A 96,894-nucleotide genomic window follows, 5' to 3' on the forward strand; every position below is an offset into this window, starting at 1 on the left:
AATCCAGATTAAAGCGTAAAAGTCCGATAGCTTATCGAGCTAGTTTTGAGCAAGCAGCTTAGAATATAAGTGTCCAGTTTAAAGGGTCCAGTACATTTGCGCCTGTGGAGTCTCCCTTGACACGCTGCTCCCGCAGGAGTCTCACACCTTGCACTCCAACCAACAGGGGTGAATAGTAGTATAAAATTTACTTTCCTGAAGTTGGGGAAATTTGTTTTATTTTTTCATACAGTAGAGCAAATAGTGTTAAAATACTGAGTTGATTAGAGCGGAGGACACTTGACTCCTGCGGGAAAGTAGAGGGCATGGGAGACCCCACAGGCAAAGCCGAGGAGGCTCCCATCCGTCCCCGCGGAAAGCAAGTGTTCGGAGCGGAAATCAACGGGCTACATTTGGAGCTTACATTTTATCACTATAGCAACAATGAATGCGAAAAGAGTCATTGAAAAAAAGGGCTTTCTCATGTTGATATGAGAAAGCCCTCTTTGAAACTTATACTGGATATACTGGGTGCTTCCTATGACTGAAGGTCATTTGCTTGCTTGAATAATAATGGAATCGGCTGATCAGTACATTTCGAAGATCTTTGGCTGGTACGATATCGTCAACAATCAATTCGGACGCAAGTTTATAGATATCAATATGCTCTTTATATTCCTGATGCTTTTCCTGAACATAAGCCAGTCGCTCTTTAGGATCTTCAATCTCATTGATTTTATTGGAATAGACAGCATTGACCGCCGCTTCCGGCCCCATGACCGCAATTTGGGCAGTTGGAAGTGCGATGCAGCAATCCGGTTCAAAAGCCGGACCTGCCATTGCATATAACCCCGCACCATATGCTTTTCTGACCACAACGGAAATTTTAGGGACGGTTGCAGAACTCATCGCTGCAATTAATTTTGCACCATGACGGATGATACCCGCGCGTTCCACTTTCGTGCCGATCATAAATCCTGGAACATCGGCAAGGAACAGCAATGGAATATGGTAGGCATCACAAAGCTGGATAAACTTTGCTCCTTTATCTGCAGAATCCACAAAAAGGACTCCACCTTTCACTTTTGGTTGATTGGCGATGATACCGACCACTTTACCATCGATCCTAGCCAAACCGGTGATCAATTCTGGCGCAAATAACCTCTTGATTTCAAAAAAACTGTCCGCATCTATTAATTGATCTATCGCCTCATACATATCAAAAGGGGCATTCTGGTTTACCGGGATTATGTCAGCCAGGTTTCTCCCTTCTTTCGGAGTCACAGGGTCGACCTCGGCAGTTTTCGCTTGATAGCTGCTTGGAAAATAAGTCATATATCGACGGGCCATGCCGATTGCTTCCTCTTCGGTAGAAGCAAGCACATCTCCGCAGCCGCTCACCGAACAGTGCATCCTTGCTCCGCCCATTTCCTCTAAGGTTACCTTCTCTCCGATAACCTTTTCGGCCATTCTCGGTGATCCGAGATACATGGATGCATTTCCGTCCACCATCACGACAATGTCGCAGAATGCCGGAATATAGGCACCGCCTGCAGCGGATGGTCCAAACAAAAGACATACTTGTGGTACCATACCGGAAAGCTTCACCTGATTATAAAAAATCTTCCCTGCACCACGCCTGTTCGGGAACATATCCAACTGATCTGTTATTCTCGCACCGGCAGAGTCTACCAGGTAAAGGATGGGTACCATCAGCTTTTCAGCAGTTTCCTGGATTCTGATGATCTTTTCGACTGTCCTTGCACCCCAGGAGCCTGCTTTTACGGTTGAGTCGTTAGCCATGACACATACAGTTTGACCATGTATCTTCCCTATCGCCGTAACGACACCATCAGCAGGGAGTCCTTTTGCTTGGTTGTTTGCAAAAATCCCATCTTCTTCATATTGCCCGTTATCAAACAGCAGTGCCAAACGGTCCCTAACGAACAATTTGTTTTGTTCTTTCAGCTTTTCGTGGTATTTTTCACTTCCACCACTTTTGATCTTATCTACATTTTCTTGATACTGTTGGTCCAAATCGCTTGTTTTTAACATTTAGGGCCCTCCCTCTTAGTTGACTTCATCGTCTATTCAAGCTCGAGAAGAACATCTCCGTCATTTACAAAATCACCTTCTGCAGCGTTAATGGATGCAACCTTCCCATCTACTGCTGCCTCTAATGGGATTTCCATCTTCATGCTTTCAAGGATGATGACAGTTTGACCTGCCGTGACTTCATCCCCTACCTCAACTAAAATCTTCCAAATAGTCCCTGCCATTGATGCTTCGATTTTCTTCATTGTGATTTCCTCCTATGATTCATGATGTATGTGCAAACCTCAGTTTGCAATCGGCTTCATGGATTGGATAAAGCCGGTATGGTAATTCCCTTGAATGAATTCATCCGTGTTAAGGGCATGCCTTAAAAACGGCAGGTTGGTCTTAATCCCTTCCACTTCCACTTGTTCCAGATATTCCTTCGCACGCTCGATGGCTTTTTCCCTTGATTGTGCACTTATGATGATTTTCGCTATCATCGGATCATAAAAAGGCGTAACTTTCAGGTCAGGGCCGTAACCGCTATCTATCCTGATACCTTCCTGTATGGGCATATGCCATTTTTTTATCAGGCCAGGCGAAGGAAAGAATGTGACTGGATCCTCAGCATAGAGCCTGAATTCGATGGAATGGCCTTTACTTGTAATTTCCTCCTGTTTTAGGGGAAGGGGGTTCCCGGAAGCAACCAGAAGCTGCCATTCGACCAGATCAAGTCCTGTTATCGATTCAGTAATCGGGTGTTCCACCTGTAATCTTGTATTCATTTCAAGGAAATAGAAATTCTCATTCTCATCCATAATGAATTCCACTGTACCCGCATTGCAGTAATTCACATGCTTGGCTGCCAAAACTGCCGCCTCACATATTCTCATCCTTGCGCTATCACTGATTGCAGGACTTTGCGCCTCTTCGATCACTTTCTGGTTGCGGCGCTGTACAGAGCAATTTCTTTCAAACATATGTACAACATTCCCTTGACTGTCGCCAAAGACCTGCACTTCAATGTGTCTTGCGTTCCCTACGTATTTTTCAATAAACATATCTTCATTCTTAAAATATGCTTTTGCTCTTTTCTTTGTCTGTTCATAAGTATTCTCGATATCCTGTTGGGTTTCACATCGGTGCATCCCAATGCCTCCACCGCCACCGCTTGCTTTAAGCATGACAGGATAGCCCATCTCCATTGCCAACCGGCACGCCTCTTCCAGGCTTTCCACCGGTTGTTCGGACCCTGGCACGACAGGAACCCCTGCTTCGATCATCGTTCTTCTTGAAGAGAGCTTATCCCCCATCAGTTTGATTACATCGACAGACGGACCGATGAACGTTAGCCCTTCTTCTTGGAGCCTCTCACTGAATTCACCGTTTTCCGATAAAAATCCATATCCAGGATGTACGGCATCCACTTTTTCTTCTTTTGCAATCTCAATCAACAGGTCCACATTCAAATAGGATTTCTGGGGTGGGGCTTCACCTATATGTCTTGCAATAGTTGCTGAATGGACATAAGGCATGTCTTTATCAGCCTCTGAATAAACTGCAACAGTTTCAATGCCCAACCGATTGCATGTGCGGATGATCCGTTCCGCTATTTCTCCCCGATTGGCAATAAGTATCTTTTGCATAGAGCTGTCTCCCTTCACTAGAAATTTCCTGAATACTAAGCAAAAAATCCTCTAACATACTATTAATTCTACATAATCCCTTCAATTCCTTCTAAAATTGCAAGCGCTTTCTAAAATTATTGCAGAATTTTTTGTTATTTTGTTATATAATTAATATTAAATTAATGCTTTCCGCTTAATAAGATAAAAGGAAAGCGCTTCATATGCAGCAGTTGACCAGAGAGACTTGAGGGGGAAAATCGCATGACTGTAAAAAAACTATCGATTAACTATAAAACCCTGGAAGAATTCAAGCAGTTCCGTGAGTATGGCATTCAGGAGCTTTCCATGCTCGAAGACCTACAGGCAAATATGATTGAAAATGATAGCGAGTCACCGTTCTACGGAATTTACTTCGGGGAAAAATTAGTCGCCAGAATGAGCCTTTACAGAGTGTCCAAGGAATTGGATAAATACTTCGAACCAGCTCAGGACTATCTCGAGCTATGGAAACTCGAAGTATTGTCCGCCTATCAAAGAAAAGGCTTTGGAAAAGAACTTGTTGAATTCGCGAAAGGTTTCGGTTTACCGATTAAAACGAATCCACGTGTAAAATCGGCAGACTTCTGGAATCGAATGGGATTCACTTCTGTCAACTATGACGTGGAGCGCGATTTGGGGGAAAACCCATTGGTATGGTATCCGGAAGGTGTATCCGCACAGGAAAGAACCCAAAGCGGGACTATTGAATCTGCAGAATGAACAAAAGGGAAATTGCCGGTATGCAATTTCCCTTTTCTATTATAGAAATCTTTTTTTCATCTCGGGGCTTGGCAGCATGCATTCATCCTTTTTTCCAAACCATCTGTAACGATTTTTAGCCACATATCTATAAACTGAATCTCTTATTGGCTTAGGAACGAGTATGAGTGGATAAAGCAGCTTCCATGGCCCATCCAGTCCTTTAAGCACTTTTAATCCAGCCGATGATCTTGTGAACCTTCTATTACCCTCGATCAGATAGAAGGTATCGAAATCATCAGAGGGCAGGGAAAGGCTTTTTAATAGTAATTGGCCCTGCTCGGATTGTAAAGAGGCAAACTTGAATCTTCCCTTTTTATCATTTCTGATCACAAAAATAACAAGGGAATTGCACATATTGCAAACTCCATCAAATAAAAGTACTGGTTGGATATGCTGTACGTTTTTGCTAGGCATAAGGTAAACCTCGCTTTTTGTTGTATGCCTCTATTATACCACTAATATCTGGAAGAAGGAGGTTTTGATCCAATAAAAAAACCACCCAGCTGCTAGGTGGCCACGTGATGATGCAATCCTATTTTTCCACTCTTTCCAAATTTCCGTTGCGATCCATTTGAAACTTCACCTTTTTATTCTTCTCATCGTCCTGGAGCACGACCATCTTTCTTGCCCGCTCCATTATTTCAATCAGTGCACGATAGTCTTCTTCTACAAGATTCATCGAAGTTTCAAGCTCCAATTTCGCTTGCCCCAGCAGCTGCACTTCCCCTTCAAGCTTTTCCACCTTCCTTTTAAGCTGAAGGTTTTCGTCTTTTAGTTTCGTGTACTCATTCTCCAATTGCTCCAGATGGTTCAGATAGCTTATTACCGCAGAAATGGTCATGTTGTCTGATACATACAATTTTTCATTTATGCTGTTGAATTCCGGTATTTCAGGATCTGCTGATTTTGCAGCATGTTCCCTTTTGATTTCTTTCCGCTGCTTTTTGGCAAGTTCGATACCTGATTTATATTGCTTTCTTACATATGAATTCCACCTGAAGCCACATGCGGCAGACGTCCTCGATAGTTTTTTTCCCACTTCCTCGAACGCAGTAAGCTGTGTGCCCCCATCTCTTATATATCGTAACACCACTTCCGCCAACAAAAGATCTTCATCTTGAGTCCATGCATCTTGACGAACAGTAGACATAGGCGCTATCCCCCTCACACACTTTTTTATCCTATACATATGCGTGTAGTAGAAAAGATAGACTAAATGAAGCACCAAAATGAAGTGTCCCCTTATTTTTTCTTACTTTGAAGGAATCTTGCCACAGCCATATGATGTTCATCCTGTTCCCATAGATAGGCACATTGCTCTATTTCCGCTAGCATTCTCTCTTTCAGGTTTGTCTGTTCCCATTTGGTTATTAGTGCCTGTTTATAGCTTCTAAGCACAGCAGATGACTCGACAAGGGATTCTACCACCATGCTCCCCACTTCACTTTTCTCTAAGACCTTTTGAATGAAACCTAACCGCTCCGCTTCTACTGCTGTATAGATGTTGGCCGAGTTCAACATCTGCAGCGCCTGAGGTGAAGGGACCTTTTCAAAAAGCATGCTCGCCCCTCCCCAGCCTGTGGTTATACCTAAATCACCTTGCACAAAACCCATCCTTGCGTGAGGCATTGCCCACCTTTGATCACAGGCTGAAGCAATTTCACATCCGCCTCCTATGGCGGTCCCATTGATCAGTGCGTATGTCGGGAGTGGAAGTGTCATCAGCTTAAAGAGGATTGCGCCCATTCTAGAGAGCATGGCATATGCATCCTCTTTCGTGTACAAGGAATGGAAGACAGATAAATCTCCCCCGGAACAGAACGATTGCTCGCCGGCACCTGTGATGATGAATGCGCGGACCAAGGGATTTGCTTGTGCCTCACCCAATGCATGCTCCAGATCGTTCATCACATCATAGTCGATCGCATTTCTTTTCTCAGGCCTGTTGATCCGGAACCAGAATAGCCTGTGTTCATCTATGTAGCTTTCCGTTTTTGAAGTTTGCATGAAAGAATATGCTCCTTTATCGGGTTAATATTTTCATCATAACTGATTTTTTGATTGTTGTATTACAAAATGATTAAAACAAATAAAAAAAGCACAAGGGACGGTCCCTGTGCTTTTTTCATTATTTATTTACTACTTCTTTCCCTTTGTAAGTACCACATGCCGGGCATACACGGTGTGATAATTTCTGTTCACCGCAGCTTGGGCATTCTACCATACCAGGAACTTGTAGTTTAAAGTGTGTACGACGCTTTCTTTTTACAGTTTTAGACGTTCTTCTGAAAGGTACAGCCATTCTTCCCACCTCCTTAAAAACGAGCATCCATTACAAGCGTAATTTCTACTCTTGGTCTTTCTCAAAAAACTTAGCCAGTCCTGCAAGCCTTGGATCAACCTTTTTCTCTTGATCCTCGTCTGTAATGACGCCCCAGTCTTTACCCGATTGGGGAGCAGCCTCTTCCTTATCGGGAGAGTCTGAGAAAATCTGCATCGGCACTTCGAGGATGATTGCCTCCTTGATGATTGGCATCAGGTCGACAACATCACCTTCAACCGTGTGCAGCTCTTCTTCATCACTTTCATACTCGGCAGGCTGAAAAAGATAAGTTTCAGTTGTTTTTATCGTAAAAGGATAGTCCACATCAACCAATGTACGTGAACATGGTAAAACCATTCTACCTTCCACAGTTAAATGAAACGTAGCTTTTTTCGAACTTAAATCAGCTCTACCAGTTACGTGAACGGCTTCAATAGATCGAATATCACTATGTGTCGTAATTTCACTTACATCAACTGTTTCATCGATTTCTAAACCTTTATGTTGTAACTGATTTAACTGGAATAATGTCCATTTCAACAAGATATTCACCTCAAGGCAACAAAAGTAATTATAGCTTTCACAAGATTATTTGTCAATATTTTTTCTTTACACTATAATTATAGACATAATCCCATGATTTGAACAAGTACTTAACAAAAATAGCTGAAAAATAACCGAGTAATTAATATTACCATCAGACAATATGCATCTCTACATATTTGTCTGCCATAAGGGGTCTGAATATGAAATCTTTAGGCGTAATTGTTGAATACAACCCTTTTCACAACGGACATAAATTCCACCTTGAACAATCAAAGATAACAACCGGGGCCGATGTTGTAATCGCTGTAATGAGCGGCCAATTCCTGCAACGCGGAGAGCCTGCCCTCGTTTCAAAATGGACCAGGACAAAAATGGCGCTGCTGAACGGTATCGATATTGTCGTGGAATTACCCTATGCTTTTGCCACCCAAAAAGCGGAGATATTTGCGAGTGGATCTATTTCCATTTTATCAAGCCTGCATTGTGATACCGTCTGTTTCGGAAGCGAACAAGGAAACATCCACGACTTTGAGCGGACTTTGGCCATCATGGATTCAAAAAAAGAGGAGTACGACCTCAGGGTGCAGTCTTACAGTCAGGAGGGCTACAGTTTCCCGAAAGCGTCCTCCATGGCATTTACTGAGATCACCAAAAATGACAGGGTCCTTGATCTGACACAGCCAAATAATATTCTTGGCTATCATTATGTAAAGTCGATTGGTGAACAAAATAGCCCTATGAAGGCTTTCACCATTGAACGGACAAGTGCAGGCTACCATGATCCCGATTTCAACACTACTACCATAGCCAGTGCCACAAGTATCCGCAGGGCTTTATTTAATCATGGCGGCCAGATCGAAAATGTACAACAGTATGTTCCAGAAGGCACCTATCAGTCTCTTGCACATTATCAGCGTCAGGCTGGCGGCTTTCATCGATGGGAGGATTATTTCCCTTTTCTGAAGTACCGTATACTTTGCAGCACCCCTTCTGAGCTTGCCGAGATCTATGAGGTGGAGGAGGGACTTGAGCACAGGCTGCAACAGACCATGAAGGAAAGCCACAGCTTTGATGAGTTCATGACTAGACTTAAGACGAAGCGATACACTTGGACGAGATTGCAAAGGATGTGCACCCATCTTTTGACAAACACCAAAAAAGAGATGATGCAGCGAATTACATCAACCAAAAAGAGTGAGTACATACGATTGCTTGGGATGTCAAAGAAAGGGCAAAGTTACTTGAAGCAAGTGAAAAAAGACACTGATATACCTTTATTGTCCAAGGTTACAGCTATGGAAAGCAATATGCTGAATATGGATATCAGGGCCACCTGCACTTATGCCATGAAATTCCCTGAACCTGCCCGCAGCGAATGGATGGGACTGGAGTATTCAAAGCCGCCTATTAGATATAACGAAGAAACAAACACATTCATTTAAGCAAAAAGACATCGCCCATCTAAGAGTTAAAGATGGGCGATGTCTTTATTTTTCCTTAAGCTTTTCAAGATATGCGATTGCATCATCAAAAGTATTGACCGGAACAATTTTCATTTTCGTCTTGATGTCTTTTGCAGCGACAAGCGCTTCTTCGTAATTGGAATTTCCAGCCCCGTTTTCGTTGGGAGCGAAGAAAATATCCACACCCGCGTTATCGGCCGCGACTATTTTTTGTGAGATGCCACCGATGCGCAATACTTCACCTTTTTCGTTGATGGCACCAGTTCCCGCAATATTATAGCCTTTTGAGATATCTTCCTCCACCAGCTGATTATATACCTCAAGTGTAAACATCAGGCCTGCGGATGGACCTCCGATCTGGGCTGTATCGATGGTGATTTCAGGATCGGTTGTAATTTCATAATCAGTCAACAAGCTGATCCCTATACCTGGACTGCCTTCTTTTTCAGGATGTTCTGCCAATTTGATGCTCGTAGTTTCCTCTTTCTTCTGACGCTCATATGTAACTTCAATTGTTTCACCGATCTTTTTGGCACTTACCTTTTCCATGAAAACTTCTGATGTCGGTGTTTTCTCCCCGTTGATATGGGTGATTCTGTCCCCGATTGCCAATTTGCCTTCAGCAGGCATTCCTTCAAGCACAGAAAAAACATACACCCCTCTTGAAATCAGCTCTACATCCTTTTCTGCTTTCGCATAGGCAACCTTGATGGCCGTCTCTTTGGAGTTTTCCATCATATGGAGCTGGCGGTAATTGTATTCCTCATCTGATTCATCTTCCCTGCGGATCTGATTGATTGGATAGATATGTTGGTAATCGCTGAATTTAGCAAAGGCATAGGTGAAGACATTCGCTTTCCCCATTTTTACCGTTGTCAGCATAAAGCTCCCGGCATCATCCTTATCTCCCCCATCTACAGATACCAGTGGTGCCAATTCTTCTGCTGATCCCGGCCTCGTCACATAATATGGCAAAGTGACAAAATTCAATACCACCGCAATAATGACCCCGATTATCAAGGAATTCCTATACATTTTACTCTTCATTCTGATTTTTCCCCTTCCACTCCTCAATCCTCTTTCGAATGAGAGGAATATGCCTTTTGGTCTCTTCTTCCCCTATCCGGATAATTTCCTCTATATTGGTGAACGCACGTGAACTATAGTGTGCCACAGGGGGCCGTATCATGATATCTGACTCAAGTTCGCTTCGTTTCACCAGTTCATTTTGCATGATATCGATCGTCTGAAGGATCACATCGAAAATCGAGTCCACCGGCTCGTTCGTTTTTACATGGGAGACATCGATGGCAATGACCAGGTCTGCCCCCATCCCTTTTGCCACGCTGACGGGTACACGGTCAACCACCCCTCCATCCACCAAGAGTCGGCCATTCAGCTTCTCAGGCACAAAAATCCCCGGAATGGAAATGCTTGCCCTGACTGCATCGGCAATGGATCCTGTTGTCAAGACAACCTTTTCTGCCTTCTCCAGATCTGTAGTAACGATGCTAAGCGGTATGGCAAGGTCTTCGATATTTTTATTCTGGGTGAACATCCTGAACAGGTCCTTCACTCTGTTCCCGCTGATAAAGCCCATCTTCGGGACAGTAAAGTCCAGATAATACTTCCGTTTGAATGCAGTTGCAATTTTATATAAACGGTCCATATCATGTCCCATCGCAAAGAAACTGCCGACTAATGCCCCCATACTGCTCCCGGCAATCAGATCGACCGGGATATTCTCTTCCTGCAACACCTTCAGCACACCAAGATGGGCAAAACCCCTTGCACCACCAGACCCCAGTGCCACTCCGATTTTAGGTTCCATACACATCACCCCAAGCTTTAACAGCCACCTAAAAGCCTATTAAACCTTCTATTTTCTTCTTATACATTGTACGCTTCTTAATTTTATTGGTGAGCAAACTGTAGAGACTTGGGTCATTTTCTGTTCTAAATCCCTACCCTTCCCACGTATATTGAAAGGTAAGATGGACAAACCACCAAACCATTCAAAGGTAATTATTAATATTCTAACAAAAACCCAATCATTCTTGTACTAAAAAGAAAAGCGGAGGGCGCTAGGAGGTTGAATGAGTGAGCTATTCCAAAATGAAAACTTTATTCTTTGCTTTTATTATTTCCCTACTAGCACTATCGCTTATACTTAATCCCCAGGCTTCATTCGAAGCAAGCTTGCGGGGATTGAAAATGTGGTGGGAAATTGTCTTTCCTTCCCTTTTACCATTTTTGATTATCAGTGAACTTTTGATCGGATTTGGGGTTGTCGCCTTTATTGGTGTTTTGCTGGAGCCTTTGATGCGACCATTGTTCCGGGTACCAGGCGTGGGGGGATTCGTTTGGGCAATGGGTATGGCCTCAGGCTATCCATCGGGTGCAAAGCTTACCGTAAGACTCAGGAAGGATAACCAGATAACCGCTTATGAAGCAGAGAGACTTGTCTCTTTTACAAATTCATCCAATCCGCTTTTTATATTCGGCGCAATTGCAGTCGGATTTTTCCATAACGCAAAGGTGGGGATCATTCTTGCCTTGGCCCATTATCTAGGAAACATATGTGTAGGCTTGGTGATGCGGTTTCATGGACCTTATTATAAAGGTAAAAAAATGGAGCGCCATTCCGCCTTTAAGGGAATATCCTTGAGAAAAGCATTCAGCGAGCTTCATCAGACACGCCTTAAAAATCAAAAGCCGCTAGGGAAATTGCTGGGGGATGCAGTATTGTCTTCTGTCCAAACCTTGTTGATGGTGGGAGGATTCCTCATACTTTTTTCTGTACTGAACAGTATGTTGGCACTGATTGGGGTAACTGCACTGCTGGCAAGTCTGCTCGGACTCCTCCTCCCCCTTTTCCAGATTTCAACTGAACTGAGCATACCTTTGATATCAGGTATTTTCGAGATAACTTTAGGTGGTAAATTGACCAGTGAAGTGATGCATGTTTCCTTGATGGACCAGATCATCATCACCAGCTTCTTTCTCGCCTTCAGTGGCCTGTCCGTCCAGGCACAGGTTGCAAGCATACTTGCTGAATCGGATATCCGCTTCAAACCTTTCTTTATTGCCAGAATCATGCATGGATGCTTTGCCGCTCTTATCACTTTCCTTCTTTGGAAGCCGATTGATAAAAAATTGAACGGATTGGAAAATGCGAGCATTGATATTCCTGTCTTTGCGCCATTTCTGCCAGCAGGATTTTGGGAGAAATTGATGACAAACTTGGAGGTATACGGTCCAATATTCACTTTGGCAGTTCTATGGGTGTATTTAATTATCTTGCTTACTAGAAGACTTAAAACAGTTTCCTGAATACTGCCGATGAAGGACTTAAATAGAAAATCAACTCCCTCTCAACCCTAAACCGAGTTTCTTTAATAGGAATAAAAATACTCAGTTGTTTTAATCTTTTAATGTCCTTTATAGAAGAACAAGCAAAAGTAAAATAAGCGGAGTTTTTCCGGTTAATTAGAGAATGTAGCTTGTTTCGGGGAAAATAAGGGTAGTTTTTCCGCTTATGCAGAACAAAATAGCCCATTTTCGAATTTTTCGAGACAATAGGCGGAATTTCTCCGCCTATTTCACCCTTTTTTATAGTAATCACTAATTTAGCGGAATTATTCCGTCTATTTATCAGCTCTAGTGCTTAACCTGATCTTGCATTGATCACCCTTTTCAATTGTACAAAATCATGAGTCTTTTCTTGTGTCATTTAATTAGAATGCACCTTTGGACTCAAATAGAAAACCAGCACCATGTCTGACGGGTGCTGGTTTTACTTATGTATTACTTAATTACTTTTGAATTTCTTTTTCAACGCTTCTTCTACGACAGGCGGAACCAGTTCTGAAACGGAGCCGCTGTATTTTGCCACTTCTTTTACAATGCTTGAACTCAGGAATGAATATTGATTATTGGTCATCATGAACAAGGTTTCAATGCTTTCATCAAGAACCCTGTTCATCGAGGTGATCTGCATTTCATATTCAAAGTCGGAAACCGCCCTAAGGCCCCTGACAATTGAGCTCGCATTCTTGCTGCGTGCATAATCGATCAATAAGCCATGGAACTCTTCCACTTCCACATTGCCAAATTCGTTTGTGACCTCCTGAAGGAGTGCCACCCTTTCTTCCACCGTAAACAATGGCTTCTTTGAAGTATTATTCAACACACATACATATACCTTATCAAATACCTTGGATGCCCTTTTGATTATATCCATATGACCAAAAGTAACCGGATCAAAGCTACCTGGACAAACTGCAATACTAGCCACCTTAATTTCCTCCTTCATCACCCGTTGCGAATTTATATACTGAAATCACGGTCAGCCCGTAATGCTCCTGCCTTGTCCGTTCATAGCTTCCAAGAGTGCTCGGCAATTCGACCTCATTGCTATGCTCTGCCATGATAAGCCCAGTTTTGGACAGTAACTGGAATTCACTGATTTTAAGTATAAGATCTTCCAGATGATGCCTCTTGTATGGAGGATCCAATAGGATCAAATCGAATGAAATCTCCCTTTTATTCAACGCATTCAATGCCCTCATCGCATCGTTGCGATAAATTTCCACCTGGGACCCCAGTTCAAACGATTCCACATTTTGTTTGATGGTCTGAATTGCTTTGCCATCTTTATCAACAAATATCACATTTTCGATCCCTCGGCTAAGCGCTTCGATTCCAAGGGAACCGCTCCCGCCAAATAGATCTAATGCAGAACCTCCATCGAAATAAGGACCGATGATATTAAATATCGATTCTTTCACTTTATCTGTAGTGGGACGTGTATTCATCCCTGGTACCGCTTTCAACTGTCTACCTTTGAACTTGCCTGATACTACTCTCATTTTCTCACCACTACTTCTATTTCTATGAACTCAATTACCAATATCCTATCATATTCGACATAAAATTCAAAAGTATTTATCAAGATGGAAGATAGTTGAAACTTGTGTGTATAGCTTTCCTTTATTTGGTTCATACTTACCTATAACAACATCTATTCGTGTGATGTTGTTGCCAACCGCGGAGAAGACTTACGTTTCCCCATAAGTTCTTCCTCCGGTTTCTCCTCTCCCTTTGCCTTCTTAACCTTGAATTTTTTCAAGGAATGGAAGGACCCTGCATGGGTATCCTTGCAGGGTTTTTTTTTATAGTATTGGCATATCCATGTCAAAATCAAGTAAAGTACATGAGTCGAACTCGGTGTTGCATACATCTGCCCATTGGTGAGGGGTTAAAATATCATTGCTTAGAATATATCCTTCCAGTTCCTCCAAGGTCATCGATTCAAGCAACACCTGCTGTTCTTCATTTATGAGTCCCCTAGACAACAGGTAGAATACCACTCCTGTGGCGAGAATGCCCCCTAACGGAATTTGATGGTGCTCTTGGGGAGATTTAGAGACGGAGAAATGATCTTTTGCATATAAAACAAGTAAAATACCCAATAAACTTAAGAAAACCATTAGCATATGCTTTCCTCCCTTTAGATGGTTTTTGGGCTGTACTTCTATTTTTATGCGGAAAGTGTTAAAGTAAAACCGGGATGATGATAGTTACATGTTCTTTGAGAGGAGATTTAAAATGATTCAACGATTTATTGAATTAGGGGAAGGTTATTCCGATATTTATGAGTTGCTGGAATTGGCAAGATGCAATAGTGAACGCCTGCAGCATCTTATGATGTTCCACACCGTAAAGGACGGGAGAAACGTCACTTCACTGGCGGCAGTCATGAAACCGACAAATCCAGGAGATTTTCAAGCGATATACATATGTTTAGAGGGGATACCAAATCCCAATCATCTGCAAAATAAACGGGTGGCATTATTTGAAGAAATGGCTGCAAGCCTTGATAAGGTAATCATCCAGATGGATATCAAGCCATCCACCACTTTTGCCGAAAAGGCATTATTCTATCAATACATCATAGGGATATTGCGTTTAAATCATTATATTCCGCCATTGAGATAAAGCGTCATTTATATTTATTTGTGTTTATTCAAGTGAGAAATAGGCAATTAAAGACAAAAAGCAGTACAAACCCAACTTGATGTCAAAAGTTTGTACTGCTTTTTCTTATAGTCCCATCTTATAGTCATATTCCTTGGCTTTATCGGGCCTTGAATTCTCGTAATGGGTTTTGATTGATGGCTTGTGTGATACTTCCACTTTCTTCACATAGGACTGTTTGTTCAGCTTTTCGACCAAAGTGTCGGTATCTTCGCTATTACAATAGAATACTACATACTTCAATTTTTTTGATATATAAATGACATTGCCATAACGTCGCAGCAGCTTAGCCTGCTTTAACGAATGTAGCCACACTACAATGCCTTGTCTTTGTGTCAGCATATGTTTTTGCCCCTTTTATCATTCTAGCTTGCCGATATCTATAATATCCCTATATTATCATATTCTTTCGACCTTTTTATTATTTTAGCACGTATGAATGGAAGATGACATACATAAACGCCCCGATATTTGTGAAAATTCATTACTTTACTTATCATACAGGTCAGGAGGTTACCGGGCATGGAGCTTGAACAGATCTGGTTTACTTTTTTGGATGAACTGAAGAGCGATGAACTGGTTGAAGGTTGCTTCCGAAAAAACATCACCGGCATACCTTTTCTCTATGTACATGTTTCCGCAGAAAGAGTGTCTGAGTGGGAATCAAGAGGATCTTCCATCATAGCAGTTTGTTCCAAAAAGGCGATGTTTCGCAAAAAGGTCACCGTGGAAACACATTTTGTCCGGGTAAGTAATAACCTATATGTTTATCGGCATCGATTCTTTGTTCCCCAGGAAAAAATGTTCTGTTGTGGGAATCTATGTGCGGATTGTATCCGTTTGCGAAAAAAGGCATAAAAAAGAGACTAACCTTTAGTCTCTTTTTTGTACGAACTTGAGGATCAGCTTGCTTTACACCCGCATCCTCCACCAGACCCACAGCCTCCGCCGCAGCTTGATAAAGAATCGAAAAATGGATTTCCGGTCGGGACCTTCACATTAAGAGAGACAGACTGTCCTATCATGACACTGATTTCATCCAATGTTTTTTGAATGGCATCCTCAGCCTGCTTGAACGCATGGATGGTCTCATGCAGATCCACTTTTCTCTTAAGCTCCCTCGTTTCGAGTGTCACTTTCCGATAATCGGGATGGTATTTCCCGAAGCGTTGAACTTCCTCGTAACGATCCTTCATATGTTGAAAAGCACGGATCAATTCCTGTGCTTCTTTATCCTGATGTACATTATATAGACAGCGATGATAGTCTTCGGCAAGATCGGACTGCCAAATCATTTTCGCCAATTCTTCTGCTTTTTCTACCATTTGAACATGCTCAAAAGTAGCGATCATATTGGAATACACCTCCAATTCCATCATATCATGAATTTCAATGGAAGTATAATACCTAACCTAATTTATCTCTACAACAAATGACTCTGATAATCCATATTCAGTCTGATCATTGTGCATAAGCTTCACTGTTATCGTGTGGGTTCCACTTGGGATCCCTTTTAGAATGAAGGCTCCCTTCGACACTGTCTCCAAAAGTTTTCCATCAACATAAACCCCCAGCCGTCCCTCTCCTTGCTTTCTTTTACTTTTTTCATCGGTAAAATGAAAATCCGGTCCGACAATGCATTCCATATACACATGTTGACCCTTGATGTGGTGATGAATCGTCATCGATAAAGGTTCTTTTGCCTGAATGGACATTTTTGATACTTCTGTTGCCATTTCATTCACAAGGCTGTTTACTTCTGGTTCCTTGCGTTTCTCTTCCTTACAGCCTGTCAGAAAAACTAGTGTGAAACAGGTCAGGATTACTAATAACAATTTCATGTTGGATGCTCCTCCCAATTTTTTTCTTAGTGTGAGGCATTGGGAGGGATTCTATTCCTATGTAAAAGGCACCTCATCATTTCGAGATGCCTTGGTCTCAGTCTTTCTCAGTCCATATTTTTCATCGTCTGGAACATATGGACCATCATGGACGCCATTTGGACTGAGTTCTGGAATTTCTCCACCTTGTGGGGAATGGTCTGCTTGTAATAATGCATGGAAGCCAGCTCAAAATCATCCAGTTTCTCCGGATTTCTCGTAAGCGTCCGATACCAGGATGGCTGTTCATGCAAATAGGATTTTAAAGTCTTCTTCTTCTGGATATATTCGTACACATCTTTTCTCATGGTCTTCATCCATTCCTGATCGCTTAATCTTTTCTAAATGAAAAAGGATTTTTGGCACCTTGTGATGGCGAACTTCCTTTTGACGAGCTTGGGATAAACTGCTGAATCAGCTGTTGGATATTACCTATTGCAGAATTTACGTTGGTTAGATGATATTGCATCTGATTCATATCCATCTTCTTTAATGATTGTAGTAACTGAGGAATAACATCTGATTTTGACTCCTTTGAACTCTTCTCCTCTTCCTGAAGATTGGGATCCCTGAAGCTTTTCCAGCTTTCATCCTCCTCCCCAAGCAAATACCATTCTTCAAAGAGCTCCTGCCAGGTTTTTTTGTTGCTTTTCACTTCCTGAGCAAGTTTAGGATGCCTTTTGACAAAAGCTTTGAACTTTTCAATACTTGGGTGCTTTTCCTTCGTTGCCATTCTCTCACCTCTCTCCTCTATATGCCTAGTGTATTTTATTGAATAAAAAGAAAAAGCGTTCGCCTATTTTTCTTTTCTTTACATGCCGATAATTGGTAAGATAAGGGGAGACTGCTTAGAAAAGAGGAACAGATATGGACTTAGCACAGCAATGGAGTGAATTTTTGATAGAGGCTACAGAAGAGGAACGAGAGGTTGCCTCTTTATATCTTGAAAGCTTAAAGCGAATACAATCTGGAAAAAACGGTACTCACATCGGTGCACTCATGGGCATCAAAAGTGAGTTTCAAGAGCCTGATACATTGACGATGACCATCCCAAATACGGCGATCCTCCAGAATTCATTGGACATATTGCATGGCGGCCTGACAGCCACCCTGCTTGATTCTGCAATGGGTACATTGGCCTTCAAGTTGATACCTGAAGATAAAGCAGCTGTCACGACAGAGATGAAAATCAACTATGTTGCCAAGGGTGTAGGAAATGAGTTTACCTGTGTGGCAAATGTAATACATAAAGGCTCTAAACTTCTTGTCATGGAAGGCAAAGTGTTCAGGGACGACCAAACATTGATCGCCCACGCAACGGGAAGCTTTTTTATCATCCCTAAAAGGGTATAACGAGGTTGTTATTATGGTAACTGCAATCGTCATTCCTATATTGATCCTATATTTTTATTGGGTGACTAAAAAAGAGAAAGCCAAGCAGCGACAAAATTGGGAGATGCTCGATCAGGTAAGGCTGGAAGCGAGGATATATGGTACTATCACTTATTTGCATACTGAAAAAAAGCGCTATTACCATGAATTGTACATGATGGTGACCACCATCCGGATGCAATCTGGGGACAGGACTATTACTGCTGTGTATCGTCAGCCTTTTAAGCAAGGCTGGAAAGAATTTAATCTTCACCCTGGCAGCATTGTCACACTGGAAGGACAATGGGAAAAAGACACATTTATTGCAGGAATCATAAAAAAAAGCTGAACATCGCGAGTCCCCGCGATGTTCAGCTTTTTTCACCAAGTTTCAATGAAATTCTGGGTGTAATATTTTTCATTCACCCCGACTCCCAGGTGGGTGAAACGTTCATTGAGCAGGGTCTTCCGGTGACCTTCACTATTGAGCCAACCTTCCACGGCAGCTATCCCATCCACATACTGGGCTGCTATATTTTCTCCTGCATATTGAAACGGGACATCCCCCGCTGTCAATCTGTCTGAAAGACTTCCAGCCGTTGGAGAAGTGTGGGAAAAATAATCCGACTCATTCATATCTTTACTGTGCATAAAAGCAACATCAGCAGTTTCTTCGTGCCACTGCACAGGCGCCAGTTCAAATCGGTTTCTTATCATATTGGTAAAATCGATGATCTGTTGTTCTGCCCCAGCCTCCACTGCTGCCCATTCTTCAGGGGAAAGCTCCTTCGGGTCTAGCAATGGACCTTTATAAACAAGCTCATATGGACGTTGCTTGATCAGTGTCTCAGCATTCAAATACCGGACACTGGAGAGCGTCTTATCAAAACTGTCAAAGTATAGTTGTGCATACACATCTCCCAAAAGGACCAATGGACGGGTCTGAAGCTCTTCTTCTTTCATTTCGAAGCGATAGGATCCCTCTTCGTATAAAACAGTGACTGAATCTGCAAAGGACCATTCCTTATTGAGGGAATCATAAGATGTGCCGATCTGGAAGGGATTGTTGTTACTTGCCTCCCCTGTGCTGAAAGCAGTTACCACTTTTCCATCCTCCACTCCGAATTGGACATATTCTGCAGGATGATCATGGTAGATATACCATACATAGTCATAGGCGGATAAATCTTTTCTTTTTGGTTCTCCGTATGTATCCAGCAGCTCACTAACGGATTTACCGATAAAAGATGCAACCCCTTCCGCAGTGTCTGAAGATTGGATCTTGGGCTGGATGACCGCCTGCTCTTCCACATTATTTGATTCACCCATCTCTGTATGAGGCTGATTGCCCAATAATCCTTCTAGCTGCTGAGGTTCAACATTGACAAAGAGATAAAGGCAGAAAGCTACGAACAATAGTATGAATAGTCCCCTCATTTTCCGGTCGATACCTCCTTTTCTATTAATATATTTGATAGAGTTCCCATACATTCTACTTATGTATCTTAAAAGGTAGAGTTTTTATCTTTATCCCTTTTATACCCAACTTCGGAAGAATGAATACGTTTTTTTCCATATTCACATCTATTATAGAAGATTTGCAAGTGGGATGACAAAATTAAAGACTGCAGCCTTTTATCATAGCTGCAGTCTTTTCTTAACGTTCCGAAATATCGCTTAAGGCATCTCCTGCACTGTCATCAGACAATTGGTTGATAGCAAGATCCCCTAGTGCAAGGATTCCGATCAACTGCCCATGCTCTACCACCGGAAGCCTTCTCACTTGATGCTGGGCCATAAGGTGGGCAGCTTCTTCGACAGATGCTTCTGGAGTGATGGTTACAAGATGATCGCTCATCACATTTGTGACAGGATTGGAGCCGGCATGCTTTTCAGCTATTCCTCTAACGACAAGATCCCTGTCTGTTATCATTCCTATCAGCTGATCATTCTCCACAATGGGTATTGCTCCCACATTCAAATCTTTCATTTTTGTAGCAACTTCATACACATTGTCCAGTGGTGTGCATACATCTACATTAGTTGTCATCACTTCTCTTACCGTTTTCATAATGTCACCTCGTATTTTTCATTAAATTGGATAGGATACATAGTAGAGGAAGATTAGGACCTTTTGCCTCACAGATAGTTTGACCATTTTCTACAAAATCATGACTTTTTCTAAAAAAGTGCGACGAAAAGGCGAGTTCGCCTATTCCTTTATTGAAAGTTATCCTTATTCGTACTATTATTAACAAGGAGCGTACTTTTTTGGTAAGGATTGAAAGGGAGTGTACATACATGAGAATTGAAAACACTGGAATTGAAAATGAAGTTGTAGAACTATCCCGTTTAACGGATATCATGGAAGACTTAGGTTTCGTACTTGCTGGACAATGGGATTACGAACGCGTGACCTTTGACCGTAAATTTGAAAATAAAGGGGACGTATATTATTTGCGTGTCCAAGGCTTTGCCGTAGAGGGAGATATTGGTGGATCTCACGCAATGATCAAGCTAATGACCCCACTTCTAGGCAAGCATTACTATCCGCATGGCGTTGAATATGGAGAAGGCGAGACTTTTCCTGCAAATGTTGTATCCACATCCAAATCTCTACTTGTTCAATCAAAAGAAAGAATGGATGAAATGAAATAATTGAAAGAGAGGGTGAATCAGTCTGTGCATGTCACGGTGATTCGCCCTTTTTTTTAGCTTCTATATACTCCCCCTACATGTACTCTGACCGCTTTAACCTTATATCCTGTCATGACCTCGATCTCATGCTTGATATGCTTTTGCAACCTGAGGCATGCATCCGGGATGGAAGTGTCATATGCCACCGCGATGAATATATCCAATGTCACCATTCCCTCCTTATCCAACTGAATGATAACCGATTGCCTCTGTTCTTGTTGCAATAAGGAATATACTTTTGTGAGGAGCCGTGGGGAAATCTGTTTGATGCCTTGGATATCAGAAACACATATGGAAGTGATCGTTTGCAGCAGTAATGTACTTACCTCAATCTGCCTTTTTTTCGTTTCCATAAAAGCCTCCTTATTTTTGACTTCACAAAAAATGATTTTGATATAGGGAATGCCATCTCCTCTGCGATAGCTTTATATTTCCCTTAAGCCTGCAACGATTATCAAATTTTCTCTTCCTATGCATATTTATTTTTCTACATACTATTATTTCAGTAAAATCCATACTATAATCTATATTAGAGAAGTATGTGTTTAGAAAGGAGTCATCCATTGTCCTCTTTGTTTACGAAAAAAACGCTATTCATTTTTATTATCATTGCCGCAATATGTGTGGTAGGTTACTTCATATTACCGGTATCCATACCGATCATACTGGCACTTGTTACTGCATTTTTTTTAGAGCCACTCGTGAAACTGCTGCAACACCGTGTTAATTTAAAAAGGAATCTTTCCGTGCTGATTGTATTTTTCCTTTTTATGGCTTCCATTGGTGCAATCGGCTATTTTATCACTACAAAGGTGATTACTGAAGCAATCAACCTTGTTGAAAATGCTCCTTCCTACATAAATGAAGTGAATAAAGTATGGCGGGAATTTCAAGCAGATCTACATAATGCATCTGAAGACCTGCCGCCTGAAGTTGTGGATGCAATTAGTGAACAGGTGGAATCGTTCCTATATGACCTTAGGATATTTTTGACGGACTTCCTGAACATCCAAAATATAAGCAGCCTCTTTACGGATATACCAAACTATCTCGTCAGTTTTCTTGTTTATCTAATCGCCCTATTCCTATTCCTGATGGATATGCCGCGACTCAAGATAGGATTCTATTCCCATTTGAAGGAGTCTACTGCCAATAAGGTCAAATTTATGACCTCTAGACTATCCTATGTTGTATTTGGCTTCTTTAAAGCCCAGTTTTTAGTCAGTGTCATCATTTTTTTCGTTTCATTGGTGGGACTATGGTTCATTGCACCGGAAACGGCATTGATCATGTCACTGGTCATCTGGCTCATTGACTTCATCCCGATCATCGGTTCAATTGTCATACTCGGTCCATGGGCGCTTTTCCATCTGATAACCGGTGATATCAGTCTTGGTACACAACTTACGGTCCTGGCCATCATCCTTTTAATTATCAGAAGGACAGTAGAGCCAAAAGTAATGGGAACTCATATTGGATTGTCCCCTCTTGCAACATTGATCGCAATGTATCTGGGATTGAAACTTCTCGGGATCCTCGGTTTTATTGTAGGACCCCTGATCTTGATCGCATTCAATTCCGCTCGTGAAGCTGGAATCATTAAAACAAACTTTAAAATCTGACATATCACAAAAAAGGTGCCCGGAATATAATCCGGGCACCTTTATTAGGTGTGTTGCATTGATCGTCAACTACATCATAATCCCAAAATAGCTTTAAATACTGAGGTCGTTTCCCCGCCCTGGTAGATGACATATAAAAGCAGATAGACAGCTACCCCTGTGATGCCTGTACAAAACCAGATTATACTTGTAATCGGTCCAAGCTTCCTGTGCTTGGAAAGGTTGTTTTTGTATCCTGACCATAATGTGATGATTCCCATCACAGCCCCTATCGTTGCCAGTGTAATATGGAACAGCAAGAACAAGGTATAATAAATCTTTACGCTATCTGGTCCGCCAAAGCTCGTATTTCCCACAAATATCGTTCTTGACGCATAAATGATAAAAAAGATGATCGCAAAAACCGCAGCAAGAAGCATGGTTTTCTTATGTGCCTCAATATTTCTCTTACTGATTAAATACCAACCGATACCGACAAAAATAGCACTCAGTACAATAAAGAAAGTACTGATGGTTGGTAGAATTGGAATCGAATAATCCATGTATTTCTCCTCTCACACTTATGCTCTACTCAAGACTATTTTAGTGAACTCCCCTAAATCTTGCAAGACGAATGTAGAACGTTCATGATATTGTAAAATTCTCTTACTCAATAGAAAAACAGCAACATATCAAGGTTGCTGTCAAAGCTTTTTATCACTCCACTACTTTTGGATTCATTGACTGGGATAATTCCAACTCTTCCTTTTCTCTTTCACGGCGCGCCCATTGGAAGAACACATATGCCAAGATGCTGCCGTACATGATCTCTTGAATGATCTTCATGATGACTCCGCCTAGCTTTTGATCTTCAAGAAGAGGAAGGGCATTGAAAAGTTCCGGTCCACCCAAATCCAAACCTGCCAACGTTCCTGCAGGCACACACAGTTCAAGTGCTGCCAGCCACGCTGTCATTTCCGAATATGTGGCATATAGCGGTTGATCGGCAAAAATGATCAGTGCACATGCTGGTGTCAATAGTATGCCATCTCCCATGATGTAGCCAATTTTCACAATCCCAGATAGCCTCTGTTCTTCGGGGAGAGGATTTACAAGCGGCCACCACATGATGAATGCAGCTACGAACATCACTGCTGTATAAGTCGTATGCAAGGTCATATCCACTTTCACAATATCAAAAATAACCGGGATGTGGTAGATCGAGAATATGGCATTAAATACGATCAGTGCAATCAGTGGTTTGGTGAAGAATCTGAATACAGGCTTGACTACTGGCAGGTTGATCGCTTTACGCAGAAGCCATGCAGGCATTCCCATCAATAATAGCGGTGGAAGCACCAGGTAGAGTACTGCCATCTGCGTCATATGGGCACTTAACATCAAGTGGCTCAGAAGATCGACAGGTGAACCTTTGACAAGATAGAACATAATCAGACTGACAATAAAGAAGGTTCTTTGCTTATTTGTAATCGCTTCTGAATCCTTAAAATGCTTCCGTCCACTTCCAGTTATATAAATATACAAAGCAATGATTGCAATGGTCGTGATAAGTAAGTATGGGCTCCAGAGCGCCTGAAAGCCAAACATATCCAAGTTGCCAAACATGAAAGAAGTCACCTCAATTTTAATGGTGCCACAATGGACACTTATTTCCATACGACCATTATACTACACCCCCCTTCCCCCTTCAATGTGGTGCAGTGCCGAGTATGCGTGTGTCAGGGCAATTGTCATGAATTGGACATACGGTGACGCCATTGCAGTTGAGTAACAAAAATATAAAAAGCGGAGTACCAGATAACTGGTCTCCGCTTTTCTTTTTACCACCAAATGATTGTCGTAAACGCTAAGATTGTGATCAATCCAACAGCTAATCCAGAGAATAGGAACAATGAAGGCACTTCGTGACCTTTATGGTTCATATGCATGAAATAGTAAAGTTGGAAAATGCATTGTACCACAGCCATCAAGATGATTACTGGTACAATGAACAATTTAGACATTTCCGCTCCAACTGCCAAAAATGCAAGAAGCGTAAGGAAGATCATCAAAACAAATGACACTACCTGATACTTCATCTCTTCTTTGCTCTTTTTACGACGATATGCTAAATCTACTTTTGGATTTCCTGTATTAGTTTGATTTGCCATATGTCATCACACCATTCCCATTAAGTATACTACAGTAAAGATGAACAACCATACAACGTCGATAAAGTGCCAGTATAAAGATGCTACATAGAACTTAGGAGCATTGTACAGGTCAAGGCCACGTTTCATGTTACGGATCAACAATGTACCGATCCATAAAAGACCGAAGAATACGTGGGCACCGTGAGTACCTACTAATGTATAGAACGCAGAACCGAATGCACTGCTAGTAAATGTGTGTCCCAAATGAACGTAGTGGTTGAACTCGTAGATTTCAAGGATTAGGAACGCTAATCCAAGTAACCACGTGATACCCATCCACAATTGCATTTTCTTGAAATCGAAGTTCTTCATGTGATACATAGCGTACACACTTGTCAATGAACTTGTCAAAAGAATCATGGTTGCCGCAAATACTAGTGGTAAGTCAAATAGTTCTTGAGTTGTTTTACCGCCAGCAGTTGAATCATTCAATGCAAGATATGTTGCAAACAATGAAGCGAAAAGTACTGTTTCTCCACCAAGGAAGAGCCAGAAGCCTAAAAATTTGTTCTTGCCTTCAAGGGTCGCTTTTTCAGGCGATGCAGGAAAAGTTTCTGCAGTTAATTTTTCTTCTGTATGCATTATAACTTCGCCCCCTTGTCATCATCTTCAGCCAATAGATCTTCCTTATGAATATGATACCCATGATCGTCGATTACAGAACGGAAGAACATTGCGCTGAATGTAATTACCAATCCAAGGATCATCACAGGTAATCCCCATGCATAATCCAATCTGTACATGACACCAAATGCGGCTACAAATAGACCGAACGAAATGATGAATGGAAGAATGGAACCATTTGGCATATGGATATCTCCAACAGGCTCAGCAGGAGTCATACCTTTTTTGCCTTCCATCTTTTCAACCCATAGAGGGTCTAATCCACGTACAAGTGGAGTTTGCTTGAAGTTGTATTCTGGCGGCGGAGATGAGATGGACCATTCCAAAGTACGGCCATAACCCCATGCATCGCCAGCAACCTTCTGCTTGCTTAATGCAGTTTTTACGATATTGATGACCAGTACGATTGTCGCGATAGCCATGAAAGCAGCTCCGATTGAACTGATCAAGTTGGAAAGATCCCAACCTTGATCCGCTTTGAACGTGAATACACGGCGAGGCATACCCATCAGTCCAAGGAAATGCTGGATAAAGAATGTTAAATGGAAACCGAAGAAGAACAACCAGAAAGTGATCTTTCCTAATGTTTCATCCAAGATTTTACCAAAGATTTTTGGCCACCAGTAGTGTAGACCAGCGAAAAGACCGAACACAACTCCCCCAACGATTACATAGTGGAAGTGAGCTACTACGAAGTAAGAATCATGATACTGATAGTCAGCAGCAGCTGAAGCCAGCATTACCCCTGTAACTCCACCAAGTACGAATGTAGGGATGAAGGCTACAGACCAAAGCATCGCAGTGTTGATTTTCAGCTGTCCGCCCCACATCGTGAACATCCAGTTGAAGATTTTGATACCTGTAGGTACGGCAATCGCCATTGTTGCAACAGCGAAAATTGCGTTCGCAATCGGTCCAAGACCAGTCGTGAACATATGGTGAGCCCAAACCATGAATCCTAGGAAACCGATAAGTACGGTAGCGAATACCATGGATGAGTAACCGAATAGACGCTTTTTAGAGAAAGTAGAGAATACATCAGAGAAAATACCGAATGCAGGCAAGATCAATATGTATACCTCAGGGTGACCGAAAATCCAGAATAAATGCTCCCAGATTACGGTGTTCCCGCCAAGAGCAGGATCAAAGAATGCAGACCCGAATAGACGGTCAAGCATCATTAGAGCCAATCCAACCGTTAATGGAGGGAAAGCGAATAGAATAAGTGCAGATGCTACAAACGTAGACCAAGTGAAAAGCGGCATACGCATATAAGTCATACCAGGTGCACGCATGTTGATGATGGTAACAAGGAAGTTGATACCACCGATTAACGTACCGATACCTGAAATTTGAAGTCCAAGTGCATAAAAGTCAATTCCATGACCTGGTGATGCAAGTGATAGGGACGCATAAGATGTCCACCCAGCATCAGGTGCCCCTCCTAAGAACCAGCTAAGGTTAAGGAAGATCCCACCGAATAGGAATAACCAGAATCCAAGTGCATTGATGAACGGGAATGCAACGTCACGTGCACCGATCTGCAATGGGACAGCAGCGTTCATAAACGCAAACAATAGCGGCATCGCTGCCAGGAATATCATGGTTGTACCATGCATTGTAAGTATTTCATTATATAATCCAGCTGCAATGAAACCGCTATCCGGCACTGCTAGTTGGATACGGATAAGCATCGCTTCGATACCACCGACGACAAAGAAGAATCCGCCGGCAATTAAGTAAAGGATGGCAATTTTCTTATGGTCGACAGTTGTCAGGTAATCCCATAGAGTGGCGCCGAATCCCTTTTTCTGTGCTAACGTACTCACAATGTAACCTCCTTTTCGTGAAAATCTATTCTACTTTTAGTCCAGATAAATATTCAACAAGTGCTTCGATTTCATTTGGCTTAAGTTCGTCATAAGCACCAGTCATTTTGTTTCCTGGTTTGAATGTCTCAGGATCCTCAAGCCAATCAGCCAGGTTCTCCGGAGTATTCGCTTTATGCCCGGCAACCATTTGTCTGTTGCCGAAGTTAGTCAGGTTAGGTGCAACACCTTTTTGATCAGCGGAAACCGCGTGACAGGTGATACAGCTTTGTTCGAAAATTTCTTCCCCTGCTTGAGCAAGTTCAGTTTCAGCAGTTGGCTCTGCATTCTTCATGTTTTCAATCCATTGATCGAACTCATCACGAGGAAGAGTTTTTACTTTAAAGTCCATTAATGCATGGGAAGGTCCACAAAGCTCAGCACATTTTCCGTAGAAAAGCTCTTCAGGTGCTTGCCCTACACGTTTGGAGTCGAACTCCAACCAGAACTTGTTTTCGTTGTCTGTATTCGTATCCATTTTCCCACCAGCAGAAGGAATCCAGAATGAGTGCTTTACATCGCTTGCTTTAAGGTTGAAGTAAATCTTCTCATCTGTTGGTACATAAAGGTCCTGACTTGTTACAACCTCTTGGTTAGGGTATTCAAACTCCCACCAGTAAAGATGAGCAGTAACATTGACAACAAGTGCGTCAGTCTCCTCTTTTTCCATTTCCTTTACATCTGCCAATTGGAATGTGTAGGAAACAGTCGGAACTGCCAAGATCAATAATAGTAAAATCGGAATAACAGTCCACGTAATTTCTAATTTGTGGCTTCCTTCAACTTGCTTAGGAATGCGCTCTTCTTCTCCATCACGCTGGCGGAATTTAACCACAACGTAAACGAAGATAATGGAAACAACCACTACTACAAGAATCATAATTGCTGAACTTAACAAGATCAGTGATTTTTGCATATCTGCTACCTCACCAACCGGCTGAAGTGTAGATAAGAATGGTTTACCACAGCCTGCTAAGAATAGCGTCATTACACTAAAAAGCGATAGAATTCGCCAATTTGGTAGCCATTTCTTCATAGCTTAATCAAACCCCTCTTTCATATTTAGTAAGTGAAGTAGAATGTATTGATAAATTCCTTCCAATCGAAGAGAAAGAATTAAATCATGATTTTGGAAGCGTAAAGCGCCTTTTGCAAGCTGAGCGATAAAGGGATGCCCGGCAGCTGCAGGTAGATACTATCCGCTTATATGTAGCCTCGACAAGCATAAGGCATTTTCCGAAAGAGGTTAACAACATCTTCCGGAAAATGACTTATGGTATCGAGGTCCCAAACACATTCTTTCTTCATTTGATGCAAATTTTGCCTCTAGTTGTTACTATACCACAGCTTGCTCCCTTTCACCCTTCAACTTTTCAGTTTCCGTTAAAAAAAGACAGTCGTTCCAGTATTGGATGTGGGCTTATACTGTCTTTTTTAGAAAATGGTCAAAATGATCATGGAAACAAAAAGGATGGTCAGATAATTCAGGGAATAGACGAACATCAAGGTTGCCCACTTCATCTCATCCTTCATCTTGAATCCTGCAAAGCTTAGTGAAAGCCAGCCAAGATTCAATAGGGTTGCCAATATGACAAAAGCAAGGCCAAGGTCAAACATATAGAATGGCAATGGCAAGAGACATGCCACCCAAACAAGCATCTGTCTTCTGGTTATGTTGAAACCATGTACAACGGGTAGCATCGGAATGCCTGCACTCCGGTATTCTTCACAGCGACGAATCGCGATCGCCAGGAAATGTGGAATCTGCCAAAGGAACATGATGAAAAATAGCATCCAGGCAATAAGCGAAAGATTTGGATCTACCGCTGCCCACCCTATTAACGGCGGGACTGCTCCGGAAATACTGCCGATGACGGTATTCAAAGTATTCTTTCTCTTGGACCACATGGAATAAAGGACCACATATGTGAAGGCACCTATCAGACCGATGATGGCTGCAGTATAAGTGGTGAGGGCCAAAAGGATTGTGCCGATTACAGTCAAAGCCAGACCAAGATAAAGTGCACCGACCGGGTTCATCCTGCCTGTTACGGTAGGGCGGTTTTTGGTTCTCTTCATCAGGTGGTCGATGTCGCGGTCGATATAGTTATTTAGACTACAGGACCCCGCCACAACCAACGAGGAACCGATGATTGTGTAAAGAACAACATCTATATTGGCTAAAAAACTTCTTTGGGTGAAAAATAATGCCAACCAAAGCCCAGTAAAAGTAGTTATAAAATTAGAATTGACAATTCCTATTTTAATAAGCGCCAAGAAGTCCTTCCAAACAGAATTCACTTCTTCCTCTTGAGGACGGTCATCTGACAAAGAAGCAGATGCTTGATCCAAAGTCCTCAAATTTGCCATTTATATTCCTCCTTTGAACCTTGGTGCATACATGATAAACACATTATATCCTGTAAGATCAGGATTGAATCCGTTTCCACTAAGGAACTATGGGATAGTGTAAAACATACGAAAACACAAGGATGTTAAGTAACATTCTCTCTGTATATTAAATCATATTTGCCTAAAACATTGTGAATTATATTTGAAGAAAATATGACTAATTTGTGTCACCTGTACAGAATATTACCTACATTCTTTAAATCAGTATATAATAGGGTTTGTTGACCATATTGTTGATTGGAATGCTACTTTTCAACAAGTCCCATATATATTTCTAGCAAACTCCACACCAATATTCAACCTTTTTCACGATAATAAATCCGCTTTTGCAACAAAGGATTGCTTATTGTCAATTTTCGTTACATTGTGTAGTATTGGGAGGACGTTTACTATTTTACCATTTCTACTTATTTTAATATATATAGGAGAAATAAATTCTTTGTTAGAAGGTGAATCGGTTGTATAGATTATTGAAATGGTTCGCCGTTTGTACTTCTATTATCATGCTTTTTGTACTTATTGGGGGAGCACTTGTCACAAAAACCGGATCTGGCATGGGTTGCGGTAGATCTTGGCCACTATGCCACGGCGAACTTATCCCTAGCAATATCGATTTTGCACTGATTGTCGAGCTGAGTCATCGTATTGTTTCAGGCTTGGCTGCCATCGTGGTATTGGTCCTTTCAGTTTGGGCCTGGAGGGTAATAGGCCATAAAAGAGAAACGAAATTCCTTGCGCTGCTTTCTTTTGCAGTGCTCATGCTACAGGCTCTTATCGGGGCAGCTGCCGTAGTATGGGGACAGTCATCAGCTGTTTTAGCGCTGCATTTCGGGATTTCTCTTGTATCGTTCGCATCTGTTTTTCTTTTGACACTACTTATCTTTGAAGCGGACAAGCGATTTGACGCAGAAACATTGATCATTGACCGCCGGATGTCTTTTCACATCATCGGGATCATCACCTATTGTTATACTGTTGTCTATTCTGGCGCTTTGGTCCGCCACGTCGGTGCAAGCTTAGCATGCCCCACATGGCCGACATGTACACGGAATGGAATTGGCCTCCCTACACAAATGCATGAATGGATTCAAATGGGGCACCGGGCAGCTGCCGGACTCATCGTAGTCTGGATCTTATATGTAGCAATTCTCGCTTTCAGGAAGTACAAACATCAGCCAGTCATTTATAAAGCCTGGATGGTTTGTGCAGTGTTGGTCCTGTTGCAGGCGACGACAGGTGCATTAGTCGTATTTACTAAATTGAATATCTTTGTTTCCCTATTACATGCCCTGATCATTTCCTGTCTTTTCGGAGTGCTTAGCTATCTACTGATGCTAGTGACAAGAAATAAAGTTAATAGGCAAAAACAGCAATAAAGAAAGCGAGGAGCTCCCTCGCTTTTTTATTTTGCTTTTTTAGTATCCTACTATGAAGCTATAAAAACGGAAAAGCCCCAAAGGAGTATTGGGGCTTTTCTTTATTTGAAGCTATTAGATTTGTTCCAGTTCTATTAATAGATCGCCTGTTGCGATTCCTTCACCGGCACTTGCATGAATTTCCTTGACCGTTCCGCTGAAAGGTGCCTGGACGGTAGTTTCCATTTTCATGGCCTCCGTGATCATGAGGTGATCGCCCTTTGAGACTTTCTCCCCTTTTTCCACAAGCACCTTAATGACTGTCCCTGGCATCGTTGCACCGATATGCGTCGGGTTGCCTCCATCCATTTTAGGCTTGGAAACAACATCCGATTTCACGCTTTCGTCCTTGATATTCACTTCACGAGGCTGTCCATTCAATTCAAAATAAACGACTCTCGTTCCGTCCTTTTGTGGTTGTCCTATCGAAACAAGTTTTACCATCAATGTTTTACCTTGTTCAATTTCCACCTGTATCTCTTCACCAAGCCTCATCCCGAAAAAGAATGTCGGAGTATCGATTACAGAAACATTTCCGTATTCCTCCTGCTTCTTCTGATAATCCATGAATACCTTCGGATAAAGAGCATAGGCAATCATCTCGTGGCTTGTCACCTGACGATTTAAAGTATCAAACAGCTTTTGGCGGATTTCTTCAAAGTCCACATCATCCAAAAGTTCACCAGGTCTGACTGTAATCGGGGATTTGCCCTTCAGAATCACCTTCTGCAACTCTTTCGGGAATCCACCGTGTGGTTGTCCCAGGAATCCTTCAAAAAGTTCGATGACGCTATCAGGAAAATCAATGGATTCCCCCTTTTCCAGCACATCTTCTTCTGTGAGGGTGTTTTGTACCATAAATAGCGCCATATCCCCAACCACTTTGGAAGATGGTGTGACCTTGACAATATCACCGAACATATCATTCACACGGCGATACATCTCCTTCACTTCCTCCCAGCGTGCTCCAAGGCCCACGGCTTTTGCCTGCTGTTGAAGATTGCTATATTGCCCACCCGGCATTTCATGCATATATACTTCAGAATGGGGGCTCATCATTCCGCTTTCAAAATCACTGTAATATTTTCGGACATCTTCCCAATAATGGGATAACTGTTCTAACGCTTTCACTGATACGTCAGGTTTGCGCTCAGTCTCCTCCAGGGCGTAATACAAGGAGTTTGCACTTGGCTGGGACGTCAACCCTGCCATTGAACTGATGGCAACATCGACAATGTCAACTCCGGCTTCGATCGCCTTTGCATACATGTAGATCCCATTACCGCTCGTGTCATGCGTATGCAGGTGTATCGGAATATCAATGGTTTCTTTTAAGGTGGAGATCAGACGATAAGCAGCCTGTGGCTTAAGAAGCCCCGCCATATCTTTTATAGCAAGGATATGGGCACCGCTCTGTTCAAGCTCCCTTGCCATGTCACAATAATACTTCAAGTCATACTTTGTTCTGTTCGGGTCATTGATGTCTCCCGTATAGCAGATGGCAGCCTCGGCGATTTTCCCGCTATCCCTTACAGCATCGATTGCCAAGGTCATCCCTTTCACCCAGTTCAAGCTATCAAAGATACGGAACACATCCACCCCGGCATGTGCGGATTTTTCCACAAATTCTTTTATGAGGTTATCCGGATAGTTTTTGTACCCTACTGCATTCGATGCCCGCAGTAGCATTTGGAAAAGTACGTTTGGAGCCTTTTCTCTAAGAGTGAGAAGACGGTCCCAAGGATCTTCACTTAAGAAGCGGTATGCAACATCAAATGTAGCTCCCCCCCACATTTCCATTGAAAAAAGGTTTGGAAGCAATTTCGCTGTCGGTTCCGCGATCTGCTTGATATCATGTGTACGCAATCGGGTTGCAAGCAGGGACTGATGCGCATCTCGGAAGGTCGTATCGGTCAAGAGCACTTCCTTTTGCTCCCCGATCCATTTGACAAGTCCTTCTGCACCTCTCTCATCCAAAATCTGTTTCGTCCCGCTTGGAACCGTATCCACTCCCTTTAATTGAGGCATTCTAGGATTCGGGAATATAGGCTTCTTTCGCTTTTCCACGCCCGGGAATCCATTGACAGTCACATTCCCGATATAGGTCAGCATTTTGGTTCCCCTGTCTTTACGCTTAGGGAAAACGAACAATTCTGGAGTAGTATCGATAAAGGAAGTATCGTATTCTCCATTCATGAACTTCGGATGGCGCACGACATTCTCCAGGAAAGGGATATTCGTTTTGATACCACGAATACGGAACTCTTTTAAATTCCGCTCCATCTTGTTCGCTGCCTGTTCGAAAGTCAATGCCCAGGTGGAGAGCTTTACAAGCAAGGAATCGTAGAAAGGCGTTATCACTGCCCCTTGATAACCATTACCCGCATCGAGGCGCACACCGAATCCTCCACCAGATCTGTAAGCCATGATTTTCCCGGTATCAGGCATAAAACCATTCAATGGATCCTCTGTAGTTACCCGGGATTGTATGGCAAAGCCATGGACCCTGATATCTTCCTGTTTAGGGATACCAAGCTTACTGCCATGCAGGGCATGTCCTTCAGCAATCATGATTTGTGATTGTACGATATCAATCCCAGTGACCATCTCTGTGATGGTATGCTCGACCTGCACGCGAGGATTTACCTCAATAAAGTAATATTCATCCCCTGCCACGAGAAACTCCACTGTTCCGGCATTAATATAATCCACATTCTTCATCAATTCCACTGCAGCATTGCAGATCCTGTCACGCAATTCATCCGGGATGGAGACACTTGGAGCAATCTCGACTACCTTTTGGTGACGGCGTTGGATGGAGCAATCACGTTCGAATAAATGGATGATTTCTCCGTGCTGGTCCCCCAGGATCTGGACTTCGATGTGCTTCGGGTTCTCAATCAGCTTCTCTATGTATACATCATCGTTGCCAAAGGCAGCTTTCGCCTCCGATTTTGCACGCTCGAAGGATTCTTTCAGTTCCGATTTGCTGCGTACAATACGCATTCCGCGGCCACCGCCACCTAAAGCGGCTTTGATCATCAACGGGTAGCCGTAAGTTGCGGCAAAATCCATCACTTCATCCAGTGTATCAACAGGTCCGTCTGTCCCTGGGATTACCGGGATGTTTGCCAGTTGTGCCTGACTGCGGGCCTTCACTTTGTCACCGAACATATCGAGATGTCTCGAAGTCGGACCGATAAAGATTATGCCCTCATCTTCACATTTTTTGGCAAAGTGAATGTTTTCAGATAAAAAACCATATCCAGGATGAATGGCATCCACGCCATTTGTTTTGGCTATTTCAATGATGCCGTCGATATCCAGATAGGCATCGATGGGCTTCTTCCCTTCTCCCACTAGATAAGCTTCATCAGCTTTATATCGGTGAAAGGACCCGATATCTTCATTTGAGTAGATAGCAACCGTTCGAATATTTAATTCAGTACAAGCTCGAAAAACACGAATTGCAATCTCGCCGCGGTTTGCAACAAGGATCTTATTGATTTTCTTCGTCATTTTGTCTCCCCCTAGTAGCTACTTCTCTGCAGAAAAGTTTAGAATATTTTTTCAATTATACATATAATTATACCTTATGTATTTAAATTTTTCCTTCTTTTCACATCGGATTTGGAAAAATGTAAATATTTGCTTATCTTTTCAGGTTAATAAAAACGCTCAATCAACAATTGTTTTTGTAGATTGAGCGTCCTATTCATTCAATTTTTCTCCCAGGCTTCATGCAAGGCAGACAATTCCCTCTCAAGCTTTGAAAGGATGTCTTTGCCTTCCTTTTCGGAAATGAGCCCTAGGCGAACAGCAAAGTCCATTTCCCTGGACAACCCGAACATTTGGGTATCCAGGACCTCTTCGTAAAGTGGACATTGAGGCATTGTCAAGTTATCCATTTGTACTTGAATCAACTTCAAAATTTTATCTGAATCAGCCTTTAAAAGCGAAATAGCTTTATCACGATGATCGACCACGATATCTGATGCCAATATCGATCCCTCCGTTTACGAACAAATACCTATCTTATCTATAAATATTATCGTTATTCTGGTAAAATTGCAAGCTTCGTGCGAAAAGATTGGTTTGCAGTTGTGATTATGGTTTATGCTTAATCTCTTACGCTTTCAGTGGACATGACAAAAGTTATTCTAACCTATATAATGAAGATAAAGATAAACAAATTAGGGGGACAACATGGAATCAATCATCAGAATTGAAGGAAAGGTGCAATATTCCATCACATTAGATCCGGGTGTATGGATTTTTGACGATCGCCGTTTGGATTTGGATACATACTTTACAGAGCAGAGTGCTGAGGAAATTGACGAATTGGAGGCCTACACGAAGGCTGCTTCTAAACAGTGGGAGCGTGAAATCAGCGAAGGCGCCATTCAGCCGCCTACCTTAAAAACAGAGCGGAAATACAAAAAAGAGCAACTTTTGACAGGGTCCTTCGGTATTAAGTTTGCTCCATTCCTGAAAAACGCCGAGCCCCTTGAGGATGCCTCCTCTGTTGTCTTCGTCAGCGGAAAAACCGAAGTTGAAATCCCCCTCGCCAAAGCGCAGGATGTGGTGTTCGGATTTTCCCAAAAAGGAAAACCGTTGAAAGATGATGGACCTGTCCATGTATACTTCGGAGACGGATCCAATCAGCTTTCTCCTTTGAAACATGTTAATCGCATTATTGTGAAGTGAATAAGCAACCTCTTGGGTCTGAGTATAAATAGCTCAGACCCTTGCTTTTGCAGCATTATATATCATATGAGCAAAACTCGCCTATAGCAGGTCTGCCGCCAATTTGGCAAGCATCGACCTCTCCCCCTTGATCAGCTTGACATGCCCTGCCAGCTTTTGATCCTTAAACCTTTCCACCACATAGGTAAGGCCATTATTATACTCATCCAGATATGGATGGTCGATTTGTTCAGGGTCGCCCATCAGGACTATTTTACTGCGTTCCCCTACCCTTGTAAGAATGGTTTTCACCTCATGCTTTGTAAGGTTCTGGGCTTCATCAATGATGATGAACTGTTCTGGGATGCTTCTTCCTCTTATATAAGTGAGTGCCTCCACTTCAATAGATCCCATTCCTGCCAGAATGGCATCCAGTTCCCCCGGTTTCTTCGTGTTGAATAGATACTCCAGATTGTCAAAGATAGGTTGCATCCACGGCCTGAGTTTCTCCTCTTTTTCACCTGGCAGAAAGCCTATATCCTTCCCTACAGGGACAATCGGTCTTGCTACGAGCAGTTTTTTGTAACGGTTCAGGTCTTCGGTCTGCAACAGTCCTGCAGCCAAAGCCAAGAGCGTTTTTCCGGTGCCCGCTTTCCCTGTCAGTGTGACAAGCGGGATGTCAGCCCTGAGAAGCATTTCAAACGCCATTGTCTGTTGTACATTTCTCGGCCTGATTCCCCATATGTGATCCTGATCAAACACAAGCTTCTTTACCTTTTTCCCAGTCCCGTCTACTAGCCCCAGTGCAGAACCTGACCCTCCCAAAGCATCTTTCATGATGATGAATTGGTTAGCATAAAAAGGGTGATTAGCGAGCTCAGAGCCATTAATCTCCCCCTTTTCATAAAAAAGGTTCAGCTTATCAGATGGAACATAGACCTCCAAGAACCCTTTATAAATATGATCCACTTCGACTACACGATCATTCAGGAAATCCTCGGAAGTAAGTCCGATTGCATCTGCTTTTACCCTTACCAGCGCATCTTTGCTCACTAGTATGACGGCTCTTCCATCCTCTTTTGTCTGCTCTTCCAACGAAAGGTTTTTAGCTACGGCAAGGATGCGGTTATCGTTTGTCTTTTCAACAAAGATTTCTTGGAGCTGGTGGAAGCTGCGGTGATTAAGTTCGATTCTCAACGCCCCGCCATTGTGCAATGGTATTTTCTCGTGCAGTTTGCCCGTTTCCCTTAAAGAATCGATGATTTTTGACACTTGCCTTGCATTTCTTCCTATTTCATCCATATATCGTTTTTTCGAATCCACTTCTTCCAGAACTACTGCCGGAATAACCACTTCATTATCAGAAAAAGAATAGATGGAATATGGATCCTGTAACAATACATTCGTATCTAAAACATAAATTTTATTCAACCTGCCGCCTCCTACTCCTGGCTCTATATTCTAATTTTTCTTTCTGGAGTGAATCAAGGCATCCATCCCTTCAGATTTTATGGCCTTTTTATGCGCCGATCGCTTTTTGCTTGACCTATTGAAGGGACAGACCGTTGATAAAATATATGTCTAAATGAATAAAGATAGAAGAACAAATGAACAATAAAATCAAGCGAATTGAAAATTGGTCAAAGTACGTTAAAGGAGTGGGTATAATGAAAAAACGACTATTTCTATTATTGATAGCAATACTGGCTGTTTCAGGCTGTAATAATCAACCCCGTAATATATCACGGGAAGAAGATGATAAATCTCAGATTATCCATGTAAAGGACTCTGCTGACATACATGTGGATAGGAAGACTGGACAAGAGGTTTCCGCTCATCTTGTAGAATTGGCTACACGGGTACCGAATGTAAATGACGCTACCGCCGTAGTTTTGGGACCATATGCTGTTGTTGGTATAGATGTCAATTCCGACTTGGACAGAGGAAGAGTCAGCACCATCAAATACTCAGTTGCTGAAAGTCTGAAGAACGATCCCTATGGTGCTACTGCAGTGATTATCGCTGATGCGGATTCCTTTGTCCGTTTGGAAGAGATGGGAAGGGACATTCAGCGCGGAAGGCCAATTGCAGGCATCATGGAAGAACTTGCTGAAATAGTAGGTCGTGTCATGCCGGAGATTCCAATTGACCTAAAAGAACCGACTGCTCCAAATCCTACTGAGCAGAACAATTCTCAGCTTCCCGAAGACCAACAGAAGCAATTAGAACAAAAGCAGCAAAAGCAGTCCAATAACCAAAAGGATGAAGAGCGTAATAAAAAAGTAGAACAGGATTAAAAAAAAGTGCCGGACCACAAATATACTTGTGTGTTCCGGCACTTTTTTTGGTCAACTTATATCCTTTAGAAGTTTCATTACCTGTTGGTCCAGTTTTTTTGCAGCTTCCTTATCATATGTTTTCTCGAACCGGGGTTCCACACAAATCTTGGCACCATAGAACATCACGTCACGTACTTCTATGATTTTCAATGTGACGAGGGCAAGCTTAAGCGGAAGTCCGTCTGTCTCTTTTTCTTTTACAACGGCCGTGGTATGGATGGAATAGACCGATTCATTCGCATATAAAGTCACCACAACATGTTCATTGTTTTCGATATTTTGTACAATGCGGGACTTCGCTGTAACAGCAAGCTGAATAGTCGACTCGTCACTTGCATAGATCCATGACACTGCGCTGACATTTGGACCACCCGTTTCAAAATCCACCGTGCTTATGTTTACAAGCTTTTCTGCCTGCAATGAGGAGAACAGCGATTCTACAAGCGTCGATTCCACAAGATTTGGCATACATTTTCCCCTTTCAACTTTTATTTTTATCATAACACAATGATCCTTTATAGCGTGCCACTATCAATTTGAAATCTCCTGTTACTTCTTTTGTTATTCTGTTCTCTCCCCATTATGCTATACTATACGTAATATTGGATTAGATGAGGTGGAATATGAGAGTCAAATGTGTCATTTGCGATAAAATCGAAAGTATAAATGATGAATCACTGATAGCAAAAAGGCTTCGAAACAGGCCCATCCACACTTATATGTGTGATGATTGCAGTGCAAGGATCGAGAAAAGGACGAATGAAAGAATCGCGACTGGAAACTTCCGCCTTTACGAACAGAAGCAGAACCAGGATGAGTGGTAAAAAATGATACAACGAGGGGCACTAACAGGTTTCCTCAGCGGCTCGATCATGGGGCTTGCGATGAAATTCTTGGAGGCTATTTCCTCCAAGAAAGTCTATGTATTATTGCTGAATGTTGATTTTATTCCTTATATTGATAGCCGCGACCTTCCGGAGCTTGCGGAATTCTCATTACATGTTCTAATGGCTATCCTGATAGGGATAATCTTCGCTTGGTTAATGGAAAGAAATGCAGACTCTAAAAACAGTCCATATTTTTGGTCTTTCCTATTAACATTGCCTACTGTGTTTCTTTACTTCCCCTTGACCATTCTTGCGACAAAGGATACTCCCGCAGTGAATGACCCTATCAGCTTTTCCTTATGGACAGTCGGTCATATCCTGTTTGCAATACTGCTTCCTATTTTTTATTCTCCCAGACAAAAATAAAGAGGATGACTCAGATGGTGTGCTTCACACGTGTGAGTGATCCTCTTTTTTCATTTACTCATAATTATGGTATTTTTCCGGTTCGTTCTTGATCTGTTCAAGCATGACATCGATCAATTCAATAGGGAAGCGGTTTTTATGAGTTTCCCCATCCTTTTTGTACGATACATAGTACATCGGGTCTTCCTTCGTTACCGATATCTCCTTGAGATGATGGTCATCGATCAAGATGGATTCGAACAACTTCATCGTATCCTGTGCGGATTTATCATCCGGTCTGGCTTCAGCAACCACTTTAATAGTCAGCCAATTATAAAGTGTATCCTGCAAGGATCTCATCACGAGTCCTCCTTTAAGATTCTGTGCCTTCCTCTTGCTTATGGCGGCGCAATCGAATTTTATAGATGATCAGAATCAATGCTGCAACAACCAATCCTTCTGCAACCGGCAGGAAAATCCCTAAAAATGTCAGTACGGTCCCACCCAGTGCCAAGAATAGATAGATAATAGCAGACTTTAAGATTGGCAGCTTTAATGCAAAACCAAGCTTGTACACCAAAATGGACAGTGCCAAGATGGTCAGGTATAGCAACCACATGCCTAATACAGGGTTTTCAACCACATTGTAGAGGCTGGCAAAAAAAGAAAGATATTCCGGTACTTTTTCTTCACTCACGGGATCCTCACCTTTCCCTTCCTTGATTTAGAAAAAGGGGAGCAAGGATAGGCTTTTGAAAACCCATCCATGCTTCCCCTATTCATTTGCAAATTAAGCTTCTGCGTATTTCTTTTTCTTTGCTGCTCTTTCGCGTTCGTTTTTGTCTAAAAGCTTCTTGCGCAAACGGATGGACTGAGGAGTGATTTCACAGTACTCATCATCGTTCAAGTACTCTAAAGATTCTTCCAGAGTCATTAGACGAGGCTTTTTCATACTAACCGTCTGGTCTTTTGTTGCAGAACGGACGTTAGTAGCCTGCTTCATTTTACATACGTTAACTACAAGATCGTTCTCACGGTTATGCTCTCCCACGATCATTCCTTCGTAAACTTCCGTACCTGGCTCTACGAAGATGACACCGCGGTCTTCAATTCCCATGATGCCGTAAGTGGATGCTTTTCCTGCTTCCATGGAAACAAGTACACCCTGGCGGCGTCCGCCAACCTGACCTGCAGCCATTGGCTGGTAGCTGTCAAATGTGTGGTTGATGATTCCATATCCACGAGTCAAGGAAAGGAATTCAGTTGTATAACCGATCAATCCACGGGAAGGAACCATGAAGATAAGACGAACTTGGCCATTACCGTTATTGATCATGTCCACCATTTCACCTTTACGGGCACCGATGGATTCCATAACTGCTCCAGTGTAATCCTCTGGAACATCAATTTGAACGCGCTCAACCGGCTCTGATTTCTTGCCATCAACATTTTTGATGATAACCTCAGGCTTGGATACTTGAAGCTCGAAACCTTCACGGCGCATGTTTTCAATCAGGATAGACAAGTGAAGCTCTCCACGACCTGATACGACCCATGCATCAGGGGAATCAGTCGGATCTACACGTAGACTTACGTCCGTTTCCAACTGAGCTTCAAGACGCTCTTCGATTTTACGGGAAGTGACAAATTTACCTTCTTTACCTGCAAACGGACTGTTGTTTACAAGGAAAGTCATTTGTAGTGTCGGCTCATCGATACGAAGTACCGGTAAAGCTTCCTGATGGTCAACCGGGCAAACTGTTTCCCCGACGTTGATATCTTCCATCCCGGAAACAGCAACAAGATCTCCAGCTTTCGCTTCTTCGATTTCCACACGCTTAAGACCGATGAAACCGAACAGCTTTGATACACGGAATTGCTTAACAGAACCATCAAGCTTCATCAATGCAACCTGCTGGCCGACTTTCATTGTACCGCGGAAAATACGGCCTACCCCGATACGACCTACATAGTCGTTGTAGTCAAGAAGGGCAACCTGGAATTGAAGCGGCTCTTCACTGTTGTCGATTGGAGCTGGAATGTGCTCGATGATGGACTCATAAATTGCTTCCATGTTCTCATCTTGCTTCTCTGGGTTTGTGCTTGCAGTTCCATTAATGGCAGAAGCATAAACCACAGGGAATTCCAATTGCTCTTCTGTTGCGTCAAGCTCGATGAATAAGTCGATTACTTCATCAACCACTTCAGTCGGGCGTGCAAAATCACGGTCGATTTTGTTTACTACAACAATCGGTGTCAAGTTCTGCTCTAGCGCCTTCTTCAATACGAAGCGCGTCTGAGGCATACAGCCTTCATAAGCATCAACCACTAAAAGTACACCGTCTACCATTTTCATGATACGTTCCACTTCTCCACCAAAGTCGGCATGTCCTGGTGTGTCCATGATGTTGATGCGTGTATCTTTATAGTTAATTGCCGTATTTTTTGCCAATATGGTAATCCCACGTTCTCTTTCTAGATCGTTTGAGTCCATGGCACGTTCTGCTACCTGTTCGTTCGTTCTGAACGTACCAGCTTGGTGTAGCAATTTGTCTACTAACGTTGTTTTACCATGGTCAACGTGAGCAATAATTGCGATGTTTCTAATATCATTGCGGATGTTCACTATTTCATCTCCCTAATTTACAACTTAATAACTTTAGTATTATACCACAAACATAGTAGAAAAGACGAAGAGACTTCTGTAAAATATGTGTTAAGTGTTGAATGCGTTAACATAAAGGAGGGAAAATCATGAAAAACATTCAATGGATCTTCGTACTTTTCGCTTGTTTAGCGGCTACCTCCATGGGATTGATTGGTATAGCAATAGCAGAAAGAAGCTTAACAGGTATAGTATTTGCAATTATTTTATTATTTATAATAATGGGCTTCGGATTCAAGAAAAAACGAAGCATGAGGGAAAATAATCGATAAGATGAGTTTCTTTCATTTTTTTACAGGTGCGGATTTTTGTGATCAGTTCAAATTGTCGTTCATACCCGTAAATAAACCCCCGCGGTTCAATGCCGCGGGGGTTTTAACCATGCGTCTATGATTTCTATTTAAGCTTCGACAGATAATCTTTACTGATTGTTTCATGCAGGCCTGGCTTGCAGACAAACACACTGTTCTGGCCGAGGAGGTTCAGTTCTTCCCCATGCAGGGTCGTCACTTTCCCGCCTACTTCATTTACCAGGATAAGCCCGGCGGCAAAATCCCAGGGAGATAGACGTAGCGTGATATACGCATCGATCCGACCAGTCGTTACATAAGCCATTTCAAGTGCAGCAGATCCGTAAGAGCGTGTCCCCCTCACCCTTCGTACCAGCGGGGCCAGTATGGAAGGATCGATTCTTTTATTTTCTGTAATCCAAGTTGCATTCAATCCTATAATGGCCTGTTCCACAGCCACTTCTTTTAATGGAGGCAATTTTACATCGTCAAGGTATGCCCCCTCCCCGGCTTTTGCATGATAAAGCTCATCATGCACGACATCATAGATCAACCCTATTTTACCAACACCATCATGGTATACAGCAACAGATATCGCGAAATTCCTCTGCTGGTGCACGAAATTCATCGTTCCATCAATTGGATCGATAATCCAGACAGTCCCGTCAAGCTTATCTATTTTGTCACCGAAGCCCTCTTCGCCAAGTATTTGATGATCAGGATAGGTGTTTCTGATTTTTTCTATAAAGAATTGCTCCGTTTCACGATCAATATTCGTTACAAGGTCATCTGGAGAAGTTTTCGTATGTATCATCAGCTTTTCATTAAAGGAAGCGCGTATCCTTTCCCCAGCCTCTCTTGTCCATGTCTTTGCATTCTCATCAATTTGCGACCAGTTCATTACGACTCCTGCCCTTCCACATCTATGTAATACTTTTCAATACAATTGTTCTTTTTAGCTTACTGAAGTGGGCATTTAAAATCAAGTAATGCGACACAGAGAAAAACGAACCTCTTACAGGTTCGTTGGGTAGCACCTGCCACTAAACCTCTAAACTCAACATTTCCTTACGCAATTTCTCTAATTTGACTTTGCTGCTATTGATCTTATCGGCATTGTTTTCTGTCATTGCATCAAACAATGTTACCAGTTCATAATCAATTTCAAGTTTCAGCACTGCCATCTGGTTTTCTTCCTTTTTCTTTTTCCAAGGTTTCACTACTTGCTTCATCCCAATCCCTCCCTCAGGTGATTTTCATGGCTCTTAGATACTCTCAACTTTTATGGTTGATATATCATATGAAGGGATTAAAAGTTGGTAACTAAAATGTGCAATAACCCATAAGAAAAGGTAAGAAGGTGAATCTTTTTGAAAAGGCATTTGGCTATGCTAGAATATTCAGAGGAATACTTATATGTGGAGTGATGATTGTGGCATCAAGGAAATTTAACGGTTTTAAAAAAGCAGATTTCAATGTTTTCAAAATTGATGGGCTAGAAGGGCGAATGGCTGCTCTCCAAGAAAGGATCCAACCGAAATTCCAGCTGCTTGGAGAACATTTTGCGCCCTCTTTGACAGCGATGACCGGTGATGAAATGCAATACCATATTGCAAAGCATGCAAGACGCACAATCAACCCGCCAAAAGATTCATGGGTCGCATTCGCAAACAGCAACCGGGGATATAAAATGCTGCCCCATTTTCAGATTGGATTATGGGAAACGCACGTTTTCGTATGGTTTGCCGTGATCTATGAAGCGCCGATCAAGGAAGCATACGGGGAGAAGCTAATTGAGGATGTAAAGCAGATACGCGAATCGATTCCCGCAGATTATGTTTGGTCCAAGGATCACACTAAACCTGAGGTCATCCGTCAAAGTGATCTATCAGAGGACGAGCACAAGGACCTTTTCCAACGGTTAATGAACGTTAAAAAAGCGGAAATCCTATGCGGCATACAAATTCCCCGAGAAGAAGCGGTCACACTCTCAGGTGACGAAACGATCGCAAGAATAGAGGAAGCGTTCCAAACGCTGCGACCTCTTTATAATCTGACAAAGAAAACAGCAGTATCCTAAAAAAACAAGAATCGGCTTTAGTTCCGATTCTTGTTTTTTTACATTTTCACTCTATCTCCCGATTCCAGGCTTTTTGCTTTTTTAATCGTCTGATAGGCAGAGAACCCGCTCAACTCTTCATACTCGTTAGCTAGGTTTCTCTCTTCTGCTTTTCCAGGCACTATTTCCTTGAAGCGGCGATATACGCTCATCAGATGATCCCGCTCGATTCCTTTGTCATACGCCTGCTCCACCGCTTCGTAAAAAGCAATCACATCCACGATTTCGTCTGTTGTCCAGTCATAGGAAATGGGATAAGAAAAGTCCATACTGTCACCTCATTATGTAAGCTCATTTCGTTACATAGTATAGCACTTACTTATCTTAGATTGTCCAGTCTTTGCGAATTTCTTCCGCTTGCAAGATGATTCTCCCTATCAGTTCACCTGCAGAGGGAACATCATCAATCAAGCCCATCACCTGTCCTGCCCAGGCAAACCCCTGTTCAACTTCCCCTTCATGGATGAACCGTTTATTTGCCACTCCACTTATATATTCCCTTAATCCTTCATACCCCTCAGCGTTCTTTTCACGCGCCAATATCTCTTCCGTCCATTTATTGTGAATGGCCCTGGCAGGTGCACCTATGCTTTTTTTAATGATGACTGTATCATTTTCCGTACCTTTGACAAGCATCTCTTTATAGATGGGATGCGCATGCAGGCATTCTTTCGTTGCAATGAATCGAGTACCCATCTCGATCCCTTCTGCTCCTAAGCTTAATGCCGCCATCAATCCCCTTCCGTCCCCTATTCCACCTGAGGCAATAACAGGTATGGATAGGGCATCCACCACTTTTGGGACGAGGACCATCGTCCCTAAATCCTGCTTTCCTAGATGCCCTCCCCCTTCCTGCCCCACGACCATGACAGCGTCAGCACCCAATTCCTCGGCCTTCTCGGCCTGCCTTCTTGCAGCAACCAGTACAAGCTTTTTACAAGGGGTGTTCTCCAACCTTTTGAAAATCGGGGCAGGGTTCCCTCCAGTCATGGATATCACCGGTACTCCTTCTTCTATTGCCACATCCAGCATATGTTCAAAAGGCCGACCATGCTGACCAATGGCATAATTCACGCCAAACGGCTTATCAGTCAGACTCTTCAATTTATGTATCTCTGCCCTGAGCTCTTCAGGGGTATCGAGGCTCATGGCTGTGATTTGCCCTAGTCCGCCGGCATTTGAAACCGCTGCGGCAAGATCAGCATAAGCCAGATAGGCCAGTCCTCCTTGAATGATTGGATATTCAATATGTAATAAGTCTGTTATTCTAGTTTTCCATTTCATCATGTATTAGCTCCTTTCCATTGTTCAATATATTCTTTTTCGAAAGCTCAAATCCTGTTTTTTTCAACGAATTATATATAAGAAAAATCTATGCAACCTTACTTTTAAATGCTATAATTCATTTGTTTTATGTGTAAGTTTGTTCTGCGTTTTAAGATACGTTAAGATGAAGATAGATTTTACATGATAAAAATGTCAAAGAAATTATGTAAAGAGGTGCTTAGTAAAATTGACATACTCCCAAAATGAAACACCATTGTTTACTGGCTTGATCGAACACGCAAAAAAGAATCCAGTTCAATTTCATATACCCGGCCATAAAAAAGGGGCAGGCATCGATCCCGAGTTTCGTGCATTCATCGGTGATAACGCACTGTCCATCGATTTGATAAATATAGGTCCCCTAGACGACCTGCACCAGCCAAAAGGTATGATTAAAGATGCACAGGATTTAGCTGCGAAGGCTTTCGGTGCCGATCATACTTTTTTCTCTGTACAAGGTACCAGCGGAGCCATCATGACAATGGTCATGGCTGTTTGCGGACCTGGTGAAAAAATCATCGTCCCTAGGAACGTGCACAAGTCTGTCATGTCTGCAATCGTTTTTTCGGGTGCTGTCCCAATATTCATTCACCCCGAAGTAGACAAAGAACTTGGGATTTCCCACGGCATCACTACCGATTCTGTTGAACGGGCCCTCAAGCAGCATCCGGATGCAAAGGGTGTTCTTGTCATCAATCCGACCTACTTCGGCATTTCAGCCGACCTGAGCCAGATTGTTGAAATTGCCCACAGTTTCAATGTACCGGTACTAGTCGATGAAGCGCACGGGGTTCATATCCATTTCCATGAAGAGCTTCCCCTGTCCGCCATGCAGGCAGGAGCAGATATGGCGGCAACAAGCGTGCACAAGCTAGGTGGATCTATGACACAGAGTTCCATCCTGAATGTACGCGAAGGACTTGTGAATGTGAATCGAATTCAATCCATCCTGAGCATGCTTACGACGACATCAACCTCCTACCTTCTATTGGCAAGCTTGGATGTTGCCCGTAAGAGGCTTGCGACAGAAGGACATATGTTGATTGAAAAAACGATCCAACTTGCCAACGAGACAAGGGATGCAATCAATGCGATTGACAATTTATATTGTGTTGGACCGGAAATACTGGGAAGAAAGGCAACTTTCGATTACGACCCGACAAAATTGATCATATCTGTAAAGAAATTAAATCTTACAGGATATGACGTAGAAAAATGGCTCCGTAAAAACTATAACATTGAAGTGGAACTTTCCGATCTGTACAATATCCTATGCATTGTAACCCCTGGTGACACCTCAGTTGAAACCGGGATATTGCTTACTGCATTAAGGGAACTTGCAAATCAGCAACGCGACAAGGCTGAAGATCAAGAAAATCAGGTCAAGGTATTTTTGCCTGACATTCCAGTCCTGGCCATTGCACCTCGTGATGCTTTCTATTCAGAGACGGAAGTCGTGCCATTCGAAAAGTCAGCAGGAAGGATCATCGCTGAATTCATCATGGTGTATCCTCCAGGCATCCCTATCTTCACACCTGGGGAAATCATCACAGAAGAGAACCTGGCCTACATTTCCAAGACATTGGAAGTCGGTCTTCCTGTTCAAGGCCCTGAAGACTATGAACTCAAAACGCTCAGGGTCATCAAGGAACATAAAGCAATCAAATAAAACACAAAGAAACAGCAGTCGGGATTGCGACTGCTGTTTTATTTATATCTGCTATCCATCATCATTCTATTAATCTAGGTCTTCCACTTTCTCAGAGCACTTACATTCTGTACATTTCGCATAATAAGTCGTAACTTTTTCATCCTCGAAGTGGTCTACCGCGCTGTTGCAAGTTTGACAAATAATTGTACCCATACACATTTACCCCTTTTCAAAGTATATTTTATTGGAAAACAGTTTGTGTATCAAGAAATTGTAAGCGTTTTCTCTTATTAAATACATCATAAACCGTTAAATGTGTTATGTCAATAACTAAATTGTATAACACATTTAAAAATAGGTAAGTTAATTATATATACTCTTTATCATGAAGAATAATTCATTGACGAAAAGGGCCATCACCTATTATCTGGTGATGGCCCTTAAACTATGGAGATTTTTATTCGTACTGTTCTTGGAAAGGAGTTGCAGGAATGGCTTCGGAAAAGAATTCCGCTAGATCTTCCGCTTGTTCTTTAGAGTCGATTCGGAAAACATGTTGAAGGTGATTTAGGTCGGTAATATCTTTGGGATCGAGGAGCGTGGAGCGGCCGGTTTGCATACAGATGACAAGGGGTTTACCAAAAAACAAATTCGTATAGACGATACCGAAATCATACCTTGTATCCTTGGTGGTGAATCCTACGAATCGCACAGGGACATTCTCATTGTTATCATAAAGCTTGTCAAATAGGTTCATACGGTTCCTCCTTCTTAATTTTTTGTTTATTCAGATATTTATTATATCGCAAAAAATGGGCTAATTGCAAGAATTTTAACTTAATGATTGTCACAGACTTTCTGCAAGTGCTAGAATTATATTTAATGAAGAATTGTCATATTTAGGAGTGAAATGAATGGCTAGCAGCGCGTATATTAACCTTGTTCCAAAATCTCCAAAGAAAACCCTTACAGTACAAGATGTAAAGGAACTGCTCACCTACTATAAAGAAATTACGGAAAAAACGGGAAAGCAATTGGGATGGGAATATAGCCAAGCGGCTTTCCCATATGAAATCAAGGAAACTCCGGAGGGACAAGGGCAATGGTTCTACCTCAAGGCAAAGGAAGACCGTTATAAGATGATCCTGATAGGTGTAGGCAGCCAAGCACCAATCGATGGGGAAGATGAGCCACTATCCTACATACAAGTTACACTGCACGATCAAAGTACACATGGAGACAAAGGAAAAGCCAATGAGCTCTGCAAGTTCCTAGCCAAGAAGCTTGAAGCGGAGCTAAAACTATTTACAGGAAGCATCATGTATTACTATAAGCGTTAATGAACCGAAAAAGACCCGTCTGATATTGTCTGACGGGTCTTTTCTGTCTCTATGCCCATATTGTAAACTATCCTTGCACAGATGTCAGAAAAAAAAAGAAACCCTGCATGGAGGGCTTCCTGTTCAAACTTCTACAATTCCGACTGATCCGTTTTTACTTCAATCAGGCTTGGATCGAGCATTTCATACCCTTTATCCTGCAAGCCTTTGACAATATCAGCAAGTGCTGCATTGGTCCATTCACGGTCATGCATCAGTAGGTTAGCGCCACTTCTCAATTCCTTTGCATTTACCATGATGTCCGCTATAGCATCTGCAGTAGTGTAATCCTGTTCCCAATCATAACCGTAAGTCCAATTCATCCTTACCATTCCTTCACTTGCCACCAGTTCATCGGAATAGTCCGTGTTGATGCCAAACGGCGCCCGGAAAAATTTAGGCTGTTCACCGATAATCTCTTCAATCAAATCATTCAATCCTACAATTTCTTCATATTGTTCCTCTTCAGTTAGCTGCCTTAAAGATTTATGGTTCATCGTGTGATTTCCAATGGGGAAACCCATTTCATGGATTTTCTTCAGTGTCTCTTTTTCTTCCTCGGTTTGCAGGAAATGTCCATTGACAAAGAAAATCGCCTTTACGCCAAGTTCCTTCAATGTTGTAGCCATCTCCATGGCGTAGCGGTCAGGAGCATCATCTATAGTGAGTAGTACCACTTCAGCGTTTGCTTCACCAATTGGCTGGACGGAAGAATCTGCCGGATTGACTGTATACTGGGGTTCTTCTGATTCACTATCAGCAGATTCGGGGGCGGTAGTTGCCTCTTCGGCATTTTCCGAACCTTCTTCTTCCTCTGGGACACCTTCACTATCTTCCTGGGTTTCTGATACTTCCCCTTCATCATTATCGTTGTTCTGATTTGACTCTGTTGCAGTTTCCCCTTCATCCGCCTGGCTGTTTTCATTTTGAGGTGATTCAGCACAAGCTGTCAGGAGGAGCATCAGTAGCGTAGGCACTATCCATTTTTTCATGTTCTTTCCTCCATATGTAAAGTTCACCTATTATCATACTAGCTTACATTACCCTGTGGCAATCCTTTTACCGAATTTAGGGGCATTGTCTAAAGATGGGACTATAACAGATAGTACAAAATGCCCAGAATCAAAAAATCAAGTAATAAAATAGACTCTGGAAGCTAAAATAGAAAAGGAAGCTAATCACAGTAGTAACGGCAGCCTGCTTTTTCTTATGAATGATCGAGTGTGCCAATACATAGCAGAGATAGATGAATACCCCAAGGAGAATGACTTTAGCCTGCAGTTTATCTCTTACAGAAAACCATTCGATGAGACTATAAGCGCCAAAAAGGACATTCTGTATTAAAAACACTACATAATTTTTCATAAAAGCAGCTCCTTACTGCATATTTCTATTATGGTAATAGCCTTTTTCGATCAACAGGAAACCTAATAATATTTATGCTGGAAAAGAACAATCTATTTTTCAATTTTGTAACATTTCCATGACAAGCATTTATTTGCTATTTTTTCATGATAGAATATCACCGTATAGTTACATAGTAGGAGTTTTGATTCCGAATCGATTTTTGGTTAAATATTTAGCATTCTTGCATACATACATTACTTTTTACAGAAAGTGAGGATTGCCATGATCAGAGGCTCTGTCATTTTGATAACGTTGTCTTTTTTCATATTGTCTTCCTGCCAAGAGAATAAAACAATTACTCACGTTCAATTCCCTGAGCATTCCAAGACCTTAGTTTTTTTTACTGATGAAAGTAATATCCAGGAAGAAAGCACTTATTATGATGCTATCCTTGATTTAAAAGGGTCTTATCCGAACGAAGTTGCCAATCTGATGGTCGTCCCATTAAGAGATGAAAAAACATTATACAAGCAGTTCAATATAAAGAGCACTCCCTCTTTATTGGTGGTGCTCGATAACGAGGTAGTAACACAAGTGGATGGAACTCGCCAAAAGGAAGATATCGTCGGTTCCATTGAAAAAGCATTGAGCAAGTCCGGAGAGGCCCTTCATTGAGGGGCTTTTTTTTATGAAAGAAATACAAAAAAAGCACCCGGATTTCCGGGTGCTTTTTTGATTTATTTCACGATATGGATCGGGCTACCCATTGCTACTTCTGCAGCTTCCATTGTGATTTCTCCCAATGTTGGATGAGCATGGATGGTCATTGCGATATCTTCAGCTGTCATTCCAGCTTCGATGGCAAGTCCAAGTTCAGCAATCATATCTGATGCACTGGATCCAGCAATTTGGGCCCCAATGATCAAACCATCCTCTTTACGTGTCACTAGCTTCAAGAAGCCGTCAGTAGCGTTCAGTGCAAGTGCACGACCGTTTGCTGCAAATGGGAATTTGGCAGCCACTACTTCTAATCCTTCTTCTTTTGCTTGAGCTTCTGTATATCCTACAGACGCCAATTCAGGCTCAGAAAATACTACAGCAGGAATTCCAAGATAATCGATCTCAGCAGGGTGTCCAGCGATAGCTTCTGCAGCGATCTTACCTTCATAAGAAGCTTTATGAGCTAGCGGTGGTCCTTCAACGATATCACCGATTGCATAGATGTTAGAAACACTAGTGCGGCACTGCTTATCGATCTTGATAACTCCACGGTCCGTCATTTCAACTCCAACCTGGTCAAGACCAAGTTCGTCAGTGTTAGGGCGACGGCCGACAGTAACCAATACGTAATCAGCGTCGATGGTTTGCTCTTCGCCTTTTACTTCGATTGTTACTTTTACTCCATCTTCCGTTTCTTCAACGCCTTTAGCCATCGCTTTTGTGAAGATCTCCACGTTTCCTTTTTTCTTCAGGTTACGTTTGACAAGTGAGCTCATTTGCTTTTCGAATCCAGCCAAGATCTCATCTGCAGCTTCAACAATCACAACTTCCGTTCCAAAGTTGGCATAAGCCGTTCCAAGCTCGGTACCGATGTAGCCTCCACCGATTACAACCAATTTCTTTGGAATATCCTTAAGTGCCAATGCACCCGTTGAATCAAGAACACGTTTAGAGTACTTGAATGTCGGGATTTCAATAGGGCGGGAACCTGTCGCAATGATACAATTGTTGAATTTGTATGTTTGCGCAGAGTTTTCGTCCATGATACGGACTGTGTTGCCGTCAACGAAATAAGCTTCACCGGATACAATGTCGACTTTATTCCCTTTTAAAAGGCCTTCTACTCCACCTGTAAGTTTTTTAACAACTCCAGCTTTCCATTCCTGTACCTTTGTGAAGTCCACTGTCACGTTCTCAGCAGTGATTCCCATGTCATCAGAATGTTTAGCTGTTTCAAAGCGGTGTCCTGCAGAAATAAGAGCTTTGGAAGGGATACATCCTACGTTCAGACATACTCCTCCAAGTGTCCCTTTTTCTACGATTGTTACTTTTTGTCCAAGTTGAGCCGCGCGGATTGCAGCAACATATCCGCCAGGGCCCGAACCGATGACAAGCGTATCTACATCAATTGCGAAATCTCCTACTACCATTTAAATTAACCCTCCATTAACAATAATTGTGGATCGTTCAATAGACGCTTGATATGGTTAAGCGCATTTTGAGCAGTAGCGCCATCAATCATACGATGGTCAAAGCTTAGTGATAATGCAAGAACAGGAGCCACTACAATTTCTCCGTCTTTCACTACAGGTTTTTCAGCGATGCGGCCGATACCCAAGATTGCAACTTCCGGGTGATTGATTACTGGAGTGAACCATTGTCCACCAGCTGAACCAATGTTGGTGATTGTGCAAGAAGCGCCTTTCATTTCATCGGATGCCAATTTACCATCACGAGCCTTACCGGCAAGTTCATTGATTTCATTGGAGATGGAGAAGATGGATTTTCTATCTGCATCTTTCACTACAGGAACTAGTAAGCCTTTTTCAGTATCTGCAGCAATTCCGATGTTGTAATAGTGCTTGTGTACAATCTCGTCTGTAGCATCATCCAAAGATGTGTTAAGTACAGGGAACTCACGTAAAGCAGATGTAAGTGCTTTTACTACGTATGGTAAGAATGTTAACTTAATACCTTTGTCCGCTGCAACATTTTTGAACTTTTTGCGGTGAGCAACAAGGTCGGTCACATCGATTTCATCCATCAATGTAACGTGCGGAGCTGTATGTTTGGAGTTTACCATCGCTTTTGCAATCGCACGGCGCATTCCACTCATCTTCTCACGTGTTTCCGGATATTGACCAGCAGGGATTGCTTGCTTTTCTTTTTTAGCTTCTGTTTTAGCTTCTTCTTTTGCTGCCGGAGCTGCCTCAGTTGCAGTAGTTTCCTCTGCTTTTGCATTGCCTCCGCTTAAGAATGCATCGATATCGCTCTTTAGGACGCGGCCATTATCTCCGGAACCGGCTACCTGACGGATCTCAACGCCTTTTTCACGGGCATATTTACGTACAGAAGGCATAGCGATCACGCGTCTGTTTGGATCAACTTCCACTTGCTCCCCTGCGCCTGCGCCTGTTTCAGCTTTTGGCTCTTCTTTTGGAGCTTCTTCTTTTTTCACATCTTGACCAGCTTCAGCAGTTGCCTGAACTTGTCCTTCTGTTTTTTCATCTGCTTTTTCTTCGTCGCTTCCGTGATCGTCACCTTTGAACTTAAGGTCCTCATATCCTGGAGCGTCAAGCGTGATGATTGTTTGTCCAACAGTACAGACAGTGCCTTCTTCCACTTTCAATTCCGTTACTTTCCCTTTTACAGGAGATGGAATTTCTACGACCGCTTTATCATTTTGCACTTCACAAAGTACATCATCTTCTTCGATTTCGTCACCTGGTTTTACAAACCACTTTACGATTTCACCTTCATGGATACCTTCACCGATATCTGGCAGTTTAAATTCGAATGCCACAGTATTCAACCTCCTATTAATGTTAGCACTTTAGTTTATCGATAAAATGGAGAGCCCACTCTTGCAATGCAAAGAATGGACCTCCTTACCGATTGTTATATGAATTAGAAGTTCAAGACTTTTTTCGCTGTTTCTAGAACATCTTTATGGTTTGGCAGCCATACGCTCTCAGCTTGAGAGAATGGGAATACAGTATCAGGAGCTGCAACGCGCAATACCGGTGCTTCAAGGCTAAGGATCGCACGGTCATTGATTTCAGCTACGATGCTTGCACCGATTCCTGCTTGTTTTTGTGCTTCTTGGACCACAATGGCACGGCCTGTTTTTTCAACAGATGCAATGATTGTTTCGATATCCAAAGGACTGATTGTACGCAAGTCGATGACTTCTGCAGAAACGCCGTCTTTTTCAAGTTGTTCTGCAGCTTTTAAGCACTCATGTACCATCGCACCGTATGTGACCATTGTAATATCTGTGCCTTCGCGTTTAACGTCAGCTTTCCCGATTTCGATTGTGTACTCTTCTTCAGGTACCTCTTGACGGAATGAACGGTATAATTTCATGTGCTCCAAGAAGATAACAGGATCGTTATCACGGATTGCGGAAATCAAAAGACCTTTCGCATCATAAGGTGTTGCAGGGATTATCACTTTAAGTCCAGGTTGTTGAGCAACCAGTCCTTCCAAGCTGTCTGCATGAAGCTCAGGTGTGTGAACTCCTCCACCGAATGGGGAACGGATTGTCACTGGTGAATGCCAGCGTCCGCCAGTACGGTAACGCATACGTGCAAGTTGTCCACTTACGGAATCCATTACTTCATAAACGAAACCGAAGAATTGGATTTCCATGACAGGACGGAATCCAGTTACACCAAGGCCGACAGCAAGACCACCAATACCTGACTCTGCAAGTGGCGTGTCAAATACACGGTCTTCCCCGAATTCAGCTTGAAGGCCTTCTGTTGCACGGAAAACCCCACCGTTTTGACCGACGTCCTCACCGAAAAGCAAGACGTTTTCGTCGTTTTTCAATTCTGTGCGTAACGCATCAGTGATTGCCTGAATCATAGTCATTTGCGCCATGGCTTACTTCGACTCCTTCTCTTTGTAAATTTCATTTTGTTCTTTTAGGTTGTATGGTAGCTCTTCGTACATGAAAGAGATTAAGTCCGTTACTTTTTGCTTAGGTTGTCCATCCGCTTTTTTGATTGCTTCTTTGATGTCTTCCTTCGCTTGTTCGATCACTTTGTTTTCCTCTTCTTCGCTCCAGATACCTTTGTTCTCCAAGAACTTGCGGAAACGAACCAATGGATCCTTCTTTTCCCACTCATTATCAAGCTCTGAAGTACGGTAACGGGTTGGGTCATCACCAGCCATCGTATGTGGACCATAACGGTATGTCAATGTTTCGATCAGAGTAGGACCTTCGCCGTTTACAGCGCGCTCACGTGCATCACGAGTTGCCGCATATACAGCCAATGCGTCCATTCCATCTACCTGCACACCAGGAATACCTGCTGCTACAGCTTTTTGAGCAATCGTTCCTGCCGCAGATTGTTTTTCAACAGGAGTGGAGATTGCGAAACGGTTATTTTGTACAACAAAAATCGCTGGCGCTTGGTATGCCCCTGCAAAGTTCAGACCTTCATAGAAGTCACCTTGAGATGCTCCACCGTCACCTGTATATGTAATTGCAACGGATTTTTTCCCTTTTTTCTTCAATCCAAGTGCCACACCGGCAGTTTGAATGATTTGTGCACCAATGATGATCTGTGGCGGTAACAAGTTAACACCTTCAGGCATCTGGTTTCCGTGGAAGTGGCCACGGGAGAATAAGAATGCTTGGTATAATGGAAGTCCATGCCAGATCATTTGTGGAACATCACGGTATCCTGGCAGGATGAAGTCTTCGCTCTCCAATGCATACTGGGAAGCCAATTGGGATGCTTCCTGTCCAGCTGTCGGAGCATAGAAGCCCAGACGGCCTTGTCGGTTTAAGCTGATGGAGCGCTGGTCAAGGACACGTGTGTATACCATGCGGCTCATTAACTCTTTTAATTGATCATCACTTAAGTCAGGCATTGCAGCTTCATTCACTACTTCGCCCTCTTCATTTAAGATTTGAAACGTTTGGAATTGCTCTTCCACTTTCGCTAACTGCTGCTTTGGATCGAACTTGGCATTTTTAGTTTTTGCAGCCATCTACGTCACCTCTTCCTTTCTATTAAGAGAACTGATTGATACATAGTTTACATACAAAATTAGGGTGCCCAAAAAATTACTTAAAAAGACATTTTTCTGCATCCCACACAAAATTGTACTATTTCTCTTCATGATGATTCCCAATATGAAATCAGTCTGCATGAATAATCATCTGTATTAATTCTACATTTAAATATATTAATACAACTTTTGAACAAGTTCAAGTATACATCCAAGCAGATTATTCCGTCAATCTCTTTGCATTCATTGATATTTGACTAAAATTATACTTAATGCCATTTCACCGATCGCCAAACTGTACTAATACAATTTCACTTCCTGTATCATATAGCCTGATCAACCTGATTCTCAAGTTATACTATCATAACAAAAAAGTGTACACTAACCCTTTCCCTTTCTCCTATAAACATAACCATCCAAACCATTTTGACTATTTTAAAATATATTTGTCTGCCATTGTTATAAGACAATACTTATTTATTGTCATCATTTTCGCCATAAAAAAAGATCGGCCCTGTTTTAATGGGCCGATCTTTTATTCTAATTAGTTTTTGTATTCGACATTCAATCCGGCATTTTTATAAAAAGAGAATTTCGCTTCATTATATTGCTCTGTAAATTCATTGAATGCTTGATTGGATTCTTTGATCTTAACAAGCAGTTCATTGATTTTATTGATTTGCAGTTGCAGTTCTTCCAATGTCAGATCCTCTTTTTGGAAAAGGGCATAAAGCTCCTTGTCCAATTGAATGGCTTCCATATAATGACCCGATAGAGTCATATATGCTTCATATCGTTTTTCCATTAACTGATACAAGCTTTGCGCTTCTTTTTTCAGATCCTCGTCATCCAAGGATTCAATGGAAGTTTTCACCTCTTCAAACTGCTCTCTTGCCGCTTCGATACTTTCTTTTTCAGCCATCATGGCCTCTTCTCTTTTTTCCACTAAAGAGGAGCCTTCTTGTGCAAGTTTGACAATTTGATCGAATTCTTTCATCCCAAGCGTGATGATTTCATCATAGATTTGTTTTTCCTTCTGCTCAAGGTCCAATAAAGGAGCTTGCTGCGCTTCAAAGCTTTCTTCCAGGTCCACTACTTTTTCAAGTGTCTCAAATATCTCCTGCTCCGGCGTTTCTCCATTGATACAGCCCGTTAATAGCAGTGAACTTGCCAAAGTAAGAGATGCAACTGTTCTTTTCCAATGACGCAATTTAAATCCCCCTATCATTTCTTCCACTTTAACTATAAAATTTATCGCGTATTTTGACAACATCTATTTGAAAACTATGTAAGAATAACGTAAATAATCCAATTCCATTATATAATATATGTATTACCCAGTAGAAGCATTAATGCCCCTTCCTTTCATTTCCCATGCGGTAGCTTTTTCTGTTAAAATAATTTAATTAATGATTGAATATGATATATGAATCAGTTTTTTCGAATGGAGTGTTCTTTTATATGTTAACGACAAATGAAATCATCAGGGAAGGCCATCCTACACTAAGAATGGCAGCGAAGGAAGTGGATCTGCCACCTACACAAGAAGAAAAAGACACGTTAAATGAGATGTTGCAGTACTTGATAAATAGTCAGGATCCAGAAACAGCAATGAAATACAACCTTAGACCAGGGGTTGGACTTGCCGCTCCTCAAATCAACGTGCCAAAAAGGATGATTGCCGTCCATATTGCCGATGAAACAGGCAAACAGCACAGCTACGCCCTGCTTAATCCAAAGATAGTCAGCCATTCAGTGGAAAAAAGTTATTTGACTACCGGGGAAGGATGCTTATCTGTTGATAGGGAGGTAGCTGGTTTCGTTCCGAGGTATGCAAGAGTGACAGTCAAGGCAACAACCGTTCAAGGAGAGCAAGTGAAGCTTCGACTGAAAGGTCTTGTAGCGATCGTGTTCCAGCATGAAATCGATCACTTGAACGGTGTGATGTTTTATGACCACATCAATAAACAGGATCCATTTCATATTCCTGAAAACGCAGTGGCCATTGAACGATAAAAAAGGTGAATCCATGGGATTCACCTTTTTTCTTTATATAAGTCCAACAGATTCCAGACCGTTTTTGATGCCGTCCTTTGAGACATCTGTGGTCACCTTGTCGGCAACCTTCAACAAGTCGGAATGTGCATTGCCCATTGCAATCCCAGTACCGACGTATTCAAGCATTTCCAGGTCATTCAATCCGTCTCCAAAAGCAAAGACATTTTCCTTCTTGAATGGCAGGCGTTCGAGCATGCGCTGGATACCGATTGCTTTTGAACCACCCTTTGGCAGGATGTCTGTTGAATAGGAATGCCAGCGTATAAAATGAAAATCCTTATACGCATCAAGATATGTTTGCTGGTCTTTCTCCTCTATGAACAGAAGCGCCTGGTAGATTTCCGTTTCATCAAGAAAGCCGGGATGAATCTCCGGATGCGTAAACTTCAAGCTTCCCATGCTTTCATGGATGAATGGATGGTCTCCCACGTTCGCTTTCATTGTTTCATGATTTAAATACACAAGGGGATGCTGTTGTTTTTCGGCATATTTCCGAAGGATCTGCATCTTCTCCACGTTTAGGGGATTCTTATAGATGACCTCTCCTTCAAAGACTACATATTGTCCGTTAAAGCTTACAAACGAATCTATATCCAGCTCCTCCCTGAGGTCCTCAAACATGAATGGTGCCCTTCCTGTTGCGATTGCCACATATACACCGTTCTTTTTCAATTTTACGATAGCTTCCTTTGTTGAAGCAGGAATTTCTTTATCATGGTCAAGCAATGTTCCATCTATATCAAAAAATACGATTTTCTTGTTGTCATCCATCATTTGAAACCACCTTTGATTTAAGCAACTATTTTGTTGGCCAATTTTTGTTTTTTCGTTTGATACGACGATAAGTATACACCACTGAATATCAGAACTAAACCTATAAGCATCGAGAGGCTGATATGCTCATCCAGCAAGAGGCTTCCCCATAGCATAGCGGTGATCGGTACGATATAGGTGACAAGGGAAGCAAATTCGGCACTGCCCTCTTTTACCATATAATAATAAAGTAGATAAGCGATCCCCGATCCGAATACTCCAAGCCCGACTAAGGAAAAAAGTGTGGAAATACTCGTTATCCCCAAAAAGGCTTCCGGTTGAAAAATCAGTGCGAAAAAGCCTGAGACCATCCCTGCCAGCCCAAGAGTACTAAAGGAAATTATTGTGATAGGAACATTTTTCAGATGCTTTCTGCTCAGGTGCGCCCCGAATCCATAGCAGATTGTGGCACCGAGCATCGTCCCGACTCCCATAAGACTATTATTGAATAACTTTACAATATTGAGGTCCAAAAGAACAAGAATGCCGAAAAAACCGACTCCTACACCAAGCCACTGAGTTTTTTTCATTTTACTTGAAAAAAGGGAAAATCCAATCAAGATCGTCCATATCGGGGTGGTGGCATTTACAACAGAAGCCAAACTGCTGCTGATGGACATCTCGCTCACTGCGATAAGAGCCCACGGAAGAGCATTATTTAATATGGCGATTAAAAGTAATGGTATCCACGGGAGGTTTTTTAGAAGCCTTAAGTTCCCTTGGAAGAAAAGCAGGATGAACAATGTCCCCACACCGAATATACATCTCCAGAAAACCACACCCCACACTCCCAAGTCACCGACAAGCAATTTAATAAAAAGAAAAGACATGCCCCAAATAAGGCTTAATGTTAATAATGCCAAGTACAATCGCTTCATTTTACTTACCACCTTGTTTTCTTAGGGTAACGAAATAATAGTTTACAATTAACCTACATGAGGAAAGCGTTTACTGTCAATAAGTTTTTCCACCCATTAATGCTAGTGAAACTGATTGCAATATAAAGATAAATAGCCAAGCTTATTCCCAAGTCAGCAAAGATATGATAGGCTAAAGTCAATACGATTTATCTTAAATAATGAGCTTATATGCCTCTGACTGTTATTGGCCATTCCTTGGATAAAATAAAGTACATTTTTCCTAATAACTAATTGTCCCGATTGTGCATACTAACATTACTACAAACAGACAAACCTTGATAACAAGGAGTGAGGCGCAAATGCTTAGAAGGCTTCGAAAAAGAATAATGCGACGAATGAACAACTTCCTTAAAAGAAAAACGATAGCATAAGAAGTTTTGATCAATGAGTCCTTCATTTTTGAGGGGCTCTTACATATATGTAGGGAGAATTAATTTTACAAGACCAGTTCCTCTAACTATAATAAGAATAAATACAGTGCTGACAGCCATGAATGCATGGTCTTTTTTTATACATAATCAGTCCCGGACTTTTAATTTTTTGCCATTTGGAGAAAATAGAATGTAAACTCGCATGAAACACATGAAATATCCTACTGTTTCGTATATAATATAGGATATTAATGGCTTTCATGCCAAAGTACGGCTATGATATGAATCGAGAAAGCATTGATTATTAGCGCGTTGTCTTTTTGTAAGGTTGCCTAAGGCATAGATGAATCGCACAAAACGGAGAGTCGTCGGACACTTCTGCCTATGCAGCCAAACATAAAATAACTATAGATATACCTTCACTTTCCTCTTCTGCTTGCATCATTGACAGGGTACGGAAGTTTGGAGGAGAAATTTTTAAGGAGAGATTAAAATGATATTTAAAGTGTATTACCAGGAGAATATTGCAGAAGCACCGGTAAGGGAGAATACCGAATCATTGTATGTAGAAGCTTCTGCTGTTTTTGAGGTGCGCAGGAAATTAAAGGACAAACCATACAATATCGAGTTCATCCAGCCAGTGGACGGGGCTTTTTATGAGTATGAAAAACAATCTGAAAACTTTAAAGTATTGGAGATATGATAGAAAATGAAATTTGTAAAAAATAATCAAGCAGCGGTTTTCGCTTTAGGAGGACTAGGTGAGATCGGGAAAAACACCTACGCAGTCCAATTCCAGGATGAAATCATTCTTATCGACGCTGGAATCAAATTCCCTGAAGACGAATTATTAGGAATCGACTATGTTATTCCTGACTACACATACCTGGTTAAAAACCAAGAAAAGATCAAAGGGCTTTTCGTCACCCATGGTCACGAAGATCACATCGGCGGTATTCCTTACCTTCTGCGTGAAGTGGATATTCCCATCTACGGAGGTAAACTTGCACTAGGATTGATCAAAAACAAATTGGAAGAGCACGGTCTGCTTCGTAAAGCGAAGCTTATAGAAATCCAAGAGGATGACATCATCAAGTTCCGTAAGACATCTGTCACTTTCTTCCGCACAACACACAGTATTCCTGACTCATACGGAGTGGTCGTTAAAACCCCTCAAGGGAACATCGTGCATACAGGAGATTTCAAATTCGACTTCACCCCTGTAGGTGAGCCGGCAAACTTGACGAAAATGGCCGAAATCGGGAAAGAAGGAGTACTTTGCCTACTTTCTGACAGCACAAACAGTGAAATTCCTGATTTCACGATGTCTGAACGCCGCGTTGGCGAAAGCATCCAGGATATCTTCCGTAAAGTGGATGGCCGCGTCATTTTCGCAACATTCGCATCTAACATTCACCGTTTGCAGCAAGTAGTGGAAGCTGCTGTCGCTCATGGAAGAAAAGTTGCAGTATTTGGACGCAGTATGGAGGCGGCAATCAATATCGGTCAAGAATTGGGCTATATCCGCGCACCAAAGGATACGTTCATCGATACGCACCAGATCAACCGTATGCCTGCAAACAAAGTGACGATCCTATGTACAGGAAGCCAAGGGGAACCGATGGCAGCACTTTCCAGGATCGCAAACGGCACACACCGTCAAATCCAGATCATCCCTGGTGATACAGTTGTATTCTCTTCTTCACCGATCCCTGGTAACACATTGAGTGTAAACCGTACAATCAATATGTTATTCCGTGCCGGTGCTGATGTCATCCACGGTTCATTAAGTGATATCCATACTTCCGGTCACGGTGGGCAACAGGAACAAAAGCTTATGCTTCGTTTAATCAAGCCTAAGTATTTCATGCCGATCCACGGTGAGTATCGTATGCAGATCACTCATAAACAACTTGCGATCGATTGCGGTGTTGCGGAGGAGAATTGCTTTATCATGGATAATGGTGAAGTATTGGCACTTTCCGAAACAGAAGCTTCAGTAGCAGGTAAGATCCCTTCCGGCAATGTATACATTGATGGAAACGGTATCGGGGACATCGGAAATATCGTATTGCGCGACCGTCGCATTCTTTCTGAAGAAGGACTTGTTGTGGTAGTAGTAAGCATCAATATGAAAGACTTCAAGATTGCATCTGGTCCCGATATCATTTCCCGTGGATTTGTATATATGAGAGAATCCGGTGACCTGATTAATGATGCACAATCCTTGATCACAAAGCACCTGACCAAAACAATGGAGCGTCGCACTACGCAATGGTCTGAGATTAAAAATGAAATCACAGATACCCTTGCTCCGTTCCTTTATGAAAAAACAAAACGCCGTCCAATGATCCTACCGATCATTATGGAAGTTTGATTTTAAAAGCCACGAGCAATTCAATTGCACGTGGCTTTTTATTGCCCATCTGTATGGTTATGAAAGTAATACTGTTCCTCTTTATACTTGAATTCTATTTTGTAATCCGAGCCTACTTTAAACTTTTCACAATATGCTGCCGCTTCCCCGCTATCAGCCCCCACAAATCTATAACTGATACCAGACGCTTCATCCACGACATCACAGTGATATTGATTTGGTTCCGTTGTTGTTTCACTCAAGCTTACAGCTTTAACTGTAATGGTGGCGGCCCCTTCCACCACTGGGCGGTTCTCATTCACGACAAACCCAATGATGATAAGTATGATCCCTGCTAATACAGATTTTAATGCAAACTTATTATCACGGCGTGTCAAAATGTAGAACATGCCAAGCCCTATTGCACCTACTCCGATGGCATAAAGCGATAAAACCAAATACATGATGATCCCCAACCTGATCACTCCCTTGTCCCCGTTATAGGTTATATATGATTCCACACCCGATTTATGCCGAAGAATCTAGCTGATTTATTTTATATACGATTTATCTTGGAAAAAGTTACAAAAAAAAGTGGGATTTCGATATCCCACTTTTTTCTTACTTATTCCTCAACCAAGTTCTTTTCAAATCGATCGATATCCTTGTCAGCGCCGATCACAATCAGAATATCGCCTTGCTTGATCCCCTCGTTAGCCTGTGGTGAAACGATGATATTTTTCCCTCGTTTTATTGCGACAATGTTTATCCCATATTTTGCACGGATATCAAGGTCTATCAGCGTGTAACCGCCAAGCCTTCGGCTTGCCACAATCTCCACGATACTGTGTTCATCAGAAAGCTCCAGATAATCAAGCACATTATTAGAAACAATATTATGAGCTATCCTTCTTCCCATATCCCGTTCAGGATGAACCACTTGATCTGCACCTATCCGGCTGAGCACCTTCTCGTGATAGTCGTTTGTGGCTTTTACCGTAATATGCTTGACCCCAAGCTCCTTCAGGATAAGGGTGGTCAAAATACTCGCTTGGATATTGTCACCGATCGCAACAATGACATGATCAAAATTCCGTATGCCCAGGCTTTTCAATACCGCTTCATCCGTCGTATCGCCTACAACTGCATGTGAGGCTATGTTAGCGTATTCATTTACCTTGTCTTCATCGTTATCTATTGCTAGGACCTCTACTCCCTCTTCACTCAAAGCCTTTACCATGCTTCCTCCGAACCGGCCAAGGCCGATTACCGCAAACTCTTTTCTCTTCAACGGATTTCCCCCTATTACAACGTTTTCAATTTCTTATATTGTACCATATTTTCGAGAAATCTATGGTTGCATGGTCACTCTTCATTTATTTTTACAATCACTTATTCATATACGTTTTTAGGATGTAAGATTGTGAAAGAGGTAGTGACGGTTTGAAGACTTAGTTTTCGTACCGTGGGTGGGCGGAAATCGAGGAGGGGGCGGTATGATTACTCGCTATTCGTACCGTGATGGGGCGGAAATCGGGGCTAGGGCGGTATGATTACTCGCTATTCGTACCGTGAGAGGGCGGAAATCGAGGATGGAGCGGTATGATTACTTGCTATTCGTACCGTGAGAGGGCGGAAATCGGGGCTGGGGCGGTATGATTACTCACTATTCGTACCGCGAGTGGGCGGAAATCGGGGCTAGGGCGGTATGATTACTCGCTATTCGTGCCGTGAGATGGCGGAAATTGGGACTAGGGCGGTATGATTACTCACTATTCGTGCCGTGAGTGGGCGGAAATTGGGGCTAGGGCGGTACGAGTGGACAACGTGGAGCAAAAAAATCCAGCACAATTAGAATTAGCATTAATAAAAACCTCCCATTATTTAAATAGGAAGTTTTACCATTGTAATAAACTCCACTCCATTATGCTCGAATACGTCTCTCCTTACGAATCCATGATTGGAGTATAGTGTGATTGCCCTCTTATTAAAAGAGGCTACAGTAAGCCTGAACACCACTTGTCCATTGCTTTCCTGAGCCAGGGAATCCAGGATGAATGACAAAAATAAACTCCCCTTCCCCTTACCGGTCAGTTGCGGTTTCATGCCTAGACCGATATCCAAACAGTCTTCCGAATAGGCCCCGCTCGCATGCCCTGCTGGAACCTTTGCAGAATCCCCATGGCAATAGTAACCAAAAAGACTTCCCTCCCCAACATACACTGAGTGATAGCTTCCATTCAACAATTCCAATAATGCCTCATCACTTTTTTCATTATTATATAATTCATACGGCGGGTCGTAACGCCAAGAAAGAATCTCATCGGAATCAGACCTACTCATCTCCCTGCTGAAGAATTCCACCTATGTTCCCCCTTATTTAAAGTCTTTTTGACAATGTGCTGTAGAGCACCATCCCCACGATTATGATTGCAAGACCAACTGTCGCAATCGGACTTGGCAGCGGACTTGATAAAAGGATCACCTCTCCAATCAGTACGAATATGACTTGTGTCGATTGGGTTGCTTCAACCGAGGCGAGCTTCCCTTGATTATCCCTCACCCGGTCTGTAGCGAAGAAGAATAATGTGGTGGCGATGACGCCCGAACAGAAGGCGACAATGAAAGTCTGCAATACTTGGCTTGATGAAGGCGGGCCTACTTTTACCATTCCTACCAAGGCGACTATAAGCCAAACCGGCAAAGTGGCAATAGTCATCCCCAGTATCCGCTGAAACGTATCAAGCCTCCCGCCACAAAGCTCCATCATTTTCCGATTGCCAAGAGGATATGCAAATGCAGCTAGGATGACCGGCACCACTCCGTACATGAAAGCTGACAGCGAAATGCTTTGCGCTTTTTCCCATTGGATCAATACAACACCAATGAAAATGACCATCGATAATCTGAGAGCCTTATAGGGTATTTTCTGTCTGACAGTCATAATGCCTGCTTCTGATTCCCGGGTATGATAGAAAAACGGAGCAAGGAGAATTCCTGCTATAATTGTAAGCTGCCACGTTCCTGCGACAAGCCAGCCAGGACCAAAGGCAGCCGCGAATGTTATCGGTCCATAAAACAGAACAAAACCAACTACACTCCAAATGAACCACGCAAGAGGGTATCTTGCCATTTCGACGAGGACCTCTTTAAGATTACGTCGCAATACGACAATAACAAGGAGAAACGGCACCATGAAAAAGAAACGCATTGAGGAGCTCCACAACCAGCTCCCTCCGGAAAGCTCCATGGACCTATTCAAAATAAAGGTTACTGCAAAAAACATGGAAGCTAATACTCCTATCACTATCTCCTTCATCAGGTTCATCCTCTCAATTCCCCATATTATATTTAGATACAAGCTAAGGCACCGGCTGATTGCACCGGTGCCCCACTTATGCTAAAAATGTCTTTTATCCTGCATCCTGCATCGTAAATTGAGCTTTAACCAAGTGATAGTATATCCCTTTATGCTCCATCAACTTATCATGGTTACCCTGCTCCATGATGTTACCATGGTCGAGGACGAAAATATTATCTGCTTCCCTGATCGTCGATAAACGATGGGCGATGATGATAGCCGTTCTTCCTTTCAACAGCTTCTTCAACGCCAGTTGGATTTGAACCTCTGTTTCAGTATCAATGCTTGCTGTAGCCTCATCCAGAATGATGATACTTGGATCTGCCAGCAAAGCACGAGCAAAAGAAATCAGTTGCCTTTCCCCGACAGAGAGGACATTACCTCTCTCTTCCACTTCCGTTTCATAGCCATTTTTCAAGCGTTCGATAAATGTATTGGCACCAACTGCTTCTGCAGCTGCCTTCACTTCTTCATCTGTTGCCGTCGGGCGTCCGAATCGGATATTGTCATTGATGGTTCCTGAGAATATAAAGGTATCCTGAAGAACTACGCTGATTTGAGATCTCAAACTTTGCAAGGAAATGTCCCGGATATTATTTCCGTCAATCTTCACCTCACCGCCTGTTGCATCATAAAAGCGGGAAATGAGATTGGCAATGGTCGTCTTTCCAGATCCTGTATGGCCGACCAAAGCAACGGTCTGACCAGCTTCCATTTTCAAGGAGATACGGTTTAAAGCTGTACGCTTTCCATCGTACGAGAATTCCACATCTTTAAATTCAATTTCGCCACGAATTTCTTCAAGTCTTACTGCATTATCCTTTTCATCGACGATCGGCTTTTCATCAAGGAATTCAAATATTCGTTCTGACGATGCCATACCGACAAGCAACATATTATAAAGCTGCCCAAGCCTCGAAATCGGCTCCCAGAACATACCAAGGTAAAAGGCGAAAGAAATGAATACACCGATTGTCAGGGTACTTGAACCACCTTGGAGACTTGATTGAATCAGATATGCACCAAACCAGATCAGAATGGCTGTACCGACCGCATTGGTCATCTCGACAAATGGCCGGAATATCGCATTCTGTTGGGTGGCATTTCTCCAAGACTCGAAGTTTTCGGTATTGATACGGTCGAAGAATGCGATGTTCTCCCATTCCTGTGTAAAGGATTGCGTGACACGCACTCCTTGGATACTCTCATTCAAGTGGGAATTCAGCATCGCTTGCTTGATCCGTACATCCTGCCAGGCTCTTCTGATCTTTCTTCTAAGACTAGTGGAAATGAAGAACATGAGCGGCAATATAATCAGGATTGCTGTAGCAAGCTCCGGACTAAGTGCAAACAGGATGACAACAATTCCTATTAATAGGATAAAGTCCATTAGAAGATTGATGACTCCGTTTGTAAACAATTCCTGAAGGGAGTTGATATCATTCATGATACGGACAAGGATGGACCCTGCAGAACGCTGATCGAAAAATCTGTGGGACAATCCCTGGACATGGGTGAACAAATGTTTCCGCAAATCATAGATGACATTCTGCCCAAGCATATTCATCCATCTGATACGCAGCGCATTTGCCACGTAAGAGACGATATACAGACCAGTGATCAGTATGGCAAGGTTCACTAACAGATCCATATCCCTCTCGCCGATCGCGAAGTCAAACATGTATTTACCGATGATGATAGGAATGGCGAGCCTTACCCCTGTCGCAATCAGCATCGTGATGATGGCCAGCGGCAGAAGATTCTTGGAATATGGCTTCATATAAGAAAATAGGCGCCACATCTGCTGCCAGTTAAACGGCTTTTCAATGGCATTATCGGTAGAATAATAGAATCTCTTTTTTACATTATCGTTCATTTCTATTTTTTGTTTCTTTCGCACTCTTTTTCACCTGCCTTCAATTTGTCTGTGCTTGCAAAACTGTTTTTTGGTCCTTATATTGAATATCGTAGATTCGACGATACGGTCCATTTATCTGGATCAATTCTTCGTGTGTACCTCTTTCCACTACATTACCTTCATCCAATACAAGTATTTCGTCAGCGTGCTTTAATGATGAAATGCGGTGTGCGATGATAAAGGTGGTTCTGCCAGCCAAAGCCTCTTTCAGCTCTTTCTGTATATTGAATTCCGTCTGCATATCCACAGCGCTTGTGGCATCGTCGAGTACAAGAATAGTCGGATCAAGAATCAATGCACGTGCAATTGCAATACGCTGCTTCTGTCCACCAGAGAGGCCCATTCCCCTTTCACCAAGCATTGTATCGTAACCGTTTGGCAACTCCATGATAAATTCATGCGCTTGTGCCATCTTTGCAGCACGGACAATTTCATCCATGGAAGCATTCGGTCTGCCATAAGCTATGTTTGATTTGATCGAGGAGGAGAAAAGAAATGATTCCTGCAGGACAAATCCTATCTGATTTCTAAGTGAATGAAGTGTATAGTTGTTTACTTCTTTTCCATCAATCAATATTCGGCCTTCTTCAGGTTCATAGAATCGGGTTATCAACTGGGTAATACTTGTTTTACCTGAACCTGTAGCCCCGATCAAACCGATCTGTTTTCCAGGTGGTGCATCAAAGGACACATTTTGAAGGGCTGCTTTCTCTTCATTCGGATAGCTGAATGTCACATTTTCAAATGTTACATGCCCATTTAGGTTAGGCACATCTTTTGCACCAGGGATATCATGAATATCCTCTTCTGCTTCGAGTATCTCCAATAGACGTTCCCCGGAAGCCTTCGCTTGTGAAAACTGATTGATTACAAACCCAAGGTTGGCAATCGGCCAAACGATGTACCATACCAAGCTGAAAAATGCCACCAGGGCACCTTCCGACAGCTGTCCATCGATTACCAAGTATCCCCCGAAGCCCAGGAGTCCAACAACACAGGCATTTCCGATAAACTCCATAAGCGGGAAATACTTTGCCCAAACATTGGCTGTAGAAATGAATTTATCCTTGTAATCGACATTGGAATTGTTGAATTTGTCGATTTGGTAGCCTTCTCGCGATAAAGATTTTACAGTATTGATTCCGCTGATATTTTCTTGTACATTCGTGTTCAGCTTTCCGAAAGATTTTCTAATACCCCTGAATGCCGGATGAACCCTTTTGTCAAAACGATAGGTGACAAACGCAAGAAACGGCATTGCCAATAAAGTCACGAAAGTCAAAGCCACTGAATAATAAAACATAAGGCTTAAGCTGATCGTTACAAGCAATGCAAACCTGATCAATTCTGAAAATCCGTACGACAGGAAGAAGCGGAAACCTTCCACATCTGCTGTCAGCCTAGACATCAAATCCCCTGTTTTGGCATTGTCATAATAGCGGAAAGGTAAAAATTGCAGTTTTTCGTAAAGCTCATTTCTAAGACGGTAAACGGAACGGATTCCGAACACATCCCCCAGGTATTGATTGAAATACGTAAACAGGCCTTTTAAAGCCATGATTCCAATGAACCCAAGTGCGATATACGGTACATATTGAAATTGCTGTTTCTTCATTACTTCATCTATGGTCACTTGCAAAATGACTGGATAGATCACAGTAATAACTGTAACCAAAAGTAAAAAAATCAATGAAATATAGAAATTTTTACGGTAAGGCCAGTAAAATTGTTTTAATTTCTTAAAAGTCTCCACATGTATTCCCTCCCTTTGTTCACTCATGCTGGAAAATATAAGATAGTATCTAATATATCGAGTTTCGAAATATTTTTCCAGTGTTTTTTACAAAAATTAAAATTATTTACACTATTATTTTATACTCCCCGTCGAATGCCTGTAAGCATCACGAAGTCTGATATTCTCTACATCTTTAGATGGAGAAAAATGAATAACTTTAGAATATATGCCCAAAGATGAATGTAAAGAATAACAGCAAGCAAAAAAAAAGAAAAAGGGCACTATACCCTTTTTCCTGATCTAGCTTATTTATCATTTTCCCCTAGTACACGGTTTACACGTTTCTCCAGCATTTTCATTCCACTTCCACCTGCCTGGAAATGTCGAAGGTTGCCCTCTGCATCGAATACATAGTATGCAGGTACATATTGGTTTTCAAAAGCATCGGTCAGCTTATGATCATTATCCACGAAAATGGGCTGAGTGATATCATGCTCGCTTGCCACTCTTTTGATCTCATCCATATTAAGGTCCTCCTCTGAGCGAGGCATGTGTACTGCAATGACATTCAATTTATCCCTATAGTTATCACGGAATTCATTCACTTGGGGCATTGCTTCTTTGCATAGGTGGCAGCTGATTGACCAAAAGTGGATCAGTGTCGGTTTTTCCCCGATCAATTCCGCTTTCGTCACTTCTCCATTTAACCATTCCGTTGCACCAGAAAGCTCTGGCATTGGTGAGCGCAATTTCATATTCAGACCTCCAATTTTTTATGTATATAGTGAAAGAAAGGCCTAACGACATCGTTAGACCTTATTCTTCATTGAATGAAATTATAAAGTAGCTTGTCCTGGCTTCCAGTTAGCCGGGCAAAGACCACCAGTTTGTAACGCTTGAAGTACACGCAATGTTTCCTCTACGTCACGGCCGATGTTGTTGTGGAATACAGTTTGATACTGCAGTTCCCCTTCAGGGCTGATGATATATAGTCCGCGAAGCGCGATACCTTCGTCTTCGATAAGTACTCCATAATCACGTGATACTACGTGGTTAGTGTCTGCTGCTAATGGATATGCTAACTCACCAAGACCATTGCTTTTGCGGTCTGTGTTAATCCAAGCCAAGTGAGTGTGGATTGTATCAGTGGATACTCCAATGATCTCTGCATCTAGGTCTTCGAACTCATCATAGCGATCGGACATTGCAGTGATTTCAGTTGGGCATACGAACGTGAAATCCATTGGATAGAAGAAAAGAACTGTCCACTTTCCGTTTTTCATGTTCTCTTCCAAGCTTACTTTACCAAATTCTTTATTCGGCATAACAGCGTCCATCTCAAAACGAGGAGCTTGTTTGCCAACCATGCGTTCTGCCATTAAAAATCCCTCCAAGTTGTATTTATTGAGAATATAACTCATACATTCTCAATTACATTTTGTAATCAACAGTATCCATTATAAAACAAACAATATTTTTAGTCAATATTAAATAATAATCAATTTAATATAGGATTGATTAAAAGGAATCTGCCGTTCAGATATCCCTAATTGTTATTCCCCACTTCTAATGGAATTACACGTTCATAAAAAATGTTGGGAATTATTTCACATAGTAATCTTAACATTCTTTTTTAAGGGAATAAAATAATTAGCATTTCCTTTATTGATATACCGTATCGTTTGGATTTGCGGTGACAATCCTATATAATGCGGTACTAGAGGTTTATGAATTAATATCAGAGAGGAGTAAATACAAGATGATCATTGACTTTTCGGATTTGGATTTTTATGCAATCCTGGCAGCCGTCGGAATTATCTTCCTGAAGTTGCTTGTCATCATTATTGTCTATGCCATCGTAAAATCGATAGGGACCAAAATAATCACCCGATTGTTCAAGCGTGCCACCGCTAAACAAGGAATTTCTGCAGGACGAGGAAAGACACTCGAGAAATTGACCACCAATATATTTACATACGCATTGATTTTCTTCTTAGTGATCATGGTGCTCGAAAATGTATTCGATGTCCGTACAACTGCAATTTTGGCAGGTGCAGGGATTGTCGGATTGGCTATCGGTTTTGGGGCTCAGGGAATTGTAAGTGATGTTGTTACAGGATTCTTCCTCCTATTGGAAAAACAAGTGGATGTTGATGATTATGTAACCACGGCCGGATTTTCGGGAATAGTGGAGGAGGTCGGTCTAAGAACCACCAAGATCCGTGACTTTGACGGGTCGCTTCACTATCTGCCTAACAGGGAAATATCCAGTCTGACCAATCACTCCCGAGGAAACATGCGCGCCCTTGTCGATATCGGTATTTCCTATGAAGATAATATCGATCATGCCATCGAAGTGATACAAGGAGCCTGCGACGCGATAGCTTCAGAGGATCCTGCCATCAAGGAAGGCCCGAATGTGATAGGTGTCCAAGGCTTGGGTGCATCCGATGTCGTTATTCGCATCATCGCTAAAACAGATAACATGATGCAATGGGCCGTTGAACGCAAATTGCGCAAAGCAATCAAAGAGGCGCTTGATGCTAATGGAATCGATATCCCTTATCCACATCAGGTCAATGTCGAGAAACAACAAAATAATTAATTCAAAAAGGCGGGGGGCAACCCCGCTTTTCTTTCGCCAGAAAAAGAAGCCGATAAAACGGCCCCTTTAGTGGTTTAATCGGCTTTCCACCTGTTGACATACCTCATCTGCAGAAAGTCCATGAGCAGCTATTACGGAACCTGCAGTAACGGCATTGGACATTCCCATGACGTTATTGTCGATTCCGGTCACCACACAGCAGTCACAGCCTTTAGCATCGTCCTCATTGTTTAACTGAACCACGTCATATCCTTTTTGCTGCAAAGCTTCTTGAACAGCCGTCAAAGACTGCTCCACACCTACTTTTGGCATAATTGGTCCACCTCCTCCTTCTTAATTTGTCTTTTTCCAAGAAAATTATTCGAAGGAGGCTTATCTACATTACCTACTCGTTCCCTTTTTTAGTGAGGTAGGAAATAAGCATGCTCATTCCCACTCCGATTGCGTCTTCCTTGGGATCTAATTTGGAATGGTGAAGACCGTATGGAGATTCCACTCCCAACCAGAACATGAAACCAGGTATGTTCTGGATCATATAGCCGTAATCCTCGCCGGTCATGGCATGCCGGCATTCTACGACATTGACATTCGTTTCATTTTCGACAAATGACATGAATTCTTCTGTAAGCCTTGCGTCATTATCCACCTGGTGATACATGCATCCATAATCGATCGATGTCTCACAGCCATAGCCGATCTCCACTCCCTGGACAAGTGCCTGGATCCGCTCTTTCACCTTTTTCATGCTTTCCACCGACAGCGTGCGGATCGTCCCCTCAAGCCTTGCACGCTCTGCAATGATGTTTTGGACCGTTCCCCCTGTAATCTTCCCGATGGTGATGACAGCACTGTCCAACGGATCGACATTTCTTGAGATGATGGTCTGCAGCTGGCTTACAAGCGAACATGCAGCCACTACCATATCATTTGTCTGATGTGGATAAGCAGCATGCCCGCCCTTCCCTTTCAAATCGATGAACAGCTCGGATGTATTCGCAAATAGAAGGCCAGGCTTCGTGGCGATGGTGCCAACCGGGTATTCCGGGGCAATATGAAGCGCAACGATCATATCCGGTTTCCACTCTTTGAAGATCTCAGACTGAATCATCGGGAGTGCCCCGCCAGGTCCCTCTTCGGCTGGCTGGAACATGAATAGCAGATTGTCTTTGGGTGGATTACTAGAAAAATGCGTCAACACCCCAAGTGCAATGCTCATATGAAAGTCATGGCCGCATGCATGCATCATTCCTTCATGCTTGGAGTGGAACGGAAGATCTGTTTCCTCTGTAATCGGAAGGCCGTCTATGTCTGTACGATAGCCGATGGTTTTGGATGGGGCAGTCCCTAATACTCGAACAAAGATACCGGTTTCCCATTCCCTGATTTCCATGTGTTCCTGTGGAAGATTGTTTAAATAATGAAGAAGATATCCTTGAGTCCTGTTCTCCTGGAAGCCCTTTTCCGGGATCTGATGGAGATCTCTGCGGATCTGGATAAAAGGATTAATCACATTTGTCACATCTTTCGCCTCTTTCTCTTTGGTTGCATTCTGGCATGGAGCCTTTTCTTTAAAAAGAAGGCGCGGATCTGTTCCATCCACGCCTTCCCTTATTGAGCTATTTTCAGCAAGATTACAGTTGACGAAGCTCTTGCTTGATTTCTGTTTTGGATTTGGTTTTTTCATCGATATCCTTGATTTTACGTGCAGGTGTCCCGGCAACCACTGTATAAGGGGCAACATCATCAATAACGATCGCTCCTGCTGCTACAACAGCACCTTTACCTACTGTCACTCCTTCAAGGACCACTGCATTCGCCCCGATTACCACATCGTCTTCAACGATTACCGGCTTTGCAGAAGGGGGCTCGATTACACCCGCAAGGACTGTTCCGGCCCCGATGTGACAGTTCTTGCCTACTGTTGCACGACCACCAAGCACAACATTCATATCAATCATCGTGCCTTCCCCGATGACTGCTCCGATATTGATGGAAGCACCCATCATAATGACGGCATTATCCCCGATTTCCACTTGGTCACGAATAATTGCACCCGGTTCGATCCGCGCTTTGATACCTTTTAGGTCGAGTAAAGGAATCGCCGAATTGCGACGGTCGTTTTCCACTACAAAGTCCTCGATTTTTCCTTCATTCGCTTTCAATACTGCCTCAAGCTCGGACCATTCACCAAACACGACACCACTGTTGCCATTTATAAAGGATTTTGAAGAAGAGCCAAAATCGATTCCTTCCAATTCACCTTTTACATATACCTTTACAGGTGTAGATTTTGTACTATTTTGGATAAAAGAGATAATTTCATTTGCGTCCATCATTTTCATTATGTATTCCTCCTAAAGCATATGTTGTCTTTATCCCTTTACTCTATCAAACAAAAAAAAGAGTGACAAGTGAAAAAATTTCTAATTTCAAAAAAAAGACTGACAGACAGCACTCATACGAACGCTTTCTGCCAGTTTAGATCAATTTGCTTTTTGAACCATCTTATTATTCATTCTTCCGATAAAGTGAACAATGATCATTCCCAATACAAAAGTGACTATGCTTGCTATATTCAAAAACAGACTGGATGATATCCCAGGAAACACCACAATGGTAGACCCCAATACAAGTCCAATTATACAAGCGAATGTCAATCTCGGATAAGCATTCATCAAGAATTTTATAACCTTGCTGCTGATAATGAACCCTACTCCCCCACCTGCAACGAGGGCAAGGATGATCGGGATATTCAATGTATGCAAAGCATTAAGTGCCGTATAATATACGCCCATGATGAGAAGCATCAAAGATCCGCTTACTCCTGGAAGCAGCATGGTCATGCTTGCTATCCAACCTGCAAAGAATAACCCGATCGCTGTAGTCACTGTCAGGGTTTCGATTGGTGCCATGGTAGATTCCTTTAAAAAGGCCATGGACGCAACAAGGATAAAAGCAAGCACCAAGGCCAAGTAATCCTTTTTTGTAAAAGACTTCTTCAAATCTGATTCTTTGACCAGCATTGGAAGTATCCCGATGATGAGACCAAGAAATAAAAACTGTGTCGGTTGATAATAATTGTCGATAAAATATGTAATCACCTTGCTGAATAGTAATATGGAGGTTCCTACCCCTAACACCAATGGCAGCAAGAAGCGCAGATGGTGCAGCCAATCCCTGCTGAAGAACCCGCTGATAGCATCTATCAATCGATCATAGATCCCCAAAATGAAGGCGATTGTTCCTCCGCTTACTCCCGGGACGACATCGCTGACTCCCATAATCATTCCTCGAAAAATGTTTTTCCATTCCATCCTTATCGTTCCACCTTAAAAATCAAGTCTATGTTATACAAGTCTATATCATACTATTTTTAGATGCGAGAATCCATTAAAAACTAATTGAGGCTTTTATTATTTTGCCCTTTAGCCGCTTCTCCCAATACATCCAGGAAGGCTTCCACCTGTTTCAACTTAAAGGAAGACTCATACCCTATCAGCCACGTATCCCTGTGCAGTGTGGAATCTTCATTCCTGGTGAGAGGTATCTTATTGATTGTTTCATATTCCTCCTGCAAAGTTACAGAGGGAAGAATGGCATACCCTATTCCATTCAATGCCATCTGCTTGCAGGTTTCAATCTGGTCGACAACAATCGTGCGTTTTGGTGGTGTCTGAAACTGTTTATGCCACCAGACCTGGATTTCCTGATAATAGGTCGAATCACTCTTGAATTGAATGAAAGGTCGTTCTGTATGGGGCAGCTCCTCTAGGGATTTAATTTCGGTGTCTACAACGTAGAGGTCGTCACTCAGAAGATGCTGTTTGATTCCTTTCCACTCCGGGTTTCCCCTTATGATTCCAATATGCACCTCGTCTTCGTAAAGACTTTTCACAATGTCACTGCTCCAACCCGTAACTAATGACACTCTGGCATTGGGATATTTTTGGATATATTCCTTCAATATTTTCGGCAGCCAATATTGCCCTATGATCGTTGCCACAGCTATTTTCAAGGTTCCATGGACTTCCTTGTCCAATGATGATATTTCCTCCCTGACCTTCGCATCTTTCGCGAGCACCTCATCTGCAAACTCCACAATCTTTTCACCTGCCGGGGTGATAAGAAGCCCCTTTTGCGTCCGAATGAAGATTTTAGTGTTCCATTGTTTTTCTATGCTTTGAAGGCGCTGCGACAGTGCCGGCTGCGAAACGAATAATCGTTCTGCTGCCTTTCTCATATTTTTTTCCTTTGCTAAAACAGATAGTATGTAAAATTCCGATGAATTCATGAAGCTGACCTCGACTCCTTGATATAAGTTTTTCTTATATTATATCTTAGTTTTTTCGATATTTCATTATGACCATAAAAATCATACAATGATAGGGAAATGACTCTTCAAAAAGGGGGAGATGCTTATGGAACTTTCTTATTATTTTCTAATTATTATCGGATTTATTGCAACCTTCATCGGAACTTTGGGCGGCGGAGGGGGACTGATCAGCCTGCCAGCGATGCTTGTTCTAGGGGTGCCCATACATGCAGCCATTGCCGCCAACAAGTTTTCCAATACTTTTAGTTCTACGGGAAGCTTCTATACCATTTGGAAGAGGAAGGAAGTGGATCTCAGGTTAGGTCTGAAGCTTGTTCCATTTACACTGTTGGGCGGGTTGTCAGGAGCGTTGCTGGCGTCCTTTATATCAGAGGGGATTCTTTTGAAAATCGCGCTCGTTCTTCTGGTATTTGCAACCATCCTGAATGCACTTAAATCACGCAGGAAAAATGAATCAGCCAACAGTCGCAAACAGAAGCTATTCTATCCGACTTATATCTTTATAGGAGCATTTGATGGCCTATTCGGGCCTGGCCAAGCCACTCTTCTTATGCACTCTTTTCTTAATGCAGGCTACTCATTTGTAACAAGCATCGGGCTTGCCCGGCTTCAGACACTTTCTAGCTGTTTCATTTCTTTTCTTGTGTACTTTTCTATGGGACTATTTGATTGGCAGGTTGGTGTCCTGCTTGGGATCGGCTCTTTCATTGGCGCTCAAGCTGCTGTCAGGCTCGCTCCTAAATTGTCGAAGCTGCCATGGAAGAATATCCTGACAGGCTTTTCCGTATTTCTGATTGGATACTTGATCGTAAAAATATATTTTTTATAACGGGAATAGGCATCCAAATGTCCAATTGGACTTTGAATGCCTAATTCATTACTCTTTCTTTGGCAACAGGAGGATTAGCAGGAAACTGATTACGGCAAAAACAGCCACCGCGATATATACTGTCTGCAAAGCAGAAGTCAAGCCATCCTGCAGCAATGTCCGCATGGATTCAGACAACTGATTTCTTCTCTCTTCATTTAATAGCAGGGTGGTGGAATCCAGCGAAAATTCCTGGTTCACCCCGTTCTCCTTTAAATGCTCCTGTATACGGGAGTTTAATATACCTCCCAGCAGGGCAGCTCCGATAGTACTTCCCAATGTTCTCATAAACATATTCGAAGCGGTTGCCACTCCCCGTTTTTGCCATGGGACAGTGCTTTGAATGGAGACGATGAAAGACGTAGTGGAAAAGCCCATACCCACACCAATCATGAAAGATCCGCAAGCCGCCCATAGCGGTCCATCTTCAGGACTAAGCGTCATAAAAATGATGCTTCCGAGTATCAGGGCCACTCCCCCGATGATCGAGGTTGTCCTGAATCCGATTTTCAGTAGTAGCCTCCCTGCAATCATGGCAGCAATCGGCCATCCTATTGACATGGTGGTGAGTGTAAAGCCCGCAACGATCGGCGGCCTCTCCATTACCCCTTGTACAAATGCCGGAAGGAAACTTGATATCCCGATCAACATCACCCCCGTTGTCAGGGACGTGCTATTGGCAATCAATATTGAACGTTCCTTCCAGATATCAAATGGCATCATCGGATCGACAGCACGTTTTTCCTGAATGATGAAAAGTGTAAATGCAATGGCAGAAATGGAGATCAGCAAAAGAATCGGCTTGGACGTCCATTCATAGCGGACTCCCCCCTCCACGAGCACATACATCAAACTTGAAACGGAAACAAAAAGCAGCCCTGCGCCAGCATAATCTATGGAATGCTTTTTCTTTTCGATACCTTCATGCAAATAGAGGATAAGACCGATGATCGCCAGGATGCCAAGCGGGATATTCACCCAAAATACAAAGCGCCAGCTTACGTACTGCACGAGCAGTCCCCCGATCGCCGGTCCAAGAATTGCTGATATCCCCCAAACACTTGATAAGTATCCTTGAATTTTTGCCCGTTCCTCTTTTGTATACATATCACCCACAATGGTGGACGCAATCGGCATGACAGCCCCAGCTCCAAAGCCTTGGATAAATCTGAAGAAGATCAACATTTCGATCGACGTTGACATGCCGCAAAGAATGGAGCCAATCAGAAAAACGATAATCCCAAAGATCAGTATCGGCTTTCTTCCAAAAAGGTCTGAAAGCTTACCGTAGATCAGTACAGTAACGGCATTCATCAGCAAATAGGATGAAAATACCCAGCTGTAAAGTGAAAAGCCACCTAAGTCCGCCGCAATTGCCGGCATCGCTGTCGAGACAATCGTAGCCTCCACAGCTGCCATGAACATGGCAAGCATGATTGCTGCAAGCACAAATGGCCGCCTCGTCCTTTTTCCTTTGGCCTGTCCGATCGCTTCTCTTTCTCTTTCCGCAGTTACCATACCGTTCCCTTCTCTCTTCCTAACAATTTTTTAACAACTATTTCGTGCCTCTATGTAAATTGTAGCGTTCATTCATTATTATGCAACCATTTATACACAATTAAAAAAGACCCTTTCAGGTCTTATTGGCTTTTGCTTTGCTTTTGTATTTCAGTGTTAAGTCTTTCCAATATACTTCTTCGTGTTAGTATACCTTCAAAAACATGCTCATCATTTTCAATGCAGACAAATGGATGGTCGACAAGAAGCTCCAAGCCATTCTCCACACTGTCGTTTACATTCAGTCTTGGGATTATTTTATTCATCACATCTTCCACAACCATTTCTTCCAGCCTTTCGAATTCAATGCGTTCCAGGCCAAGGATGGAATCCATAATTTGTGTTGTGCTGATTAGACCGTGCAATTGATATTTCGGATCAAGAACAGGGACAGCCGTATAGCCGGTTTTGGTTAGCACCAGCAATGCATGTTCCAGGTTGTTCCTCACCTGCACATGTGCCACACGCTCTGCAGGAATTATCAATTCAGATAAAGTCGTTCCTAATAATTCACCTTTTTGGAGGCTGATCATGAATGTTCTTCCTCTCTAAATTTACTCTCAAAAACAGTATATGACGATTTACGTAATTGACCATTATCATTGTAGCATAAATTTTAATGGGACTCGACTATTATATAACAAGTACCTCCGCTTTTCATTCGACAGAAAAAGCTGCCTATCCGGCAGCTTTTATCTTTTCTATATAACCTTATCATAAATCTGAATCAGCTTTTTATAGGTGGAGCTTTCGAGCTTCTTTTCTCCCATCTCCATATCATTGATTTCATTTGCGACAAGTTCTTTGGCAAAATTTGTTGAAACCAACAATGATATCAATAATTCCTTTTCCTCTTCGGTAAATTGGACCATCCAATCATCATCCCCTATTCTTCGAAAGCTATTTCGTGTATCGGTTAGCATAGCAAAATGCAGCATATGCATCGGGTTTAATCTTTGCGTCAAACCCCATCGCGACTATTCTTCCTGTCATTTCCTGGATGAAATCCTTTGTTGCACCCCTTTTACCGATATCCAAATGAATTTCAAAACGGAAATCAGCGCCTTGTTCCAAATGAGGGATGATCAAATCTTGGATAGCTGCTAAACGTTCATTCGAAAACAACATCGCAACTTCCTGACTTAAAGCAGTTTCAAGTGAAATTTTCTCGTGCAGGCTCCGAATTGCCCTAGAAGCAATATATGGCCTGACACACCCCCAGGCTCCCTTACCCACCCGATGCAAATGAATAGCCGTCATAAACTTTGTTTCCGCTCGATGCACATGCGAATCTGTTCCGATAGACAATAAGTAGGAGGCTTTTACATCTTTCTGGATAAAAGAAAGTATCTGTTTATAAGCTTGTTCAAAAGTAAGGTAGCCGTGGGTGATATTATAAAACTTACTGGGGTTATCCATTAAGCCACTTCCTTTTTTGTACTTTCCTACTTACTTATATGATGAAAAGGTGGAAAAAATTAATGATTTTCTCTTCCTTTGGCAGGCTGATTGACCTAAGAAGAGGAATTTTCCCCACAAAAAAAGAACCAAGCACCTTTTCAGGAGCTTGGTCAGCCTTTGCTTGTATGGATTTGTCTTTTCGTATAAGTACAATGAGGACATTTAAAAATCACATTCTGATTGGATTGTGCAGTCAATACCTTGTCCAGTGCTTCCTCTTTGTTGCACTTAGGACAATGAACCATTGGCATCATTCTTACCACTCCTAACGTAAATGTTTCTTAAACTCCCCGTTTTCCACGAAAATCTCATCCTTGTCGACGGCATGGGGATTTGCCAGCACCAGACCGATATTAGTGGAAGAGCTCTTATCATCGACTATCGTAAAGGGCACGTTATGCTGATTTGCCATTTTCGTATATTTGGAAAGGTGAGCATAATTGATGTCTCCATCCAAATAAAGGCGGGAAGCAGGATATTTCTTCATCAAGTCACCAAGTGGCATATACACTTTTGCCTGCATCACCTGCCCATTGGTGAGTGCAAGGATGACGCGTTCCCTTAACTGTGATAGATACTCTTTCCTCTCACCAGGTTTTATTTCTGGTGTTCCTTTTAAACCTTTATCAATATAATCATCTATGTTCTTTCCCATGATACACTCCCTTTTACTGTGGCATCAGGTGAGTTTTCAGCATTAATGGATCAGATCGAAAATTTCTATAGCAATCATATCGATATTATCAAATTGGTACGTTTGTGGACTTTCACCTTTAATAAACACTTCTAGTTCATATGTATTCGTTTTATCAAAAAACTTTACGCTGCATACTTTTTCTCCATTTACTTCAAAGAAACGCTGAGCGGGCTCGTTTCCAGCCTCTGAAGTTTCTTTCAAGTCATTTAATCTTTTTACAATCCCTACTAATAGTGACATGTCACAACTCTCCTTCTATTCCTTCTACCTATATCATTCACCTACATCGCGTTGAACATTCGTTTTTGCAAGTAAAATATAGTAGAAATTTTTTTATATTCGTGCTACATTTTTATTTCCCTCTTATTGTAGTCTAAAACGATCCCTAAGAGTGAAAAAAGATGTGAATTTTTTTCTAACGAGGAGTGCAAATAAATGAAAGTGACCGTGTATACACAGCCAGACTGCCCACCTTGCCATGTGGTGAAGCAGTTTCTACAACATCATAATATCCCTTTCGAAACTGTCGACATCTCAGAAGATCCGCGCGCTAAGGAATATTTGGTCTATGAACTGCAGTCCTTTTCCACTCCAACTGTAACAGTGGATGAGGATGTTGTAAAAGGATTCGATTTACAAACCTTGCAGAAGCTCCTGCATATAGAGGAGTAATCCAACAAGCAAGAGAGTACATCATACCATTAAAAACCTTATGAATAAAAGCATTTTATCAAAAATAAAAAAAGAGCTGGGGACTCAGCTCTTTTTAGCTTTTATCTTGTGACGAGCATTTTAGGTTCGGCTTCGTGAATGAAATAATGGGAGGCGAACATCGGCAGGAACTGATAGAATGCCAACGTCGGGTTCTGTGTACCTGGAATGAAAACAAAGCTTGCAAATGGTTGGGTCAGTTGATAAAATGAAAATGTTTTTCCCTTCTCTTTTTGCTGATCATTTACTACATTCATTGCAGCTGTTTTCTTCTCGTTCTTTAGACTTTCCATCGTCCTTGCATCACTGACTTCTTTTAGAAACCCTGGTTGTTCCTCGTCATAACCATAACTGACAACTTGAAGACCCTGTTCGTTCTGTTCCAATTCCACAAATTCATAATGGTCCGGATACAAGTACCCCTCAGATTCATCAACATCAAAGAACTCATATACATAAATCCTTCCGCTTGCTTCATCCTGTTTAATCTTGGTATTCTCATCATAAGTAAAGAATGGAATGTAAAAGTGCGGTACGTCTGTTCCATAAGTGATATAACCTTTTTCCTCTTTAAAAAGGTGTGCATCCAAAAATTGCTCCTGATAATCACGTGTAAAATAAGGATCCAATACAGCCTGGATTTCTGTCATATCCCTATGCTTTTCTCCTAATGTGAATTGGGCTGCTTGAGCATCTTGCAAAATAGAGAAAACTTCTTCTTTCTCAGTAGGAGCTTCCGCTGCCGCATGCGTTACGCCAATTAGTAATATGAATATGATTGCAACTGATAGTCTGATATATGCTTTAAGCAAATGATTCTCCTCCTATTTAAGATGTCCTCTAATTCTACCAAGTTTATCCTTTAGAGTGGATGGTAACCGTTCGCAAAATTCCTTGACCATTTGACAAAATATTCGATATACTATTTTTTACCCTTCAAGCACTTTCACAAACAATTTCTGATATAAAATTACTCAAAAATAAAAATAAGGTCTTTTTTCCTAATGGATCGTTCGAATCAATTCAGTTAATTTTTACTATAAAAATAAAAAAACTGACTAAAAATCTCGTCAGTTTTGGTTAGGCTAAATTAGGATGACAGCGCTATATACGCAATAAAAATCAATGCCAAAGATATGGCAATAATGTAAGCCAAAAACACTGGGTTCCTTAATACATAATGATCCTGCACCTTCTCACTTATTGCAGAGTCCATTTCAGAAGTCTGACTGGAATTGGAGCGTCTGCCCACTTTATAAGCGTATATACTTCCAATCCCAACGACTAATACGCCCAGTATCAATAACATAAAATCGAAAGATCCCATTATTCTCACCTCGCGAGCTTTGTTACTCTTAAGGTTTACTTTCAGTTTGTTTCTATACCTTCCTTTTACAAGAAGTCCTGGTTTTCATATAGATATTCATATGCCAGATCTATATAGATGAACTGTCCTGTGTTGATTGGATAGGAAAATGTGCGGACAGTTTCGCCAGTTTCAATATCGCTATACAAATCTGATAATAGTCCTTTTTTCTCTGCCCTCATTTTCATGACATACTCCAAAAAATATGGGCGCCAACTCCAGTTTTTTTGTTTATACCCGGACTGCACCTCCCATTTCCCTTGTTTTTTCACCAGGTTGGATGATAGTTGGAATCCATTTTCATCACAAACATACATTCTGAAACTGATATCGGAAAAATCTTTGGTAATCAACCTAAGCCAATTATCAAGATCCTCGATTTTTTTCTTTCCTATTAATTGCTGGATTTTATTTTGAAGCATTTCTGTTAATTGCTGAATGGCTTCAAGTTTTCTCTTTTCATATCTGATAAATTGCTGGAACTTATCAATTAGCACAGCTTTAGCGTAATCTTCCTGGATAAACGTCGGACCGGGTTTATGTAAATAATATCCTTGATAGTATCTTCCTCCATGACGCCAGGCATATTGAAGCTGATAGGATGCTTCCATATTCTCATACAACAGGGTCGCCCCGATTTTCCTGGACAAGACTGCAAGGGAAAAAAGCACGTCCTGGTGCGCACTTAACTCATAGCTTTGACGGAGTACTTTCAGGTCCACTTTTAGAATATTAGGGGATAGCCTGCCGATCCGGTCAAGGTCCGAACCTGATTCACCTATATTGGATACTGCAATCTGTATACCAAAGGTCCGGTAATAATTGATAAGATGCTGCAGATGCTCAACATCTCCATCATATGTATGTTCATCGATTTCCAGGACGATATTTTCAAGCTTCAACCCTTTGGGCACATATGAAAGTAATAGTTCCAACATTGATTCGCCCTGATCATCCAATAATACCCTTGCATTCTGATTGATGAAAAGAAGAAAGGATTTTTTTGAAGAGGTGTAATCTTTCAAGGCGTGATGGATGATTTTCTTTTCCACTTCCAGAAAGTATTCATCCGGGACATTATTATCACGGAAAAATGGGCCAAGGCTAAGAATATTCTTTTCATCCATTTTTATCCTTCCCAACACCTCATATCCCACTACCTCTTGCTGGTCGGCACTGAATATTGCTTGATAATGGGGAATGACCCTTTCTATGTTTGTCATGATATCTAATGGATCCATACCCTTCTCCCCTTTTGCCGTATTTCCGAAAATTATATCATGTTTCACAAAGAAAAATACAAAAAAACTGCTGGATTTCAGCAGCTTTCCAAATGTGTCGATATTACATTGGCTATTACTCTCTTCTGGGTATTTTCAATTCCATCCCGGGGCATAAGCAGTCTGTCTGCAGTTTATTCATTGAACGGATAGCGGCTTTGGAGGTATCGAAACGTTCTGCAATTTTGTGAAGACTGTCCGATGCCACAACTGTATGTCGATAGACCGGTACTTTGAGCTCCATTCCCACAAAAAGTGTATCACTTTGCATCTCATTTTCCTGCCTTACAAGAGCCTCTTTTGTTTGCAGCTGCTGGCAGATGTCCTTTAACGTATCATCTGGCATTACCTTGTAATATCCATAATCAGGGGTGTCTGATTTCCTTATTGCTTCGTTTTGTTTTTCCTTCATGACAGCAACCAAAAAATTCTGGAATTTGACCCGGTAGCCATTCACCTTCGTCTGGGGAGGAAGGAATTGTTTGGAGTATTGCCTTGCCAGCACCAACAGACTTCCTTTTTTTTCAGAACCGTTTTTAGGCTGGGCAAGCTCCACTGCAAATTCATAAAAAGCCTCGGACGGATTAATGTACAGAGTCAACTGTTTATTCTCCTCGTCCCATTCATGTTTATAAAACAAACTCAACTATATCCCTCCCAGATTCATATTAATTACTTTTAGTATGTATCCAATCTGGAAGGATATATCCATATGTCTGCTAATATCGACCAATTAAAATGGAAATCTTAAAACGGAAAAGGTTGAAGCCATTGTCCGCCATCCATCGTGACACATTCCCCGTTTATATATGCTGCCTTATCAGAGCTTAGGAAATAGGCGAGTTCGGCTATTTCTTCCGGAGTCCCGAATCTTTTGAGCGGAACACTTTCAGCTACTTTCCTTGCCTCTTCCTCCGATTGCATCAACTTATCCGCTCCACCTGTCCTTTCAATGGGACCAGGGGCGATGGCATTCACCCTTATGCCATATTTGGTACCCCATTCCACCGCCAAAGTCCTGGTCAATGAAAGAACACCAGCTTTTGCAGCTGCTGAATGCACGACGCCTGCCCCTGCATTCCAAGCATAGGTGGCCACCATGTTTATCATGCTTCCCTGATGCTTTCTTTCCATCCAATACTTTCCAACAGCAGAACTGCAATAAAATGTCCCATTCAATACAATATCAATGACAGACTTCCATCCATTTACCGACAGCTTTTCTGCCGGACAAATAAAGTTCCCTGCAGCATTGTTTACCAGTACATCGATGCGGCCGAATGCTTCATCCGTCATTTTCACCATATGCTCTACATGCTCAGGTTCACGCACGTCCATTTGCACGGTTATGACGCTACCGTTTCCTTGTGCTTCGATCTCTTCCTTCGCAGATGTCAGCCTATCCATATCTCTGCCTGTGATCGCTACATTGTACCCTTCTTTGGCAAATTTGATTGCCATATATTTTCCCATCCCACTTGAACCGCCGGTAATGATTGCAACTTTTTTATCTTCCATTTCTGATCCCCCTTATAGCATTTCTTCTATTCTATCTTAATTATCAAAATACTCAAAATGTTTTATTGTACTTTTTCCATAATAAAACACATAAAAAATAGAATAATAGACCAAGGTACTGTGGGCAAGATGATGGTATAATGATTTTTAATGCGTCCTGGCCTCACGGTTGGATGCACAATCAGAAATCCAAATTTCTATAGGATAGGTTGATTTTCTTATGAAAAAAATGACTAGACGAAACTTTTTGAAACGTATGCTATCCATTCCATTCATTGCGTTCATTTCCAGTGGTATAGGTTATTGGTATGCTAGATATATAGAACCTAAGCAGATAAAACTAGAATCTCATCTAATTACCCATAAAAATATTCCAAAGGGCTTTTCCGGGATGAAAGTGGTGCAATTTTCCGACACGCATGTAGGCCACCATTTTGAAAAGAAAGACTTGGAGAATGTAGTAAAAAAAATAAATGATGAACAACCTGACGTGGTCATTTTCACAGGGGATCTAATGGATGATCCATTAAATTATCCTCAGGCTGATCATCTTATTTCCATATTGCACAAAATCAAAGCACCACACGGCAAATTTTCCATTTTTGGCAATCATGATCATGGGGGCTATGGAACTGAAATCTATGAAGAGATAATGGTTGCTTCCGGATTTACAGTCTTAAAAAATGAAAATACCACTATAGAATTGATTGACAATAGCCGTATTTATATTGCAGGAGTGGATGACCTGATGCTCGGGCGGCCGGATTTCCGTTCGACTTTGCAAGGGATTCCCGAGGATGCATTTTCCATACTGCTCGCCCATGAACCTGATGCGTCAAAGGAAATTTCAGAGGAGTTTGCTGCTTGTTTGCAGTTGTCTGGGCATTCACACGGTGGACAGGTTCAGCTTCCTTTCATCGGTCCATTGATAACGCCGCCACTTGGATCAAAATATGTGGAGGGTTTTTACCAATTGAATGATCTGACACTTTATGTGAATCGTGGCCTTGGGACTACAAGGCAGCCTTACCGATTTCTTGCTCCTCCTGAAATTACTGTTTTCACCCTTGAAAAGCCTAAATAATAAATGGGCATTGACCAAGGAGTGATGACAAGCGCACAACCTCCTTTTTTGCCATACAATATAACGACTAAAAAAGGAGGCTCATGTCTATATGTATAGAAACAATCCTTATGGTTCTAGATTTATAGGCGGGTTTGGATTCCCATTCTTTCCATTTTTGGGAGGTCTGGCATTAGGTTCCCTGCTTGCTCCGAGACCATTTTACCCACCTTATCCGCCTTATCCACCTTATCCGCCTTACCCGCCATATCAACCTTATCCGCCATACCCTTGCTGCCGTTAATGTAATTAAATTAAGCTCTAAAAAACCGTCGCTATCCGATGCGACGGCTTTTTAATTTGTATACTTATTCTTCGTCTTCTTTTACATGATAAGCAAGAGCAAAGAGAGTCAATTGGCAGTTTATGCGATGAGCATCATCCGTATGGACATAATGATAGACACCATTTTCGTCCTGCTCCCGTGCCTTTACATTGTCTGAGAGCTCAAGGGCAAGTGCACTCTTGATCCGTTTTTTTAAGTGACTTGCAAATACAGGGAAAAGAATTTCCACTCTTTTTTCCATATTACGGGTCATCATATCAGCCGAAGACAAATAGATTTTTTCTTCTCCATTATGATGGAAATAATATATTCTGCTATGTTCGAGGAATCTGCCTACGATGCTGCGGACCCTGATATTTTCACTCACCTTTTTCATCCCCGGACGTAAACAACATATACCTCTGACAATGAGCTCAATTTTCACACCTGAGGAGGATGCTTCATAAAGTTTCATGATAAGTGATTTATCTGTGAGCGAATTCATTTTTGCGATAATCTTTCCATTACCGTATTGGAGATGATATTGAATCTCCTTGTCTATCAATTTAATAAATGTTTCCCTTATATCCATTGGTGACACAGATAAATGATGAAACTCCGGTTTTTCTGTATAACCGCTTAAATAGTTGAAAAAGTTCGTGGCGTCGATCCCAATTTTGTGATTGGCCGTCATGAGTCCGATATCGGTATAGATCTTTGCTGTGGCATCATTGTAATTTCCTGTTCCCAAGTGAACAAACCGTTCTATTTTTCTATTTTTCCGTCGGACAACCAGCGTGATTTTACTGTGAGTCTTCAGGTGAGTCATTCCATATATGACATGGCAGCCTGCCTTCTCCAGTTCTTTCGCCCATTGTACGTTATTTTCTTCATCAAACCTAGCTTTCAATTCCACGAGTACGGTGACTTGCTTACCATTCTCAGCCGACCGTTTCAAGGCTTCTATTACAGGGGAGTCCCCACTGACCCGATACAGTGTCTGCTTGATTGCAAGAACGTCGGGGTCATCGGCAGCGTCCCGGACAAAATCCAGAACGGGCTCGAAGGATTCGTAGGGGTGATGCAATAAAATATCCTCATCCAAAAGCTTATCAAAAATATCTTCCTGAAACCCTAATTGTTTGGAGGGCTGTGGAATGAGGGTTTCAAATGTCAAATGCTCCTTTATCTGTGAAAGCTTCTTGTAAAGCGAAAAAAGGTAGGTTGGATCAAGCGGGCCATCCAGTTCATAAATATCCTCTTTATCAACCTCCAGTTCTTCCATTAGATAAGCCAAAATCGAAGTGTCCATCTGTCTGGTGCGAACCTCAAGCCGCACAGCCGCCCCCCACTTCCGTTTTTTTAGCTCTTTTTCAATTTCTTTCAAAAGATCACGCGATCCTTCTTCAAGTATTGTCATATCAGCGTTTCTGGTAATCCTGAATTGTGTGACTGCGATAATATCATAGCCTTTGAATAATTTGTGGATAAAGGAGGTAATTACATCTTCAAGCATGATATAGCTGATTCCATTGCCGTTTTCAGGGAGTTTGATGAAACGCTCCAATACAGATGGAACCTGTACAATAGCCCGCTTTATCTTATGTTCTTCCGGTTCTTCATCATCCTCCAAAGTTATTGCTAAATTGATAGACTTATTGAGAAGCATAGGAAAAGGCCGGTATGCATCTACCGCCAGAGGTGTAAGTACAGGGAAAATCTGTTCATCGAAATAGTCTTCCAGGTACTTTTTTTGATGAGGGTTTAAGCTTTCCATATGACAAAATCGCACATTTTCTTTTGATAATTCTTCGTTTAATTGAAGCAGGGTCTGATAGAGTAAATCAACAAGTAGGTGGGTTTCTTGCGATATTCTGCAAAGCTGCTCTTTCGGGGTCAGGCCGGCTTTGTTTTCCGGTTTATTATAACCTGCCTTCACTTGGTCCTTTATACCGGCCACCCTGACCATAAAGAATTCATCAAGATTAGAGCTGAATATACCTAGAAACTTGAACCTTTCCAATAACGGATTGGTCAAGTCAATCGCCTCTTCGAGCACACGCTTGTTGAAAGCGAGCCAACTAAGCTCCCTATTGTTGTAATAAAGTGGATTATTCAATTCAATTTCTTGAGATCTTGTTGCATCCATATGGGAACACCCTTTGCCTTTTTTTCTTCCTTTAACATGACAAGCATTAAATAAACATGTTCCTAATAAAATCTCAGATGTATTGGATGCTTCATAAGCTTCTCCAAATGTTTCTTTTGCCTTTCCGCCTGGTATTCTTCCGCATCAGACTGCATGCGGGTTTTTATATGGAATAACAGCCCATCAGCTTCTTGTGTCACTTCCACATTATCCACCACATTTCGTTTGGTGGCGTTCAAGCTATAGGAAAACTTCAGCATTGCTCCATACAATCGAAGTACCCTCAACTCCTCCTCAGCGAACCATTTTCTGAAAGGATTGGCATACTGCTTGAAGACAGTCTTATTTTTAAAGGAAGCCATCAGTGCCAATTTAAGGCGTTCCTTATGCATAAGGCCATCTATCGTACGGTTTGCCAACAAATAGAACGTATGCTGACTGCTTGATTCGGCATCAATGTAATCGCCCAATTGAAAAACGTTGGCAGCTCTTTTCAGCTCCATCCGTTCCTGCTCATTTACAGCCAACACGTTCAATCTATTTAATTCGTCTACCATACACATCAAAATTCGTGTAACCTGTTTGACTTCCTCCATATTTATTTCATAGTCTTTAGTCAAATCATCAAAACTGCCTGTAAGAACATCAAAGGCTTTGGTTGGATGGATTTTCATGCTCTCATAAAAAACACCTTCCCTCAGGCCCTTACGGCTAAGTATAAACGAGGGCGCTTTCGTGATGGATGCAAGTTCATCAAAAACCATCAAAGCAGGAAGCATCAACTCGGCCCGGTCCTTGGATAGTCCCTCCAGCTTAAGCAGTTTATCAAGGGGAAGAGAATTAACATATATACCTAACAACCTGATGTCTTCTGGGGGCATTTCATATAAGTGAAGACCAGCCAAGGGATAATTTTTCATAGCTTGATCTATTTGGACCATATTTCTCGCGCTCCCCCCGATGCCTATAATGGGAAGCATTTTATTTTTGATCCAGTGCAGTGAATCGAACTGGGATCTGATAAAATGATGGATCTCTTCCTTTTCGCTTTGTGTGGGCAATTCGTTTTTTACAAATTGTTTTTTTAAGGAGAGCGCCCCAAATGGGAAGCTGTGGTATTCTACAAGTTCCCGGTCTTTGAAATAGGTGATTTCCGTGCTTCCCCCTCCAATATCGATAGTAATTCCTTCTGTAAAAGGGGTGGTATTCACTACTGCCAAATAGCCGAAATATGCCTCTTCATATTCCGATAATATAGTCATGGAAAAACCCGTTTCCCTCTGTACCATTTCCTGAATCACTTCCCTGTTGGTAGCTTGCCTGATGGTTGCAGTAGCAACACATTTCACTTCCTCCAGTTGATGGAAATCGGTAATGGCACGAAAACTTGATAAGGTTGTTATTAATTTATGCACGCCATTTTCACTTAAATACTCGTCATGATTCAAATAGTTTCTCAGTCTTGCAACAGATTTAACATTTTCCACTTCTTTAAGACGTCCGCTTTTATCCCTTTTATAAATAACAAGGCGCATTGTATTTGATCCAATATCAATAATTCCATATTTACCCTTCATGAGACAACATCCTTTTTTTTAATGGCTGTAATATGTAAATAAAGTTAGAAATATTATACCTTTGACAGCAGCTTTTCAAACTTATCTGGAGGTGATCGGATTGGCGATTCATATTGTCAGGAGTGGTGAGACTTTAACTTCCATTGCCATGGATTACCGCAGGACAGTACCACAGCTTTTAGCAGTGAACACACTTGCCAATCCCAATTTAATATTTGTAGGTCAGCAGATTGTAATTCCAGGTTTGCCCCCTAAAGAAAGTATTCCATTTACAATCGAAGTCTCTGTGTCCAGTCGCACGTTGACACTCAAGGAAAAAGGGGTGGTAAGGAAAATCTACCCGATTGCAGTTGGCAGAATGCTGTTTGTAACACCTGTGGGTGACTTTGTGATTGTAAATAGACAACCGAACCCAGGTGGTCCATATGGTACGATGTGGCTCACTTTATCCAAAAAATCCTATGGTATACATGGCACTAACGATCCGGCCTCCATCGGAAACGCAGTATCCAAAGGATGTATCCGTATGCAGAACGCTGCAGTCAATGAACTCTCATCCATTGTACCCAATGGGACGGCAGTCTTTATTCGCCCTTAAAACCATATAAATCAATCAAATCCTCTAGCAGCGCTTCCAATTTTTGATTATAATGGGAATAGTAAAAGTACCTAATAAAGGAAGCGATTGCTTGTATCAGAACATCTACCACCATTTTGTGCGACACCTTCTATTAAACTATCTGATCGGATCCTCGATAGCGGTATTAGGCGTTGGTGGCATACTAATATTTTCAACACTTGATCTTTCTTTCATTGAGATCCGTGTCATGTTCTTCATTTTATTTACCTCTGCCATGGTAATGGGAATATGTGAATACATTGTTTTTAGAAAACATACAAAGATTATCAGAAACATCCTATGTTCAAAATATCCTACATATATCGAGTGTAAACTTGCTTTCATACATACGCATCGTTTCCCATTACTTACTGTTAAGCGGATAATCGGACCACATTTTCTTGGCCTTTCGATACCTGCCATAACCTTGGCACTCCTTTGCATCAGACTGGAATGGCTGGATATGCCGAGAGATTACGTGGTTTATGCCTCAATTGGAGCTTTATTGATTGCAGGGATGCATGCTTTCATCGAATACTTCCTGACAACCCGTGCCATACAACCTGTTCTGGCATCCCTTCAGGATTTTTCAAAAGAAGTACATGGACAACCGTTATCCCTAGAGGGGGATGTTCTTGTATCCATCCGTACAAAATTCTTGCTAAGCGCCTTATTCATCGGGATTTTCCCAGTATTACTTTTCAGTTTGGCGACACAGGTACGGTTGGATGAGATGCATCTAGAGGACAATTTACCTGATTTTTGGAATTGGGCATTCATCATTTTACTTGTGGCAGCTATATTTTCCTCATTCGGGGCGTTTCTCCTTTTCCGTGATATAATTCAACCAATCAATACGTTATTAAAAGGTATGAAGGACGTGAAGGAAAATCAACTTGTACCTGCAAAAGAGCTTTATGGGGATGAGTTTTCAAATGTAATCAGTGGTTTTAACTCCATGGTCCAAGGCTTGAAGGAACGTAATGAAACGAACCGTCTGTTACTGGAAAGTTTCTATCAGACCCTTTCGACAGCTCTTGATGCGAGGGATCCCTATACAGCCGGGCATTCTTTGCGTGTAAGTGAATTTTCGATTTTGATCGGAAGGAAGGCAAATCTATCCCTTGAGCAACTGGAGCAGCTTAAAAACACTGCACTTCTTCACGATATAGGGAAAATCGGAGTCAGGGACGATGTCCTATTGAAGGATGGTAAACTTACAGATGAAGAATTCGACCAGATAAAGCTCCATCCGGTTCTTGGGGCGAATATACTGGAGCAGGTGCTCCCTAAAGAGGCGATGTCAAATTTGATCCCTGGGGTGAGAAGCCATCATGAAAGATTTGATGGCTACGGCTATCCGGATCGGCTTTCAGGAACAGAGATCCCCCTCTTCGGGAGAATCATCGCTGTTGCCGATGCTTATGATGCCATGACCTCCGATAGACCTTATCGGAAAGGGATGACCACTTCACGGGCCTTATCTATTCTTCAATCTGGTAAAGGCACTCAATGGGATCCGCAGTTTGTCGATTGTTTTCTTGCAATCATGGAGGAAAGAGAAGGAAACGCCCTTATTGCTTCCAGCATTTAAGTCAATATGGGCATTCCCTTCCCTTTTTTAACAAAGATAAGTATAATGGAGAAAAGAAAGGAGTTTATTATCGAATGCCCAATCAACGCTATACAAATCAAAGAAATACAGAAGCCCCAATGCAATCTTCTATTGAAAACCTCTCTCGTGCCATTTTTACGGTGAATCGCCATGCGAAAACAGCACCAGATCCTAAATTTCTTTACACTCTGAAACGCCAAGCACTTGAAAAGCTGCTAGCAGAAGGCAAAGCCACCAAAAAGGGACTTCATTTTTCAAAGAACCCGAAAAACAGCCGCCAGCAGTCTGATGTATTAGTGTCAGCCGGTGAGTATTTCTTTCATCTGCCTCCAACGAAGGAGGACTTCTCGGAACTGCCTCATCTTGGTGAACTGAATGATCATTATCGCAATCCGAAAGCGAATATGAGTTTATCTGTAGCTAAAACCTTATTGCAGCAATATGCGAACTACTATCCGACAGAGGATAAAAAACAACCGGGTAAGAAAACCTATCAAAAACCGATATTCAAACGCCTAGGAGAAAGCTATTAAAAAACGCCAACCAATCCCGAATGATTGGTTGGCGTTTTTATTGATGCTGTTGTAGGAAAACATACAAAGTTTCCGAATATAATCGAGGCTGATCCCGATGGACTAGATGCCCAGCAAACGGGATGACGGATATTTGTATGGCTTCATTTCTTTTTCTGTAACATCCTGCCGCTTCAAATTCCAGTGAGGATTCGCCGCCGACCAGGCACATGGCAGGGATACTAAGCTCTTCTACAGCTCCAGTTTCTTCAAATGGGTAGAAGTTCTCTTGATGCCAAGAAGCAAGCATCGCCCTCCAATCATTTTCACCATGCAGTTGATTCATATACTCTATCACTTCTTCCCTTTTGAAAAGGTCTTCATGATGTGCCGCCTCCTGCTGGGTCAACTCTTCCCAGATCTCGGGTTTTTCAGGAAAAACCCCCGAAAACGTGACTGTTTTCACTTTATGAGGATATTTTTTGGCAAAAAGCAGTGCCCCAATCCCGCCTAGTGATACTCCAGCCAGGTGACAGGTTTCAACATCCAGATGCTCCAACGTATCCATGATATCTTCTGTACATTGTACAAAATAATCTTCAATCGGACCAACTGATTTGCCATGCCCCCTTAAATCAGGCCGGATAACTTGGAAACCTTTTGCCGCAAAGAAGTCCCTCTGTTCTTCATACTCCGACGCACCGGACATCCCTCCCGAATGTATAAGGACTAATGGATGTCCCTCACCTGTAATTTCTGTATGCAGAATCATTCATATCCTCCTTTAATTAAGCGAATAACCATTCATCCATCAACTGAATCAATTTGCTCAATTGCGGTTTGCTGATCTGAGCATTTGCCCCTACCTGTTCTCCTTTATGATAAAGATGTTCTGTGATCAGGGAAGAGAAAATGATTACAGGAATAGTGGAGAGTGCGGAATCGCCCTTCAGTTTTTTTGTTAAATGATGACCGTCCATCAATGGCATTTCGATATCCGTGATCAAAAGATCCACCTTCTGCTCACCATGCCTGACCTTCTCATCAAAAAATGTCCAGGCATCTTTTCCATTTTCAAAAAAGATCAAATGCTCAAAACCTGCTGCAAGCATGGTTTCCTGCAACAATTTACGGAGCATCGGGGAATCCTCGGACAACACGATCACCTTTTCAGTTCTAGCGGGATTAATGGCTTGTGTGAACCCTTGCACGCTGCCATCAACATTTGGATAGATATCAAACAGAATCTTCTCCACATCCACGAGCAAGATCATTTTCTCCTGCCTTTTAATGACTCCTGTAACGTGATCTTCAAATCCTTGATTAAGTGAAGCAGGCTTCTCCATTTGAGACCATGACAGACGGTGAATTTGCGTTACATGATCCACACGAAGGATCACCTTCATGCCATTGAACTCCGCAACGATGAATTTATCCTCCTGATAGGAACTTTCCTCCTCGATGGATAACGCCTTCCTCAAGCTGATAACCGGTAAAACTTCACCCCTCAGTTCGATGATTCCTTCCACATTGGGATGCGAATGGGGGATCTTGGTGATTCCTACCGGATTGATGATTTCCCTCACTTTCAAAACATTGATGCCAAAGCTAGTATCAGCCATTATAAACTCCAGGAATTCCACCTCATTGGTGCCGGAATCCAATAATATGCCAGATCTATTTTCCATATCGTGATCGTCCTTCCGAAAGTAAATGCCTACCATATCTTCATTATCGGAAATTATTTGTAATAGTTAAGAAGTACCTATTAATCTCAATTCTTCCCTTCCATTCCTTCATCGGCTTTCCGTATATATTCTTCATATTCTCCTTCAAGGTACATCCATAAAAACCAACCTGCCAGGAGCCCGGTGATGATGAGGGACACAAAATTTTTTATTAAGAAATTATTGAAAGACAGATAGCGAAGAGTATCTGTCGTTAATGCTGCATTTATCAATGTCAAAGGCAATGCAAAACATAGAAAACCAAATTTCAATACAAACAAAAGCATACCTTTTTGCCTAGTTTTTGCGAAATTCTTCATTTTCTCTTCCCTTGTCCACCTTTTGAACTTTTTGAAGAACAGTAGAATTGCACACCAAAACATTATTATTGAAACAAAATAATGGGGTATTGAAACAATCAATCCATACTCTGTTGTCCTACCCCAGTAAAAAACAACCCCAGACCACATCAGTAAAACAAAAATCACTAAGAATTTTAATAGATTCATAAAACGCACCCTTTTATGTAAATTAATGTCTAAAGGTTATTATTCTATACCTTTATGAGAATACCTACTTTGCAGTTAAATTAATATATTCCGAAATGAGTTATAATGTAGAAAAGGGGGCAATCACATTGATAAAAGCAGTGATATTTGATTTCGACGGCCTGATCATCGATACTGAAACGATTTGGTATGAAAGCTTCAGGGAAATCATGAAGCAGGAGCATCAACACGAATTGTCCATCGAGGATTACAGTGCCTGCATCGGAACCAGCAGCAGTGTCCTTTATGAGTTCCTTCAACAAGCGGTACCCGAAATGGAAGAGGAAAGAATGAAAGAATTGACAAATGCAAGCTATATGGAGAAAGCGACGCGACCTGAGCTTCGTCCAGGTGTACTTGCTTATTTGGAGGCTGCAAAGAAAAATGGATTGAAAATCGGACTCGCTTCAAGCTCAGGTCGCGATTGGGTGGTAGGGTATCTGAAGCAACTCGATATATTCAGCTATTTTGAAACGATCGTCACCAGGGATGATGTCGAAAAAGTAAAACCAGATCCTGCTCTATACATAAAGGCATTACAGAATCTAGGCAAAAAAGGAGAGGAAGCGATAGCGTTCGAGGATTCCCTTCATGGCTCCCATGCTGCAATGGCTGCCGGCATCCATTGTATCGTGGTTCCAAATCCGGTAACCTCCCATATGGATTTCAAAGACTACCATTTGCGTTTGTCTTCAATGGAAGAAAAAGAACTTGAAGCAATATTGGAAGATTTTGATGTAGTAAAGTAATATGTTACTTAAAAAAAGATTGGTTAAGGATAAGGTGTTCAACAAAAAACGCCCTGTTGGTTTCCGTTCCAGGTATTCGCTTATCCAGGAAGGCTTCAGAAGCCTCCAGCAGCGATACATCGGTCACAGAAAATGCTTGCGCCTTGCACTCCAACCAACAGGGGTGAATTATAGGATAAAATTTGCTTTACTAAAGTTAGGAAAATTTGACTTTGTCTCATTTTTTCTTTTCAGTAGAGCAGATAATATTATAAAAACTGAGTTGATTGTAGCGGAGGACACTTGACTCCTGCGGGAACGAAGAGGGCATGGGAGACCCCACAGGCGAAGTGTACTGAACCCTTAAAATTGGACACTTGTTTTCTAAGCGGCTTGCTCAAAACTAGCCCGATAAGCTACCGGACTT

At 42.1% G+C, this 96,894-nt stretch carries 111 protein-coding genes; 31 read left to right on the plus strand and 80 right to left on the minus strand.

Annotation, left to right across the window (positions count from 1 at the left end):
* Positions 1-492: 492 nt before the first annotated feature.
* The 3 genes from JOC95_RS17450 to JOC95_RS17460 are packed head-to-tail and all read right to left on the minus strand — an operon-like array spanning position 493 to position 3,662.
* Entirely contained in the window at positions 493-2,034 is a 1,542-nt protein-coding gene (locus JOC95_RS17450) for an acyl-CoA carboxylase subunit beta (RefSeq protein WP_204418472.1), read from the minus strand.
* 32 nt (positions 2,035-2,066) lie between these two features.
* Complete coding sequence (locus JOC95_RS17455; protein ID WP_204418473.1) at positions 2,067-2,279, minus strand: acetyl-CoA carboxylase biotin carboxyl carrier protein subunit; 213 nt, start codon at positions 2,277-2,279, stop codon at positions 2,067-2,069.
* 39 nt (positions 2,280-2,318) lie between these two features.
* Positions 2,319-3,662, minus strand: a complete 1,344-nt coding sequence (locus JOC95_RS17460; protein WP_204418474.1) for an acetyl-CoA carboxylase biotin carboxylase subunit — start codon at positions 3,660-3,662, stop codon at positions 2,319-2,321.
* 243 nt (positions 3,663-3,905) lie between these two features.
* On the opposite strand from JOC95_RS17460, the gene JOC95_RS17465 reads away from it, so the two are divergent.
* Positions 3,906-4,403 (plus strand): N-acetyltransferase, encoded by a 498-nt coding sequence (locus JOC95_RS17465; RefSeq protein WP_204418475.1) that lies wholly within the window; start codon positions 3,906-3,908, stop codon positions 4,401-4,403.
* A 39-nt stretch (positions 4,404-4,442) separates the two neighbouring features.
* Here JOC95_RS17465 and JOC95_RS17470 read toward each other — a convergent pair whose 3' ends face one another.
* From JOC95_RS17470 to JOC95_RS17490, 5 genes are all read right to left on the minus strand, one after another.
* On the minus strand, positions 4,443-4,859 hold the full coding sequence (locus JOC95_RS17470; RefSeq protein WP_204418476.1) for a thiol-disulfide oxidoreductase DCC family protein: 417 nt from the start codon (positions 4,857-4,859) through the stop codon (positions 4,443-4,445).
* Positions 4,860-4,977: 118 nt separating this feature from the next.
* The gene (locus JOC95_RS17475) at positions 4,978-5,595 is read right to left on the minus strand and encodes an RsfA family transcriptional regulator (protein ID WP_204418477.1); all 618 of its coding nucleotides are present in this window, start codon (positions 5,593-5,595) and stop codon (positions 4,978-4,980) included.
* A gap of 92 nt (positions 5,596-5,687) precedes the next feature.
* Positions 5,688-6,452 carry an enoyl-CoA hydratase/isomerase family protein gene (locus JOC95_RS17480; RefSeq protein ID WP_204418478.1) on the minus strand — a complete coding sequence of 255 codons (765 nt, stop codon included), beginning with the start codon at positions 6,450-6,452 and terminating at the stop codon, positions 5,688-5,690.
* A gap of 121 nt (positions 6,453-6,573) precedes the next feature.
* Positions 6,574-6,747: a 50S ribosomal protein L32 gene (gene rpmF, locus JOC95_RS17485; protein ID WP_010193033.1), complete on the minus strand. Its 174-nt coding sequence runs from the start codon at positions 6,745-6,747 to the stop codon at positions 6,574-6,576.
* A gap of 45 nt (positions 6,748-6,792) precedes the next feature.
* Complete coding sequence (locus JOC95_RS17490; protein ID WP_204418479.1) at positions 6,793-7,308, minus strand: YceD family protein; 516 nt, start codon at positions 7,306-7,308, stop codon at positions 6,793-6,795.
* A gap of 206 nt (positions 7,309-7,514) precedes the next feature.
* Between JOC95_RS17490 and JOC95_RS17495 the strand changes: the two genes are divergently transcribed.
* Positions 7,515-8,756 carry a nucleotidyltransferase gene (locus JOC95_RS17495; RefSeq protein ID WP_204418480.1) on the plus strand — a complete coding sequence of 414 codons (1,242 nt, stop codon included), beginning with the start codon at positions 7,515-7,517 and terminating at the stop codon, positions 8,754-8,756.
* A 45-nt stretch (positions 8,757-8,801) separates the two neighbouring features.
* Here JOC95_RS17495 and JOC95_RS17500 read toward each other — a convergent pair whose 3' ends face one another.
* Together JOC95_RS17500 and JOC95_RS17505 are read right to left on the minus strand one after the other, a co-directional pair.
* Complete coding sequence (locus JOC95_RS17500; protein WP_204418481.1) at positions 8,802-9,824, minus strand: SepM family pheromone-processing serine protease; 1,023 nt, start codon at positions 9,822-9,824, stop codon at positions 8,802-8,804.
* Entirely contained in the window at positions 9,814-10,608 is a 795-nt protein-coding gene (locus JOC95_RS17505; protein WP_204418482.1) for a patatin-like phospholipase family protein, read from the minus strand. The genes JOC95_RS17500 and JOC95_RS17505 overlap by 11 nt, the downstream gene beginning before the upstream one ends.
* Before the next feature lie 269 nt (positions 10,609-10,877).
* On the opposite strand from JOC95_RS17505, the gene ylbJ reads away from it, so the two are divergent.
* Complete coding sequence (gene ylbJ / locus JOC95_RS17510) at positions 10,878-12,110, plus strand: sporulation integral membrane protein YlbJ (protein ID WP_338083116.1); 1,233 nt, start codon at positions 10,878-10,880, stop codon at positions 12,108-12,110.
* Between the two features lie 478 nt (positions 12,111-12,588).
* Here the strand turns inward: ylbJ and coaD are convergent, their stop codons facing one another.
* The 3 genes from coaD to JOC95_RS17525 form a co-directional block, all read right to left on the minus strand.
* Positions 12,589-13,074 (minus strand): pantetheine-phosphate adenylyltransferase, encoded by a 486-nt coding sequence (coaD, locus tag JOC95_RS17515; protein ID WP_204418483.1) that lies wholly within the window; start codon positions 13,072-13,074, stop codon positions 12,589-12,591.
* A gap of 1 nt (position 13,075) precedes the next feature.
* Positions 13,076-13,648, minus strand: a complete 573-nt coding sequence (rsmD, locus tag JOC95_RS17520) for a 16S rRNA (guanine(966)-N(2))-methyltransferase RsmD (RefSeq protein ID WP_204418484.1) — start codon at positions 13,646-13,648, stop codon at positions 13,076-13,078.
* Between the two features lie 303 nt (positions 13,649-13,951).
* Positions 13,952-14,275 (minus strand): hypothetical protein, encoded by a 324-nt coding sequence (locus JOC95_RS17525; RefSeq protein WP_204418485.1) that lies wholly within the window; start codon positions 14,273-14,275, stop codon positions 13,952-13,954.
* A 112-nt stretch (positions 14,276-14,387) separates the two neighbouring features.
* Here JOC95_RS17525 and JOC95_RS17530 point away from each other — a divergent pair, with 112 nt between their 5' ends.
* A complete protein-coding gene (locus JOC95_RS17530) occupies positions 14,388-14,777 on the plus strand; it encodes a DUF7147 family protein (protein ID WP_204418486.1) in 390 nt (129 codons plus the stop codon).
* Between the two features lie 105 nt (positions 14,778-14,882).
* Here the strand turns inward: JOC95_RS17530 and JOC95_RS17535 are convergent, their stop codons facing one another.
* On the minus strand, positions 14,883-15,158 hold the full coding sequence (locus JOC95_RS17535) for a YlbG family protein (RefSeq protein ID WP_204418487.1): 276 nt from the start codon (positions 15,156-15,158) through the stop codon (positions 14,883-14,885).
* Between the two features lie 180 nt (positions 15,159-15,338).
* Between JOC95_RS17535 and JOC95_RS17540 the strand changes: the two genes are divergently transcribed.
* Positions 15,339-15,674 carry a hypothetical protein gene (locus tag JOC95_RS17540; RefSeq protein WP_204418488.1) on the plus strand — a complete coding sequence of 112 codons (336 nt, stop codon included), beginning with the start codon at positions 15,339-15,341 and terminating at the stop codon, positions 15,672-15,674.
* Positions 15,675-15,718: 44 nt separating this feature from the next.
* On the opposite strand, the gene JOC95_RS17545 is transcribed toward JOC95_RS17540, so the two are convergent.
* The 4 genes from JOC95_RS17545 to ylbD all read right to left on the minus strand — a co-directional run bounded on the left by JOC95_RS17545 (position 15,719) and on the right by ylbD (position 17,429).
* Complete coding sequence (locus tag JOC95_RS17545; protein WP_204418489.1) at positions 15,719-16,168, minus strand: YlbF/YmcA family competence regulator; 450 nt, start codon at positions 16,166-16,168, stop codon at positions 15,719-15,721.
* Positions 16,169-16,228: 60 nt separating this feature from the next.
* Positions 16,229-16,657 (minus strand): hypothetical protein, encoded by a 429-nt coding sequence (locus JOC95_RS17550; protein ID WP_204418490.1) that lies wholly within the window; start codon positions 16,655-16,657, stop codon positions 16,229-16,231.
* Positions 16,658-16,764: 107 nt separating this feature from the next.
* Complete coding sequence (locus tag JOC95_RS17555; RefSeq protein WP_204418491.1) at positions 16,765-17,004, minus strand: YlbE-like family protein; 240 nt, start codon at positions 17,002-17,004, stop codon at positions 16,765-16,767.
* A gap of 23 nt (positions 17,005-17,027) precedes the next feature.
* A complete protein-coding gene (gene ylbD, locus JOC95_RS17560) occupies positions 17,028-17,429 on the minus strand; it encodes a YlbD family protein (protein ID WP_204418492.1) in 402 nt (133 codons plus the stop codon).
* A 134-nt stretch (positions 17,430-17,563) separates the two neighbouring features.
* Here ylbD and JOC95_RS17565 point away from each other — a divergent pair, with 134 nt between their 5' ends.
* Together JOC95_RS17565 and JOC95_RS17570 are read left to right on the plus strand one after the other, a co-directional pair.
* Complete coding sequence (locus tag JOC95_RS17565; RefSeq protein WP_204418493.1) at positions 17,564-18,049, plus strand: PaaI family thioesterase; 486 nt, start codon at positions 17,564-17,566, stop codon at positions 18,047-18,049.
* Between the two features lie 13 nt (positions 18,050-18,062).
* Positions 18,063-18,416: a hypothetical protein gene (locus JOC95_RS17570; RefSeq protein ID WP_204418494.1), complete on the plus strand. Its 354-nt coding sequence runs from the start codon at positions 18,063-18,065 to the stop codon at positions 18,414-18,416.
* A 32-nt stretch (positions 18,417-18,448) separates the two neighbouring features.
* Here the strand turns inward: JOC95_RS17570 and JOC95_RS17575 are convergent, their stop codons facing one another.
* Together JOC95_RS17575 and JOC95_RS17580 are read right to left on the minus strand one after the other, a co-directional pair.
* On the minus strand, positions 18,449-19,504 hold the full coding sequence (locus tag JOC95_RS17575; protein WP_204418495.1) for a CAP domain-containing protein: 1,056 nt from the start codon (positions 19,502-19,504) through the stop codon (positions 18,449-18,451).
* A 220-nt stretch (positions 19,505-19,724) separates the two neighbouring features.
* On the minus strand, positions 19,725-20,138 hold the full coding sequence (locus JOC95_RS17580) for a CBS domain-containing protein (protein ID WP_204418496.1): 414 nt from the start codon (positions 20,136-20,138) through the stop codon (positions 19,725-19,727).
* 230 nt (positions 20,139-20,368) lie between these two features.
* Here JOC95_RS17580 and JOC95_RS17585 point away from each other — a divergent pair, with 230 nt between their 5' ends.
* Complete coding sequence (locus JOC95_RS17585) at positions 20,369-20,725, plus strand: YugN family protein (protein WP_204418497.1); 357 nt, start codon at positions 20,369-20,371, stop codon at positions 20,723-20,725.
* A gap of 53 nt (positions 20,726-20,778) precedes the next feature.
* Here JOC95_RS17585 and JOC95_RS17590 read toward each other — a convergent pair whose 3' ends face one another.
* The gene (locus JOC95_RS17590; RefSeq protein WP_204418498.1) at positions 20,779-21,117 is read right to left on the minus strand and encodes an Asp23/Gls24 family envelope stress response protein; all 339 of its coding nucleotides are present in this window, start codon (positions 21,115-21,117) and stop codon (positions 20,779-20,781) included.
* 210 nt (positions 21,118-21,327) lie between these two features.
* On the opposite strand from JOC95_RS17590, the gene ytvI reads away from it, so the two are divergent.
* A complete protein-coding gene (gene ytvI / locus JOC95_RS17595) occupies positions 21,328-22,386 on the plus strand; it encodes a sporulation integral membrane protein YtvI (protein ID WP_204418499.1) in 1,059 nt (352 codons plus the stop codon).
* A 74-nt stretch (positions 22,387-22,460) separates the two neighbouring features.
* Here the strand turns inward: ytvI and JOC95_RS17600 are convergent, their stop codons facing one another.
* The 7 genes from JOC95_RS17600 to cyoE form a co-directional block, all read right to left on the minus strand.
* Positions 22,461-22,928 (minus strand): DUF420 domain-containing protein, encoded by a 468-nt coding sequence (locus JOC95_RS17600; RefSeq protein ID WP_204418500.1) that lies wholly within the window; start codon positions 22,926-22,928, stop codon positions 22,461-22,463.
* A gap of 154 nt (positions 22,929-23,082) precedes the next feature.
* Positions 23,083-23,991: a cytochrome c oxidase assembly factor CtaG gene (ctaG, locus tag JOC95_RS17605; protein WP_204418501.1), complete on the minus strand. Its 909-nt coding sequence runs from the start codon at positions 23,989-23,991 to the stop codon at positions 23,083-23,085.
* Between the two features lie 215 nt (positions 23,992-24,206).
* Positions 24,207-24,536: a cytochrome c oxidase subunit IVB gene (gene ctaF / locus JOC95_RS17610; protein ID WP_204418502.1), complete on the minus strand. Its 330-nt coding sequence runs from the start codon at positions 24,534-24,536 to the stop codon at positions 24,207-24,209.
* A 6-nt stretch (positions 24,537-24,542) separates the two neighbouring features.
* On the minus strand, positions 24,543-25,160 hold the full coding sequence (ctaE, locus tag JOC95_RS17615) for a cytochrome c oxidase subunit III (protein WP_204418503.1): 618 nt from the start codon (positions 25,158-25,160) through the stop codon (positions 24,543-24,545).
* Positions 25,160-27,031, minus strand: a complete 1,872-nt coding sequence (ctaD, locus tag JOC95_RS17620) for a cytochrome c oxidase subunit I (RefSeq protein ID WP_419096264.1) — start codon at positions 27,029-27,031, stop codon at positions 25,160-25,162. Before ctaD ends, ctaE begins: the two co-directional genes overlap by 1 nt.
* 25 nt (positions 27,032-27,056) lie before the next feature.
* A complete protein-coding gene (coxB, locus tag JOC95_RS17625) occupies positions 27,057-28,106 on the minus strand; it encodes a cytochrome c oxidase subunit II (protein ID WP_204418504.1) in 1,050 nt (349 codons plus the stop codon).
* Positions 28,107-28,504: 398 nt separating this feature from the next.
* Positions 28,505-29,440 (minus strand): heme o synthase, encoded by a 936-nt coding sequence (cyoE, locus tag JOC95_RS17630; protein ID WP_204418505.1) that lies wholly within the window; start codon positions 29,438-29,440, stop codon positions 28,505-28,507.
* Positions 29,441-29,940: 500 nt separating this feature from the next.
* Between cyoE and JOC95_RS17635 the strand changes: the two genes are divergently transcribed.
* Positions 29,941-30,858, plus strand: a complete 918-nt coding sequence (locus JOC95_RS17635) for a COX15/CtaA family protein (protein WP_204418506.1) — start codon at positions 29,941-29,943, stop codon at positions 30,856-30,858.
* Between the two features lie 114 nt (positions 30,859-30,972).
* Here the strand turns inward: JOC95_RS17635 and pyc are convergent, their stop codons facing one another.
* Both pyc and JOC95_RS17645 read right to left on the minus strand, forming a co-directional pair.
* Positions 30,973-34,416, minus strand: a complete 3,444-nt coding sequence (pyc, locus tag JOC95_RS17640; RefSeq protein WP_204418507.1) for a pyruvate carboxylase — start codon at positions 34,414-34,416, stop codon at positions 30,973-30,975.
* 200 nt (positions 34,417-34,616) lie between these two features.
* On the minus strand, positions 34,617-34,898 hold the full coding sequence (locus JOC95_RS17645) for an Fpa/YlaN family protein (RefSeq protein ID WP_204418508.1): 282 nt from the start codon (positions 34,896-34,898) through the stop codon (positions 34,617-34,619).
* Positions 34,899-35,103: 205 nt separating this feature from the next.
* Between JOC95_RS17645 and JOC95_RS17650 the strand changes: the two genes are divergently transcribed.
* Complete coding sequence (locus JOC95_RS17650; protein ID WP_204418509.1) at positions 35,104-35,604, plus strand: peptidyl-prolyl cis-trans isomerase; 501 nt, start codon at positions 35,104-35,106, stop codon at positions 35,602-35,604.
* 81 nt (positions 35,605-35,685) lie between these two features.
* Here JOC95_RS17650 and JOC95_RS17655 read toward each other — a convergent pair whose 3' ends face one another.
* Positions 35,686-37,014: a PhoH family protein gene (locus JOC95_RS17655; RefSeq protein WP_204418510.1), complete on the minus strand. Its 1,329-nt coding sequence runs from the start codon at positions 37,012-37,014 to the stop codon at positions 35,686-35,688.
* 236 nt (positions 37,015-37,250) lie between these two features.
* On the opposite strand from JOC95_RS17655, the gene JOC95_RS17660 reads away from it, so the two are divergent.
* The gene (locus JOC95_RS17660) at positions 37,251-37,880 is read left to right on the plus strand and encodes a YhcN/YlaJ family sporulation lipoprotein (RefSeq protein ID WP_204418511.1); all 630 of its coding nucleotides are present in this window, start codon (positions 37,251-37,253) and stop codon (positions 37,878-37,880) included.
* 51 nt (positions 37,881-37,931) lie between these two features.
* Here JOC95_RS17660 and JOC95_RS17665 read toward each other — a convergent pair whose 3' ends face one another.
* A complete protein-coding gene (locus tag JOC95_RS17665; protein WP_204418512.1) occupies positions 37,932-38,390 on the minus strand; it encodes a pyridoxamine 5'-phosphate oxidase family protein in 459 nt (152 codons plus the stop codon).
* Between the two features lie 155 nt (positions 38,391-38,545).
* Here JOC95_RS17665 and JOC95_RS17670 point away from each other — a divergent pair, with 155 nt between their 5' ends.
* Entirely contained in the window at positions 38,546-38,746 is a 201-nt protein-coding gene (locus tag JOC95_RS17670; RefSeq protein ID WP_204418513.1) for a YlaI family protein, read from the plus strand.
* A gap of 3 nt (positions 38,747-38,749) precedes the next feature.
* Positions 38,750-39,175: a hypothetical protein gene (locus tag JOC95_RS17675; protein WP_204418514.1), complete on the plus strand. Its 426-nt coding sequence runs from the start codon at positions 38,750-38,752 to the stop codon at positions 39,173-39,175.
* 54 nt (positions 39,176-39,229) lie between these two features.
* Here JOC95_RS17675 and JOC95_RS17680 read toward each other — a convergent pair whose 3' ends face one another.
* The 3 genes from JOC95_RS17680 to typA form a co-directional block, all read right to left on the minus strand.
* Complete coding sequence (locus JOC95_RS17680; RefSeq protein WP_204418515.1) at positions 39,230-39,514, minus strand: hypothetical protein; 285 nt, start codon at positions 39,512-39,514, stop codon at positions 39,230-39,232.
* A 13-nt stretch (positions 39,515-39,527) separates the two neighbouring features.
* On the minus strand, positions 39,528-39,851 hold the full coding sequence (locus JOC95_RS17685) for a YlaH-like family protein (RefSeq protein WP_204418516.1): 324 nt from the start codon (positions 39,849-39,851) through the stop codon (positions 39,528-39,530).
* A 93-nt stretch (positions 39,852-39,944) separates the two neighbouring features.
* Positions 39,945-41,780 (minus strand): translational GTPase TypA, encoded by a 1,836-nt coding sequence (typA, locus tag JOC95_RS17690; RefSeq protein WP_204418517.1) that lies wholly within the window; start codon positions 41,778-41,780, stop codon positions 39,945-39,947.
* A 128-nt stretch (positions 41,781-41,908) separates the two neighbouring features.
* Here typA and JOC95_RS17695 point away from each other — a divergent pair, with 128 nt between their 5' ends.
* Positions 41,909-42,091: a YlaF family protein gene (locus JOC95_RS17695; RefSeq protein ID WP_204418518.1), complete on the plus strand. Its 183-nt coding sequence runs from the start codon at positions 41,909-41,911 to the stop codon at positions 42,089-42,091.
* Positions 42,092-42,215: 124 nt separating this feature from the next.
* On the opposite strand, the gene JOC95_RS17700 is transcribed toward JOC95_RS17695, so the two are convergent.
* The gene (locus JOC95_RS17700) at positions 42,216-43,010 is read right to left on the minus strand and encodes an inositol monophosphatase family protein (RefSeq protein WP_204418519.1); all 795 of its coding nucleotides are present in this window, start codon (positions 43,008-43,010) and stop codon (positions 42,216-42,218) included.
* Positions 43,011-43,152: 142 nt separating this feature from the next.
* On the minus strand, positions 43,153-43,341 hold the full coding sequence (locus JOC95_RS17705) for a hypothetical protein (protein WP_204418520.1): 189 nt from the start codon (positions 43,339-43,341) through the stop codon (positions 43,153-43,155).
* A 200-nt stretch (positions 43,342-43,541) separates the two neighbouring features.
* On the opposite strand from JOC95_RS17705, the gene JOC95_RS17710 reads away from it, so the two are divergent.
* Positions 43,542-44,189 (plus strand): YktB family protein, encoded by a 648-nt coding sequence (locus JOC95_RS17710; protein WP_419096265.1) that lies wholly within the window; start codon positions 43,542-43,544, stop codon positions 44,187-44,189.
* Positions 44,190-44,227: 38 nt separating this feature from the next.
* On the opposite strand, the gene JOC95_RS17715 is transcribed toward JOC95_RS17710, so the two are convergent.
* Together JOC95_RS17715 and JOC95_RS17720 are read right to left on the minus strand one after the other, a co-directional pair.
* Positions 44,228-44,497, minus strand: a complete 270-nt coding sequence (locus tag JOC95_RS17715) for a UPF0223 family protein (RefSeq protein ID WP_204418521.1) — start codon at positions 44,495-44,497, stop codon at positions 44,228-44,230.
* 55 nt (positions 44,498-44,552) lie between these two features.
* Positions 44,553-45,512, minus strand: coding sequence for an NAD(P)H-dependent flavin oxidoreductase (locus tag JOC95_RS17720; RefSeq protein ID WP_204418672.1), 960 nt, complete (start codon positions 45,510-45,512; stop codon positions 44,553-44,555).
* A 229-nt stretch (positions 45,513-45,741) separates the two neighbouring features.
* On the opposite strand from JOC95_RS17720, the gene JOC95_RS17725 reads away from it, so the two are divergent.
* Positions 45,742-47,223: an aminotransferase class I/II-fold pyridoxal phosphate-dependent enzyme gene (locus JOC95_RS17725; RefSeq protein ID WP_204418522.1), complete on the plus strand. Its 1,482-nt coding sequence runs from the start codon at positions 45,742-45,744 to the stop codon at positions 47,221-47,223.
* Between the two features lie 69 nt (positions 47,224-47,292).
* On the opposite strand, the gene JOC95_RS17730 is transcribed toward JOC95_RS17725, so the two are convergent.
* The gene (locus JOC95_RS17730; protein ID WP_204418523.1) at positions 47,293-47,418 is read right to left on the minus strand and encodes a GapA-binding peptide SR1P; all 126 of its coding nucleotides are present in this window, start codon (positions 47,416-47,418) and stop codon (positions 47,293-47,295) included.
* A 244-nt stretch (positions 47,419-47,662) separates the two neighbouring features.
* Positions 47,663-47,962 (minus strand): DUF3055 domain-containing protein, encoded by a 300-nt coding sequence (locus JOC95_RS17735; protein WP_204418524.1) that lies wholly within the window; start codon positions 47,960-47,962, stop codon positions 47,663-47,665.
* A 157-nt stretch (positions 47,963-48,119) separates the two neighbouring features.
* Here JOC95_RS17735 and JOC95_RS17740 point away from each other — a divergent pair, with 157 nt between their 5' ends.
* Complete coding sequence (locus JOC95_RS17740) at positions 48,120-48,545, plus strand: DUF1885 family protein (RefSeq protein WP_204418525.1); 426 nt, start codon at positions 48,120-48,122, stop codon at positions 48,543-48,545.
* Positions 48,546-48,676: 131 nt separating this feature from the next.
* On the opposite strand, the gene JOC95_RS17745 is transcribed toward JOC95_RS17740, so the two are convergent.
* Positions 48,677-49,576 (minus strand): polysaccharide deacetylase family protein, encoded by a 900-nt coding sequence (locus JOC95_RS17745; protein WP_204418526.1) that lies wholly within the window; start codon positions 49,574-49,576, stop codon positions 48,677-48,679.
* 130 nt (positions 49,577-49,706) lie between these two features.
* Positions 49,707-49,949, minus strand: coding sequence for a hypothetical protein (locus JOC95_RS17750; protein WP_204418527.1), 243 nt, complete (start codon positions 49,947-49,949; stop codon positions 49,707-49,709).
* Between the two features lie 264 nt (positions 49,950-50,213).
* Between JOC95_RS17750 and JOC95_RS17755 the strand changes: the two genes are divergently transcribed.
* On the plus strand, positions 50,214-50,606 hold the full coding sequence (locus JOC95_RS17755) for a YbbN family protein (RefSeq protein WP_204418528.1): 393 nt from the start codon (positions 50,214-50,216) through the stop codon (positions 50,604-50,606).
* Positions 50,607-50,668: 62 nt separating this feature from the next.
* Here JOC95_RS17755 and lpdA read toward each other — a convergent pair whose 3' ends face one another.
* The 5 genes from lpdA to JOC95_RS17780 all read right to left on the minus strand — a co-directional run bounded on the left by lpdA (position 50,669) and on the right by JOC95_RS17780 (position 56,886).
* Positions 50,669-52,081 carry a dihydrolipoyl dehydrogenase gene (lpdA, locus tag JOC95_RS17760; RefSeq protein WP_204418529.1) on the minus strand — a complete coding sequence of 471 codons (1,413 nt, stop codon included), beginning with the start codon at positions 52,079-52,081 and terminating at the stop codon, positions 50,669-50,671.
* A 5-nt stretch (positions 52,082-52,086) separates the two neighbouring features.
* Positions 52,087-53,454, minus strand: coding sequence for a 2-oxo acid dehydrogenase subunit E2 (locus JOC95_RS17765; RefSeq protein WP_204418530.1), 1,368 nt, complete (start codon positions 53,452-53,454; stop codon positions 52,087-52,089).
* Between the two features lie 104 nt (positions 53,455-53,558).
* Positions 53,559-54,536, minus strand: a complete 978-nt coding sequence (locus tag JOC95_RS17770; RefSeq protein WP_204418531.1) for an alpha-ketoacid dehydrogenase subunit beta — start codon at positions 54,534-54,536, stop codon at positions 53,559-53,561.
* 3 nt (positions 54,537-54,539) lie between these two features.
* A complete protein-coding gene (pdhA, locus tag JOC95_RS17775) occupies positions 54,540-55,655 on the minus strand; it encodes a pyruvate dehydrogenase (acetyl-transferring) E1 component subunit alpha (protein WP_204418532.1) in 1,116 nt (371 codons plus the stop codon).
* Between the two features lie 565 nt (positions 55,656-56,220).
* Entirely contained in the window at positions 56,221-56,886 is a 666-nt protein-coding gene (locus JOC95_RS17780) for a YkyA family protein (protein ID WP_204418533.1), read from the minus strand.
* A 251-nt stretch (positions 56,887-57,137) separates the two neighbouring features.
* Between JOC95_RS17780 and def the strand changes: the two genes are divergently transcribed.
* Positions 57,138-57,692: a peptide deformylase gene (def, locus tag JOC95_RS17785; RefSeq protein WP_204418534.1), complete on the plus strand. Its 555-nt coding sequence runs from the start codon at positions 57,138-57,140 to the stop codon at positions 57,690-57,692.
* A 33-nt stretch (positions 57,693-57,725) separates the two neighbouring features.
* On the opposite strand, the gene JOC95_RS17790 is transcribed toward def, so the two are convergent.
* The gene (locus JOC95_RS17790; RefSeq protein WP_204418674.1) at positions 57,726-58,505 is read right to left on the minus strand and encodes a Cof-type HAD-IIB family hydrolase; all 780 of its coding nucleotides are present in this window, start codon (positions 58,503-58,505) and stop codon (positions 57,726-57,728) included.
* Between the two features lie 20 nt (positions 58,506-58,525).
* A complete protein-coding gene (locus JOC95_RS17795) occupies positions 58,526-59,425 on the minus strand; it encodes a DMT family transporter (RefSeq protein ID WP_204418535.1) in 900 nt (299 codons plus the stop codon).
* A gap of 906 nt (positions 59,426-60,331) precedes the next feature.
* On the opposite strand from JOC95_RS17795, the gene JOC95_RS17800 reads away from it, so the two are divergent.
* Positions 60,332-60,541, plus strand: coding sequence for a DNA-dependent RNA polymerase subunit epsilon (locus JOC95_RS17800; RefSeq protein ID WP_204418536.1), 210 nt, complete (start codon positions 60,332-60,334; stop codon positions 60,539-60,541).
* 6 nt (positions 60,542-60,547) lie between these two features.
* Positions 60,548-62,215, plus strand: coding sequence for a ribonuclease J1 (gene rnjA, locus JOC95_RS17805; protein ID WP_204418537.1), 1,668 nt, complete (start codon positions 60,548-60,550; stop codon positions 62,213-62,215).
* Positions 62,216-62,253: 38 nt separating this feature from the next.
* Here rnjA and JOC95_RS17810 read toward each other — a convergent pair whose 3' ends face one another.
* The 4 genes from JOC95_RS17810 to JOC95_RS17825 form a co-directional block, all read right to left on the minus strand.
* Positions 62,254-62,670 (minus strand): hypothetical protein, encoded by a 417-nt coding sequence (locus JOC95_RS17810; protein WP_204418547.1) that lies wholly within the window; start codon positions 62,668-62,670, stop codon positions 62,254-62,256.
* A gap of 149 nt (positions 62,671-62,819) precedes the next feature.
* Positions 62,820-63,485, minus strand: coding sequence for a potassium channel family protein (locus JOC95_RS17815; protein ID WP_204418552.1), 666 nt, complete (start codon positions 63,483-63,485; stop codon positions 62,820-62,822).
* Positions 63,486-64,078: 593 nt separating this feature from the next.
* Positions 64,079-64,558: a GNAT family N-acetyltransferase gene (locus JOC95_RS17820; protein ID WP_338083117.1), complete on the minus strand. Its 480-nt coding sequence runs from the start codon at positions 64,556-64,558 to the stop codon at positions 64,079-64,081.
* A 16-nt stretch (positions 64,559-64,574) separates the two neighbouring features.
* A complete protein-coding gene (locus JOC95_RS17825; RefSeq protein ID WP_239582999.1) occupies positions 64,575-65,480 on the minus strand; it encodes a DMT family transporter in 906 nt (301 codons plus the stop codon).
* On the opposite strand from JOC95_RS17825, the gene JOC95_RS21420 reads away from it, so the two are divergent.
* Positions 65,389-65,598, plus strand: coding sequence for a hypothetical protein (locus tag JOC95_RS21420; RefSeq protein WP_224838805.1), 210 nt, complete (start codon positions 65,389-65,391; stop codon positions 65,596-65,598). The genes JOC95_RS17825 and JOC95_RS21420 overlap by 92 nt on opposite strands.
* A 9-nt stretch (positions 65,599-65,607) precedes the next feature.
* Here the strand turns inward: JOC95_RS21420 and JOC95_RS17830 are convergent, their stop codons facing one another.
* The 4 genes from JOC95_RS17830 to JOC95_RS17845 form a co-directional block, all read right to left on the minus strand.
* A complete protein-coding gene (locus JOC95_RS17830) occupies positions 65,608-67,431 on the minus strand; it encodes an ABC transporter ATP-binding protein (RefSeq protein WP_204418678.1) in 1,824 nt (607 codons plus the stop codon).
* Positions 67,432-67,471: 40 nt separating this feature from the next.
* The gene (locus JOC95_RS17835) at positions 67,472-69,226 is read right to left on the minus strand and encodes an ABC transporter transmembrane domain-containing protein (RefSeq protein WP_204418558.1); all 1,755 of its coding nucleotides are present in this window, start codon (positions 69,224-69,226) and stop codon (positions 67,472-67,474) included.
* A 287-nt stretch (positions 69,227-69,513) separates the two neighbouring features.
* Complete coding sequence (locus JOC95_RS17840) at positions 69,514-69,963, minus strand: redoxin domain-containing protein (RefSeq protein ID WP_204418560.1); 450 nt, start codon at positions 69,961-69,963, stop codon at positions 69,514-69,516.
* 81 nt (positions 69,964-70,044) lie between these two features.
* Positions 70,045-70,587 (minus strand): peroxiredoxin, encoded by a 543-nt coding sequence (locus JOC95_RS17845; RefSeq protein ID WP_204418562.1) that lies wholly within the window; start codon positions 70,585-70,587, stop codon positions 70,045-70,047.
* A gap of 380 nt (positions 70,588-70,967) precedes the next feature.
* Here JOC95_RS17845 and JOC95_RS17850 point away from each other — a divergent pair, with 380 nt between their 5' ends.
* Positions 70,968-71,813: a mechanosensitive ion channel family protein gene (locus tag JOC95_RS17850; protein ID WP_204418564.1), complete on the plus strand. Its 846-nt coding sequence runs from the start codon at positions 70,968-70,970 to the stop codon at positions 71,811-71,813.
* Positions 71,814-71,879: 66 nt separating this feature from the next.
* Here the strand turns inward: JOC95_RS17850 and JOC95_RS17855 are convergent, their stop codons facing one another.
* The 5 genes from JOC95_RS17855 to JOC95_RS17875 all read right to left on the minus strand — a co-directional run bounded on the left by JOC95_RS17855 (position 71,880) and on the right by JOC95_RS17875 (position 76,104).
* A complete protein-coding gene (locus tag JOC95_RS17855) occupies positions 71,880-72,125 on the minus strand; it encodes a YkuS family protein (protein ID WP_204418565.1) in 246 nt (81 codons plus the stop codon).
* Between the two features lie 73 nt (positions 72,126-72,198).
* The gene (locus tag JOC95_RS17860; protein ID WP_204418567.1) at positions 72,199-73,497 is read right to left on the minus strand and encodes an N-acetyldiaminopimelate deacetylase; all 1,299 of its coding nucleotides are present in this window, start codon (positions 73,495-73,497) and stop codon (positions 72,199-72,201) included.
* Complete coding sequence (gene dapD / locus JOC95_RS17865) at positions 73,445-74,155, minus strand: 2,3,4,5-tetrahydropyridine-2,6-dicarboxylate N-acetyltransferase (RefSeq protein WP_204418571.1); 711 nt, start codon at positions 74,153-74,155, stop codon at positions 73,445-73,447. Before dapD ends, JOC95_RS17860 begins: the two co-directional genes overlap by 53 nt.
* 141 nt (positions 74,156-74,296) lie before the next feature.
* Positions 74,297-75,127, minus strand: a complete 831-nt coding sequence (locus JOC95_RS17870) for a DUF368 domain-containing protein (RefSeq protein ID WP_204418574.1) — start codon at positions 75,125-75,127, stop codon at positions 74,297-74,299.
* An 83-nt stretch (positions 75,128-75,210) separates the two neighbouring features.
* The gene (locus JOC95_RS17875) at positions 75,211-76,104 is read right to left on the minus strand and encodes a LysR family transcriptional regulator (protein ID WP_204418576.1); all 894 of its coding nucleotides are present in this window, start codon (positions 76,102-76,104) and stop codon (positions 75,211-75,213) included.
* A gap of 127 nt (positions 76,105-76,231) precedes the next feature.
* On the opposite strand from JOC95_RS17875, the gene JOC95_RS17880 reads away from it, so the two are divergent.
* Complete coding sequence (locus tag JOC95_RS17880; protein WP_204418579.1) at positions 76,232-76,975, plus strand: sulfite exporter TauE/SafE family protein; 744 nt, start codon at positions 76,232-76,234, stop codon at positions 76,973-76,975.
* A gap of 48 nt (positions 76,976-77,023) precedes the next feature.
* On the opposite strand, the gene JOC95_RS17885 is transcribed toward JOC95_RS17880, so the two are convergent.
* From JOC95_RS17885 to JOC95_RS17915, 7 genes are all read right to left on the minus strand, one after another.
* On the minus strand, positions 77,024-78,532 hold the full coding sequence (locus JOC95_RS17885) for an MDR family MFS transporter (protein WP_204418583.1): 1,509 nt from the start codon (positions 78,530-78,532) through the stop codon (positions 77,024-77,026).
* Between the two features lie 122 nt (positions 78,533-78,654).
* Complete coding sequence (gene cbpB / locus JOC95_RS17890; RefSeq protein ID WP_204418587.1) at positions 78,655-79,104, minus strand: cyclic-di-AMP-binding protein CbpB; 450 nt, start codon at positions 79,102-79,104, stop codon at positions 78,655-78,657.
* A gap of 168 nt (positions 79,105-79,272) precedes the next feature.
* Positions 79,273-79,443: an antirepressor AbbA gene (gene abbA / locus JOC95_RS17895; protein ID WP_204418591.1), complete on the minus strand. Its 171-nt coding sequence runs from the start codon at positions 79,441-79,443 to the stop codon at positions 79,273-79,275.
* A gap of 28 nt (positions 79,444-79,471) precedes the next feature.
* Complete coding sequence (locus JOC95_RS17900; protein WP_204418594.1) at positions 79,472-79,990, minus strand: ribonuclease H-like YkuK family protein; 519 nt, start codon at positions 79,988-79,990, stop codon at positions 79,472-79,474.
* 152 nt (positions 79,991-80,142) lie between these two features.
* Positions 80,143-80,286, minus strand: coding sequence for a hypothetical protein (locus JOC95_RS17905; RefSeq protein ID WP_204418596.1), 144 nt, complete (start codon positions 80,284-80,286; stop codon positions 80,143-80,145).
* Positions 80,287-80,297: 11 nt separating this feature from the next.
* A complete protein-coding gene (locus JOC95_RS17910) occupies positions 80,298-80,687 on the minus strand; it encodes a YueI family protein (protein WP_204418599.1) in 390 nt (129 codons plus the stop codon).
* Between the two features lie 42 nt (positions 80,688-80,729).
* Entirely contained in the window at positions 80,730-80,969 is a 240-nt protein-coding gene (locus JOC95_RS17915; protein ID WP_204418601.1) for a YkuJ family protein, read from the minus strand.
* A gap of 195 nt (positions 80,970-81,164) precedes the next feature.
* Here JOC95_RS17915 and JOC95_RS17920 point away from each other — a divergent pair, with 195 nt between their 5' ends.
* Positions 81,165-81,401: a glutaredoxin domain-containing protein gene (locus JOC95_RS17920; protein ID WP_204418603.1), complete on the plus strand. Its 237-nt coding sequence runs from the start codon at positions 81,165-81,167 to the stop codon at positions 81,399-81,401.
* Positions 81,402-81,502: 101 nt separating this feature from the next.
* Here JOC95_RS17920 and JOC95_RS17925 read toward each other — a convergent pair whose 3' ends face one another.
* The 5 genes from JOC95_RS17925 to fadH all read right to left on the minus strand — a co-directional run bounded on the left by JOC95_RS17925 (position 81,503) and on the right by fadH (position 85,604).
* Complete coding sequence (locus JOC95_RS17925; protein ID WP_204418605.1) at positions 81,503-82,252, minus strand: DUF3993 domain-containing protein; 750 nt, start codon at positions 82,250-82,252, stop codon at positions 81,503-81,505.
* A gap of 278 nt (positions 82,253-82,530) precedes the next feature.
* A complete protein-coding gene (locus tag JOC95_RS17930) occupies positions 82,531-82,767 on the minus strand; it encodes a hypothetical protein (RefSeq protein ID WP_204418607.1) in 237 nt (78 codons plus the stop codon).
* A gap of 65 nt (positions 82,768-82,832) precedes the next feature.
* Positions 82,833-84,047, minus strand: coding sequence for an EAL domain-containing protein (locus JOC95_RS17935; protein ID WP_204418609.1), 1,215 nt, complete (start codon positions 84,045-84,047; stop codon positions 82,833-82,835).
* 115 nt (positions 84,048-84,162) lie between these two features.
* Positions 84,163-84,732 (minus strand): LysM peptidoglycan-binding domain-containing protein, encoded by a 570-nt coding sequence (locus JOC95_RS17940; protein WP_204418615.1) that lies wholly within the window; start codon positions 84,730-84,732, stop codon positions 84,163-84,165.
* 101 nt (positions 84,733-84,833) lie between these two features.
* Positions 84,834-85,604, minus strand: a complete 771-nt coding sequence (fadH, locus tag JOC95_RS17945) for a 2,4-dienoyl-CoA reductase (RefSeq protein ID WP_204418628.1) — start codon at positions 85,602-85,604, stop codon at positions 84,834-84,836.
* Between the two features lie 220 nt (positions 85,605-85,824).
* Here fadH and JOC95_RS17950 point away from each other — a divergent pair, with 220 nt between their 5' ends.
* A complete protein-coding gene (locus JOC95_RS17950; protein WP_204418632.1) occupies positions 85,825-86,688 on the plus strand; it encodes a metallophosphoesterase in 864 nt (287 codons plus the stop codon).
* A 347-nt stretch (positions 86,689-87,035) separates the two neighbouring features.
* Here JOC95_RS17950 and JOC95_RS17955 read toward each other — a convergent pair whose 3' ends face one another.
* Positions 87,036-89,141 carry an RNA degradosome polyphosphate kinase gene (locus JOC95_RS17955; RefSeq protein ID WP_204418636.1) on the minus strand — a complete coding sequence of 702 codons (2,106 nt, stop codon included), beginning with the start codon at positions 89,139-89,141 and terminating at the stop codon, positions 87,036-87,038.
* 62 nt (positions 89,142-89,203) lie between these two features.
* Positions 89,204-90,718, minus strand: coding sequence for a Ppx/GppA family phosphatase (locus tag JOC95_RS17960; protein ID WP_204418640.1), 1,515 nt, complete (start codon positions 90,716-90,718; stop codon positions 89,204-89,206).
* A gap of 148 nt (positions 90,719-90,866) precedes the next feature.
* Between JOC95_RS17960 and JOC95_RS17965 the strand changes: the two genes are divergently transcribed.
* The 3 genes from JOC95_RS17965 to JOC95_RS17975 all read left to right on the plus strand — a co-directional run bounded on the left by JOC95_RS17965 (position 90,867) and on the right by JOC95_RS17975 (position 93,485).
* Positions 90,867-91,316 carry a L,D-transpeptidase family protein gene (locus JOC95_RS17965; RefSeq protein ID WP_419096266.1) on the plus strand — a complete coding sequence of 150 codons (450 nt, stop codon included), beginning with the start codon at positions 90,867-90,869 and terminating at the stop codon, positions 91,314-91,316.
* Between the two features lie 91 nt (positions 91,317-91,407).
* Positions 91,408-92,931 carry an HD-GYP domain-containing protein gene (locus JOC95_RS17970; protein ID WP_204418646.1) on the plus strand — a complete coding sequence of 508 codons (1,524 nt, stop codon included), beginning with the start codon at positions 91,408-91,410 and terminating at the stop codon, positions 92,929-92,931.
* Positions 92,932-93,050: 119 nt separating this feature from the next.
* The gene (locus JOC95_RS17975) at positions 93,051-93,485 is read left to right on the plus strand and encodes a YkyB family protein (RefSeq protein ID WP_419096267.1); all 435 of its coding nucleotides are present in this window, start codon (positions 93,051-93,053) and stop codon (positions 93,483-93,485) included.
* 37 nt (positions 93,486-93,522) lie between these two features.
* Here JOC95_RS17975 and JOC95_RS17980 read toward each other — a convergent pair whose 3' ends face one another.
* From JOC95_RS17980 to JOC95_RS17990, 3 genes are all read right to left on the minus strand, one after another.
* Positions 93,523-94,236 (minus strand): alpha/beta fold hydrolase, encoded by a 714-nt coding sequence (locus JOC95_RS17980; RefSeq protein WP_204418652.1) that lies wholly within the window; start codon positions 94,234-94,236, stop codon positions 93,523-93,525.
* Between the two features lie 16 nt (positions 94,237-94,252).
* On the minus strand, positions 94,253-95,152 hold the full coding sequence (locus tag JOC95_RS17985) for a chemotaxis protein (protein WP_204418654.1): 900 nt from the start codon (positions 95,150-95,152) through the stop codon (positions 94,253-94,255).
* A gap of 86 nt (positions 95,153-95,238) precedes the next feature.
* The gene (locus JOC95_RS17990; protein WP_204418656.1) at positions 95,239-95,700 is read right to left on the minus strand and encodes a hypothetical protein; all 462 of its coding nucleotides are present in this window, start codon (positions 95,698-95,700) and stop codon (positions 95,239-95,241) included.
* Positions 95,701-95,795: 95 nt separating this feature from the next.
* Here JOC95_RS17990 and JOC95_RS17995 point away from each other — a divergent pair, with 95 nt between their 5' ends.
* On the plus strand, positions 95,796-96,488 hold the full coding sequence (locus JOC95_RS17995) for an HAD family hydrolase (RefSeq protein ID WP_204418658.1): 693 nt from the start codon (positions 95,796-95,798) through the stop codon (positions 96,486-96,488).
* The last annotated feature ends 406 nt before the right edge of the window (positions 96,489-96,894 follow it).

Source organism: Sutcliffiella tianshenii (assembly GCF_016908565.1).
Taxonomy (GTDB): Bacteria; Bacillota; Bacilli; order Bacillales; family Bacillaceae_I; genus Sutcliffiella_A; species Sutcliffiella_A tianshenii.

Excerpts from the sequence above, each read along its gene's own strand:
- JOC95_RS17450 (WP_204418472.1), bottom strand. The coding sequence starts at position 2,034 with ATGTTAAAAACAAGCGATTTGGACCAACAGTATCAAGAAAATGTAGAT.
- JOC95_RS17455 (WP_204418473.1), bottom strand. The coding sequence starts at position 2,279 with ATGAAGAAAATCGAAGCATCAATGGCAGGGACTATTTGGAAGATTTTA.
- JOC95_RS17460 (WP_204418474.1), bottom strand. The coding sequence starts at position 3,662 with ATGCAAAAGATACTTATTGCCAATCGGGGAGAAATAGCGGAACGGATC.
- JOC95_RS17465 (WP_204418475.1), top strand. The coding sequence starts at position 3,906 with ATGACTGTAAAAAAACTATCGATTAACTATAAAACCCTGGAAGAATTC.
- JOC95_RS17470 (WP_204418476.1), bottom strand. The coding sequence starts at position 4,859 with ATGCCTAGCAAAAACGTACAGCATATCCAACCAGTACTTTTATTTGAT.
- JOC95_RS17475 (WP_204418477.1), bottom strand. The coding sequence starts at position 5,595 with ATGTCTACTGTTCGTCAAGATGCATGGACTCAAGATGAAGATCTTTTG.
- JOC95_RS17480 (WP_204418478.1), bottom strand. The coding sequence starts at position 6,452 with ATGCAAACTTCAAAAACGGAAAGCTACATAGATGAACACAGGCTATTC.
- rpmF (WP_010193033.1), bottom strand. The coding sequence starts at position 6,747 with ATGGCTGTACCTTTCAGAAGAACGTCTAAAACTGTAAAAAGAAAGCGT.
- JOC95_RS17495 (WP_204418480.1), top strand. The coding sequence starts at position 7,515 with ATGAAATCTTTAGGCGTAATTGTTGAATACAACCCTTTTCACAACGGA.
- JOC95_RS17500 (WP_204418481.1), bottom strand. The coding sequence starts at position 9,824 with ATGAAGAGTAAAATGTATAGGAATTCCTTGATAATCGGGGTCATTATT.
- JOC95_RS17505 (WP_204418482.1), bottom strand. The coding sequence starts at position 10,608 with ATGGAACCTAAAATCGGAGTGGCACTGGGGTCTGGTGGTGCAAGGGGT.
- rsmD (WP_204418484.1), bottom strand. The coding sequence starts at position 13,648 with ATGAGAGTAGTATCAGGCAAGTTCAAAGGTAGACAGTTGAAAGCGGTA.
- JOC95_RS17525 (WP_204418485.1), bottom strand. The coding sequence starts at position 14,275 with ATGCTAATGGTTTTCTTAAGTTTATTGGGTATTTTACTTGTTTTATAT.
- JOC95_RS17530 (WP_204418486.1), top strand. The coding sequence starts at position 14,388 with ATGATTCAACGATTTATTGAATTAGGGGAAGGTTATTCCGATATTTAT.
- JOC95_RS17535 (WP_204418487.1), bottom strand. The coding sequence starts at position 15,158 with ATGCTGACACAAAGACAAGGCATTGTAGTGTGGCTACATTCGTTAAAG.
- JOC95_RS17540 (WP_204418488.1), top strand. The coding sequence starts at position 15,339 with ATGGAGCTTGAACAGATCTGGTTTACTTTTTTGGATGAACTGAAGAGC.
- JOC95_RS17545 (WP_204418489.1), bottom strand. The coding sequence starts at position 16,168 with ATGATCGCTACTTTTGAGCATGTTCAAATGGTAGAAAAAGCAGAAGAA.
- JOC95_RS17550 (WP_204418490.1), bottom strand. The coding sequence starts at position 16,657 with ATGAAATTGTTATTAGTAATCCTGACCTGTTTCACACTAGTTTTTCTG.
- JOC95_RS17555 (WP_204418491.1), bottom strand. The coding sequence starts at position 17,004 with ATGAGAAAAGATGTGTACGAATATATCCAGAAGAAGAAGACTTTAAAA.
- ylbD (WP_204418492.1), bottom strand. The coding sequence starts at position 17,429 with ATGGCAACGAAGGAAAAGCACCCAAGTATTGAAAAGTTCAAAGCTTTT.
- JOC95_RS17565 (WP_204418493.1), top strand. The coding sequence starts at position 17,564 with ATGGACTTAGCACAGCAATGGAGTGAATTTTTGATAGAGGCTACAGAA.
- JOC95_RS17570 (WP_204418494.1), top strand. The coding sequence starts at position 18,063 with ATGGTAACTGCAATCGTCATTCCTATATTGATCCTATATTTTTATTGG.
- JOC95_RS17575 (WP_204418495.1), bottom strand. The coding sequence starts at position 19,504 with ATGAGGGGACTATTCATACTATTGTTCGTAGCTTTCTGCCTTTATCTC.
- JOC95_RS17580 (WP_204418496.1), bottom strand. The coding sequence starts at position 20,138 with ATGAAAACGGTAAGAGAAGTGATGACAACTAATGTAGATGTATGCACA.
- JOC95_RS17585 (WP_204418497.1), top strand. The coding sequence starts at position 20,369 with ATGAGAATTGAAAACACTGGAATTGAAAATGAAGTTGTAGAACTATCC.
- JOC95_RS17590 (WP_204418498.1), bottom strand. The coding sequence starts at position 21,117 with ATGGAAACGAAAAAAAGGCAGATTGAGGTAAGTACATTACTGCTGCAA.
- JOC95_RS17600 (WP_204418500.1), bottom strand. The coding sequence starts at position 22,928 with ATGGATTATTCGATTCCAATTCTACCAACCATCAGTACTTTCTTTATT.
- ctaG (WP_204418501.1), bottom strand. The coding sequence starts at position 23,991 with ATGTTTGGCAACTTGGATATGTTTGGCTTTCAGGCGCTCTGGAGCCCA.
- ctaF (WP_204418502.1), bottom strand. The coding sequence starts at position 24,536 with ATGGCAAATCAAACTAATACAGGAAATCCAAAAGTAGATTTAGCATAT.
- ctaE (WP_204418503.1), bottom strand. The coding sequence starts at position 25,160 with ATGCATACAGAAGAAAAATTAACTGCAGAAACTTTTCCTGCATCGCCT.
- coxB (WP_204418504.1), bottom strand. The coding sequence starts at position 28,106 with ATGAAGAAATGGCTACCAAATTGGCGAATTCTATCGCTTTTTAGTGTA.
- cyoE (WP_204418505.1), bottom strand. The coding sequence starts at position 29,440 with ATGGCAAATTTGAGGACTTTGGATCAAGCATCTGCTTCTTTGTCAGAT.
- pyc (WP_204418507.1), bottom strand. The coding sequence starts at position 34,416 with ATGACGAAGAAAATCAATAAGATCCTTGTTGCAAACCGCGGCGAGATT.
- JOC95_RS17650 (WP_204418509.1), top strand. The coding sequence starts at position 35,104 with ATGGAATCAATCATCAGAATTGAAGGAAAGGTGCAATATTCCATCACA.
- JOC95_RS17660 (WP_204418511.1), top strand. The coding sequence starts at position 37,251 with ATGAAAAAACGACTATTTCTATTATTGATAGCAATACTGGCTGTTTCA.
- JOC95_RS17665 (WP_204418512.1), bottom strand. The coding sequence starts at position 38,390 with ATGCCAAATCTTGTGGAATCGACGCTTGTAGAATCGCTGTTCTCCTCA.
- JOC95_RS17670 (WP_204418513.1), top strand. The coding sequence starts at position 38,546 with ATGAGAGTCAAATGTGTCATTTGCGATAAAATCGAAAGTATAAATGAT.
- JOC95_RS17675 (WP_204418514.1), top strand. The coding sequence starts at position 38,750 with ATGATACAACGAGGGGCACTAACAGGTTTCCTCAGCGGCTCGATCATG.
- JOC95_RS17680 (WP_204418515.1), bottom strand. The coding sequence starts at position 39,514 with ATGAGATCCTTGCAGGATACACTTTATAATTGGCTGACTATTAAAGTG.
- JOC95_RS17695 (WP_204418518.1), top strand. The coding sequence starts at position 41,909 with ATGAAAAACATTCAATGGATCTTCGTACTTTTCGCTTGTTTAGCGGCT.
- JOC95_RS17700 (WP_204418519.1), bottom strand. The coding sequence starts at position 43,010 with ATGAACTGGTCGCAAATTGATGAGAATGCAAAGACATGGACAAGAGAG.
- JOC95_RS17705 (WP_204418520.1), bottom strand. The coding sequence starts at position 43,341 with ATGAAGCAAGTAGTGAAACCTTGGAAAAAGAAAAAGGAAGAAAACCAG.
- JOC95_RS17715 (WP_204418521.1), bottom strand. The coding sequence starts at position 44,497 with ATGGACTTTTCTTATCCCATTTCCTATGACTGGACAACAGACGAAATC.
- JOC95_RS17720 (WP_204418672.1), bottom strand. The coding sequence starts at position 45,512 with ATGAAATGGAAAACTAGAATAACAGACTTATTACATATTGAATATCCA.
- JOC95_RS17730 (WP_204418523.1), bottom strand. The coding sequence starts at position 47,418 with ATGGGTACAATTATTTGTCAAACTTGCAACAGCGCGGTAGACCACTTC.
- JOC95_RS17735 (WP_204418524.1), bottom strand. The coding sequence starts at position 47,962 with ATGAACCTATTTGACAAGCTTTATGATAACAATGAGAATGTCCCTGTG.
- JOC95_RS17740 (WP_204418525.1), top strand. The coding sequence starts at position 48,120 with ATGGCTAGCAGCGCGTATATTAACCTTGTTCCAAAATCTCCAAAGAAA.
- JOC95_RS17745 (WP_204418526.1), bottom strand. The coding sequence starts at position 49,576 with ATGAAAAAATGGATAGTGCCTACGCTACTGATGCTCCTCCTGACAGCT.
- JOC95_RS17750 (WP_204418527.1), bottom strand. The coding sequence starts at position 49,949 with ATGAAAAATTATGTAGTGTTTTTAATACAGAATGTCCTTTTTGGCGCT.
- JOC95_RS17755 (WP_204418528.1), top strand. The coding sequence starts at position 50,214 with ATGATCAGAGGCTCTGTCATTTTGATAACGTTGTCTTTTTTCATATTG.
- lpdA (WP_204418529.1), bottom strand. The coding sequence starts at position 52,081 with ATGGTAGTAGGAGATTTCGCAATTGATGTAGATACGCTTGTCATCGGT.
- JOC95_RS17770 (WP_204418531.1), bottom strand. The coding sequence starts at position 54,536 with ATGGCGCAAATGACTATGATTCAGGCAATCACTGATGCGTTACGCACA.
- pdhA (WP_204418532.1), bottom strand. The coding sequence starts at position 55,655 with ATGGCTGCAAAAACTAAAAATGCCAAGTTCGATCCAAAGCAGCAGTTA.
- def (WP_204418534.1), top strand. The coding sequence starts at position 57,138 with ATGTTAACGACAAATGAAATCATCAGGGAAGGCCATCCTACACTAAGA.
- JOC95_RS17790 (WP_204418674.1), bottom strand. The coding sequence starts at position 58,505 with ATGGATGACAACAAGAAAATCGTATTTTTTGATATAGATGGAACATTG.
- JOC95_RS17795 (WP_204418535.1), bottom strand. The coding sequence starts at position 59,425 with ATGAAGCGATTGTACTTGGCATTATTAACATTAAGCCTTATTTGGGGC.
- JOC95_RS17800 (WP_204418536.1), top strand. The coding sequence starts at position 60,332 with ATGATATTTAAAGTGTATTACCAGGAGAATATTGCAGAAGCACCGGTA.
- rnjA (WP_204418537.1), top strand. The coding sequence starts at position 60,548 with ATGAAATTTGTAAAAAATAATCAAGCAGCGGTTTTCGCTTTAGGAGGA.
- JOC95_RS21420 (WP_224838805.1), top strand. The coding sequence starts at position 65,389 with ATGAAAAAGAAACGCATTGAGGAGCTCCACAACCAGCTCCCTCCGGAA.
- JOC95_RS17825 (WP_239582999.1), bottom strand. The coding sequence starts at position 65,480 with ATGTTTTTTGCAGTAACCTTTATTTTGAATAGGTCCATGGAGCTTTCC.
- JOC95_RS17830 (WP_204418678.1), bottom strand. The coding sequence starts at position 67,431 with ATGAACGATAATGTAAAAAAGAGATTCTATTATTCTACCGATAATGCC.
- JOC95_RS17840 (WP_204418560.1), bottom strand. The coding sequence starts at position 69,963 with ATGAAATTGCGCTCACCAATGCCAGAGCTTTCTGGTGCAACGGAATGG.
- JOC95_RS17845 (WP_204418562.1), bottom strand. The coding sequence starts at position 70,587 with ATGGCAGAACGCATGGTTGGCAAACAAGCTCCTCGTTTTGAGATGGAC.
- JOC95_RS17850 (WP_204418564.1), top strand. The coding sequence starts at position 70,968 with ATGATCATTGACTTTTCGGATTTGGATTTTTATGCAATCCTGGCAGCC.
- JOC95_RS17855 (WP_204418565.1), bottom strand. The coding sequence starts at position 72,125 with ATGCCAAAAGTAGGTGTGGAGCAGTCTTTGACGGCTGTTCAAGAAGCT.
- JOC95_RS17860 (WP_204418567.1), bottom strand. The coding sequence starts at position 73,497 with ATGAAAAAACCAAATCCAAAACAGAAATCAAGCAAGAGCTTCGTCAAC.
- dapD (WP_204418571.1), bottom strand. The coding sequence starts at position 74,155 with ATGAAAATGATGGACGCAAATGAAATTATCTCTTTTATCCAAAATAGT.
- JOC95_RS17870 (WP_204418574.1), bottom strand. The coding sequence starts at position 75,127 with ATGGAATGGAAAAACATTTTTCGAGGAATGATTATGGGAGTCAGCGAT.
- JOC95_RS17875 (WP_204418576.1), bottom strand. The coding sequence starts at position 76,104 with ATGAATTCATCGGAATTTTACATACTATCTGTTTTAGCAAAGGAAAAA.
- JOC95_RS17880 (WP_204418579.1), top strand. The coding sequence starts at position 76,232 with ATGGAACTTTCTTATTATTTTCTAATTATTATCGGATTTATTGCAACC.
- JOC95_RS17885 (WP_204418583.1), bottom strand. The coding sequence starts at position 78,532 with ATGGTAACTGCGGAAAGAGAAAGAGAAGCGATCGGACAGGCCAAAGGA.
- cbpB (WP_204418587.1), bottom strand. The coding sequence starts at position 79,104 with ATGATCAGCCTCCAAAAAGGTGAATTATTAGGAACGACTTTATCTGAA.
- abbA (WP_204418591.1), bottom strand. The coding sequence starts at position 79,443 with ATGGTCCAATTTACCGAAGAGGAAAAGGAATTATTGATATCATTGTTG.
- JOC95_RS17900 (WP_204418594.1), bottom strand. The coding sequence starts at position 79,990 with ATGGATAACCCCAGTAAGTTTTATAATATCACCCACGGCTACCTTACT.
- JOC95_RS17905 (WP_204418596.1), bottom strand. The coding sequence starts at position 80,286 with ATGATGCCAATGGTTCATTGTCCTAAGTGCAACAAAGAGGAAGCACTG.
- JOC95_RS17910 (WP_204418599.1), bottom strand. The coding sequence starts at position 80,687 with ATGGGAAAGAACATAGATGATTATATTGATAAAGGTTTAAAAGGAACA.
- JOC95_RS17915 (WP_204418601.1), bottom strand. The coding sequence starts at position 80,969 with ATGTCACTATTAGTAGGGATTGTAAAAAGATTAAATGACTTGAAAGAA.
- JOC95_RS17920 (WP_204418603.1), top strand. The coding sequence starts at position 81,165 with ATGAAAGTGACCGTGTATACACAGCCAGACTGCCCACCTTGCCATGTG.
- JOC95_RS17930 (WP_204418607.1), bottom strand. The coding sequence starts at position 82,767 with ATGGGATCTTTCGATTTTATGTTATTGATACTGGGCGTATTAGTCGTT.
- JOC95_RS17935 (WP_204418609.1), bottom strand. The coding sequence starts at position 84,047 with ATGGATCCATTAGATATCATGACAAACATAGAAAGGGTCATTCCCCAT.
- fadH (WP_204418628.1), bottom strand. The coding sequence starts at position 85,604 with ATGGAAGATAAAAAAGTTGCAATCATTACCGGCGGTTCAAGTGGGATG.
- JOC95_RS17950 (WP_204418632.1), top strand. The coding sequence starts at position 85,825 with ATGAAAAAAATGACTAGACGAAACTTTTTGAAACGTATGCTATCCATT.
- JOC95_RS17955 (WP_204418636.1), bottom strand. The coding sequence starts at position 89,141 with ATGGATGCAACAAGATCTCAAGAAATTGAATTGAATAATCCACTTTAT.
- JOC95_RS17960 (WP_204418640.1), bottom strand. The coding sequence starts at position 90,718 with ATGAAGGGTAAATATGGAATTATTGATATTGGATCAAATACAATGCGC.
- JOC95_RS17965 (WP_419096266.1), top strand. The coding sequence starts at position 90,867 with ATGGATTACCGCAGGACAGTACCACAGCTTTTAGCAGTGAACACACTT.
- JOC95_RS17975 (WP_419096267.1), top strand. The coding sequence starts at position 93,051 with ATGCAATCTTCTATTGAAAACCTCTCTCGTGCCATTTTTACGGTGAAT.
- JOC95_RS17980 (WP_204418652.1), bottom strand. The coding sequence starts at position 94,236 with ATGATTCTGCATACAGAAATTACAGGTGAGGGACATCCATTAGTCCTT.
- JOC95_RS17985 (WP_204418654.1), bottom strand. The coding sequence starts at position 95,152 with ATGGAAAATAGATCTGGCATATTATTGGATTCCGGCACCAATGAGGTG.
- JOC95_RS17990 (WP_204418656.1), bottom strand. The coding sequence starts at position 95,700 with ATGAATCTATTAAAATTCTTAGTGATTTTTGTTTTACTGATGTGGTCT.
- JOC95_RS17995 (WP_204418658.1), top strand. The coding sequence starts at position 95,796 with ATGAGTTATAATGTAGAAAAGGGGGCAATCACATTGATAAAAGCAGTG.